This window comes from Pseudomonas sp. (genome assembly GCF_049300855.1).
GTDB lineage: Bacteria > Pseudomonadota > Gammaproteobacteria > Pseudomonadales > Pseudomonadaceae > Aquipseudomonas.
This window is the reverse complement of record NZ_JBAQKH010000035.1, coordinates 1-98,130: the sequence shown is the minus strand read 5'-3', so window position 1 is coordinate 98,130 and position 98,130 is coordinate 1. Positions and strand designations below refer to the sequence as shown.

Here is a 98,130-nt window from a genome sequence, read left to right as displayed (position 1 = left end):
AGCAACCCACCGCCGAAACCTACATAACTCATTGAATCTCAAGGAGTTTTCCGTTTCGACTGCGCCGGAAGTGGGGCGAATTATAGACACCTGAGATCTGCCGTCAACCGTTAATTTCGCTTTTCTTGCAAAACCGGCTTTTTAGCCAGCAACCGCGGGATCCGACGCATCACGGGCGGAATACGCAGCAGCAGAAGCACCGCCCCTATAAAGGCATAAACTGCCCACTCTTCCAGATCCGCGCGCACGATCCACAGCATATGCAGCAAACCCAAGCCCAGAATCACGTACGCCAGGCGATGCAGCTTCTTCCAACGCTGCCCCAAACGACGCTGACTGTAGCGATTGGACGTCACCGCCAACGCCAATAATCCTAGAAACCCCAACGCCCCGACTATTATGTAAGGCCGCTTGCGCAACTCCACCGCCAGTTGCGACCAATCGAACCCCAGGATAAATGCCATATAGCTGCACAGGTGCAACACCACGTAGGCAAAACACCAAAGCCCCAACTGCCGGCGAACCGCAATCCACCCCGCCCAACCGGTGAGTTTCTGCAGCGGCGTCATGCTCAAGGTGATCAGCAACAACACCAATGTTCCCAACCCCAGCCGATCGACCAACACCTTGCCGGGATCCGGCCCGAGCAAATCTTCAAGCGCCTGATACAACCAGAGCATCGGCCAGATCGCCGCCGCGATAAAAACGCCTATACGCCACAACGGAAATCGCATCAGTAATTCTTCCGCAGATCGAGTCCTGTATATAAAGAAGCGACTTCATCCGAGTAGCCGTTGAATATCTGCGTATCGCGCACGTTCGGTTTGAACAGACTGTTCGGCAATCGTCGCTCCCGCGCTTGCGTCCAGCGTGGGTGATCGACCGTCGGGTTCACATTCGCATAAAACCCGTATTCGTCTGCCGCAATGCTTTGCCAGGTTGTTTTTGGCTGCTCGCTGACCAGACTGATACGTACGATGGATTTAACGCTCTTGAAGCCATACTTCCACGGCACTACCAGACGTAATGGCGCGCCATTCTGATTCGGCAACTCGCGGCCATACATGCCTACCGCCAGAATGGCCAATGGATTCATCGCCTCATCCAAGCGCAGCCCTTCTACATAAGGCCAGTCGATCAAGGCGAACCCAGAGCGTTGCCCCGACATGCTCTTGGGATCCTGCAAGGTCTCAAAGCGGATGTACTTGGCATTGGCGTTCGGCTCGACCTGTTTAAGCAGCGCCGAGATTGGAAAACCGATCCATGGAATAACCATCGACCACGCCTCAACACAACGCAGGCGATAGATGCGCTCCTCCAACTGATACGGCTTCATGAAGTCTTCCAGCGCATACCGCCCCGGCTTACCCACCTCTCCGTCTATCACCACACTCCACGGTTCGGTTTTCAGCGCGCCAGCATTCGCCGCCGGATCGCCCTTGTCGGTACCGAACTCATAGAAGTTGTTGTAGTGGGTTGCGTCTTTATAAGGCGTGATCGCCTCATCCTTGACGTTGACTGCCCCCCATTTAGTAGAAGGGAGTTTCTCGGAAAACCAGGCAGGTGCCTTGCCCGGCTCGACATCGGCATATCGCGCTGCATCCTCGGCATTCGCCCAGCGCGGCAGGCTGCCCACGGCGATACCGGCAGCGGTAGCTCCGAGCAATTGGCGACGAGAAAGATAAATGGCTTCAGGCGTGACATCCGACTCATGGCAGTCGGACACTTTGGGGACTTTGATCAGCATGACAACTCCGCAGCTTTGGAGGACAGATGCACCCATAGACTGCGGAGTATGCGGGAAATTACATCACTCGGCTTTTTTGTGGCGACGAAGATGCAACAGGTACTGCACCGGGCCGGAAGCGGCGTAGGCGAGGAACACCAGCAGCAAAATGCGCGGAGGATCGCTGAAGACCACCGCGAACACCAGCACCACTGCAAGGATCGCCACAAACGGCACGCGTCCTTTCAAGTCCAGCTCCTTAAAGCTGTTGTACTTGATGTTGCTGACCATCAGCATGCCGGCAGCCGCAACCATCAATGCGACCAGGAACGACATCTTCGAACCCTGAATCCCGTAATCGCTGAACGCCCAGACAATCCCCGCCACTACACCGGCCGCTGCCGGGCTGGCCAGACCAATGAAATAACGTTTATCGGCCGTGCCAACCTGCGTGTTGAAACGCGCCAGACGCAATGCCGCGCCAGCCACATAGATGAAGGCGACCATCCAGCCGACCTTGCCCATGTCACCCAGTGCCCAACCAAAGGCCAGCAACGCCGGTGCCACACCGAACGCGACCATGTCCGACAGCGAGTCATACTCGGCACCGAATGCACTTTGCGTATTGGTCATACGCGCGACACGACCATCCAGGCCATCAAGCACCATGGCGACGAAAATCGCGATCGCGGCGAAAGCGAAATACTTGCTCGCGTTGACGGAATCCCCAGCACTCAATGCCGCCTGGGCGCTCATCGAGTTAATGATGGAGTAAAACCCTGCGAACAGGTTCGCAGTGGTGAACAGATTCGGCAGCAGATAGATACCACGATGCCGGACTTTACGACCTTCTGCGTCGTGCCCTTCCTCGATGTGCTCATCGATGGGCAGCAGGCTTTCGGCGTCAGAAGCCTTGTTCGGCTCTTCGGGACGTTCGCTCATGGACATTACCTTGCAACGGTTTGGAAAAAATTCGACAGATGCTTGAGGACGACGGTTCGGCCACAAACGCTGCAGCTTTATACCAGAACCACACGCTCAAACGAAAAAACGCGGCCGAGGCCGCGTTTTTTCATACAAGGGACGACGACTTAGTTTTTGGCTTTGTCGACGATCTTGTTGGCACCGATCCACGGCATCATGGAGCGCAGTTGCTCGCCGATGATTTCGATACCGTGAGCGGCGTTGTTACGACGCTTGGCGGTCATCGAAGGGTAGCCGGTTGCGCCTTCGCTGATGAACATTTTGGCGTATTCGCCGTCCTGAATACGTTTCAGGGCGTTGCGCATGGCCTGACGGGATTCGGCGTTGATCACTTCCGGGCCGGTCACGTACTCGCCGTATTCGGCGTTGTTGGAGATCGAGTAGTTCATGTTGGCGATACCGCCTTCGTACATGAGGTCAACGATCAGTTTCAGTTCGTGCAGGCACTCGAAGTAGGCCATTTCCGGCGCGTAGCCAGCTTCAACCAGAGTTTCGAAACCGGCTTTGACCAGCTCAACGGTACCGCCGCACAGTACGGCTTGTTCGCCGAACAGGTCGGTTTCGGTCTCGTCCTTGAAGGTGGTTTCGATGATGCCGGTACGACCACCGCCAACGCCGGCGGCGTAGGACAGTGCAACGTTTTTGGCATTGCCCGAGGCGTCCTGGTAGATCGCGATCAGGTCAGGGATACCGCCGCCTTTCACGAACTCGGAACGCACGGTGTGACCCGGAGCTTTCGGCGCGATCATGATCACGTCGAGGTCGGCACGCGGAACAACCTGGTTGTAGTGGATCGCGAAGCCGTGGGAGAAGGCCAGGGTGGCGCCTTTCTTGATGTTCGGCTCGATTTCGTTCTTGTACAGCGAGGACTGGAACTCGTCCGGGGTCAGGATCATGACCAGGTCGGCAGCCGCAACGGCGGAAGCAACGTCGGTCACTTTCAGGCCGTGGGCTTCAGCTTTGGCAACAGTGGCCGAACCTTTACGCAGACCAACGGTAACGTCGACACCGGAATCTTTCAGGTTGCACGCTTGGGCATGGCCCTGGGAACCGTAACCGATGATGGCAACTTTCTTGCCCTGGATGATCGACAGGTCGCAGTCTTTATCGTAGAAAACTTTCATGAATTTCCCCTTTATATCCAGGCCGTTCAGGCCATTCGCTAATTTGGTTTAGATGCTGAGTACTTTGTCGCCGCGGGCAATGCCGGTCACGCCGCTACGGACGGTTTCCAGAATCGATGCGGTGCCGATGGACTGAATGAAGCTGTCGAGCTTGTCGCTGGTACCGGTCAATTGAACGGTATACACGCTGGCGCTGACGTCGACGATCTGTCCACGGTAAATATCGGTGGTGCGTTTGATCTCGGCGCGCTGGGCGCCAGTGGCCTTGACCTTGACCAGCATCAGTTCGCGCTCGATGTGAGCGCTTTCCGACAGGTCCACCAGCTTGACCACTTCGATCAGCTTGTTCAGGTTTTTGGTGATCTGCTCGATGACTTCATCATGGCCAACGGTGGTCAGCGTCAGACGCGACAGGGTCGGGTCTTCGGTCGGGGCCACGGTCAGGCTTTCGATGTTGTAGTTGCGCTGCGAGAACAGGCCGACTACACGAGACAAAGCGCCGGGTTCGTTTTCCAGAAGCAAGGAAATAATGTGCCGCATGATTAAGTACGCTCCGTCTTGCTCAGCCACATATCGCGCATCGAGCCGTCTTTGATCTGCATCGGATAGACGTGCTCGCTGGTGTCGACCGAAATATCGATCACCACCAGGCGATCCTTCATGGCGAACGCTTCTGCCATCTTCGACTTCAAATCTTTCGATTCGGTGATGCGTACGCCGACGTGGCCGTAGGCTTCAGCCAGCTTGACGAAGTCAGGCAGCGATTCCATGTAGGAGTGCGAGTGACGGCTGCCGTAGCTCATGTCTTGCCACTGACGAACCATCCCCAGAACACCGTTGTTAAGGATGACGATTTTGACTGGCAAGCCATATTGCAGGCAGGTCGACAATTCCTGGATGTTCATCTGGATACTGCCTTCACCGGTGACGCAGGCAACATCGTCATCCGGGAAGCTCAGCTTGATGCCCATGGCCGCCGGGAAACCGAAGCCCATGGTGCCCAGACCACCGGAGTTGATCCAGCGATTCGGCTTGTTGAACGTGTAGTACTGCGCCGCGAACATCTGGTGCTGGCCCACGTCGGAGGTGATGAAGGCATCGCCCTTGGTCACTTCGCAGAGGGTTTCGATCACGGTCTGCGGCTTGATCAGGCTGCCATCACCCTTTTCATAAGGGAACAGGCCGCGATCACCGCGCCATTCATCCACCTGCTTCCACCAACTGGCCACGGACTCCTTGTTCGGGGTCTCGCCGATTTCCTTGAGGATCGCGACCATTTCGGTCAGGACGCTCTCGACCGGACCAACGATAGGCACGTCGGCCTTGATGGTCTTGGAAATCGAAGCCGGGTCGATGTCGATGTGGATGATCTTGGCGTTCGGGCAGAACTTCGCCGCGCCGTTGATCACGCGATCGTCGAAACGCGCGCCGACCGCGAGGATCACGTCAGCATGGTGCATCGCAAGGTTGGCGGTGTAGCTGCCGTGCATGCCGAGCATGCCGATGAACTGCCGATCAGTACCCGGGAAACCACCCAGGCCCATCAAGGTGTTGGTCACTGGCAGGTTGAGCATTTTTGCCAGTTCGGTCAGCGGTGCAGAACCGTTGCCGAGAATCACGCCACCACCGGAGTACATGACCGGACGCTTGGCCGCCAGGAGCATTTCTGCTGCCTTGCGGATTTGCCCGGAGTGACCGCGAACGGCCGGGCTGTAGGAACGCAGCTTGGCTTTCTTCGGGAAGATGTATTCGAACTTCTCGGCCGGGTTGGTCATGTCTTTCGGGATATCGACCACGACCGGGCCCGGACGACCGGATTGCGCCAGGTAGAAGGCCTTCTTCATGACTTCCGGGATTTCTGAAGCGTGTTTGATCATGAAGCTGTGCTTCACGATCGGCCGGGAGATACCGATCATGTCGGTTTCCTGGAACGCGTCGGTGCCGACCATGGTGCTTGGCACCTGACCGGAAATGATCACCATTGGAATCGAGTCCATATAGGCGGTCGCGATACCGGTGATGGCGTTTGTGGCGCCAGGACCGGACGTCACCAATACCACGCCGGCTTTACCGGTGGCACGGGCATAACCGTCAGCCATATGGGTTGCCGCTTGTTCGTGACGAACCAGGATGTGAGTCACTTCCGGTTCTTTGAACAGGGCATCGTAAACATGCAGGAGAGCACCACCCGGGTACCCGTAGATATATTTGACGCCTTCGTCACGCAAAAAGCGGACGAGCATCTCACCGCCAGATAAAAGCTCCACGTTGTTCACCTCTAAAACGCCAGAATACCGTCCACAAAAAAGGGGCGGGTCTTAATAGGTTTACTTCTCGGCAGAGCATGAGCGACGGTGGTCGCCGACTACGTCAGCACTGACTGAGCAAGTATTGGGATCGTCCCAAGTGTTGCGGGCCTTTCCCACCCAGCGCGAGGTAACGCGTTGCGGGTGTAACAGGTCGGCGCGGATGTGCGCCTCATGATCTACCGAGTGGGTCTGCTTCTGGCAGTCCCTCTACAGCGGACTTTGGATTCTTCTGTTTCGCCCTCTCCAAGTCAAGTCGTCTGTGTGGTTAATTGTGGGTAAGCACATGAGAACGCAAGAAAAAACCTGAAAACCGCTACTCTGTTAGTGTCAATTGCGCAATTTTGCCAAGGAATCAGCATGCGAACGCTCCTCCTTACACTGCTGATCGGCCTCAGCCCATGGTGCATGGCCGCTCAAATCTACAAATGGGTCGATGCTCAAGGGGTGACCCATTTCGATGCGCAGCCGCCACCGGGTCAGCCGTCGACGACTTTGCAGACGCCCTCCTCGCCTCCACCGAAACCTGCGGCAATGCCGGGCAGTGGCGTACTCGGTGATCAGAAGGCGATTGATGACAAGGTGAAGAAACAGGTCGCCGGCCAACAGGCGCAGCTCAAGCAGTTCTGTGAGCAGACGCGGACGAACCTTGCGCAATTGCAGAACAATCCGCGCTTGAGGGAGGAAGTGGAGGGGCAATTGCGCCGACTGGACGATGCACAGCGGCAGGAGCGCATCGTCGAGGCGCAGAAGCAGATAAGTGAAAACTGCCAGTAGCGACTGGCAGTTTCCAATTCAGCGCGAAGCAGTGATCAGCAAGTCGAACTCTTTGAGCAGCACCTGAAGCTGACGATCCTTGCCCTGCAGATTGCGCTGGGCGAAAACCATTTCAGCCATCTCCTGAATGCCCGAAGCATTGGGCAGCGGCAGATCCTGTTCGAGGATCATCTTCATGCGCGGCAGGAAGATCCATTGCAGCCATTGCTCGAAGTCCAGCGTATCGACCGAAAACGGCTCGACACTGCTCAGGGCTTCGGCAGACGGCTGCGCTTCATCCCACCACCCCTGCGTGCGCAGTTCACGCTCGATCAGCAACAGCTGATCGGCGATTTTCGGGAAACGGGCATCCATCACAGCGAAACCTTGGCCTTCTGACGGGCCTGAGCGGCGCCGGCGGAATCGCCTTGTTTCTCACGAGACTGAGCGATGATTTCCCACAGGTTGGCTTGCAGGTCCGGTCGACCGTTGGCCATGGTCAGCGCACGACGGGCGAACTGCTCGGCCTGCGGTGCATCACCTTGAGCCATGCGCACCTGCGCCAGACGATAAAGCACTTGCGGCTCACGCGGAGCGACGCGCTGTGCACGCTCCAGGCTGGAGGACGCGCCGTTGAGGTCGCCGCCGGCCTGTTGCTGTTGCGCGGTGGTCAGCAAAGCGAGCACCGGGCCGTCCAGTTGTTCGTCGGCCGACAGGCCGCCACCACTGCTGGCGGAAGGAATCCCGCTCGGCGTCGTTGGCATGCTGTAGCTGCCGGAATTGATCGGCGCGGAGTCAGCCGGCGCAGGATTGTACGGCCCCGCCGTGATACCGCCGGATGCCGGGCCCGGCACGATTGGCGAAGAGCTGATCGGTGTCGACACGGCAGCGCCGCCGCCTGGCACCATCACCACCACACCCGTATCGCCTTGCGGAATGGCCTGAGTCTGGCCTTGCACAGGACGCTTCACGGTCGTTTGACGGAAGCCGCCATTGGCCGAGATGCGTTCGCTGTTGGACACGGCAGTGCCCGAGTCAACCACCGGAATCGAACCACGCTGTACGGTAGAGCAGCCGCTGAGCAAAGCCACGGCGGTCACCGCTGGAATCAACCACTTGTTCACTTGAAACCCTCTTTGCTTAATTCATCCAGCCCTTGACCCAATCCATCACCGATTCGCCGGAGGCAGGCGTTTCGCCCGCACACGCGGCGCCGGGTGGCGGTTCGCTGCCGCGAATATACGGCATCTGCACCGCCCCCGGGCAGTTGGCATCGGAGCCCTGCCCGGTACGCGAGTCGACCCACGCCTGCACAACGTTGTCCGGCTGCGGCATGTCCAGCGGCAGCGGATCGGCCTTGCGCATAAAACTGGTCCAGACTTGCAGTGCGCCGGTGGCACCGGTGAACGGCGTCTTGCCATTGTCATCGCGCCCCAGCCAGACCACCGCCAGCAGATCCTGACTGAAACCGGCGAACCAGCTGTCACGGGAATCGTTACTGGTACCGGTCTTGCCGGCCAGCGTCAGAGTCTTGGGCAACACGTTATAAACCGAGCTGCCGGTACCTTCGCGCATCACCCGCTGCATGGCGTTCTGGATCAGATAAATGGACGCCGGATCGAAGCGCTGCTCGATCTGGAACGGATAACGCTTGAGCGGTTCGCCTTCGGCGGTCAGCACACTGCGAATCCCGCGCATCGGGGTATTGAAACCACCGTTGGCCAGCGTCTGGTACATGGTCGCCACTTCGATCGGGGTCATGCCGCCAGCACCCAGCAACATCGACGGGAACGCCGGGAATTCACGCGTTACGCCCAGACGGCCGAGTGTTTTCAACACATTCGGCACGCCCACTTCCAGGCCCAGACGCGAGGTCGACAGGTTGTAGGAATGGGCCAGGCCCTGATACAGGAACACGGTGCCGTGGGAACGGCGGTCATAGTTCTGCGGCTTCCACACCTGACCGTTCGCGCCTTTGACCGACAACGGGTCGTCCGACAGCCAACTGGTCAGGGTGTACTGGCTCGGTTTCTCCAGCGCGGTCAGATAAACCGCCGGCTTGATCAACGAGCCGATCGGCCGCACCGCATCCAGTGCCCGGTTGAAACCGGCATAACTGGCCTGACGGCTGCCAATCATGGCCTGGACTTCCCCGGTTTCCGGATTGGTCACCACCATCGCCGCTTCGACATCGTCGGAACCCTTGCGCCCGGCCAGACGTTTAAAGGTGTCGTTGACTGACGCCTCGGCTTTCATCTGCAGGATCGGGTCGAAACTGGTGAAGATGCGCAGGCCTTCTTCGGTCAAGTCTTCGTCGCGATAATCTTCACGCAACTGACGTTTGACCAGATCGATGAAGCCCGGGAACGAGCTGTCGGCGAGCTTGCCGCGCGTGGTTACGCCCAGTGGCATTTTCTTCGCCGCTTCGACCTGTTCGGCCGTCGCCACGCCTTGTTGCTCAAGCACGTCGAGCACCAGGTTACGACGCTCCAGCGCGCGCTCCGGGTTGCGACGCGGATTGTAGTAGGACGGGCCTTTGACCATACCGACCAATAGCGCAACTTGATGCAGTTTCAGCTCGGACAATGGCTGACCGAAGAAGAACTGGCTGGCCAGACCGAAACCGTGCACCGCGCGCTGACCGTCCTGGCCGACGAAGACTTCATTGAGATAGGCCTCAAGAATTTCCTTCTTGTCGTAATGCAGCTCCAGCAGCATCGCCATCATTGCTTCGGTGAGCTTGCGGGTCAGGCTGCGCTCGTTGGTCAGGTAGAAATTTTTCACCAACTGCTGGGTCAGCGTACTGCCGCCCTGGGTCATCTTGCCGCCAGAAGTGTTGACCCAGATAGCCCGGGCAATCGACTTCGGCGACACGCCCCAGTGGCTGTAGTAATCGCGGTCTTCTACAGCGACCAGGGTTTCGAGCAGGTACGGCGGCACCTGATCGAGTTTGATCAGAATGCGGTCTTCGAGATTTTTCGGATAAATGCCGCCGATCATCAGCGGCTCAAGGCGCACCACAGACAATTTCGAACCGTTGGTCGCCGACAGCTCAGCGACGTAATCGCCTGAGAAACGCACGCGCACTGGCTGCGGCTTTTCCAGACCTTCATAGAACTGGAAGCCACGGGTGTTCAGATCGACAGTATTGCCATTCACCGCCGCAGCGCCGGGGCCATTGCTCACGGCTTCGCGGCGATAGCCGAGGGCATCGAGTTCGGTGAGGAAATCGTCCTTGCTGAGCTTTTGTCCGACGAACAGCTCGAGCGGCCGCGCGTAAACCTTGGCCGGGATGGTCCAGCGCTTGCCGGAGAACTTCTCCTGCACCACGGCATCGAGGTAAACGGCGAAGCCGGCCAGCACCACAAGGCCGACCAGACTGAGTTTAATGGCCCAGCTCAACCACGGGCTCAGGCCCCTGGAAGGTGGTTTTTTCTTGGTACGGGGAGATCGAGTTCGAGTCATGGCGGCGGATTATACGCACTTTATTCATCCTCAACAGGAGCGCTCCGAGGTTTGCGTAAGGCTGGCGAGCGGCCATAATGGCCGCCTCGAATTTCCCCCGTCTCTGAAGGATCGCCCGTGAGCCAATCACTGATCGCTGCCCTGCAAAACCCGGCCCTTTACCCGCACCCTGTGGAGGGGTTTCAGGTCATCGAAACCCATATCTCGTGGGTGATCCTCACCGGCCCCTTCGCTTATAAAGTGAAGAAGCCGGTGAATTTTGGCTTCCTCGACTTCACCGGTCTGGAGTCGCGTGCGCATTTCTGCGCTGAAGAGCTGCGTTTGAACCAGCGTCTGACTGATGATTTGTATCTGGAAGTGTTGCCGGTGACCGGCAGCGTTGAAGCACCGCAATTGGGCGGTGACGGCGCGGCAATCGAATACGTGCTGAAAATGCGCCAGTTCCCGCAGAGCGGCATGCTCAGCACCTTGCAAGCCAACGGCGAACTGACCACCCAGCACATCGACGAGATGGCCGAGCAGATCGCGCGCTTCCACCTCAGCGCGCCAAAAGTCCCGGCCGAACACGACGCCGGCACCCCGGACAGCGTGATGGCGCCGGTCTCGCAAAACTTCGAGCAGATCCTGCCGTTCCTCAGCGACAAAAACGATCTGCTGCAACTCGAGGCACTGAAAGCCTGGGCCGAAAGCAGTTTCGAGCGTCTCAAGCCATTGTTCGCTCAGCGCAAGACCGCAGGTTTCACCCGTGAATGTCACGGCGATATCCACTTGGGCAACGCCACCGTCATCGACGGCAAAGTGGTGATCTTCGACTGCATCGAGTTCAACGAACCGTTCCGCTTCACCGACGTCTGGGCCGACACCGGTTTCCTCGCGATGGACCTGGAAGACCGTGGCCTGAAGTCCCTCGCGCGCCGCTTTATCAGCCAATACCTGGAGCTGACTGGCGACTATCAAGGCCTGGAAGTACTGAACTTCTATAAAGCCTACCGCGCCCTGGTTCGCGCCAAGGTTGCGCTGTTCAGCATGCCGGCGGACGCGACGCCGGTGCAGCGCGCCACCACCCTGCGCCAGTACCGCAACTACGCCAACCTGGCGGAAAGCTACAGCACCATTCCTTCGCGCTTCATGGCGATCACCCACGGCGTTTCCGCTGTCGGCAAGAGCCGCGTGGCCATGCGGCTGGTCGAAGCACTGGGCGCCATCCGCCTGCGCTCCGATGTTGAACGCAAGCGTCTGTTCGGTGAGCAAACTGTTGCCAATGATGTGCAGGCCGGTATCTACAGTGCCGACGCCAGCACCGCGACCTACGCGCGTCTGCATGAAATCGCGGAAGTGATCCTGCACGCTGGTTTCCCGGTGGTGATCGATGCCACTTACCTCAAGCGTGAGCAGCGCGACAACGCGGCGAAGATCGCCGAGGCCACCGGTACGCCATTCCTGATCCTCGACTGCAACGCACCACAAGCGGTGATCGAGAACTGGCTGGCGATCCGTCAGGCCGACCAAAAGGATCCGTCCGACGCCACCCTGGCCGTGATTGAAGCGCAGCAAGCCAATCGTGAAGCGCTGACGCCGGAAGAAATCCTGCGCAGCAAACGCGTGCAGACCAATGAATCCGGCACGCTGGACACCGTGGTCGCACAGATCCGTCAGCGCCTGCCAGGCCTGTAAGAAACTATTTCGGCCGTGAAGCCCTCGCTTGCTTCACGGTCGTCAAATAGTGGCACTATACTGGCGTCATAAAACCAACGGTGATATGACATGAGCCAGCCGAAACTTCTCGACACCCCGCTGTATGCCTTGCTGCACAAAGACGACATCACAGGTTTCAACAAAGAGCGCCCACAGGATGGCCCGATCGATATGGTCGGTGGCGACTTCCGTGGTCTTGACCTGCGTGAACTGAACGCCGATGGCGTGGATTTCCGGGACGCGTACTTCCGTTCCGCCGATCTGCGTGGCATCGATTTTCGCAATGCATCGCTGGAAGGCGCCAGCCTGGCCCACGCGCAGATTTCCGGGGCGTACTTCCCGCCGGAGCTGAGTGCCGACGAGATTCTGATGTCGATGAATTTCGGTACGCGGTTGCGTTATCGCACCCGCTGACAGATCTTTGCCTCTCTGACACAACGCCCCCCTCCTGTGGGAGCGAGCTTGCTCGCGAAGGCGTAGTGTCAGTGCCCCTATCGTGAGAGTCATACCGCTTTCGCGAGCAAGCTCGCTCCCACATTTATCAGCATTTCTCCCCGTCTCCCTGCGTCCGCAGAGCTTTCGCAACCTTATACAGCGCCCCTTTCTTAGAAGCGTTTGCGTTGAATCCGACCAAACAACCACGCTTTTCCTACTGATGGCTACACTCCTGAGAAGCTCGCCCACGCACCATTCGGCCGTCGCAAGGAGGCTTGATGAATGATGAACTGCAACACCTGAAGAATCTTGGCAAGACGTCGGCGCAATGGCTGCATGCCGTGGGCATCCACAGCGCCTCGGACTTGCGTCGCCTGGGCGCGGTGGACGCCTACCGGGCCGTGCGTACCCGCGGGTTTCGCGCATCGAAGGTGTTGTTGTATGCGATTGAAGGCGCACTGATGGATGTGCACTGGAACGACATCCCCGCCGAACGCAAAGACGCCCTGAACAAGCAGCTCGAAGCCATTTCCTCGCGCCACAAGAACTGAACGGGCATTGACCGTTATGTATTTATTGGGGGAACAATCGGCTTGGGCCGATGCACTGATCAATCGCCTGCAGAGTTTGCCTGCGCAGTGGCTGCAGGGTTTGGCGCCGTGCGGCGCGGAACTGCAGCTGGACGCACCGGATGATTTGCTCGCGCAGTTACCCGGCGATCAATTGTTTCTGCTGACGGAAGGCGTGATCACCGGCAGCATCGCTGCCCGGCCGCTGTTTTATTGGCAGGACGGCGATTTGATCGGCCTGCAACATGGCGATGACTGGGGCGATTGCCGCTTGTGCAGCGACGGGCCAGTGCGCCTGACGCCCTATCGACGCGTTGCGGTGTTCGAGCATTTGTATGCCGACGCCCGCCGGGCAGAGCAGTTTCTTGCGTACCTGCTGGGGCAAATGGCAATGCTCGCCCATGCCGTGGCGGAGCTGAAACCTCGCGAGTTTCGCAGCACCAATGGTTTTAAGCGGGTTGAGGCCGGGACGGTTCTGATCAACCAGGGTGACGCCGCCGATCATGTGTTCGTGATCATCGACGGGCATGCCGAAGCGTTTGTCGATGGCCACAAGGTCGGCGAAGTGCCCAAGGATGAAATATTCGGCGCGATGGCGGTATTCACGCATGAGCCACGCAATGCCACGGTCATTGCCCGGGAGCCAAGCACGGTGATGCTGATTCCCGGTGAGCAATTCTTGAGCATGACCCGCACCAATCCGAAGATCGCACACAGCCTCATCGAGAGCATGGCGCGACGTATCGGCCAACTGAACAAGCAGGTCAGCCAATTGAGCGCAACCAAAAGCTGACGCCACGTCCTTTGTTTCCGGGCCATTACGGCCATTTCCAAGACTAAATCAAAGAAATGAGAAAACAGTTGTTGACGCGCTAATGAGAATCGCTATGATTATCACAACTGGTCGCGAGATCAGTCGATATTCTGAAAAGCCCTTGGTTCGGACTCTCAGATTATCTCCTCATCAGGCTAATCACGGTTATTTGACCCGGTTTTTACCGGGTCTTTTTTTGCCTGTGGAAAAGTCATTTGCCGAATTGTTTACGCATCTGTTCGCAGTAGTCCTGCTTGGGTGTGGCCGGTGTGTACCAGACGTAATCGGCCATTGCTGCGGTGACTTCACCGCCCTGCTCGGCCAGCATCAACACAGTCGGGGGCTGGGTGGCGCCCAGATCCAGTATGTGCAACGGCACGCCCACATCCTTGCGCGCATGCCACGCGCCGGCCAACAACAGAGCAGGTTTCGGAGCAGCCAACAAGCGTTCGGCCATCCGCCGATCACGCTGTTGCTGAACGCCGAGCATCGCCGGCATCTGTGATTCGGGCAGTAAACCGCAGTGAGATTCAGCGATCTGTTCCAGCAGCGTTTCCTTCACCGACGGCGCGTTACTGTGCGCACCGTTCAGAACCGGAGGATTGCGGTAAAAGGCGCGGATTTCGCTGTTTTCAAGATTGGCCGCCAGCAGCGGATAAGTTTGCGTGAGGGCGAAACGAATGATCGGACCATAAAGATTCCAGTCCCAGCCATCCTGCCAGGCCAGCGTTTCAGGAAGACCGGACGGCGGCGATGCCGCCTGGCGAACGGCATCAACTTTTGGCTGCTGGTCCGGCGTCAGCATTTCCAGCAACAGACTGCCTTGCGGGCGTTGTTCGCCAAGTGCGCGCAACAGCCATAACTGGGCGGCATGATGATCGGCGTTGTCATGCTGCTCGCCAATGATCAGCCGCTCCGGCGCAGCAAGACGCGTCACCAGTTGCTGCGCTGTCAGCACCTCACCGCTGCGCAGATCGCGAATCTCGCCACTGATCGGCGGTGGTGGCGCCACAACATGCTGACACCCCGCAAGCAGCAACATCGCCAACAGCCACATCCCACGCATGCAGTCACCTCGATGAGAAATCAGCGGGCGATGATCAGCGGATGCCCACGCTCCGGGTGCGGCTGCACCAAGACTTCGAGACCGAACACGGCTTTCAGCGAGTCCGGGCGCAATACTTGTTCAGGTGTATCCAGTGCGACCGGATGCCCCCCTTCAAGCAACAACACCCGATCACAATAGCGCGCGGCCAGATTCAGATCATGGAGGATCACCAATACCGCTGCGCCGCGGTCGGCAAACTCCCGCACCGCTTGCAACGTCGTGTGTTGATGCAGTGGATCAAGCATCGACGTTGGCTCATCCAGCAGCAACGTCTGCCCGGCCTGACCGGGCCACAATTGCGCCAGCACTCGCGCCAGATGCACGCGCTGACGTTCACCGCCGGACAACGCCAGATAACTGCGTCCGCTCAGATGCCCGGCATCCGCTGCCGCCAGTGCCGCGGCGATGATTTCGTCATCACGCGCCCGACCACTTTGCCAAGGCAAACGGCCCATGCCGACGACTTCTTCAACACGAAAGGCGAAATCCAGGGTTGAGACTTGCGGCAACACGGCCAGGCGCTGGGCGCGTTGCGTGCCGCTCCAGTGACTCAATGCTTCGCCGTCGAGGGAAACCTCGCCGTCACTGGCAGTCAATTCACCGCACAGAGCCCCGAGCAATGTGCTTTTACCGGCACCGTTCGGCCCGAGCACACCGAGTACTTCACCCGGTTCAAGCTGCAGAGTGACTGCGCTGAGCACGGCCTTGCGGCCACGTCGGATGTGCAGATTGTGCGCACGCAACATCAGGCACGCCCTCGCAGCAGCAGATAAAGGAAGAATGGCGCACCGATAAACGCCGTGACGATACCGATCGGCAACTCCGCCGGGGCCAGCGCCAGCCGTGCCACCAGATCGGCGAGCAGCAGCAGGCTCGCTCCGGCCAGCACGGACGCCGGCAGCAACACCCGATGATCGGGACCTGCGAGCAAACGCACCAGATGCGGCACCACCAAACCGACGAAACCGATCATCCCCGCCGCCGCCACCGCCGCGCCGACGCCCAGCGCCGTACAAAACACCAACTCGCGTTTGAGCTTTTCGACATCGATACCCAAATGCCCGGCCTCGGATTCGCCGAGTAGCAAGGCATTCAACGCCTTGGCCCGGCGCGGCAACCACAATGCCACACCAGCGCTGATGATCAGTAATGGCCACAGCCGCGCGTAACTGGCGCCATTGAGGCTGCCGAGGTTCCAGAAGGTCAGCGTGCGCAAGGTCGCGTCATCCGCCAGATACGTGAATAGCCCGACCGCCGAACTGGCCAGTGCGGTCAGGGCAATACCTGCCAGCAACATGGTCGCGACATTGGTTTGGCCGTTACGCCGACCGAGCCGATAAACCAACGCGGTCACACCAAGCCCGCCGAGAAACGCGCAGACCGACAATAAATAAGGCCCGAACCATTCCGGCAAACCGCCAACGAACGAACCGCCGACAATCGCAATCGCCGCCCCCAACGCCGCACCGCTGGAAACCCCGACCAACCCCGGATCCGCCAGTGGATTACGAAACAACCCCTGCATCGCCACACCGGACAACGCCAGCACGCCACCGACCGCCAGCCCGAGCAAAGTCCGCGGCAAACGAATCTGCCCGAGAATCAGCTCAGCCTGTTCCAGTCCGTCCGGCGCCAGCGGCACGCCAAGCATGCGCAGCGCCGCGCGCAATGTGTCGAACAGCGGCAGGCTGACCGGGCCGAGCGCCAACGACAACCAGATCGCCAGCAAACACAGAAGGGTCAGGCCAATAAACAAGGCACGGGGTTTTACCAGTGTGGTCATTGGCCGCTCTTGGCCGGGTAGAAACCGTCAGACAGGGTTTTCAACGCCGCAGGTAAACGTGGCCCGAGGCCGCCGACCAGCAAGGTCGGATCCAGCTCCAGGACGCGTCCGGCTTTGGCCGCGCGGCTTGAATCGAGAATCGGGTTTTCCTTGAACAGCGCCGCTTTCGCCGCGTCACCGGTCAATGCACGATCAGCGAACACCAGCACTTCAGGATCGAGACTGGCGAGGGATTCCACGGAAAACGGCTTGTAACCGGTGTGCGTGGCGAGGTTATGCCCGCCGGCCTGTTGCAGCAGCCAATCGGCGGCGGTGTCCTTGCCGGCTATCAATGGCTTGCCACCGGCATGCCCGAGCAACAGCAGTACACCCGGCGCTTTTTGTTTGGCCTGCATTTGAGCAACCCGTGCCTTCTGGGCATCGAGTTGCTGTTGATAACTCTGCAGCAACTGCGCAGCCTGCGGCTCGGCGCCAAGCAACTGGCCCAGATGTGTGAGGTTTTTTTCCAGCGTCGGCAGATCCGGCTGAGCCGAGAACAATTCCACCTGAACCTTGGCTGCTTTGACTTGCGAAACTACCGGCGGCGGGCCCATTTCTTCGGTGCCGATCAAGATGTCCGGGCGCAAACTGAGAATGCCCTCAGCGGAAAGGCTGCGCTGATAGCCAATGCTTGGCAGCGCCTTCAGCGACTCTGGATGCTGACTGGTGGTGTCGACGCCCACCAACTTCGACTCCCCGCCCAACGCCGCGACCCACTCCGAGAGCGCACCACCCGCGCTGACCCAACGTTGCGGCAAATCAGCCGCTGCAGCCTGGTGGCTGACCAGAAGTCCGACACACAGCACAGCAACGCGGGTACTCAGGCGCATACACAGCTTCCTTGAACGTGGTTTCCCGGGCATCCGGAAGACAGGCCAACTATCCTCGACATCTGCCAGCCGCCCTGCGGACGAAGGCCGTCATTTGATAATTGTTTGCATTTAAACGTCAAGCTCGGACATATCCGGACACGAGCCGACACTAGAGGATAGCCATGAAGTTTCTCTGCGCAGGCGCTGAACTCGCCGAAGCCGCCAGCCGTGGTTTTGAAGTCGACGGGAACAAGCTGTTCGCCGTGCGTCGCAGCGGCCAGGCCTATGTCTACCTCAACCGCTGTCCACACCGTGGGGTCGGACTGGAATGGCACCCCGACCAGTTTCTCGACCCGAGCAACAGCCTGATCCAGTGCGCCACCCACGGCGCCCTGTTTCTGATCGAAGACGGTGAATGCGTCGCCGGGCCTTGCGCCGGGCAATCACTCACCGCTATCCCCTGCCGAGAAGATGCGCAAGGGCTGTGGATCGATGTTTAACCGTTGAGCAACACCTCGAGACGCCGGTCGATAACCATCTCCTCATGGTCCAGCCGCACGCCATACGCCAGCACCTCAACGCCGCTGGCGACGGCTTCGAGCAGCGCATAGGCGTAGGCCGAATCGATTTCCTTGGCAGGGCGCACCGCTTCAATCCCGCTCAGATTGACACAGTACAACTGCACCGCCCGGATCCCGTCCCGCGCCAGATGTGCCAGTTCACGCAGATGTTTGGCGCCGCGCTGGGTCACCGCATCGGGAAACGCCGCCACCGCTGTGCCGTCGAAACCCAGCGTGACGCTTTTCACTTCCACATAGGCCGGGCCGTTCGGGTATTCGAGGCGAAAATCGATGCGACTTTTTTCCTGACCATAAGCGACTTCGCGCTTCAACGCGGTAAAGCCGTTTAGCTCGGTGATGACGCCCGCTTGCAAGGCTTCCTCGACCAGGCCGTTGGCCCGCGCGGTGTTTACGCAAAACAGGCGGCCCTGCGGGGTTTCGCCGATTTCCCAGGTGCCGGGCAACTTGCGTTTGGGGTCATTAGAGCGGCTGAACCAGACCTGCCCGCCCTCGACCTGACAATTGAGCATCGAGCCAGTGTTCGGGCAGTGAATGGTCAGCAATTCGCCGCGAACGGTTTCGATATCGGCGAGAAAACGCTTGTAACGACGAATCAGCCGCGCTTCTTCAAGTTCTGGATAAAAGCGCATCAGGCCTGCCAACTCTTCAAACCACAAGCGATGCGTTCCACCGCTTCCTGTAAGCGAGGCAGGTTTTGCGTGTAGGCAAAACGCACGTGATGACTGGCCTGATAGCGACCGAAATCCAGACCCGGGGTGAACGCTACATGCTCGGTCTCGAGGAAATGTCGGCAGAACGCGAAGGCATCACCGCCGAACTGGCTGATATCGGCGTACAAATAGAAAGCGCCTTCAGGCTCCACGGCAATGTTGAAACCCAACTCGCGCAAGGCCGGCAACAGGAAGTCGCGACGACGGCCGAACTCGGCGCGGCGTTCTTCGAGAATGGCGATGGTGTCCGGCTCGAAACAGGCCAGCGCGGCGTACTGGGCCATGCTCGGGGCGCTGATGTAGAGGTTCTGCGCGAGTTTTTCCAACTCGCTGACTGCTGCGTCCGGTGCCACCAGCCAGCCGAGTCGCCAGCCGGTCATGCCGAAATACTTGGAAAAACTGTTCAACACGAAAGCACTGTCATCGACTTCCAGCACGCTCGCCGCATCGGTGCCGTAAGTCAGGCCGTGGTAGATCTCGTCCACCACCAGATGACCATGGCGAGCCTTGATGGCGGTGGATAACCCGGCCAGTTCATCGCGGGTCAGGATGGTGCCAGTCGGGTTGGCCGGCGAGGCGACCAATGCACCGACGCTGTCGTGATCCCAATGCCGCGCAACCAGATCCGGGGTCAGTTGATAGCGCACGTCCGGGCCAACTGGCACCAGCTGCGCTGCGCCTTCGACCAGTCGCAGGAAGTGCCGGTTGCACGGGTAGCCCGGGTCCGCCAACAACCAGTGTTTACCCGGATCGACCAGCAACGCACTGGCCAGTAACAGTGCACCGGAACCGCCCGGCGTGATCAGAATCCGCCGTGGATCGATGTTCAGGCCATAACGCGATTGATAAAACCCGGCAATCGCCTCGCGCAGCTCGGGAATCCCGCGGGCGGCGGTGTAACGGGTCTTGCCCGCCGTCAGTGCCGCCTGCCCGGCGCGAATGATCGGCTCGGCGGTAGTGAAGTCCGGCTCGCCGATTTCCAGATGGATCACGTCGTGGCCTTCAGCCTGCAATTCATTGGCCCGCGCCAGCAGCGCCATCACATGGAACGGTTCGATCGCACGACTGCGCGCACTGTAGGGCTGAGCCATTGGTTTTCCTTCGGCAGGGAAAAAGAGACGATTCTACCCATCTGCCGGAACGAGCGAGAACCCGCAGCGGTCACAGCCTCAAGAACGCTGGACTGTAACGATATGAGCGTACGCTCCAGGATTGACTAAAATCAGTGATTGAACAGGTCTTCAACACCACCAGACACGGCTTGCCAAACATTTGCAAGCGCCACCCGCCGGGGCCTCGACATCCGGGAGTAGCGCAGGCCGAATTGATCTGGTAAGTTCGCCCGCTTGCAGCCGCAGGGCCGGCAGGTGTCGGTGATGGAGCAATCCTGCGCAATGGATTACAAGAGTAGAGGCGGTCCATTTCATGCCCACCCAAGCAAAGCAACAGCAGAATCAGACGATCAGCGGTTTCGAACCTTATGTTCCGGCAAAAGGTGAGGAGTACATGGGCGCCCCAATGCGCGCGCACTTCACCAAGGTTCTGAACAAGTGGAAACAGGAGTTGATGCAGGAAGTCGACCGCACCGTTGACCACATGAAGGACGAAGCTGCCAATTTCCCGGACCCGGCCGACCGTGCCAGCCAGGAAGAAGAATTCGCCCTCGAGCTGCGCGCCCGCGACCGCGAACGCAAGCTGATCAAGAAAATCGACAAGACACTGCAACTGATCGAAGACGAAGAGTACGGTTGGTGTGATTCGTGCGGCGTCGAAATTGGCGTAAAACGCCTCGAAGCACGCCCTACAGCCGACATGTGCGTCGACTGCAAGACACTGGCGGAAATCAAGGAAAAGCAGGTCGGCAAGTAATCTCGACCTGAACGAAAAACGGAGCGTGCGAACGCTCCGTTTTTGTTTCTGTCTTTTGCCTTTTGGCCTTTTTGCCTTTGTGGGAGCGAGCTTGCTCGCGAAGGCGCCGGATCAGACACCTTAATGCTGAATGACACACCGCTTTCGCGAGCAAGCTCGCTCCCACAGGTGTTGTGTACACGCGCTGAAAAAGTACTATCGCATTCATGACTGCCAAAACATCCCCCGCCTACATCGGCCGCTTCGCCCCCACCCCCAGTGGCCATTTGCACTTCGGTTCGCTGGTTGCCGCCCTCGCCTCTTACCTCGACGCCCGTTCGGTCGGCGGTCGCTGGCTGGTGCGCATGGAAGATCTCGATCCGCCGCGTGAAGAGCCCGGCGCGCAAACGGCGATCCTCAAGGCGCTGGAAAGCTACGGCTTCGAATGGGACGGCGACATGGTGCGCCAGAGCGATCGGCATGAGGCTTACGCCGATGTGCTCAACAGCCTGTTCAATCACGGTCTGGCCTATGCCTGCACCTGCTCGCGCAAACAGCTCGAACCGTACAACGGCATTTATCCGGGCCTGTGCCGCAATCTCGGCCATGACCAGCAAGACGCAGCGATCCGCCTGCGCGTGCCGGAACTGGAATACCACTTCATCGACCGCGTGCAAGGCGAATACCGCCAGCATCTGGGCCGCGACGTCGGCGATTTCGTGATCCGCCGCCGCGACGGACTCTACGCCTACCAGTTGGCCGTGGTGCTTGATGATGCCTGGCAAGGCATCACCGACATCGTCCGTGGCGCCGACCTGCTCGACTCGACGCCGCGTCAGTTGTATCTGCAGGAACTGCTGGGTTTGCGTCAGCCACGCTACCTGCACCTGCCGCTGATCACCCAGCCGGACGGCAACAAGCTCGGCAAGTCCTACCGCTCGCCGCCGCTGCAAGCCGATCAGGCCACGCCATTGTTACTGCGAGCCCTGCGTGCACTGGGGCAAAACCCCGGCGCCGAACTGGCCCACGCCTCGCCGCAAGAGTTACTCAAGTGGGGCTGCGCGCACTGGGATGCCAGCAAGATCCCGCGCACACTGAGCCTGCCCGAGGCGCAACTGCTATGACGACACTTGCAGTCGCGCGCCCATCCGTTACCATCGCCGCACGTTTTCGGGCACGCGCATAAAAAAGAGAGGCCGGGATGTACATCTATCGCTTGGTCCTGCTTTTAGTCGTGGGGATCTACCTGTTTTCCCCTGCCATCATGGATTGGTGGATCGACGCTACGGGCGCCTGGTATCGCCCCTATCTGCTTTGGCTGATCCTCATCGTCGTGACCTTCATCCTGCAGAGCCAAAAAGATGCCGATGAGCTTTAGCCTGACCCAGATGATCCTGATCAGCGCCGCATACCTGGCGACGCTGTTCGGCGTTGCCTGGGTCAGCGAACGGGGCATGATCCCGCGCGCGATCATTCGCCACCCGCTGACTTACACCTTGTCGCTGGGGGTCTACGCCAGTGCGTGGGCGTTTTACGGCACCGTGGGGCTTGCCTATCAGTACGGCTACGGCTTTCTTTCCAGTTATCTCGGTGTGTCCGGCGCGTTTCTGCTGGCGCCGGTGCTGCTCTATCCGATCCTGAAAATCACCCGCACCTATCAACTGTCGTCATTGGCCGACCTGTTCGCGTTCCGCTTTCGCAGTACCTGGGCCGGCGCGCTGACCACGATTTTCATGCTGATCGGCGTGTTACCGCTGCTGGCCTTGCAGATTCAGGCGGTGGCCGATTCCATCGGCATTCTCACCGGCGAGCCGATCCAGAGCCGCGTGGCGCTGGCGTTCTGTGCGCTGATCATTCTGTTCACGATTTTCTTCGGCTCCCGACATATCGCCACGCGTGAAAAGCACGAAGGGCTGGTATTCGCGATTGCCTTTGAGTCGGTGATCAAACTGGTCGCCCTCGGCGGCGTTGGCCTGTATGCGCTGTACGGCGTGTTCGACGGCCCGCAACAGCTTGAGATTTGGCTGCTGCAAAACCAGACCGCCCTCGCCGCACTGCACACGCCGTTGCAGGAAGGCCCGTGGCGTACGCTGCTGCTGGTGTTTTTCGCCTCGGCGATCGTGATGCCGCACATGTATCACATGACCTTTACCGAAAACCTCAACCCGCGCTCGCTGGTCAGCGCAAGTTGGGGTTTGCCGCTGTTCCTGCTGCTGATGAGTCTGGCAGTGCCGCTGATCTTGTGGGCCGGCCTGAAACTCGGCGCCACGACCAACCCGGAATATTTCACCCTCGGCATCGGCATCGCCGCCAACAGCAAACCGCTGGCGTTGCTCGCCTACGTCGGCGGTCTGTCAGCGGCTAGCGGTCTGATCATCGTCACCACCCTCGCACTGTCGGGCATGGCGCTGAACCACTTGGTGTTGCCGCTTTATCAGCCACCGGCCGAAGGCAATATCTACCGCTGGTTGAAGTGGACCCGTCGGGCGCTGATCGTCGCGATCATCATGGCCGGTTTCGGTTTCTACCTGATGCTCGGCGCCGAGCAGGATCTGGCCAACCTCGGCATCGTCGCGTTTGTCGCGACCCTGCAATTCCTGCCGGGCGTGTTGTCGGTACTGTATTGGCCGACCGCCAACCGGCGCGGCTTTATCGCCGGTCTGCTGGCGGGGATTCTGGTTTGGGTGGTGACCATGCTGTTGCCGCTGGTCGGCAATCTGCAGGGTTTCTACATTCCGCTGCTGAACATGATTTACGTGCTCGACGACACCAGTTGGCACATGGCGGCCATCGCCTCGCTCGCCGCTAACGTGCTGATGTTCACCTTGATCTCGCTGTTCACCAACGCCAGCCCCGAAGAAGCCAGCGCCGCTGAAGCCTGCGCTGTGGATAACGTCCGTCGTCCGCAACGTCGCGAGTTACACGCAGCTTCGCCGCAGGAATTCGCCACTCAACTGGCAAAACCACTGGGCGCCAAGGCTGCGCAGAAAGAAGTCGAACAAGCGCTGCGGGATCTTTATCTACCGTTCGACGAACGCCGCCCGTACGCCTTGCGCCGCTTGCGTGACCGCATTGAAGCCAACCTCTCCGGCCTGATGGGCCCGAGTGTGGCGCAGGACATGGTGGAAACCTTCCTGCCGTACAAGGCCGGCGGCGAAAACTATGTGACCGAAGACATCCACTTCATCGAAAGCCGCCTCGAGGATTACCACTCGCGCCTCACAGGTCTGGCCGCCGAACTCGATGCGCTGCGTCGTTACCACCGTCAGACCTTGCAGGAACTGCCAATGGGCGTCTGCTCGCTGGCCAAGGATCAAGAGATTCTGATGTGGAACAAGGCCATGGAAGAACTCACCGGGATCGCCGCACAACGCGTGGTCGGTTCGCGCCTGAGCACCATTGGCGAGCCGTGGAAGGAATTGCTGCAAGGTTTCATCAACCTGCCCGACGAGCATTTGCACAAACAGCATCTGGCCCTCGACGGCCAGACCCGCTGGCTGAACCTGCACAAAGCGGCGATTGATGAGCCGTTGGCGCCGGGTAACAGTGGCCTGGTGCTGCTGGTCGAAGATTTGACCGAAACGCAGATGCTCGAAGACAAACTGGTGCACTCCGAACGGCTGGCCAGCATCGGTCGTCTGGCAGCGGGGGTAGCCCACGAAATCGGCAACCCGATCACCGGCATCGCCTGTCTGGCGCAGAACCTGCGCGAAGAACGTGAAGACGACGGCGAACTGACGGAAATCAGCGGGCAGATTCTCGAACAGACCAAACGCGTCTCGCGCATCGTCCAGTCGCTGATGAGTTTTGCACACGCGGGTAGCCATCAGCACAGTGACGAGCCCGTCTGTCTGGCCGAAGTCGCGCAGGATGCCATCGGCCTGCTGGCGCTGAACCGACGCAATTTCGAAGTGCAGTTCTACAACCTCTGCGATCCGGATCACTGGGTCGAAGGCGACCCGCAGCGACTCGCTCAGGTACTGATCAATCTGCTCTCCAACGCCCGCGACGCCTCGCCGCCGCACAGTGCGGTACGGGTCAAGAGCGAAGCCGGCGAACACACGGTCGATCTGATCGTCGAGGACGAAGGCAGCGGTATTCCGAAGAACATCATGGATAGATTGTTCGAACCCTTCTTCACCACCAAGGATCCTGGCGAAGGCACCGGTCTGGGCCTTGCACTGGTCTATTCCATCGTTGAAGAGCATTATGGACAAATCACCATCGACAGCCCGGCTGATGTACAGAGCCAACGCGGCACCCGTATCCGGGTGACCTTACCGCGTCATGTCGAAGCGACGTCCGCTGTGAACTGAGACCGTCGAGAGTATCGAATCAATGCCGCACATTTTGATCGTCGAAGACGAAACAATTATCCGCTCCGCCTTGCGCCGCCTGCTGGAACGCAACCAGTACCAGGTCAGCGAAGCCGGTTCAGTGCAGGAAGCACAAGAACGCTTCACCATTCCTACGTTCGACCTGATCGTCAGCGATCTGCGTTTGCCGGGCGCTCCGGGCACCGAGCTGATCAAGCTCGGCCAGGGCACACCGGTGCTGATCATGACCAGTTACGCCAGCCTGCGCTCGGCGGTCGACTCGATGAAGATGGGCGCGGTGGACTACATCGCCAAGCCTTTCGACCACGATGAAATGCTCCAGGCCGTCGCGCGGATTCTGCGTGATCGCCAATCGGCTCCGGCTGCCGGCGAAGCGGTTGCCAGCAAACCGGCCAATGGCAGCGGCAAACCCGCCACTGACAACAGCAACGGCGAAATCGGCATCATTGGTTCTTGCCCGCCGATGCAGGATCTGTACAGCAAGATCCGCAAAGTCGCGCCGACCGATTCCAATGTCCTGATCCAGGGCGAGTCCGGGACCGGTAAAGAACTGGTGGCCCGCGCCCTGCACAACCTGTCGAAACGCGCCAAGGCACCGATGATCTCAGTGAACTGCGCAGCCATTCCGGAAAGCCTGATCGAGTCCGAACTGTTCGGCCACGAAAAAGGTGCGTTCACCGGCGCCAGCGCCGGGCGTGCCGGTCTGGTCGAAGCGGCGGACGGCGGCACGCTGTTCCTCGATGAAATCGGCGAACTGCCGCTGGAAGCCCAGGCCCGCCTGCTGCGCGTTTTGCAGGAAGGCGAAATTCGCCGGGTCGGTTCGGTGCAGTCGCAAAAGGTCGATGTGCGCCTGATCGCCGCGACTCACCGCGACCTGAAGAGCCTGGCGAAAATCGGCCAGTTCCGTGAAGACCTTTATTACCGTCTGCACGTGATTGCCCTGAAGTTGCCAGCCCTGCGCGAACGTGGCGCCGACGTCAACGAAATCGCCAATGCCTTCCTCGCTCGCCAGAGTGCGCGCATAAACCGTACTGACCTGAAGTTTGCCGCGGATGCCGAACAGGCGATCCGGCACTATTCCTGGCCGGGGAACGTGCGTGAACTGGAGAACGCGGTCGAACGTGCGGTGATTCTCAGCGAGAGCCCGGAAATCTCCGCCGAACTGCTGGGCATCGATATCGAACTGAGCGACCTGGACGACGACGAGTTCATCGGCCTGCCACCGCAAACGGCGGGTAGCGCCAGCAACAGCAGCCATGAGCCGACCGAAGACTTGTCGCTGGAAGACTACTTCCAGCACTTCGTCCTTGAGCATCAAGATCACATGACCGAGACCGAACTGGCGCGAAAACTGGGCGTCAGCCGTAAATGCCTGTGGGAACGCCGTCAGCGTCTGGGCATTCCACGGCGCAAGACCGGGGTCGCCAGCGAGAGCTGAACGTTACCTGTCGAGTGTGCGGGTAACGCTTGAAGATGTGAAAAAACTGTTACCTCAGTCGATTCACGTAACAGAAGCCGGGGTTATCGGTAACGAAACCCCGGCTTTTTTTCGCCCCGACAAAACGGTTATATCGACCTAACCCTTTGTTTTGCGGGGTTTCGCAAGAGTTGGCACGACCCCTGCTATATGTTTGGTACAAGAACAATAACAAGCAATGCACAAGACAATAAAAATAAGACGAATCGACTCACGCACAATAAAAACAAGACGGCGAGAGGCGCAGCTAACTGATTCTTTTGGAGAGGCGTTGTATTTGGGGCTTGCCCCACGACCAGGCCGAGAACAACAAAAACTGTCCTAAGACAGAGCCTGTACTGGTTGGATCGAAAGATCACTGCAATTCAGCGACCAAAGCAATCCGTTTGCTCTTGGCTCCCGATTGGGAGGGTCACGAAGGAAAAGCTTCGTGGCGAGGGCACTCAACAAAAACAAGAAGCCCGAATCAATAATAAAAAGAGCACGCAACTACTTCTTGGGGAGCTTCGGCTCCCCTTGTAGTTTCTCCTCCCCGGCAAAATCCCCCGTTTTTATCGCGCGCGATGCCTGTAGCCTGCGGCTTGCAGCTCAAATCGGCGGCGTCCTACACCATCCCCCGACTAAATGCTAGAATCTGCGCCCATCATGCGGTCATTCTTTGGTATGGCCGAACATTCCTTCAAACAGTGCATCCCATGCTGAAGAAGTTGTTCCAGTCATTCCGAACTCCCGTGCGTCGTACGCAACACATCCGCAGCACCCCTGAAGTGCTCAACAGCGGCCAACATTCGCTGCAGAAAACGCAGTTCAGCCGCTATGCGGTGAATATCGTCGAACGCCTGCAAGGTGCCGGTTACCAGGCTTATCTGGTCGGCGGTTGCGTGCGTGACATGCTGCTGGGCATCACGCCCAAGGATTTCGACGTCGCCACCAGCGCCACGCCTGAGCAGGTCCGTGCCGAATTCCGCAATGCGCGGATCATTGGCCGTCGCTTCAAACTGGTGCATATCCATTTCGGTCGCGAAATCATTGAAGTCGCGACCTTCCGCGCCAATCACCCGGTCAACGAAGACGACGAGGACAGCAACCAGTCCTCGCGTAACGAAAGCGGGCGGATTCTGCGCGACAACGTTTACGGCACGCTGGAAGAGGACGCGCAACGCCGCGACTTCACCATCAACGCCCTGTATTACGATCCGGTCAGCGAGCGCATCCTCGACTACGCCAACGGCGTACACGACGTCCGCAACCACCTGATCCGTTTGATCGGCGATCCTAAGCAACGCTACCAGGAAGACCCGGTGCGCATGCTGCGCGCCGTGCGTTTCGCCGCCAAGCTCAACTTCGGGATCGAGAAGCACACCGTGCAGCCGATCCGCGAACTGGCGCCGATGCTGCGCGAGATCCCGTCGGCACGACTGTTCGAGGAAGTGCTCAAGCTGTTCCTCTCGGGACACGGCGCGATCACCTTCGAAATGCTGGTCGATCTGCAACTGTTCGCCCCGCTGTTCCCGGCCAGTGCCGATGCACTGGAACACAATCCGGAATACACCCACACGCTGATCAGCGAAGCGCTGACCAACACCGACCTGCGCATCAAGCAGAACAAACCGGTGACCCCGGCGTTCCTGTTTGCCGCGCTGTTGTGGCCTGCCCTGCCGGCCCGCGTGTTGCGCTTGCAGGAGCGTGGCATGCCGCCGATTCCGGCGATGCAGGAAGGCGCCCACGAGCTGATCGCCGAACAGTGCCAGCGCATTGCGATTCCAAAACGTTTCACCATGCCGATCCGTGAGATCTGGGACATGCAGGAGCGCCTGCCACGTCGCAGCGGCAAACGTGCCGACCTGTTGCTGGACAATCCGCGTTTCCGCGCCGGTTACGACTTCCTGTTGCTGCGTGAAAGCGCTGGCGAGGAAACGGATGGCCTGGGCGAATGGTGGACTGACTATCAGGACGCCAACGACAGCGAGCGCCGCGACATGATCCGCGACCTCAGTGGCAAGGGCGATGACGCCAGCGGCGCACCACGCAAACGTCGCCGCAGCAGCGGTTCCAAGCGCAAACGCGCCGGTGCCCCGAGCGCGACAGGCGAGTAAAGGCATGGAACGCATCTACATCGGCATGGGCAGCAACCTCGCAGACCCGGCCGAGCAATTGCGCAGCGCCGTCGAGGCGCTGGGGCAATTGCCGCAGACCACCCTCGCTGGCGTTTCCGCCTTCTATCAAAGCGATTCACTGTTGCCGGGCCAACCGCGTTACACCAACGCGGTCGCGGCGCTCGACAGCTCACTTGCACCGATTGAATTGCTCGATGCGTTGCAAGCCATCGAGAACGATCAGGGCCGTGAACGTCTGGAACGTTGGGGCCCACGCACGCTCGATCTGGACATTCTGCTGTTCGGTGATCGACTGATCGACGAACCGCGCCTGAAAGTCCCGCATTACCAGATTCAGGAACGCGCGTTCGTGCTCTATCCGCTCGCCGAGCTGGCTCCGCCGGATCTGCGTCTTGCCGACGGCCGCAGCCTCCCCGACCTGCTGGCGGCCTGCCCGTTCGTCGGTCTGGAACGCCTCTCGACAGATTGATTGCAATCCCCTGTGGGAGCTAGCTTGCTTGCGAAAGCGGTGTGTCATTCAGCGCAATGTTGACTGATCCACCGCCTTCGCGAGCAAGCTCGCTCCCACATTGGCTTATTCCATCCCCTAGGATTTTGTCAGACAAAAAACACGCGAATCAGCCAAGCCGCACCGCTGAATCGCATCAGTAACGCCGGTAACACTCCCCTCGTAACATTGCGGTAACACACGCAATTGACTTCCTGTTGGCTCATCACGACTATAGGCGTCCCGCTGCCGCCAACCCGGCACATACGGGCGCAATCCAGGCCTTATAAGCACGACAAAAGAGCGTGCGCCTGAGTAGATGACGAATCACGCGCGTTACTCGCAGTAGTTTCCAGAGCGCCTGAACGAGGATTTTTTACATGCCAGCCATCACCCTGACCACGCTCCAGAGCCTCAAGCAGAAAGGTGAAAAGATCACCATGCTGACCTGCTATGACGCGACCTTCGCCCACGCCTGCAACGAGGCCGGTGTCGAAGTGCTGCTGGTGGGCGACTCCCTCGGCATGGTCCTGCAAGGTCACGACAGTACATTGCCGGTGACCACCGCAGAAATGGCCTACCACACCGCTTGCGTCAAGCGCGGCAACACCGATGCGCTGATCCTCGCCGATCTGCCGTTCATGGCCAACGCCACCCTCGAACAAACCATGATCAACAGCGCCATGCTGATGCAGGCTGGTGCGCACATGATCAAGGTCGAAGGTCAGTTGTGGCTGGCCGAGTCGATCCGTCTGCTCGCCGAGCGCGGTGTGCCGGTGTGCGCGCACATGGGCCTGACCCCGCAAGCGGTGAACATTCTTGGAGGCTATAAAGTGCAGGGCCGCAACGAGAACCAGGCGCGGCAGATGCGCGCCGATGCGATCTCGCTGGAACAGGCCGGTGCGGCAATGCTGCTGCTCGAATGCGTACCGAGCGAGCTGGCCGCCGAAATCAGCCAGGCGGTGAAGATCCCGGTCATCGGCATCGGCGCCGGTAACGCCACCGACGGCCAGGTTCTGGTCCTGCACGACATGCTCGGCCTGTCGATCACTGGCCGCGTGCCGAAGTTCGTGAAGAACTTCATGCACGGCCAGGACAGCATCCAGTCGGCGCTGAAGGCTTACGTCAACGAAGTCAAAGCCACCACGTTCCCTGGCATCGAACACGGATTCTCTGCATGAACACCGTTAAAACCGTACGCGAACTGCGCGCCGCTGTCGCCCGCGCCCGCAGTGAAGGCAAGCGCATCGGCTTCGTGCCGACCATGGGCAACCTGCACAGCGGCCACGTCGCGCTGATCACCAAAGCCACGCAACGCGTGGATTTCGTGGTCGCGAGCATTTTCGTCAACCCGCTGCAGTTCGGCGCCGGCGAAGACCTCGACAAGTACCCGCGCACCTTGGCGGCGGATCAGGAAAAACTTCTCGAAGCCGGTTGCTCCCTGCTCTTCGCGCCAACTGTCGAGGAAATGTACCCCGACGGCATGGCCGGACAGACTCGGGTCAGCGTGCCGCAACTGTCCGAAGGCCTGTGTGGCGCCAGCCGTCCGGGGCACTTCGAAGGTGTCGCGACCGTGGTCAGCAAACTGTTCAACATGGTCCAGCCGGACCTGGCGATTTTCGGCCAGAAGGATTACCAGCAACTGGCGGTGATCCGCGCGCTGGTGCACGACCTGAACATGCCGATCCAGATCATTGGCGAGCCGACTGTTCGCGCCGCCGACGGCCTGGCGCTGTCATCGCGCAATGGCTTCCTCAACGAGGAACAGCGCGCGGTGGCTCCGGTGGTTTATCGCTCGCTGAGCAACATTGCCGAGTCGATCAAGCAAGGCCAACGCGACTTCCCGGCAATGATCAGTGCCCAGGTACAGCAGCTGGAAGCGGCGGGCCTGCGTCCGGATTACCTGGAAATCCGCCACGCCCTGACCTTGCGCCCGGCGACAGCTGAAGACCGTGATCTGGTGATTCTGGTGGCCGCGTTCCTCGGCACCACGCGGTTGATCGATAACCTGCACCTGAATCTCGATACCCCGGTTTAAGCCTCACCGATAACCTGTGGGAGTGAGCTTGCTCACGAATGCAATCTGTCAGTTGACGTAAATATCGACTGACATGACGCCTTCGCGAGCAAGCTCGCTCCCACAGGTTTTTTTGTGTTTTAAAGATCCAGTTTCAGCCATATTGCCGCCCCCAAACCCTTCGGGCACACTGCCCGCCGTTCGATTCCAACCCGGGAAATTCCTCATGCACGCGATCATGCTCAAGGCCAAACTGCACCGCGCCGAAGTCACTCATGCAGTGCTCGATTACGAAGGTTCGTGCGCCATCGATGGCGAGTGGCTGGATTTGTCCGGCATCCGCGAATACGAGCAGATCCAGATTTACAACGTCGACAACGGCGAGCGTTTCACCACCTACGCGATTCGTGGCGAAGAAGGCTCGCGGATGATCTCGGTCAACGGCGCCGCCGCGCACAAGGCCAAGGTCGGCGACCGGGTGATCATTTGCGCCTACGCTCACTACAGCGAAGCGCAACTGCTCAACTTCAAGCCGCGCATGCTCTACATGGCAGCGGGCAATGAACTGAGCCACACCAGTAACGCCATCCCGGTTCAAGTCGCCTGATCCACCCTGCCCGGCTTCCGTTTGTCGGGCAGTTTCTAACTGCGATGTTAAAAAAGTACCGGAAACAGGTCAGACAAAGTCAAGACAGATCGCAGCGCGAGGTTTACTGTATTCGCCCTGCGCCAATAAATCGTGTCGACGCAGTTTGACCCCGCGCCCAAACATGGCGTGACGGTCTGTTCAGTGTTCAAAAGGCCGTTCAAGTAAAAAGGAAAACCGCAGCGATGGCGTACTACCGCACTCCTCACGACGTTACCGCTCTGCCCGCCTGGCAAGCGTTGAAAGATCACCGCCAAGCCATGCAGGATTTCAGCATGCGCGAAGCCTTCAACGCCGATCCGCAGCGCTTCAATCAGTTCACCCTCAGCAGCTGCGGGCTGTTTCTCGATTATTCAAAGAATTTGATCAACGCCGAGACTCGTAATCTGCTGGTCGGTCTGGCCAATGAAGTCGATCTGAAAGGCGCGATCAAAGCGCTGTTCGACGGCGAAATCGTCAACGCTTCCGAAGGCCGCCCGGCGCTGCACACCGCCCTGCGTCGTCCGGTCGGCGACAAACTTTCGGTCAACGGCGTCAACGTGATGCCGGAAGTCCACAAGGTCTTGAACCAGATCACTGATCTGGTCGGCCGCATCCACGACGGTCTGTGGCGCGGTTACACCGAGAAGCCGATCACCGACGTGGTCAACATCGGCATCGGTGGCTCGTTCCTCGGCCCTGAGCTGGTGTCCGAAGCGCTGCTGTCGTACGCGCAGAAAGGCGTGCGTTGCCACTATCTGGCGAACATCGATGGCAGTGAGTTCCACGAACTGACGCAGAAACTGCGCGCCGAGACCACGCTGTTTATCGTTTCGTCGAAATCCTTCAACACCCTCGAAACCCTGAAGAACGCTCAGGCCGCTCGCGCCTGGTACCTGGCGCAAGGCGGTTCCGAGGCTGAGCTGTATCGTCACTTCATCGCCGTTTCAAGCAACAACGCGGCGGCCGTGGCGTTCGGTATCCGCGAAGAAAACATCTTCCCGATGTGGGACTGGGTCGGCGGTCGTTACTCGCTGTGGTCGGCCATCGGTTTGCCGATTGCGCTGGCCATCGGCATGTCCAACTTCAAGGAACTGCTGTCCGGTGCCTACACCATGGACCAGCATTTCCAGACCGCGCCGTTCGAACAGAACATGCCGGTGCTGCTGGCCCTGCTCGGTGTGTGGTACGGCAACTTCTGGGGCGCGCAAAGCCACGCGATCCTGCCGTACGACCACTATCTGCGTAATATCACCAAGCACTTGCAACAACTGGACATGGAATCCAACGGCAAGAGCGTGCGTCAGGACGGCACGCCGGTGTCGACCGATACCGGTCCGGTGATCTGGGGCGGCGTCGGCTGCAACGGTCAGCACGCTTACCACCAGTTGCTGCATCAAGGTTCGCAGCTGATCCCGGCCGACTTCATTGTGCCGATCGTCAGCTTCAACCCGGTCTCCGACCACCACCAGTGGCTGTACGCCAACTGCCTGTCGCAGAGCCAGGCGCTGATGCTCGGCAAGACCTTGCCGGAAGCCGAGGCTGAGCTGCGCGACAAGGGCATGAGCGAAGAGCAAGTGCACAAACTTGCGCCGCACAAGGTGATCCCGGGCAACCGTCCGAGCAACACCCTTGTGGTTGAACGCATCAGCCCGCGTCGTCTCGGCGCCCTGGTGGCAATGTATGAACACAAAGTGTTCGTGCAGAGCGTGGTCTGGGGCATCAACGCCTTCGACCAGTGGGGTGTGGAGTTGGGCAAGGAACTGGGCAAAGGCGTTTACAACCGTCTGGTCGGCAGCGATGAAACCAACGCTGATGATCCGTCCACTCAGGGCCTGATCAACTACTTCCGCGGCCGTCACCGCGGTTGATCAGTCGCTTGATAGAGAGCCCCTGAAGTTCAGGGGCTTTTTTTCGTCTGGCGTTTGCCGTGGATTTCCCGGTGACAGGCAAATCGTTTCCCCCTCACCCCAGCCCTCTCCCCCAGGGGCGAGGGGGAAAGGGAGCCGATTTTCACGTTTTCAATACTTGAGTTCGACTCAGGAATTTCAAGTCGATGTATCAAGCCCAAACACCTCGGTCTGTCCCCTCTCCCTCTGGGAGAGGGTTAGGGTGAGGGGCTCTTCGCGGTGTAGAGCCGTCTGCCGGCCTTGAACCCTTGCCCCCATCGGCGCATCTTTATCCTTGTCGCACCACAAGAATAAGGAACCGTCATGTTCGATATCAGCACGTTCCCCAAAGCCGATGCCGTCCGCCGGGCTGCTCAGTTGAGTCAGGAAGACTATCGGCGCCTGTACCGCGAATCCATTGAACACCCGACAACCTTCTGGGCCGAACAGGCCACGCGTTTTCTCGACTGGAGCACGCCGTGGCAGACCGTTCAGCGCTACGACCTGAAAACCGGTGAAGCCGCCTGGTTTGCCGGCGGCAAGCTGAACGTCAGTTACAACTGCATCGACCGCCATCTGGAACAACGCGGCGAGCAGACCGCCCTGCTCTGGGAAGGCGACGACCCGGCCGAATCGGCGCAAATCACTTACAAAAAACTCCACCACCATGTCTGCCGCCTGGCCAACGTGCTGAAAAGCCGTGGCGTGAACAAAGGCGACCGGGTGTGCATCTACATGCCGATGATCCCCGAAGCCGCGTATGCCATGCTCGCCTGCGCGCGGATCGGCGCGATCCATTCGGTGGTGTTTGGCGGTTTCTCTCCCGACTCCCTGCGTGACCGCATTCTCGATGCCGATTGCCGCACGGTGATCACGGCGGATGAAGGCGTGCGCGGCGGCAAGTTCGTGCCACTGAAACAGAACGTCGACAAAGCCCTGCAAAGTTGCCCGGACGTCAGCACCGTCGTGGTGGTCGAGCGCAGCCAAGGCAAGGTCGATTGGGTTGAAGGCCGCGACCTGTGGTATCACCAGGCCGTGCGCGAGGTCAGCGACGATTGCCCGCCGGAGCCGATGGACGCCGAAGACCCACTGTTCATCCTCTACACCTCCGGCAGCACCGGCAAACCCAAAGGCGTGCTGCACACCACCGGCGGCTATCTGCTGCAAGCGGCGATGACCTTCAAATACGTGCTCGATTACCGCGACGGCGAAGTGTTCTGGTGCACCGCCGACGTCGGCTGGGTCACCGGTCACAGCTACATCGTCTACGGCCCGCTGGCGAATGGCGCAACCACGTTGATGTTCGAAGGCGTACCGAGCTACCCGAGCAGTTCGCGTTTCTGGCAGGTAATCGATAAACACAAGGTCAACATTTTCTACACCGCACCCACTGCCCTGCGTGCATTGATGCGCGAAGGTGCCGAACCTTTGAAGGAAACGTCGCGCGCCAGCCTCAGATTACTCGGCAGCGTCGGTGAGCCGATCAACCCGGAAGCGTGGGAATGGTATTTCAACGTCGTAGGAGAACAGCGCTGCCCCATCGTCGATACCTGGTGGCAGACCGAAACCGGCGGCATCATGCTCAGCCCGCTGGTCAGCGCGCAGCGGATCAAACCGGGTTGCGCCACACAGCCGATGTTCGGCGTGCAACCGGTGCTGCTCGATGAACACGGCAAGGAAATCAAAGGTGCCGGCAGCGGCGTGCTGGCGATCAAGTCGAGTTGGCCAGCGCAGATCCGCAGCGTCTACGGCGACCCGCAACGCATGGTCGACACCTATTTCAAACCTTACCCCGGTTACTACTTCACCGGCGACGGCGCACGTCGCGATGAGGACGGCGACTACTGGATCACCGGGCGCATCGACGACGTGATCAACGTCTCCGGCCACCGCATCGGCACCGCCGAAGTGGAAAGCGCACTGGTGCTGCACGACAGCATCGCCGAAGCCGCCGTGGTCGGTTACCCGCATGACGTCAAAGGTCAGGGCATTTACGCCTTCGTCACGCCCATGAACGGTGCCGAACCCAATGACGAGTTGAAGAAACAACTGTTGGCCCACGTCAGCAAGGAAATCGGCAGTTTCGCCAAACCCGACCTTATCCAGTGGGCGCCGGCCTTGCCGAAAACCCGCTCAGGCAAGATCATGCGGCGCATCTTGCGCAAGATCGCCTGCAACGAACTCGATAGCCTCGGTGACACTTCGACCCTGGCCGACCCGAGCGTGGTGCAGGGCCTGATCGACAAGCGCCTCAATCAGTAACACTTAAGGCGCGGCTCACCGGCCGCGCCTGCCTTCAACACTGAGTGGTCATGGAATTCATCCGCAGTCGCATTGAAAACCAACTCATGAGCCTGACCGGGCTGTCGCTCGGCCAGCTCGATCTGGAAAACCCCAAGGGCGATCCCGGCCTGTTCGGCCCCGAATCGATCAGTTGGCAGGTGCACGGTGATTTCAGCAGCATGCTGATTGGCGGCATCAGTGCGCTGTTGCTGCAAGCCCTGCATCCACTGGCGCTGGCCGGGGTTTGGGATCATTCGAATTTTCGTCAGGACATGCTCGGCCGTTTGCGCCGTACCAGTCAGTTTGTTTCCGGCACCACGTTTGGCTCGCGCCGGGATGCCGACTGGTTGATCGAGAAGGTGCGCACGATTCACCTGCAAGTGGTCGGCACCGCGCCGGATGGCCGGCCCTATGCGGCGAGCGATCCGGATTTGCTCACGTGGGTGCACGTGGCCGAGGTCAGCAACTTTCTCGCGGCGCATTTGCGCTATCGCAATCCGCAATTGTCGCTGGCTGATCAGGATCGTTACTACGCCGAGATTGCGGTGATTGCCGAGCGACTCGGCGCGCGGGATGTGCCGAAATCGCGGCAAGCGGTGGCCGAGTATCTGCAACGCATGCGCCCGCAGTTGCTGTGCGACGAGCGCAGCCGCGAAGTCTTGCGCCTGCTGCTTGACGCGCCGGCGCCGAGCGTTATGGCGCGACCGTTTGGCGATCTGATGATGAAGGCCGGCATCGACCTGCTGCCGGACTGGGCCAGCGATATGCTTGATGTGCGGCAGAGTTCGCTGCAACGCCAGTTGATTCGCGCCAGTGTCAGACGCAGCGCGCCGATGCTGCGCTGGGCGATGCGCAATGGCTCGGTGCAACGTGCCAAACGCCGGATGGGCTTGCTGAGCTGAAAGCTTCGTCGGACGCCTTCGCGAGCAAGCTCGCTCCCACATGGGGTCTATGCTGCCAATCAGATCTTCTGTGGGAGCGAGCTTGCTCGCGAAGGGCGCAACTCGGTTACCCGCCAAGCTGCTAAACTCCCGCGCCCCCATTCTCTCCAGCAAGGCGCCCGCATGTCTTCCTTGAATCAGGCGCTGCGCGCCGCCCTCGATCAACGCCAGGATTTGCTGGCCGAGCTGCACCGCCAGGGCACCGATTGCTATCGGCTGTTCCACGGCAGCCAGGAAGGTGCCGGCGGCCTGACCATCGACCGCTACGGCCCGCAACTGCTGGTACAAAGCTTCCACCAGACGCTGGAGCGCGATGACCTGCTGCAACTGCACGCCATGGTCAATCAGACGCTGGGCCTGGAAACCTTGCTGGTTTACAACGACCGTTCCCGTGGCAATTCGCGCATTGATCGTGAAGACAGCGTCTACAAAGCCGATGAGGCAGCGTTGGTTGATCTGGTCGGTCACGAATGGGGCCTCAACTACCGGGTTCGCGGACGCCACGCCGGCCAGGATCCATTGCTGTTCCTCGACCTGCGCAACACCCGCGGCTGGGTCAAGGATCACGCCAAAGGCAAATCCGTGCTCAATCTGTTCGCCTACACCTGCGGCGTTGGCCTCAGCGCAGCTGCCGGTGGCGCGAGTGAAGTGTGCAATCTGGATTTCGCCGAAGGCAATCTGGCGGTCGGTCGCGAAAACGGTCTGCTCAACCCGCAACTGCCCGAGATGCAGTTCATCCAGTCCGATTATTTTCCGGCCATCCGTCAACTCGCCGGGCTGCCGATCAGCCAGCGCCGGGGACAAAAACTGCCGAGCTACCAGCGCCTCGATCAGCGCCAATACGATCTGGTCCTGCTTGATCCACCGGCCTGGGCCAAGAGTGCATTCGGCACCGTCGACCTGCTGCGCGATTATCAAAGCCTGCTCAAACCGGCGTTGCTGACCACCGCCGATAACGGCGTGCTGATCTGCTGCAACAATCTGGCGAAAGTCAGCATGGACGACTGGCGCGAACAGGTCCTGCGGTGCGCCGAGAAGGCCGGCCGACCGGTGCGCGAGTGGAGCGTGATGACTCCAGGCGCCGACTTCCCGTCCATGGATCAGCAACCGCCACTGAAAACCCTGATCCTGCAGTTATAAACAACCCTGTGGGAGCTGGCTTGCCAGCGATTGCGGTGGCTCAGTCAACAAAGTTGTCGACTGGTATGCCCTCATCGCTGGCAAGCCAGCTCCCACAGGGGTTCTGTGTTTTGAGACAAATCTGAACAATCCTGCAGCACGGCTATTACTTCGGAACCAGAATCGCGTGCCATACTCCAAGGCACTCCGATTCAGACAGATGAAGCCGCACATGCCCAAAGGATTGATTCGCGCAATTGGCGCCTTGTTGACTGCTCTGGCCCTCTACAGCCTGCTGGGGTTTCTGATTTTGCCGGGCATCGCCCTGCGTGTGGCCAATCAACAACTGGCCCATTACGCGACGGTGCCGGCACATATCCAGCGCATCGAGCTCAACCCGTTCAGCCTTGAAGTCACCCTGTGGGGACTGGTCATCGGCGAGCCGGGCAAGGAACAGATCGGCTTCGAACGTCTGTATGCCGACTTGCAAATCGACAGCCTGTGGACCAAGGCCCTGCATCTGGCCAACATCGAACTGGACAAACCAAAGACCGAAATCCTCTTCGCCAAGGACGGCAAGCTCAATCTGTTGGGCCTGTTCAATGTGCCGGCCAGTGAACCCACCCCGGCCGATCCGAATGCCAAACCGTTCCCGCTGCGCATCGACAACATCAAACTGGCCAGCGGCGTCGTGCACTTTCAGGACGTGCGCCCCAGCGAGCCGATCGAATTCCTCTACGACGACCTCAGCTTCGAACTGAAAAACCTCAGCACGCTGCCCGAAGACAGCGCCGACATGACGCTGGTCGCCATCGGTCCCGCTGGCGGGCGCATCGACTGGAGCGGCAACTTCAGCCTGATCCCGTTCACCTCCGAAGGCACCCTCAAAGTCACCGACGGCAAGATGAAAGCCTTCTGGCCTTACGTGCGTGATTCGGTGCCGCTGGTACTTGAAGACGGCGTGATCAGCCTCAGTACCGAATACAAACTCAATCTGTCGAAAGAAACCGAACTGCTGCTGAGCAACGTGGCGGTGAGCATCGCGCCCTTCGCGATCAAGGCACCCGATGGCCGCCCGCTGGCCAAGCTCGAACGCCTCGACGTCAGCGAAACCTCGGTGGATCTGGCCAAACAACAAGTGGTGGTCGGCAAGATCCGCAGCCAGAAACTGGAAACATGGGCCGCCCTCGAGGCCGACGGCCAACTGGACTGGCAGAAACTGTTCGCCAGCCAACCGTCAAAACCGGCCGCCAAAGCCGCCGCAGAACCGGCCAAGACACCGGCCGCTGCCGACTCGCCGAAAACACCGCCCGCGCCAGGCAAACCATGGCAAGTGCTGCTCAAAGACGTGCAGTTGCGTAACTACACCGTGCATCTGGCCGACCGCTCGGCGACGCCTGCGGTGGCACTGGATGTCACCCCGCTGAACGTCGACTTGCAGGATTTCGACAGCCTCAACGGTTCGCCCTTCAAGCTCAAGCTCGACACCGGCCTGGGCAAGCAAGGCAAGGTCAGCGCCGACGGCACGGTCAATCTCGCCCCGGTCAACGCCCAGCTCAACGTGAAAACCTCGGACATCGACCTGCGTGTCGCGCAGTCCTACATCAATCCGTTCATTCGCCTGGAACTGCGCAGCGGCATGCTCGGCAGTGACCTGAAAGTCAATCTGAAGAGCACCGAACCGCTGGCGCTCAGCGTCACCGGGCGTGCACAGATCGATCAACTGCACACCCTCGACACCCTGAAAACCCGCGACTTCCTCAAGTGGCAGCAGGTGGTGGTCGAAGGCCTGAACTATCAACACGGCGACAGCCTGTCGATTGACAAGGTCAACCTGTTCCAGCCCTACGTACGGTTCATGATCAACGATGACCGCACCACCAACATCGATGATCTGCTGATCCCTCAGCCTGCCGACAGCGGCGCAAAAAGTGCAGCGGCGAAACCGGCCAGCAACGACAAACCGCTGGGCATTCACATCGGTGGCATCGCGATCAATGACGGTTCGGCCAACTTCGCCGACTTCAGTCTGACGCCGAACTTTGCCACCGCTGTGCAACAGCTCAACGGCCAGATCGGCACCATCGACAGCCGTCAGGCAAAACCCGCCAGCGTCGACATCAAAGGCAAGGTCGACCGTTATGCGCCCGTAACCATCAAGGGCGCGGTCAATCCGTTCGACCCGATGGCCAGCCTCGACATCGCCACCAGTTTCAAACGCGTCGAGCTGACCACGTTGACGCCCTACTCCGGCAAATTTGCCGGTTACCGCATCCGCAAGGGGCGACTTAACCTCGACCTGCATTACCTGATCACCAAGGGCCAGCTCAAAGCCGAAAACAAAGTGGTGGTCGAGCAATTGCAGCTCGGCGAGAAGGTCGACAGCCCGGATGCCGTGAGCCTGCCGCTGAAACTGGCGATTGCCTTGCTCAAGGACGTCGACGGCAAGATCTCCATCGAGTTGCCAGTGACCGGCGACTTGAACAATCCGCAGTTCAGCGTGATGCCGATTGTCTGGCAGACCCTGCGCAACCTGATCGTCAAAGCCGCTGCCGCACCGTTCAAGATGATCGGCGGGCTGATCAGTGGCGGCGGCTCGGAAGACCTTGGCACCGTGTCGTTCGCACCAGGCTCCAGCGATTTGAGCAAGGATGCCGAAGCCGCGCTGGTCAAACTGTCTCAGGCGCTGAAGGAGCGTCCGGCGCTGCGCCTGGAAATCGAAGGCACGGCCGCCAAAAGCAGTGACGGGCCGTTGCTCGCCGAACAGCGTCTGGAACGCGAATACCAATACAACTACTACAAGATGCTCCAGCGTCGTGGCGATAAAGTCCCGGCTCAGGCGTCTTTACTGCAAGTGCCAGAGGGCGAGAAAGGCCCACTGCTCGAAGGCATCTACCGCACTCGTCTGAAAACCCAGCCACCGGCCGAATGGAAGGATCTGGGCAAGGAAGAACGCACGGCGAAGATGCGCGAAGGCGTGATTCAGTTCTGGAGTGGCAGCGATGTGCTGCTGCGTCAGTTGGGTCAGGACCGTGCCAGCAGCATCAAGGATTATCTGGTCGATAAAGCTCAATTGGCAGACGACCGTGTGTACTTCATCGACGCCAATCTCGGTGAAGCCGAAAGCGATGGCCGCGTGGTGACGCAAATGCATCTGGATGCCGAATGATGAGATTACCGTGGCTGGCCCTGATCGCAATGACGCTCGCGACCGGTCACGCCGCGGCATCCGACACGCTGCGCTGTGGCAGCCAATTGATCAGTCTCGGCGACCGCTCCAGCGAAGTCCTGCAAAAGTGCGGTGAGCCGGTCAGCCGCGATGTGTTGGGCTACAAACGCAGCGCCAATCGTCGCGAGGAATTCCAGGTCGAGGAATGGACCTACGGCCCGAGCAACGGCATGTACCAATACCTGCGCTTCGAAGGCAACCGCCTGCGGCAGATCAACAGCAAACGCGGTAACTGATCCAAATCACTTACCCATGTGGGAGCGAGCTTGCTCGCGAAGGCGTCTGGTCAGTCAAATCCATTGTGACCGGCATACCGCTTTCGCGAGCAAGCTCGCTCCCACAGTTGTTTTGCGGTGCCCTTCGATTCTTTCGTCCCTGAAATAGAACAGGCCCCGACACAAGTGGCGGGGCCTGCAATGGTCACCTCCGTGTGACCGTTCGCATGAACTCTAAAGTTGCGGCAGACGTATTGCTCGGCCCGTCTGTCGCGCCTTCTCCCGGTCCAGGCGAGAAGTCATGTCTTACTCGGCTTTCAGGCCGTCAGCGGAGACCGCTTTGACGCCTTTGATTTTCTTGGTGATAGCGACAGCGGTCGCTTTCTGAGCATCAGTTACCGCAACAGTCGACGACAGGGAAACCACACCTTTGTTGGTTTCTACTTTGATGTCGGTACCTGGAATGCCTTTTTCGGTGACCAGATCGCTTTTGACTTTGGTGGTGATCCAGGTATCGGAAGTAGCTTCTGATGCCTTGGTCATTTCACCGGCGGCCAGAGTCATTGGAGCCTGAGTAGCCTGGGTGGATTGTGCAAATGCACCGGAAGCCATGGTCAGGGTCAGCGCGGTAGCAGCAGCGGCAGTGATAGCGAACTTCTTCATACGAGTAACTCCTGTTTTTCTGGAAAGTCTGCTGGTTGTCTTGTCAGCAGGGTTACCAAGGTAGTTGCGAACGCTGTGCCAACTTTTTGAAAGACATAAAAACGATATAAATCAATAACTTACAGATAATGGAAAATTTCGGATTCATGCAAAATGCATGACTCGGGAAATATTCACATGCAAGTTGCGGTTTTTTGGAAAGTTCCTAAGACGCTGAAATTATTGAGACTTTTATTTTCACCGAGTAAAGAAAAATGCCCTGCGTGGCAGGGCATTCAGTCGTCACAAGCGAGCCATCACGTACCGCTGGCGGTACAGCCTTTTGGCGAATAATCCGGGTTAACAGTAGTGGCACAGGTCCAAGTGCCAGAGGTATTACCGGTAGCAGCGCCCGAACGAGTGAGGGTGACAGTTTTGCCCAGTACCGGTCCCGGAGCGTTTAGCAGTGTGCAGCTGATGCTGCCCGCCCCCGTCGCCGCTGTACCTGTAACCGCCACCGTACAGTTGGAGGTGGTGGTTGTACCGCCGTTCACAGCGGCTATATCCGGAGCGGTACCTTGGTTGATGGTGTCCTCGAACGGCACTTTCATCGCACTGATCTCCGCCAGCCCCGCCGTCACCTTCGACCGCGCCTGATATTTGGAATATTGCGGCAAGGCGATGGTCGCCAGAATCCCGATGATCGCCACCACGATCAGCAGCTCGATCAGAGTAAAACCTTGTTGTTTTTTCATAGACACGCTCCATGCATGAGTCGAAATCTCATGATCTGCAAGGGACGCAGCATAGGCCATGCCAATGCCTCCAGCCCCCGCCCATTGGGCGCAAAGCGTGTACAACGCCATTTCCTACAACCTGCAACCGCACTATCTGACACTTTTTGTCACCTGCACCCACCGTGTTTGGCGCTGTCACTTGACTAGGCTATAAGTCATGAACTGCAAGCGTGCGGAATCCCCATGAATGACATCGCTCTGAGCGGTCTGGCCAAGCAATTGGTCCAGGCCGAACTGCTCACGGAAAAAACTGCCCAGCAGGCCTGGCAACAGGCCCAGCGCAATCGCCTGTCGCTGGTCAGCTATCTGGTGCAGAACAAACTGGTGAAAAGCTCACAGGTCGCCGAGATCGCTTCCGAACATTTCGGCATGGCGTTTCTTGATCTCAATTGCCTGGACAAGGAAACCCAGCCCAAGGGACTGGTCAGCGAAAAACTCGTGCGCCAGCACCACGCCCTGCCTTTGTGGCGGCGCGGCAACAAACTGTTCGTGGGGATTTCCGACCCGAGCAATCATCAAGCGATCAACGACATTCAGTTCAGCACCGGCCTGAGCACCGAAGCCATTCTGGTCGAGGACGACAAGCTCAGCGACGCCATCGAAAAGTTCTTTGACACCCACGCCAGTGGTCTGGAGGACATGGCCGATGTCGATCTCGACGGGGTCGATGTCGAGTCCATCGACGACAACAAGCAAGACGCTATCGGCGGACTCGACGCCGACGATGCGCCGGTGGTGCGCTTCGTGCACAAGATGCTGCTCGATGCGATCAAGAGCGGTTCTTCCGACTTGCACTTCGAACCTTATGAGAAAAACTACCGGGTGCGGGTGCGCACCGACGGCATCCTGCGTGAAGTGGCCAAGCCGCCGATTCAACTGGCTGGACGCATCGCCGCACGCCTGAAAGTCATGGCCAGCCTCGATATCTCGGAACGGCGCAAACCGCAGGACGGGCGAATCAAGATGCGCCTGTCAAAAAGCAAGTCGATCGATTTTCGGGTCAACACCCTGCCGACCCTGTGGGGCGAGAAAGTGGTGATCCGGATCCTCGACCCCTCCAGTGCGCAGATCGGTATCGACGCACTCGGCTATGAGCCGGCGCAGAAAGAGTTGTACCTGGCCGCGCTGAAGCAGCCGCAGGGGATGATTCTGGTCACCGGGCCTACCGGTTCTGGCAAGACCGTGTCGCTGTACACCGGGCTGAATATTCTCAACACTGTCGACATCAATATTTCCACTGCCGAAGACCCGGTGGAGATCAACATGGAAGGCATCAATCAGGTCAACGTCAATCCAAGGCAAGGTCTGGATTTTGCTCAGGCGCTGCGTTCGTTTCTGCGTCAGGACCCGGACGTGATCATGGTCGGCGAGATCCGCGATCTGGAAACCGCCGAGATCGCGATCAAGGCTGCGCAGACCGGTCACCTGGTGCTTTCGACCCTGCACACCAACAGCGCCGCGGAAACCCTGACGCGTCTGCACAACATGGGCATTCCCGGCTTCAACATCGCCACTTCGGTCAGCCTGATCATCGCCCAACGCCTGGCGCGCAAATTGTGCAGCCACTGCAAGAAGCCCATCGAGATCCCGCGTGAAACCCTGATCAAGGAAGGTTTCCCCGAGGAACGCATCGGCCATTTCACGATCTACGAGCCGGTCGGTTGCGATCACTGCAACGGCGGCTACAAGGGACGCGTGGGGATTTATGAAGTGGTGAAAAACACCGCAGAACTGCAACGATTGATCATGGCCGAAGGCAATTCTCTGGAAATCGACATTCAAATGCGCCGCGACGGTTTCGACGACCTGCGCACCGCCGGGCTGCACAAAGCCATGCAAGGCATCACCAGCCTTGAAGAAATCAACCGGGTCACCAAGGACTGAACATGGCGGTCAAGGCAGTGAAAATCAGCGTCTATGCCTGGGAAGGTACGGACAGAAAAGGCAGCAAAGTCACCGGCGAGTTGAGCGGGCAAAATCCGGCATTGATCAAGGCTCAGTTGCGCAAACAAGGGATCAGCCCGGGCAAGGTGCGCAAAAAATCCGCATCACTGTTGAGCTTTGGCAAACGTATCAAAGCCCAGGACATTGCCCTGTTCACCCGGCAGATGGCGACGATGATGAAGGCCGGCGTGCCGCTGCTGCAGTCGTTCGACATCATTGGCGAGGGCTTCGAAAACCCGGCCATGCGCAAACTGGTCGACGAGGTCAAACAGGAGGTCGCGGCGGGTAACAGCTTCGCCACGGCCCTGCGCAAGAAGCCGCAATATTTCGACGAGTTGTACTGCAATCTGGTCGATGCCGGCGAGCAATCTGGCGCCCTCGATACGTTGCTGGAGCGGGTCGCGACCTATAAGGAAAAAAGCGAACGGCTCAAGGCCAAGATCAAAAAAGCCATGACCTATCCGAGCGCAGTGGTGCTGGTGGCGGCCGTAGTGACCGGGATTCTGCTGGTGAAAGTGGTGCCGCAATTTCAGTCGGTGTTTTCCGGCTTCGGCGCCGAACTGCCGGCGTTCACGTTGATGGTGATCAGCCTTTCGGAGTTCATGCAGCAATGGTGGTGGGCGATTCTCGGTGCGCTGGTCGCGGCGATTTTCGGCATCCGCCATGCACTGAAAACATCCCAGGCCTTGCGCGATCGTAAAGACACCTGGCTGTTGAAACTGCCGCTGGTGGGCACATTGATGTACAAGTCCGCCGTGGCCCGTTTCGCCCGTACCCTGTCGACCACGTTCGCCGCCGGTGTGCCACTGGTGGAGGCGCTCGACTCGGTGGCGGGGGCCACCGGCAATGTGGTGTTCAAACGCGCCGTGCTGCGGATTCGTCAGGATGTCTCGACCGGTATGCAGTTGAATTTTTCGATGCGCAGCACCGGCGTATTTCCGAACATGGCCGTGCAGATGACTGCGATCGGCGAAGAGTCCGGCGCACTCGATGAAATGCTCGACAAGGTTGCCGGCTTTTACGAGGAAGAAGTGGATAACATGGTCGATAACCTCACCAGCCTGATGGAGCCGTTCATCATGGTGGTGCTGGGCGTTATCGTCGGTGGACTGGTGGTGGCCATGTACCTGCCGATCTTCCAACTCGGCTCAGCGATCTGACATGCCTATCGACGAACTGTTCGCCCTGTATCCGCTGGCCTTTGTCGGCACCGCATTGCTGCTCGGCCTGGTGGTCGGCAGCTTCCTCAATGTACTGGTCTGGCGCCTGCCGAAAATGCTCGAGCGCGACTGGCGCCAACAGGCCCGTGATGTGCTCGGCTTGCCCGTAGAAGCGCCACTGCACACCTACAATCTGATGCTGCCGCACTCCGAATGCCCGCACTGCGCGCACCGGATCCGCGCGTGGGAAAACATTCCTCTGTTGAGTTACCTGTGGCTGCGTGGGCGCTGCTCGGCGTGCACTGCACCCATCAGCAAACGTTATCCACTGACCGAACTGGCCTGCGGCCTGCTCTCGGCATATGTCGCCTGGCATGTGGGGTTTGGCTGGCCGGCGTGCCTGCTGATCGTCCTCACCTGGGGCTTGCTGGCGATGAGCCTGATCGACACCGCGCATCAGCTGCTGCCCGATGTGCTGGTGCTGCCGCTGCTGTGGCTAGGGTTGATCGTCAACAGTTTCGGCCTGTTCGTACCCTTGCACGATGCACTGTGGGGCGCGGTCGCCGGTTACCTGGCGCTGTGGTCGGTGTTCTGGCTGTTCAAACTGCTGACGGGCAAGGACGGCATCGGCCACGGTGATTTCAAGCTGTTGGCGCTGCTCGGCGCGTGGGGCGGCTGGCAGATTTTGCCGCTGACGATCCTGTTGTCGTCGCTGGTTGGCGCCATCATCGGGGTAATTCTGCTGCGTCTGCGCGAGCAGAAAACCTCGACGCCGATCCCCTTCGGCCCCTATCTGGCAATTGCCGGCTGGATTGCCTTGCTCTGGGGTGGTCAAATAACCGACTTCTATTGGCAGTTTGTCGGTTTGAAATGAATACCCCTGTGGAAAAACCCTGGATTCTCGGCCTCACCGGCGGCATCGGCAGCGGCAAAAGCGCAGCGGCTCAGCACTTCATTGATCTGGGTATCCACGTCGTGGATGCCGATCACGCTGCCCGCTGGGTAGTCGAACCGGGTCGCCCGGCGCTGGCAAGGATTGCCGAGCATTTCGGCCCCAGCGTACTGCAAGCCGATGGCACGCTGGACCGCGCCGCGCTGCGCAAACTGATCTTTGAACTACCGGAGCAACGACGCTGGCTCGAAGCGTTGCTGCATCCGTTGATCGCCGAGGAGATCGCGCACCATCTGGCGCTGGCAAAATCGCCTTATGCGATTCTGGTTTCACCGCTGCTGATCGAATCCGGGCAATACACGATGACCCAGCGCATCCTGGTCATCGACGCCCCGCAGCAACTGCAGATCGAACGCACCTTGCAGCGTGACCAGACCAGCGAGCAGCAGGTTCAGGCGATCCTCAAGGCTCAATCGAGCCGCGAAGACCGTGTGAGCCGTGCCGACGACGTGGTGGTCAATGACCGCGACCTTGCCTGGCTGCACAGCGAGGTCGAGCGCCTGCATCACTTTTACCTGACTTTATCCGGAGGCCAAGCATGAGCCAGATCCCCACCGTAGAATGCCCAACCTGTGGCGCCCCCGTGGAATTCACTCCCGAGAACAAATTCCGTCCGTTCTGCTCCGATCGTTGCAAGCTGATCGACCTCGGCGCCTGGGCGTCGGAAGAACACAAGATTCCGGTCGCACCGGACGCAGAAGACGAACTGTTTTCCGGCGACTTCGATCCGCGTCACTGATCCGGTCAGGGCCGCATAAAGCCGTAGTCCTGATCGTCGTCGAGGTTTTCTGCGAGAAAACGCAACTCGTCAGCCAGGTCTTCGGCGTTGCGCACGGCCTTGCTCTGCTGCACCACCGCACTGAGCAAGGCGCGCAAACTCAAGCCCGGATCAAAGCCTACCTCCTGCGCCATGTCCAGACTCTGCCGGGTTTCCTGCCTTGCCCACTCGTAAACGCTCATGCCGCTGCTCCTGAAGAGATTTGCGCGAGCATGAAATTTCCCGCGCGTGGCGGGTTTGATGTGGATCAAGACTTCGGATCGTCGTCCTTCCAGGGCGCCGAAAGGTAGCGCGTGCGGTTGAAGGTCTCCAGCCATTCCGGGCTGAATACCACCAGCGCACTGACGATCATGCCGTTGATGAACGCCTCGGGGAATATCAGCAGCCACAGATAACCGATGAAATCCTCCAGCCATTCCGGCATGGCGAAGAGGCCGTCGTACCACAGCAGTGTCAGACTGAGGATCAGGCACAACAGGGCCGACAGCGCGGCGGCAAAAAATCCGCTACAGAAGATGTACACGAACGGATTGCGCGGTTGAGCACGCTCGACAAGGATTGCCACGCACTCGGTGACCAGCACCGGCAGCAAAATGAACAAGGCGCCATTGACCCCCATCGCCGCAAGATCCTGACGTCCGAGCAGCACCAGGCCGATTTGCGCCACCAGTCCGCCAACGATCGCCAGCGGCCAGTCCAGCAACAGGGTTACCGCCGTCATGCCGAGGAAGTGATACGACACGCCCGTGTCGAAATCCCTGCGCATCAACCACAACAGAAACAACGCAAACACGGTGCCGAACAGCAGATGCTGACGCCGGCTGTCGCTGAACAACTCGACCCATGGTGCACGCACGATTGCCCAGAGCAGCACCGGCAGATAAATCAGCCAGCCCAGCAGCAGGCTTTCATTTGCCAGCACCTCGACGCCGATCATGGGCGCGCCTTCTCCAGTGCCTCGCGCAGGTCACCCGCGTTGGCGTACTCACGTTGCGAGAGCAATCGACCGTCCTTGAGTTGCAACCACAACACCTGGCCTTCCGCGCCGGGATAGCGCGACGCAACCCGGCCTTCTCGATCCAGCATGACCCGATAGTGGTAGTCGCGCATGGCCGGTACGGCAAACATTTTGGCAATCAGCGCCGGCATGCGCTGGATGTCGGCAACGAACACCGCGTGACGGGCCTCCAGATAGCCCTTGGGTTGGTCCTTCAACGCTTCCTTGATCAGTTTGGCGCCGTCCATATCGCGTGCCACCAGCAGCGTGGTGGTGCTGTTGTCGAGGGTGAAGGGTTGCTCGTACTGATCGAGCAACGTCCAGGGAGCCAGACGCTCACCGGTTTCGAGTGCATGGGCACACAGCGGAAAAACAGCAAACAGCAGCAGCCAGCGAAATTTCACGATGAGTCCTCACGGTTTGGCGCAAATAATCGATTTCCATGAGTCTACACCGCCCTTCTCCACTGCCCACTGATGCACTTTGCCGCGGAACGCTTTCAGCTTGTCGCATTTGAACGCTAAGCTTGGGCTTATGGATGACTCAGATTATTTACGCCTGCTGACCATCGCGGCCGAGCAGGCCAACGCCTTTCTGTCCAATGCCCGCAAATGGGAGCGTGAGCGTTGGGTTTGCCAGCGCCTGCTGCAAGGCCTGAACATTCCCTACCGCGCCGACGAATTCGCGCCGGCCGGCGAACCGCCGGACGTACTGTTTCGCGATGCCAATTTCGAGGTGTTCTTCGTGCTCGATGAGGGGCGCCGGCTCAACGACGAATGGCGCGATGAATTACAGCGACGACGCAGCGCTTTCTCCCTGAGCCAACTGGTGCGTCGCGAAGCCAAACCCAAACGCATCCCGGCCAATGAATTCCTGCTGCGACTGGCACCAACCCTGCGCAAGAAAGCGCACAACTACAAAGAGCGCGGCATGGATTTGGGCGAACTGGACATCATCGCCTTCGCCAGCCTCAAACGAGAAGTACTGGATTTGAACAGCCATTTTCCACCGCCTACCGAATATCTGCGTCAGGGCTGGCGCTCGCTGTCGCTGGTCGGCCCGACCTTCGCCCGCGTGCTGTTCGCCCACCCGGACGCGCCGGATTTTCTGCGCAGCAACCTCGGTCGCAGCATCGTTTTTGATGTGGGAATCAGCCTGTGACACCACTTCAGCAATTGATCGCCGATGTACCGCAGACCGGATGCGTGCGCTGGATTGGCGTGCGCCCCGAGTCCCGTGGGCCGATGATCGAACTGGATGCCGTAGAGGCACGACTTGAAGCCGGACTGACGGGGGACCACGCCCGTCCCGGAGTGCGTAATGCACGGCAGGTGACACTGATTCAGTGGGAGCATTTAGCGGTGATCAACGCGTTGATGGGGCGCCCGGACGATCAACCGGTCAGGCCTGAAGATCTGCGGCGCAATCTGGTTATCAGCGGTATCAATTTGTTCAGTCTGAAAGGTCGGCGCTTTCGCATCGGTCAGGCAATATTCGAAACCACGGGCTGGTGTCAGCCCTGCGCACGCCTGCAGAACAACCTCGGCCCGGGCACCTTTCAAGCGGTGCGCGGCCATGGCGGAATTACCGCGCGGGTGTTACAAAGCGGGATCATTCGCCTCGAAGACCGGGTGAGCGTCGAACCGGTTCCGGACAGCGGCTATGCTGCGTTCAACCCCGGATAAAAACCGCTGTAGCTTCTGCCCATTCAGCAACGTCTACCTGACGAGGCAAATATGACCAGCCGCCTGAACCCCGAAGACCAGAAACATGTCGAAGAGTACCTGCAACTGTCCCAACACCGAGTCGAGCGCCGGCCTTTCCGGCCGTGGATGCTCCTCGTGCTGGTGCTGGCAGTGACCATTGGTCTGGGCCTGTTGAGCCGATTTATCAGTTACCTGACGCTATGAGCTGCCTGGCGCTCGCTTGGGTAATGACGACAAAGATTTCCTTTAAAAACCTTGCGAGTTATCCCCATGTCCCATCGTATTGTTATTGTCGGCGGCGGCGCCGGCGGTCTGGAGTTGGCTACCCGCCTGGGTAAGACCCTGGGCAAGCGCGGCACGGCCAGTGTGATGCTGGTCGACGCCAACCTGACGCACATCTGGAAGCCCTTGCTGCACGAAGTGGCCGCCGGATCGCTGAACTCTTCCGAAGACGAACTCAACTATGTTGCCCAGGCGAAATGGAACCACTTCGAGTTCCAGCTGGGGCGCATGAGCGGGCTCGATCGCGCACAGAAAAAAATCCAGCTGGCCGCGACTTACGACGAAAACGGCGTCGAACTGGTACCGGCGCGTGAAGTGCAGTACGACTCACTGGTGATCAGTGTCGGCAGCACCACCAACGATTTCGGCACCCAGGGCGCGGCGCAACACTGCCTGTTCCTCGACACCCGCAAACAGGCAGAGCGCTTCCACCAGCAACTGCTCAACCACTATCTGCGTGCTCACGCCGGGCAAACCGATGTGGTCGAGCAGATCAGCGTGGCGATCGTCGGTGCCGGCGCGACGGGCGTTGAACTGGCGGCAGAACTGCACAACGCTGCCCATGAACTGGCGGCTTATGGCCTGGACCGGATCAAACCGGAAAACATGCACATCACCCTGATCGAAGCTGGTCCACGGGTGTTGCCCGCCCTGCCGGAGCGCATCAGCGGGCCGGTGCACAAGACCCTGGAAAAACTCGGGGTGAATGTGATGACCAATGCCTCGGTCAGCGAAGTGACCGTCGACAGCCTGATCACCGCCGACGGCAACGAGATCAAGGCCAGCCTGAAAGTCTGGGCAGCGGGCATTCGCGCGCCGGGGTTCCTCAAGGACATCGACGGTCTGGAAACCAACCGCATCAATCAACTGCAGGTATTGCCGACGCTGCAAACCACCCGCGACGAGAACATCTTCGCTTTCGGTGACTGCGCCGCGTGCCCGCAACCGGGCACCGATCGTAACGTGCCGCCGCGTGCGCAAGCCGCGCACCAACAGGCATCGCTGCTGGCCAAGTCGCTGAAATTGCGCATCGAAGGCAAGACCCTCCCGGAGTACAAGTACACCGATTACGGCTCGCTGATCTCGCTGTCGCGCTTTTCGGCGGTGGGTAACTTGATGGGCAACCTGACGGGTAGCGTGATGCTCGAAGGCTGGCTGGCGCGGATGTTTTACGTGTCGCTGTATCGCATGCACCAGATGGCGTTGTACGGGCCGTTCCGCACGGCGATGTTGATGCTCGGCAGCAAGATTGGCCGTGGCACTGAACCGCGCCTGAAACTGCACTAAAACCTGTGGGAGCGAGCTTGCTCGCGAAAGCTTTTGATCAGTCGCAGCAACATTGACTGACAGAACGCTTTCGCGAGCAAGCTCGCTCCCACAATGTTTTGTGTTGATCGAAAGATCTGTTTCTTACTGTATCCCCGCCCCACATTTCCGACCTTCGCTTACAAACTCCCCCGCTGCACGACACAGACGCGATACACCGCCACCGCTTAATGGCCACACCCGAGCAACACCTGCTCAGGCAAGTATCCTTAACGTGTGGTTGCGCAGCGCAGCCCAGGAGAATGTAAATGTCCCGTACTTCAACTCTCGCTAAAAACTCCCTTGGCCTGGTCGGCGCGGTTCTGGCTGGCGGCCTGATGTTGTCAGGCTCGGTATTCGCCGCGCAGCCCTTGACCCAGGGTTACATGGTCGCTTCGGCAGAAACCTCGGTGAAAGCCCCTGAAGGCAAATGCGGCGAAGGTAAATGTGGCGACGCGTCGATGGCCAAGACGGACAGCGACGGTGACGGCAAGGTCTCCCGTGCCGAATTCCTCAAAGTCGCGCCGAAGTCCGATTTCGACAAGATCGACACCAACCATGACGGCTTCATCGACGAGCAAGAGGCCTACAACAACGTGAAGGCCAACTTTGAAGCCAACGGCAAGAAGATGCCGAAAGGCCTGTTTGAACACCTGAAAGACCAAGACGGCGCCTGATCAGCAGAAAAAACCAAGCCGCGCTTCTCTACGCAGAAACGCGGCTTTTTCACGTCTGCCCGTTTATAACTGGAAGCGCCGCACCATGCCCTGCAAGGCGTTGGCCAGTTGCGACAACTCATGACTGGAGGCACTGGTCTGGTCGGCACCGGCGGCGGAGCGTACCGACAAATCACGAATATTCACCAGATTGCGATCCACTTCCCGCGCGACTTGCGCTTGTTCTTCCGCAGCGCTGGCAATGACCAGATTGCGCTCATGGATCTCGTGCACCGAAGCGGTAATGGTTTGCAGTGCCTCACCGGCGCGCTCAGCCAGCGCCAGCGTGGTGGTCGCCCGCGCCGTGCTCGCCTGCATCGAGTCCAGCGCCAGGCTCGAACCGCTGCGCATGCCCTGGACCATCTGCTCGATCTCCTGCGTCGATTGTTGCGTGCGATAGGCCAGCGCCCGCACTTCATCGGCCACTACGGCGAAACCTCGGCCGCTCTCGCCGGCGCGCGCTGCTTCGATCGCCGCGTTGAGCGCCAACAGATTGGTCTGCTCGGCGATCGCTCGGATCACGTCGAGTACTTTGCCGATGTCCTGCGATTGGTTAGCCAGTGATTGCACCAACTCACCGGTCTGTTGCACATCGCTGGCCAGGGCATTGATGGCCGTGGCGGTCTCACTGACGCGCACTTGACCCAGATGCGCCGACTCGCTGGACTGACGGGTTGCGTCAGACGTCGACACCGCATTGCGTGCGACCTCTTCCACCGCTGCTGTCATCTGGTTGACGGCCGTCGCGGCTTGTTCAATTTCATTGTTCTGCTGTTGCAGCCCCTGCGTGCTGTCGAGCGTTACCGCGTTAAGTTCATCGGCGGCGGTCGCCAGTTGCGTGGCCGAACCACTGATGCCTTGTAGCGTCTCACGCAGGTTCTGCTGCATGGTCGCCAGGGCTTTGAGCAAACGGCTGACTTCATCGTTGCCATGGGTTTCGATTGGCCGGGTCAGATCACCCTGCGCCACACTTTCTGCGGCGCTCACTGCACTGCTCAGCGGGCGAACGATGCTGCGGGTGAGCATCATCGCCAGTGCCACGGTGGCCAGTGCGGCCAAGGCAATGAACAAGCTGACGATCGTGCGCGAGTTTTCGTAGTGCGCAGCGGACTTCTGGCTTTCGGCAGCGACCTGTTTGGCGAACAGGTCCGCCAGGTCGTTGAGTTGCTTGCCGGAGCCATCGACCACGGTTTTCATGTCGACCAGCAGCAACCTGGTCAGCTCATCACGCTTGCCTTGCTCCGCGAGGGCAAAGGATTGAGCAATACCACTGCGATAGGCGGCGAAGGTTTTCTTGAACTGGTCGTATAGCTGCTGACCTTCCGGGGTGTTGACCAGTTTGTCGTAGGCGGCGATTTTCTCGCTCAGCTCCTTGTCGCGGGTGTCCATCTGGCTGCGGTAAGTCGCAATGTTGGCCGGATCCTGATCCAGCGCCATGCGCAGCGAAATGGTGCGGATGCGCAACATGATCTCGCGAATCTCGTCGCCGCCACGAATGCTCGGCAGCCACTGGTTTTCTACCGCGACCTCACTGTCGCGAATACTCGACATCTGCCCCAGCGCAAACACGCCGAGCAAGGCCACCAACACCGCGATCAGGGCGAACCCCAGGGCCGCCCGGGGAGCAATATTCAACTGACGAAGCAACATGACGAACGCCCTTATTCTTGTATTGGCCAGATTCAAGGGGCGAAGCCATGGCAGTCCCCTCGTGTTAGCGGGCTATCGGCAGGTTGTATGATGACTTGAAGGGGAAATGAGTTTTTGTCGGACAAAAAAAATCCCCGTATCTTTCGATACGAGGATTTTTAATATGGTCGGGGTAAGGGGATTCGAACTCCTGACATCCTGCTCCCAAAGCAGGCGCGCTACCGGACTGCGCTATACCCCGGTAAAAAAAAGGCGACCTTTCAAAGATCGCCTTCTTCGATCAGCGCTTTTGGCCTCTGATCTTAAGATTCGATCCCAGCGTTAACTGGTTTCAAAAATGGTGGGTCGTGTGGGATTCGAACCTACGACCAATTGGTTAAAAGCCAACTGCTCTACCAACTGAGCTAACGACCCAAAAATGGTCGGGGTAAGGGGATTCGAACTCCTGACATCCTGCTCCCAAAGCAGGCGCGCTACCGGACTGCGCTATACCCCGGTTTGAAATTGGCTCCGTGACCAGGACTCGAACCTGGGACCCAATGATTAACAGTCATTTGCTCTACCGACTGAGCTATCACGGAACTACATATTTCAATTTACAACAGTGAAACTTGTTGCTTCCAGTCACTCGTTCGCATCGCTGCGTTCGTGTGTCTGAGGCGCGCTATTCTACAACCTAGAACACCTCTGTCAACCCCCTAAATTGCTTTCAAGTTAATGATTTGCAACTTATTTCAGATTTCAGCTCAGTGAGTTGAAACCGTCTTGGCGACTGACTGCGGGGCGCACTTTACAAGCCTTTTCCTTTGAGTTCAACAGCCTAACGAAAAAAAAGGCCCCACAATGTGGGGCCTGCCAATTTTCATTGGCGTTTGGACTTAGTTGAAAACGATTTCGTCGTTCTCGACCTTGCCGGTTGCCGTGTCGCCCGGCATGAAATGACCCGAAAGGATCAACTGCGCCAGCGGGTTTTCGATCCAGCGCTGAATTGCCCGTTTCAAAGGACGTGCGCCATACACCGGGTCGTAGCCAACGGCGATCAGCTTGTCCATCGCTTCGGGGCTGAGTTCCAGCTTCAACTCGCGCTCGGCCAGACGGCTGCGCAGACGGCCCAACTGAATCTCGGTAATGCCCGCGATCTGATCCCGCGCCAAAGGCTCGAAGATCACCACTTCGTCGACCCGGTTGATGAACTCCGGACGGAAGTGCGACGTCAGTGCATCCATCACCGCTGCGCGCTGCGCCTCACGATCACCGACCAGTTCCTGGATCTGTACCGACCCCAGGTTCGAAGTCATGACGATCACGGTGTTGCGGAAATCCACCGTACGGCCATGGCTGTCGGTCAGGCGACCATCCTCAAGCACTTGCAGCAAGATGTTGAACACATCCGGGTGCGCCTTCTCGACTTCGTCCAGCAGGATCACCGAGTAAGGCTTGCGACGCACAGCCTCGGTCAGGTAACCGCCCTCTTCGTAGCCGACGTATCCCGGTGGCGCACCGATCAGCCGCGCCACGGAATGTTTCTCCATGAACTCGGACATGTCGATCCGCACCATCGCCTCTTCCGTATCAAAGAGGAATTCGGCCAGCGCCTTGCACAGCTCGGTTTTACCGACACCGGTCGGGCCGAGGAACATGAACGAACCGCTCGGACGATTCGGATCGGACAACCCTGCACGCGAACGCCGTACTGCGTTGGCCACCGCGACCACTGCCTCTTCCTGACCGATCACCCGTTTGTGCAACAGGCTTTCCATCTTCATCAGTTTGTCGCGCTCGCCTTCGAGCATTTTCGACACCGGAATGCCGGTCCACTTCGACACGACTTCAGCGATCTCTTCCTCAGTCACCTTGCTGCGCAGCAACTGGTTTTCGCTCTTGCCGTGCTGGTCGACCATTTGCAGGCTGCGTTCCAGATCCGGGATCACCCCGTACTGCAACTCGGCCATGCGGTTCAGGTCGCCTTTGCGGCGCGCGGCTTCCAGTTCCTGACGCGATTGTTCGATCTTCTGCTGAATCTGTGCAGAACCCTGCACCTCGGCTTTTTCCGAGTTCCAGATTTCTTCCAGATCGGAATACTCACGTTCGAGACGGACGATTTCTTCCTGGAGTTTCTCCAGACGTTTCATCGCCGCTTCGTCGCTTTCTTTCTTCAGCGCCTGGGATTCCACCTTCAACTGAATCAGGCGACGTTCCAGACGATCCAGCACTTCCGGCTTGGAGTCGATTTCCATGCGGATGCGGCTGGCGGCCTCGTCGATCAGGTCGATGGCCTTGTCCGGCAATTGCCGATCGGTGATGTAGCGATGGCTGAGCTTGGCCGCGGCAATGATCGCGCCGTCGGTGATCGCCACCTTGTGGTGAACTTCGTAACGCTCTTTAAGGCCACGCAGGATGGCGATGGTGTCTTCTTCGCTCGGCTCATCCACCAGGACTTTCTGGAAGCGTCGTTCGAGGGCCGCGTCCTTCTCTATATATTGGCGGTACTCGTTGAGCGTGGTCGCGCCAACGCAGTGCAACTCGCCGCGCGCCAGTGCCGGCTTGAGCATGTTGCCAGCGTCCATCGAGCCTTCGCCCTTACCGGCGCCGACCATGGTGTGCAGTTCGTCGATGAACAGAATGATCTGCCCTTCCTGCTTCGACAGCTCGTTGAGCAGCGATTTCAGGCGCTCTTCGAACTCACCGCGATACTTGGCACCGGCAATCAGCGCACCCATGTCCAGCGAGAGCAGACGCTTGCCTTTGAGGCCGTCCGGCACTTCGCCGTTGATGATGCGCTGGGCCAGACCTTCGGCAATCGCAGTTTTACCCACGCCAGGCTCGCCGATCAGCACCGGGTTGTTTTTGGTGCGGCGTTGCAGAACCTGAATGGTGCGGCGAATTTCGTCATCACGACCGATCACCGGATCGAGTTTGCCGTCTTCGGCGCGCTTGGTCAGGTCGACGGTGTATTTATCCAAAGCCTGGCGCGACTCTTCGTGGTTGGCGTCATTTACCGCTTCGCCACCGCGCAGGTTGTTGATCGCGTTTTCCAGGGCCTTTTTGCTCACGCCCTGGCCGAGCAGCAACTTGCCGAGTTTGCTGTTCTCGTCCATCGCAGCGAGCAGCACCAGTTCACTGGAGATGAACTGATCGCCCTTCTGTTGGGCCAGACGGTCAGCCTGATTGAGCAGACGCGCCAGATCCTGCGACATGTTGACGTCGCCGGTCGGGTTCTGGATTTTCGGTAATTGGTCGAGCTCTTTGGTCAGCTCTTTGCGCAAGCTGTTGACATCGAAGCCCACCTGCATCAGCAGAGGCTTGATCGAACCACCCTGCTGTTCAAGCATGGCTTGCATCAAGTGCGCCGGCTCGATGGCCGGATGATCGTGGCCGACTGCCAACGACTGGGCGTCGGACAAGGCCAACTGTAATTTGCTGGTTAAACGGTCTATTCGCATAAGTCACCTTCCTTTTGAGCAGGCCGGACCTAAAAACCATCCTGAATAAAGAAACCTGCCAGATACCGCTATAGATGCGGTCGATTCTGCAAGATTCAAGCGTCAGAGGGTTGATGCAGATCAGACAGTTTAGCGGGTGAGCCAAACCAGGGAGGCAAAGCGACCGGTGCGCGAGGCACGGCGATAAGAGAAGAAGCGCGGATCGGTCACGGTGCAGAAACCGCCGCCGTAAACCGCTGTGACACCACGTTCAGCCAGACGCAGGCGCGCCAGCATATAGATGTCCGCCATGAACTTGCCGGCATTGTTGCTCGGCACAAAAGCTTCGGCTGCTTCAGGCAATTGATTGATGAAGACTTCCCGCACTTCCTGGCCGACTTCAAAGGCTTGCGGGCCAATAGCAGGTCCCAGCCAGACCAGCACCTCTGCAGCCGGAACATCGAGGCTGTCGAGAGTTGCCTCGAGCACGCCAGCCGCCAGACCGCGCCAACCGGCATGAGCCGCCGCCACACGGGTGCCGGCACGATCGCAGAACAATGCTGGCAAGCAATCCGCCGTCATTGCCGCACAGGCAATACCGGGCGTTGCTGTCCAGCTGGCATCAGCGGTCGCGACAATGCCCGGATCAGCATGAGCCACGGCAATGCCGTGCACTTGCTGCAACCAGGCAGGCTCTATAGAGAAGAGCTCGGTCAGGCGCCGACGATTCTCGGCAACAGCCTCAGGACGATCATCGACATGATCGCCCAGGTTGAGGCTGTCGAACGGCGCCTCGCTGACACCGCCCTCGCGGGTGGTGACGCAGGCTTTGACGCTGGCCGGCGCGGGCCAGTCCGGCGTCAGCCAGTTCATCCGATGAATGCCTCGCGATCCTGCTTGAGCAGGGTCAGCAGCCAGACGAAATCTTCTGGCAGCGGCGATTCCCAGCTCATGCGCTGACCGGTCGTCGGATGATCCAGCTCAAGGAAACGCGCATGCAGGGCCTGACGCGGGAAATGCTTGAGCGATTCAACCATCGTCGGGTTCGCCGCCGGCGGAATGCGGAAACGACCGCCGTACGCCGGGTCGCCGACCAACGGGAAGTTGATGTGCGACATGTGCACACGGATCTGGTGAGTGCGACCGGTTTCCAGCTTCACCCGCACATGAGTGTGGGAACGGAAACGCTCCAGCACGCGATAGTGGCTGACGGCAGGCTTGCCGCCTTCCATCACCGCCATGCGCTGACGCTGCTGACCGTGGCGACCGATCGGGGCGTTGATCTTGCCACCGGCAGTCACGACACCAATCACGATGCACTCATAGATCCGGCTGACGCTGCGACTCTGCAATTGAGTAACAAGCTTTGTCTGTGCCTGAATGGTCTTGGCCACCACCATCAAACCGGTGGTGTCCTTGTCCAGACGATGCACGATACCGGCGCGCGGGACATTGATGATGTCCGGCACGTGGTGCAGCAAGGCGTTGAGCAAGGTGCCATCGGCGTGACCGGCAGCCGGGTGCACCACCAGGCCCGCAGGCTTGTTGATCACCAGGATGTCGTCGTCTTCATAGACGATGTCGAGCTCGATGTCCTGGGCGATCCACTCGCCCTGGGCTTCCTGCTCGGCAGTCAGTTCAAGGATGGCACCGCCGTGCACGATGTCGCGAGGGCGGATGACCGCCCCGTCCACAGTCAGGCGACCTTCTTTGATCCAGGCGGAAAGGCGCGAGCGTGAGTGCTCAGCGAAGAGTTGGGCGGCGACTTGATCGAGGCGTTGGCCGCCCAAATCGGACGGCACCTCTGCGCGAAGTTCAATTTTATCGGACATGCTCTGACTGGGCGTCGGCACAGCCTTTGGTTTCGGCTGCGCGCTTGTGGTTAAATACGGCGTCTTTTGCCCCGAGGCTTTTCAACGGGGCGCTCATCATAACAGGACGGCCCCGCCCAAGACAGCGGCCGTCATAGGGACGCAAGCCGCCATGCAAGTGAAACACCTGCTGCTGATCGCCATCCTCGCATTGACCGCTGCTTGCTCATCGAAGGAAGTCGTAGACGAAAACCTCAGCGAAGCCGAGCTGTATCAGCAGGCTCAGACTGACCTGGACAACAACAGCTACACCAGTGCCACAGCCAAGCTGAAGGCTCTGGAGTCGCGTTATCCGTTCGGTCGCTACGCCGATCAGGCACAGCTGGAGCTGATCTACGCCAACTATAAAAACGCCGAGCCGGAAGCTGCAAAGTCTGCCGCCGAGCGTTTCATTCGTTTGCATCCGCAGCACCCGAACGTGGATTACGCCTACTACCTCAAAGGTCTGACTTCTTTCGACCAGGACGTCGGCCTGCTGGCGCGCTTCCTGCCGCTGGACATGACCAAGCGTGACCCGGGCGCTGCCCGCGACTCGTACAACGAGTTCGCCCAGCTGACCAGCCGCTATCCGAACAGCCGCTACGCGCCGGACGCCAAGCAGCGCATGATCTACCTGCGCAACCTGCTGGCAGCCTACGAAATCCACGTGGCCGACTACTACCTGACCCGTCAGGCCTATGTTGCCGCTGCCAACCGTGGCCGCTATGTGGTGGAAAACTTCCAGGAAACCCCATCGGTCGGCGACGGCCTGGCGGTGATGACTGAAGCCTATCAGCGTCTGCACCTGGACGATCTGGCGGCCACCAGCCTGGAAACCCTGAAGCTCAACTACCCGAATCACCCGAGCCTGCAAGACGGTCAGTTCGTGCCACGGGTTGCCGAAGCCGACAACCGCTCGTTCCTGAGCAAGGCCACTTTGGGCCTGATCGAGTCGCGTCCACCGCTGCCGCCGGGTGAAACCCGTGCCAACCAGGACGTTCAGAAGCAGTACCAGGACGCGAAAGACGCGATCCCGAACGAGCTCAAGCCTAAAGACGAAAACGGCGACGTGATCGAAGAGCCAGAGCCTGAGTCGAGCAACACTGACCGTTCGTGGTTCAGCTACATGACCTTCGGCGTGTTCGACTGATCACACCGGATGGACAAAAAAGGGAGATCTGCGGATCTCCCTTTTTTATTGCCGCGCATTAATAGGCTGTGCGCTTGTCGGGTCCTTGGCTAAACTGCCGGATCATCAGTCGAAAAGCCGCTCATCATGCTTCGTTTATTGTTCTGGATCGCCGTGATTTTCGCCGCGATATGGTTGTGGCGTAAATTCAAGGCGCCTGCCGCGTCCAATCAAGCCAATCGCCCGCCTCGCGAGCAGGACGCCCCGCCGATGGTGCGTTGCGCCCATTGCGGCGTGCACTTGCCGCGTGATCGTGCACTGAGCGTTCAACAACAGTGGTATTGCAGCCAGGCTCACCTCGAGCAAGGCCCGGGCTCCAGTGATCGCTGAGGCCACCCACGCCGACAGCAAACAGGCGCAGCGCCTGCTGCGCCTCTACCATCTCTACCGTTTAAGCGTCGGCATCACCCTGGTGCTGCTGATCTCCAGCAACATGGACAACCGCCTGCTGACGTCGGCCAATGACGAATTGCTGCGCGGCGGCAGTTGGCTGTACCTCGTTCTCAACATCCTGCTCGTGGTCTTTCTTGAAAATACACGACGCCCGGCCCGGTTGTTCAGCCTGGCGCTGGTCGATGTGCTGTTGCTGTGCGGTCTGTTCTATGCCGCCGGTGGCGTGGCCAGTGCCCTCGGCAACTTGCTGATTGTTTCAGTAGCCATCAGCAATACCTTGCTGCGCCGCCGCATCGGCCTGCTGATCGCCGCAATCGGCGCTCTGGGCATCGTCGCCTTGAGCTTTCTGCTGAGCTTCAGCCACCCCCTGAGCGCCAATGAATATTTGCAGGCCGGCACCCTCGGCGCACTGTGCTTTGCCGCCTCGCTGTTGGTGCAAGGCCTGATCCGTCGCCTGGAGGTCAGCGAAACCCTGGCTGAGCGCCGTGCCAGCGAAGTGGTCGGGCTCGAAGCCCTCAACGCGCTGATTCTGCAACGCATGCGCACCGGCATTCTGGTGCTCGACGAGGAGCGCCGGGTGCAACTGGCCAACCACAGTGCCCAGACGTTGCTGGCGCAAGCGCATCTTCAGGGCCATTTGATCGACGAGTATTCGACGGCGCTGGTCGATCGCCTGCAGCTGTGGATGAACAACCCGACTTTGCGCCCGCAAAGCCTGACAATCCCCGGTAACGGCCTCGAACTGCAGCCCAACTTCATCGCTCTGGAGCAGAGCCCGAACCAGCAAACCCTGGTCTTTCTTGAAGATCTGGCGCAAGTCGCACAGCAAGCCCAACAACTCAAACTCGCCGCGCTCGGTCGCCTGACCGCCGGCATCTCCCATGAAATCCGCAATCCACTGGGCGCCATTAGTCATGCTGCGCAGCTATTGGCTGAGTCCGAGGAACTCGACAGCGCCGACCGGCGTCTGACGCAGATCATTCAAGACCACTCTCAGCGCATGAACCGAGTCATCGAAAACGTCCTGCAACTGTCCCGCCGCCAGCAGAGCGCGCCGCAACGGCTGGATCTCAAGCCATGGCTGGAAAATTTCGTTGCCGACAGCCGCCAACAGGCCAGCGAGCGCCAACAGATTCATCTGCGGGTCAATTCAGGTGACTTCAGCACTTTGATGGACCCCAACCAGCTCACGCAAATTCTCGACAATCTGTTGCGCAACGGCTGGCGCCACAGCGCCCTGCTGCACGATCAGGCGCAAGTCTGGCTGGCCTTGTTCATCGATCCCGACAGCCAGTTGGCGGTACTCGAAGTGCAGGACAACGGCCCGGGCGTAACCGCCGAAGAGCAGACGCATCTGTTCGAACCGTTCTTCACCACCAGCAGCCAAGGCACCGGCCTTGGGCTTTATCTGTCCCGTGAGCTGTGCGAAAGCAACCAAGCGCGCCTAGACTTCCAATCACGCCAAGGCGGCGGCTGCTTTCGCATCACCTTTGCTCACGGACGGAAACAAAGTTGAATACGAGCCCACGGCAAAAAATCCTCATCGTCGACGACGAACCGGATATCCGCGAACTCCTGGAAATCACTCTGGGACGGATGAAACTCGACACCTACAGCGCCCGTAACCTGAGCGAAGCCCAGGCGCTGTTGAACCGCGAGCGTTTTGACCTGTGCCTGACCGACATGCGCCTGCCCGACGGTACCGGGCTGGAGCTGGTGCAGCACATTCAGCAACGTTATCCACAACTGCCGGTAGCCATGATCACCGCGTACGGCAGTCTGGAAACGGCCATCAACGCTTTGAAGGCCGGTGCTTTCGACTTTCTGACCAAACCGGTAGACCTCACCCGCTTGCGCGAACTGGTCGGTACAGCCCTGCGTATGCCAGCCGTGGGCGGGGTTTGCACCTCGATTGATCGACGGCTGCTGGGTGATTCACAGCCGATGCGCAACCTGCGCAAGCAAATCGACAAACTCGCTCGCAGTCAGGCGCCCGTATACATCAGCGGCGAATCCGGCAGCGGTAAAGAACTGGTCGCGCGCCTGATTCACGAACAGGGCCCGCGTGCGAGCCAGCCGTTTGTCCCAGTGAACTGCGGAGCGATTCCGTCAGAGCTGATGGAAAGCGAGTTTTTTGGCCATCGCAAAGGCAGTTTTACCGGCGCCGTCGAGGACAAACCCGGCCTGTTTCAGGCAGCTCATGGCGGCACGCTGTTTCTCGATGAGGTCGCGGATTTGCCGCTGTCGATGCAGGTGAAGTTGCTGCGCGCGATTCAGGAAAAAGCCGTGCGCAGTGTCGGCGGCCAGCAGGAAAGCGTGGTTGATGTGCGGATTCTTTGCGCCACGCACAAGGATCTCGACGCTGAAGTGGCTGCCGAGCGTTTCCGTCAGGACCTTTATTACCGCTTGAACGTGATTGAACTGCGCGTGCCACCCCTGCGTGAGCGTCGTGATGACATCGAAGTGTTGGCGACGCACATGCTCAAACGTTTGGCCAAGGACACCGGTCAACCCGCGGCGCGCCTGCATCCACAGGCTTTGGAAGCGCTGAAGAACTACCGGTTTCCGGGAAATGTGCGGGAGCTGGAAAACGTGCTTGAGCGGGCACACACCTTGTGTGAAAACCGTACGATCGAAGCTGAAGATTTACGTTTGAGCGAGGGCAACTGCGCGGCGGAGGGCGGGATTGCCGATCTGACGCAGATCGACAATCTTGAGGATTATCTGGAGAACGTCGAGAGAAAGCTGATTCTGCAAGCGCTGGAGGAAACCCGCTGGAATCGTACGGCAGCGGCGCAGCGGTTGAGTCTTTCATTTCGGTCGATGCGCTATCGCCTGAAAAAACTCGGCCTGGATTAAGGGCCCCTTCGCGAGCAGGCTCGCTCCCACATTTAATCTTTGTCGTTCACAAAATCCAATGTGGGAGCGAGCTTGCTCGCGAAGGCGGTCTGCCAGACGCCAGAGAAATATCTGACTAAATGCGGCCTTCCGGTGCGTACGGCGCCGGATCAATAATCGGCGCCCTTCCCAGCATCACATCGGCGAACAGCTGGCACGACGCTGGCGCCAGCACCAGCCCATTGCGGTAATGCCCGCAGTTCAACCACAACCCGGCAAACCCCGGCACCCGGCCAATGTACGGAATCCCCTCCGGCGAGCCCGGACGCAAACCCGCCCAATGCCCGACCACTTCGGCCTCCGCCAGCGCCGGCAATAACTCCACCGCCGAGGCCTTGAGGCTTTCCAGTGCGACGTCAGTTGGGGTCTTGTCGTAGCCTTCGTGCTCCAGCGTGCTGCCGATCAGAATGTGGCCGTCGCGACGCGGGATCGCATAACGCCCTTTTGCCAATACCATGCTCGGCAGGAAGTCCGCTGCACACTTGTAGAGAATCATCTGCCCTTTGACCGGCTCGACCGGCAGTGTCAGGCCCAGTGTCTTGAGCAAGTCACCGCTCCACGCCCCCGCGGTCAGCACGACCTGATCACCGTTGATTACGCCCCTCGACGTCTCGACGCCAATAACTCGCCCTTTCTCGCGGACAAACCCGCTGACCTCGCACTGTTCGTGAATCGTCACGTTCGGCAGTGCCTGTAAGGCCGCTTTCAGCGACTTCACCAGGCGCGGATTGCGCACGTTGGCGACATCGGCCATGTAGATCGCTCGGGAGAACCCGCTACCGAGCACCGGCACCGCATCATGCGCCGCCGAGATATCCACAGCACGAAGCGGACGGTTTTCCCGCTCGGCCCAGGCCAGTGCTTCGGCTTCGTCATCCAGATCCAGCCAGTACAGGCCGGTGGTGTGTACTTCAGGATCCACTCCGGTGTCAGCGAACAATCGCTCGCCGAGCTGTGGATAAAAATCCTGCGACCAGTGCGCCAGCGCGGTAACCGCCGGGCTATAGCGCCACGGGTACAACGGCGAAACGATACCGCCACCCGCCCAGGACGATTCCTGGCCGAGGTTCGAACGATCGAGCAGCACCACGCTGCGTACTTCGGAGGCGAGGTTGTAGGCGGTCAGCAGGCCAATCACCCCGCCACCGACAATCACCACTTGCTGTTGCCTGGTCATGTTTGTTCCAACCGTAAAAAAGACAGTGGGCGCAAAAGGCACCCGAAAGAAAGCGCCTCAGCGGCCCCAGCAATCCTTGGTGGTCAGCCCGGTGGTCGCGTTGTTCATGCTGCGGACACCGGTGTTGGTCAGGGTAAAATCCCCGCACTTGTCGGTGGCCATGGAGGTACCCGTTTTACGGGTGGCGGTCAGCAGGAAGGTTTGGTCAGCAATGGTCGGAGTGAGGGTGTAGAAATCATTGCCCGTGCTCAGACCGGTGATGCCGGTATAGACATTGTTCTTGGTGTAGAAGCGTTCGAGGCTCTGTGCCTGCTCGGAGAGCAGCGACACCACTTCAGCGCGGCGGCCCTTTTTCAGGTACTCGGTATAGCTCGGTGCGGCGATGGTGATGACGATCCCGATGATCGCAATCACGATCATGATTTCGATCAGGGTGAAACCTCGGTTGGATCTGCGCATGCCTCAAACTCTCACTTACTGTATTTGTCGCCACATGATACGACGGCTGCCACCGCCGCCCTTTTCCACCAAGGTAGTGATGTTACCGCTGGAATCGTTAAAAATTTTGCGTGTTGCGCCGTTGACGATGGCGTTCAAGGTCGGAATGCCACCGGTAAATATCACACCACTGGAAATCGTGTCGCTGCTGTCAACCACTCCATCCCCGTTGGTATCGAACACCGCATAGTTGAGCATCTTACCGCTGAACGCATCGAGCTCGGCCACTTTGCCGGTTCCGAAACTGGAACAGGGATCGGTGGTATCGACGCTGGCGGTGGTGAAGACGATTCGCCCAAGCACCAGACTGGCCTGATTGATCACGCGCTCACCGATCAGCGCGTTGTTATACACCAAGGGCAGGTACCAGCCCTTCTCTCCCGGATAGGTCGTGTCGTTCTGGGTAGTTGTCACAAACTGCCCGGTACTGCCGGAGAACACGCCAGTCACCGCCTGCGCCTGCAAACTGCCAACAGTGATGTTCCCTGAGCTGCCATCGGCATCCCACACCGAATAGAACGCCTGCAAATCCTTGTTGGTCTTATCAGCCGTCTCGTTGAATTTACCGGTGCCAACGAAGATCTGTTTGCCGCCGAGCGAGTTGTCCGCCAGCAGCGGTTGCGCGGTGATCGGTTGAGTCGCCCCACCCGCCGTCGTGAACAGCGGCTTGCCGGAAAATGCCACGCCCCAGCTGTCTGTCGACGTCGCACTCAAATCGAACTTCCACAAACGCCCTTTCAAGTCACCGCCATAGGCAGCCTGCGCGACGTTCTGTGAGTTGACCTTGAGTTTCACCGAAGACAAACCGTTAGTGGTTTCGGTGCTGTCGATGACGATTTTCCTGATCAGCGAACCGTCGCGTACATCCAGCACATACAACGCCGCCACGCCGGAGTTGCTGCCGTAGCCATTGGCAATGAAAGCCGCCCAGCGACCATCGGCCAAGCGTGCCACTTCCGGGCGTGCGTAGGCATAACCCAGATCATTGAAAGCGTTGGCGGTGCTTGCAGTCGCCGGCGCACTGACTTCCCACAATGCGCGCAAAACGTTACCCGCCGAAGCGTCGAACAGTTGCAGCGCGTAGAACGTCTTGCCTCCGGCACCGGTTCCGCCGATGGCCAGGGTTTTCCATGCGCTATTGAGCTGGGCGTCATACACGCCGACCTGGCCGTCGACCAGAAACTTGTGGCTGACACCGTTGATGTAGTTCGGATCGGCAATCAGCCGCAGCGACGGCAATACGCTGGACGGCATGTAGGCGTAGCGTCGAGTGCCGTTGGCCGAGTTGATGACGTTGACGAAACCGTCGTTGGCGTTCACCACCAGACTGGCACTCATGTTTGCCGCTTTGGTGGTCAGGTAAGCGGTGTACGTGGTGTCGCCCGACAGATCGGAGGCTGTCTTGTCCGTCGGTGAGGCCAGCACCAACGGCGAGTTGATGATGTCGCCGAGCAGCACGCTACGCACTTTGAGCCCGGTCTTGTTGGTGCCTTTGCTCCACTCCAGCAGATCACTGCCGGAGATGCCGGTGGGCAGGCCTTGGCTGAGTGTCGTCTGCTGGGGCGCGGAGAAATTACCGTAGGCCAGCGCAACGGCGGTGTTGCTTGTAGTGTTCCACGACTGATAGGTCGGTGCGGTCGCACTCGGTACGATAGTGGTGTCAGTGGTCCAGAGCACCGCAGAGGTATTCACCGCTCCGGATGCATTGAAGCCGAAGGACTTGATCGTGCCGCGCCAATCCTTGGGGTCGTAACTGGTCTGAAAGTAACTGGTGCCGCTCGCCAGTGTGGTGCCGCTGGTGACACCACTACCGCCGGAACCGGCCTTGGAAGTGATATCACTCAGGGCCGACGACAACGCGGCGTTGAGCCCGGTGCTGTCAGTCGCCTGGTAATACCGGCCCTGTCCGTAACTGGCCGCGTCCGACAGCATGTCATTGTCGGCGGTGAAGCCCACGGTATAGGTGTTCATATTCTGCTTGGGAAAATCCACCGCGTTCCAACTCTTGCCCGCCGCGTCGGTACCGGTCGAGCGCATGTCGATATCGAAGGCGAACTTGGCGATGTCATCCAGATACAACGTATCCCCTTCTTTGTCGCCAAAGAGGTTGTTACCGTCATTGCTGACACCGTCCCAGTTCGGTAACCGGCTGCCGCCCAATGGGTCGTTGCTCGGAAAGGTTCGGTCGAAGGTCGGCAAGCCATCGGTTATCACCACGCCATAATTTTTCTGGCAGCGGTACTGGATCGGACTGGTGTAGGTCGCGGGCGTGCTGTTGTAGTACGGCGCCATGCCGCGCATGTAGCGGGTGATTTCATAGTAGGTTTCTGCCAACGGCGTGTTGGCCACGGCACTCAAACCATTGATCGATGAGATCAGCGCGTTGTAGTTGGTGTCTGCCTGCGCCTGCGTGACGCTTCCGGACACCGGCGCCAAGTCGCTGATCGAGCGGGCGATATAACCGCCATTACCAGAGTCGTTGTTGGTGACCGGGTTGAAAGTCGACAGGCCAATACGCAAAGTGCGATTGCTGGTGACCAGCGCCGTCGACACGTTACGCGCGACGTTGATTCGGTAGTCGTTGGGAATCGCCCCTGTGGTGAAATCGCGCGTGCCATTGTTGATGGCCAGACTGACGACGTAGGAAATGTAATCGCCTGTATATCGCGTGTTGCCGCCACCCACAGGGTCCGGCAGTTTCAGACACAGTGGCGCGACACTGTTGTTGTAAAACGCGTACGCGCCTCCCGAACACCCGGAGGTCGGAAGGCTTGATAAAAACACAGGATCGCCAGTGATCGTTGGCGCGTTCAGAGGGGTGCATAACCCGAGAAACGCGTTGCACTGCCGCGCCGGCGTGCGATCAGCCGTCGGGTCGAATCCAGCCGCATAAATGATGCTGTTCATACTCCCCGAATCGTCGATCAGCAGCATGACGTTGGGTGGTACCGCCGCCGCACTCAACAGCGGTGAATCGGAAGGCGTAAATGCGTAGGCCGGCGACGCCAGATACAAGGTCAGCAACAGGCCGAGCAACAGCGATCCACACCGCTCAATACTTCGCATAGACGCTCTCCACCACACTGCGCGAAGTGCCGGCGATACCAACGGCGGTGACCCGATACAACGTCGCAGAAGTGTTGCTCGGTACGTTCACTGCCGTGAGCGTGGTGCCAATATTCTGCACACCATAGAAACCATTACCGGAAGCGATCCACGTCACACCCGAAGTTGAATTCAGCCCCGCCGCACTGACCACCGAAGATTCCGCGGGCGGTGCGCATTGCGTCGTGCCGCTGCACACCGCCAAGGTGTAGGTATCAAGCTGAACCGCACTCTCCCCCACTCGCAATGCCGCCTCGGCCGTTTGAAACGACTGATTACGCAAACTCACGCTGCCGGCCATTTTTTCCTGCAGGTTGGCGCTTTGCATCGACGACAGGCCGATCAGCGTCAGCAACAACAGAAAGACCAGACTGACCAGCAACGCCATGCCGCGTTGCGTTTGCCGGTCATGAAGAGAAATCCGCATCGCCTCGGTCCTCACTGCAAGCGGTTGCGCAAAGCGGCAACCACGTTGAAGGTTTGCGTGGCGACCCGGCTGTTGGGGTCGGTGAGCGTCAGGCTCAGGCGCACACTGCGAATGCGTGCCGGATCACTGGGGTTGGCGCTGTACGTCGAGGCCGCCGCATCCGTCGCCGAACTGGCCAGACCAAACGTCACGTTGAAGGCACTGACGTTGTTCACCAACGCCTGCTGAGTCGGTGTGCCGCTGCCGGTGCCCATGAGAATCTGGTTGTTGCTGAAGCTGTAGATCAGTCGCCGGATCGGAAAGGCAATCTGCCCGCTCGCCGCCGCGCGTAAACCCGTATACGCCGTGGCGCTGTTGCGGCAATCGGAAACTACCGTCCAGGTCGGCGTGCCGCCGCCGCTGCCGATATCGGCGGTGACCAGCGTCAGTTTCAGGTTGGCGTTGTCCCAGTTGATCGGCGCTATCTGCGCCGCATTGAAATCCCCCGCCGAGCTGGAGTCCGTAATGGTGCCGAGACATCCGAACATCCCGACCATGCGAATTTCCTGAATCATTTTGCTCAAGACAAAACGCGCGTCTTCCTGCATCGCGGCGGCGCTGTTCTGGCTGACGTAGGTGTTTTTCGCCGCGATGAAAATCTGCACGACTCCCAGCACGATGATCAAGCCCAGTGCGAGGGCAATCAGCAGCTCGATCAGGCCGAAACCCCGCTGATGGCGCGTCATGGTGTCGCCACCGGGTCGACGGCAGCGCGGCTGGTCAGGACAAAACTGCGCTGGGCGCTGGCGGTGTTGGCTGCCCGCGCATCGCTCCAGTTGATAGTGATGGTGTAAACCCGCTGGTTGAGGGTAATGCTCCCGGTCGCGGTCGGGCCGCCGAAGTTGACGATGTTAGTGGTGAAATCGTAGAGATCCTGATCGCGGGCGACGCCGAGATTGCCCGACGTCGGTGGCGTGACGGTGTAGTCGGCACCGGAGTTGGCGCGGATGCGGTCCATCATGTCGTAGGCGATGAAACTGGCCTGGCTGGTCATTCGCGAGCTGTCGGTGTACTTCAGCGCATTGAGTTGCACCGCCGCTGCACCGAGCAGTCCGACCGTCAGAATCAGCAACGCGACCAGCACCTCGATCAGCGTCATGCCCTGCTGTGTGTGTTGACTCCCTGCCCTCATCCGCAACTTCCACCCAATTGAATTCGTCCGTTCAAACACACGTTCAGCGTCCTGCTTTGCGTTCCCAGCGTGTAACTGATGACCACCGCCGTCGACGGTGCCGCGAGACCGCCAAGATTGTTGAAATCCAGTGCGGTCACTCCTGAGGGTAGCGTCAGAGTCGCGCCGCTGCTCATCGCGGGAACAACCCGCAACACATTGGCCGGAGTGCCAGTACTGTCGTAGACCGACAGTTCACCGGTCCAGACGCTGCCCCCGGCGGTCGGGCGCAGACGCAAGGTAGTGCCACGATCAATCGCTTCCAGGCGGGTGAAATTGATCGCGCGCTGCAGGTCGCCCATTTCGGTATCGGCCTTGCTGCCTTGTATCGAGCGGGTGAAGGCTGGCACTGCCAGGGTAATCAGGATCACGAAGATCGCGAGCGCGACGAGCAATTCGATCAGCGTGAAACCTTTTGTACGAAGATCCATCGATGCCCTCCGTTGCCGTCGGCTATACCTGCTTCTACACGCTAGAACATTCGACCGACCTGTGTCGGTTGATTTGCCCTGCCCGGCGCACGGACCGCGCCGCATATCACACGCCATGGAGGGAGTTTTCATGCCACAACAGGGTTTCAGCCTGATCGAACTGCTTATGGGACTGGCGATTGCCGCAATTGTTCTGCTGCTGGTCAGTCCGGCGTTTGCCACGCTCAGGGAATCGAATCAACGTGATCAGGCCGCGCAGTCCTTGCTCGACGGCATTCGTCATGCCCGCACACTGGCGATCACGCGCAATCAGAGCGTAGTCATCCATGCCATCAACGGCGACTGGAGTCAGGGCTGGCGAATCATTCTGGACATCAGCGGCAAGGGGCCGGAGGACAGCGGCAATCCGCTACTGGTAGAGCACGCGAGTGACGCCAAGGTACCGATTGTCGGTAATTGGTGGGTGAGGCGATATGTGCGGTTCGGCAGCCTTGGGCAACCGCTGATGCCCGGACGGGCATTTCAGGCAGGGACATTACATGTCTGTTCGGCTCGCGAGCCGGTCAGCCAGCGCCAGATAGTGCTGGCGGCGACCGGACGCGTGCGCCTGAACAGCCAAGAGACTGAGCAGGCGCTGTGTCAAAAAACCGAAAACGTCAGATCGAACGCACGCGCAGCTCTTTCGGCATCGAAAACGTGATGTTCTCTTCGCGCCCGGCCAATTCATCAGCGCCGGTGGCGCCCCAGGCCTGCAATTGCTGAATCACGCCACGCACAAGCACTTCCGGCGCGGACGCCCCGGCGGTAATGCCGATACGCTCGACACCATCGAACCAGCTCTTTTGCAGGTCTTCGGCGCCGTCGATCAGGTAGGCCGGTGTGGCCATGCGCTCGGCCAGCTCACGCAGACGGTTGGAGTTGGAGCTGTTCGGACTGCCGACCACCAGCACCACGTCGCACTCATCGGCCAATTGCTTGACCGCGTCCTGACGGTTTTGCGTGGCGTAGCAGATGTCGTCCTTGCGCGGACCACCAATGGCGGGGAAGCGTGTGCGCAGCGCATCGATGACGCGACTGGTGTCGTCCATCGACAGCGTGGTCTGGGTGACGAAGGCCAGTTTTTCCGGGTTGTGCACCTGCAGTTCGGCGACGTCTTTCTCGTCTTCGACGAGGTAGATCGCACCGCCATTGCTGGCGTCGTACTGGCCCATGGTGCCTTCGACTTCCGGATGACCGGCGTGGCCAATCAGGATGCACTCACGACCGTCGCGGCTGTATTTCGCCACTTCGATGTGCACCTTGGTGACCAACGGGCAGGTGGCGTCGAACACTTTCAAGCCACGACCAGCGGCTTCAGTACGCACGGCTTGAGAGACGCCGTGGGCACTGAAAATGACGATGACGTCGTCCGGCACCTGATCAAGCTCTTCGACGAAGATCGCCCCGCGGCTGCGCAGGTCTTCGACGACAAACTTGTTGTGCACCACTTCATGACGCACATAGATCGGTGGCCCGAAGACTTCCAGGGCGCGGTTGACGATTTCGATCGCCCGGTCCACGCCGGCGCAGAAGCCACGGGGGTTGGCGAGTTTGATTTGCATGCTGTGCCTCGTGTCTTGCGCGCGAAAACAATGAATAACTACTGTGGGAGCGAGCTTGCTCGCGAAGGGGGCGTCATCTTCAACATCTCTGTTAGCTGACACACCGCTTTCGCGAGCAAGCTCGCTCCCACATTTGACCTTATACAGTCAGTTACAGCGCTTTGACGGAAATGATTTCCACGTCAAAGGTCAGCGTCTTGCCCGCCAGCGGGTGGTTGAAGTCGATGGTCACTTGCGTGTCGTCGAACTCTTTCACCACACCCGGCAACTCAGTATTGGCCGCATCGTTGAAGATCACCAGCAAACCCGGCGACAGCTCCATATCGACGAACTGCGAACGCGGGATGATCTGCACGTTCTGCGGGTTCGGCTGGCCGAAGGCGTTTTCCGGCTCGACGGTCAGCGTACGCTTGTCGCCAGCCTTGAAGCCGAACAGCGCCGCTTCGAAACCCGGCAGCAGGTTGCCGTCGCCGACCTTGAAGGTCGCCGGGGCTTTGTCGAACGTGCTGTCGACGGTGTCGCCGTTCTCCAGGCGCAATGCAAAGTGCAAGGTGACTTCCGTGTTCTGGCCGATGCGTTGCTCAGCCAATACCTGTTCAGTCATGAACGGCTTCTCCGGTCTTTTTACTTTTGAACATATCCAGTGCCAGCATCACCGCGCCAACGGTAATTGCGCTGTCGGCGAAGTTGAACGCCGGGAAGTACCAGCGGTTCTGCCAGTGCACCAGAATGAAATCGATCACATGGCCCAGGGCAATGCGGTCATACAGATTGCCCAGCGCGCCGCCCAGCACCAGCGCCAAAGCGACGGCCAGCCAGGTTTCGTTGCGGCCCAGACGCTTGAGCCAGACCACCAGCACCGCACTGACCACAATCGCGATCAGGGCGAACAGCCAGCGCTGCCAGCCGGAGCTGTCAGCCAAAAAGCTGAAGGCAGCGCCGGTGTTGTAAGCCAGGGTCCAGCTGAAGTAATCGGGAATGATCACGATCTGCTGGAACATCTCGAGCTTGCCTTCGAAGTAGAACTTGCTGGCCTGGTCAATGACCAGAACCAGCAAGCTCAACCAGAGCCAGCTCAACCGTCCGAAACGGCCAACGGCATTAGGCATAGTGACGAACCTCGCCAGCGCCGCTGATGTTGTCGACGCAACGACCGCAGATTTCCGGATGTTCCGGGTTCACGCCAACGTCTTCACGGCAGTGCCAGCAACGGGCGCACTTCGGGAAGGCCGATTTGACGATCTTCAGCTTCAGGCCGCTGACTTCAGTCACTACCGCATCGGCCGGAGCCTGTACGAACGGCGCAACACTGGCGGTCGAGGTGATCAGGACGAAGCGCAGTTCGTTGCTCAGCTTGGCCAGATCGGCGCTCAGGGCGTCTTCGGCGTACAGCGTCACTTCGGCTTGCAGGTTGCCACCGACAGCTTTCGCTGCGCGCTGGATTTCCATTTCTTTGTTGACCGCTACTTTGACCGCCATGACGCGCTCCCAGTAGTCGCGACCCAGTTCAACGTCAGCTGGCAGTTCGGTCAAGCCTTCGTACCAGGTGTTGAGCATGACCGATTCGTTACGCTCGCCCGGCAGGTATTCCCACAGTTCGTCGGCGGTGAAGGCGAGGATCGGCGCGATCCAGCGCACCAGCGCTTCGGAGATGTGGAACAGCGCGGTTTGCGCCGAACGGCGAGCCTTGCTGTTGGCGCCAGTGGTGTACTGACGGTCCTTGATGATGTCGAGGTAGAAACCGCCCAGCTCCTGCACGCAGAAGTTGTGGATCTTCGAGTAGACGTTCCAGAAACGGTATTCGCCGTAGTGCTCTTGCAGCTCGCGTTGCAGCAGCAGGGTGCGGTCTACCGCCCAACGATCCAGCGCGAGCATTTCTTCAGCCGGCAGGATGTCGGTGGCCGGGTTGAAACCCGTCAGGTTCGAGAGCAGGAAGCGCGCGGTGTTACGGATACGACGATAGGCGTCCGCACTGCGTTGCAGGATCTGGTCGGACACTGCCATTTCACCGGAGTAGTCGGTCGAAGCGACCCACAGACGCATGATGTCGGCGCCCAGGGTGTCGTTGACTTTCTGCGGCGCGATCACGTTGCCCAGCGATTTGGACATCTTGCGGCCAGCTTCGTCGACAGTGAAACCGTGGGTCAGCAGTTCGCGGTACGGCGCGTGGTTGTCGATGGCGCAACCGGTCAGCAGCGACGAGTGGAACCAGCCACGGTGTTGGTCGGAACCTTCCAGGTACAGGTCGGCACGCGGGCCGCTCTCGTGACCCATCGGGTGCGAACCGCGCAGGACGTGCCAGTGCGTGGTGCCCGAATCGAACCAGACGTCGAGGGTGTCGCTGATCTTGTCGTACAGCGGCGCTTCGTCGCCGAGCAACTCGGCAGCGTCCATCTTGAACCAGGCTTCGATGCCTTCGACTTCAACGCGCTTGGCGACTTCTTCCATCAGCTCAACGGTGCGTGGGTGCAGTTCGCCGCTTTCCTTGTTGAGGAAGAACGGGATCGGCACGCCCCAGTTGCGCTGACGCGAGATGCACCAGTCCGGACGGTTGGCGATCATCGAGTGCAGACGCGCCTGGCCCCAGGCCGGAACGAACTGGGTGTCTTCGATGGCTTTGAGCGAACGCACGCGCAGGGTGTCGCCGCTGGTTGGCTCTTTGTCCATGCCGATGAACCACTGCGCGGTGGCGCGGTAGATCAGCGGAGTCTTGTGGCGCCAGCAGTGCATGTAGCTGTGTTCGATGACGGTGGTGTGCATCAGCGCACCGACTTCGGTCAGCTTGTCGACGATGGCCGGGTTAGCCTTCCATATGAACTGGCCGCCGAAGAATTCCAGCGACGGCACGTACACGCCGTTGCTCTGCACCGGGTTGAGGATGTCGTCGTTGACCATGCCGTATTTCTTGCAGGTCACGAAGTCGTCCACGCCGTAGGCCGGGGCGGAGTGAACCACACCGGTGCCAGCACCGAGTTCGACGTAGTCGGCCAGGTACACCGGCGACAGACGATCGTAGAACGGGTGACGGAAGTTGATCAGCTCCAGCTCTTTACCGGTGGTGGTGGCGATGACCGCACCTTCAACGCCGTAGCGCGCCAGGCAGGCTTCAACCAGCTCTTCAGCCAGCACCAGCAATTTATCGCCGATGTCGACCAGGGCGTAGTTGAACTCCGGGTGAACGTTCAGCGCCTGGTTGGCCGGGATGGTCCACGGGGTGGTGGTCCAGATCACGATCGAGGCAGGTTTGCTCAGCGACGGCAGACCGAACGCGGCAGCCAGTTGGGCTTCGTCGGCGATCGGGAATGCTACGTCGATGGTCGAGGACTTTTTGTTCTCGTACTCGACTTCCGCTTCAGCCAGGGCCGATCCGCAGTCGAAGCACCAGTTCACAGGCTTGAGGCCCTTGAACACAAAACCGCCCTTGACGATTTCAGCCAAAGCGCGGATTTCACCGGCCTCGTTCTTGAAATCCATGGTCTTGTACGGGTTGGCCCAGTCGCCCAGCACGCCGAGACGGATGAACTCGGACTTCTGCCCTTCGATCTGCTCGGTGGCGTAGGCACGGCACAGTTCGCGGGTCTTGTCCGCGCCCAGATTCTTGCCGTGGGTCACTTCAACCTTGTGCTCGATCGGCAGGCCGTGGCAGTCCCAACCCGGAACGTACGGCGCGTCGAAACCCGACAGGGTCTTCGAGCGGATAATCATGTCTTTGAGAATCTTGTTCAGTGCGTGACCGATGTGGATCGTGCCGTTGGCATACGGAGGGCCGTCATGCAGAACGAACTTCGGACGATCCTTGCCAATCTCGCGCAACTTTCCGTACAGGCCAATACTGTCCCAGCGCTGCAGGATCTGCGGTTCGCGCTGTGGCAGGCCGGCCTTCATTGGGAAGGCGGTGTCCGGAAGGTTAAGCGTGGCTTTATAGTCGGTCATTTAAGGCTCTTCATTAGCGATGGGCGCTAGGTGCGGCTAGTGCACGGGCGGTGGCGACATCCGCATTGATCGCCGTTTTCAATGCCTCCAGGGAGGCGAAGCGCTGCTCTTCACGCAGCTTTTGGTGGAAAACCACCGTCAAACGCCGGTCATACAGATCGCCGGCAAAATCTAAAAGATGGACTTCAAGGTGGGCTTTGCCATCACCTTGCACCGTGGGCCGCACGCCGATGTTGGCGACGCCGGGCCAGGTCTTGCCGTCGATATCGACATCCACCAGGTACACCCCGGTGAACGGCACGCGACGACGCTTGAGTTGAATGTTGGCAGTGGGCGTACCCAGTTGCCGGGCCAGTTTCTGGCCATGCAGCACACGACCGGCGATCCGGTACGGGCGACCGAGCAAACGTTCGGCCAAGGCAAAATCGGCGGCGGCCAAGGCGTTGCGCACCTGCGTGCTGCTGACGCGAATGCCGTCCAGCTCGACGGTTTGCGCGGCTTCAACGGTAAAACCGTGCATCTGCCCGGCCTGCAGCAGGAAATCGAAATCGCCGAGACGGTCGCAACCGAAGCGGAAATCGTCACCGACCTCCAGATGCTGCACGCCGAGGCCATCAACCAAGATGGTATCGACGAACTCACTGGCGCTGAGCTTGCTCAAGCGCTGGTTGAAGGCCAGGCACAACACCCGGTCAACGCCTTCAGCGGCCAGCAGTTGCAGCTTGTCGCGCAACCGGGCCAGACGCGCCGGTGCGGTCTCGGGGGCAAAGAATTCCCGTGGCTGCGGCTCGAAAATCACCACGCAGCTGGGTACGCCCAACTCGAGCGCACGCTCACGCAGTCGGGCCAGGATAGCCTGGTGACCACGGTGAACACCGTCAAAGTTGCCAATAGTGGCGACGCAGCCCCGATGCTGGGGGCGCAAGTTGTGGAGGCCTCGAACCAGCTGCATAACGCGCTTCTTGCTCATAAAGTGGTCGATTATAACCACACCCGACGGTCGACGACAGGCAACACCGTAACGCAAAGTGATCGAGCCGACAAAACTGCCGGCCCGCGCCTGTTTATAAAGGGTAAAACCTCAGCTCAAGGCCTTGCGATTGAAGTCGCGCAGACGGAAACCGAGCAGCAGCAACATACCGAAATAGGACACCACACCCGCCGCAACCAATGCGCCCAGACGCAGGAAGCGCTCAAGCATGTGCCCCTGATCCCATGGCGGCATGAAATGCATGCCGATCAGCAGCACCACGGACATCACCGCCACTGCCACCACCAGTTTGAAGCCGAACTTGGCCCAACCCGGCTGCGGCTGATACATCTGCTGCTTGCGCAGCTGATAAAAAAGCAACCCGGCATTCAGGCAGGCACCGGCGCTGATCGCCAGGGCCAGACCGGCGTGAGCCAGAGGGCCAATCAGCACCAGGTTGAACAACTGAGTGACGACCAGCGTGAAGATTGCGATTTTTACTGGCGTGCGGATGTTCTGTTGCGCATAAAAGCCCGGCGCCAGCACCTTGATCACGATAATCCCGAGCAGGCCGACAGAATAAGCAATCAGCGCTCGCTGGGTCATTTCCGCATCAAAGCCACTGAACTGGCCGTACTGGAACAGCGAAACCGTCAGCGGCTCGGCGAGAATCCCCAGTGCCAGCGAACACGGCAGCACCAGCACGAAGCACAGGCGCAGGCCCCAATCGAGAATTCGCGAGTATTCATGGCGATCTTTACTGGCGTAGGTTTTCGCCAGCGTCGGCAACAAAATAGTCCCGAGCGCCACACCAAGCACGCCGGATGGGAGCTCCATCAAACGGTCGGCGTAATACATCCACGACACCGAGCCTGCGACCAGAAACGAGGCGAAGATGGTGTTGATGATCAGCGAAATCTGGCTGACCGAGACGCCGAGAATCGCCGGCAACATCTGCTTCATCACCCGCCACACACCGCTGTCACGCAGATTCAGGCGCGGCAGCACCAACATGCCGATTTTCTTCAGGTGTGGCAGCTGATAGAGCAATTGCGCCAGGCCGCCGACCAATACCGCCCAACCGAGCGCCATCACCGGCGGATCGAAGTACGGCGTCAGGAACAGCGAAAACACGATCATGCTGACGTTGAGCAGGGTCGGCACGAACGCCGGCACCGAGAAACGGTTCCAGGTATTGAGAATCGCGCCCGCCAGCGAGGACAGGGAGATCAGCAATATATAAGGGAATGTCACCCGCAACAGATCAGAGGTGAGCTGGAATTTTTCCGGTGTGTCGGTAAAACCCGGGGCCGTGGCCCAGATCACCCACGGCGCGGCGATCATGCCCAGCGCAGTGACGACCGCCAGCACCAACGTCAGCAAGCCCGATACGTAAGCAATGAACGTACGCGTCGCTTCTTCGCCCTGCTGGCTTTTGTATTCGGCCAGAATCGGCACGAATGCCTGCGAGAAAGCGCCCTCGGCGAAGATCCGCCGCAGCAGATTGGGCAATTTGAAGGCGATAAAGAAGGCGTCCGTCGCCATTCCGGCACCGAATGTACGGGCAATCAATGTGTCACGAACAAACCCCAAAACCCGGGAAAGCATCGTGATAGAGCTGACGGCGGCCAACGATTTGAGCAGATTCATTGAGGGAATTTGTGCCTGTCGATAAACAGCAGGCGAACAAAGCGCCTACTTGTGCGATACTCCGCGCCGCAGCAGCACAGAGCCAAAGCTCGCGAGTTTACAGGTCAAGCGCCGGAAATAAATATCCCGCCTCTTTATACCTACCACTTAGCGGAACGTTTCAAGTGCCCTTGACAAGACTTCAACTCATCGGCATGATTCGCGGCCTATTTTGTTTGCTATTTCCTAAAAAGTCTTTCGAGGAGCTCGACGGTGGCCAACTCACCTTCCGCCAAAAAACGTGCAAAACAGGCTGAGAAGCGTCGCAGCCACAACGCCAGCCTGCGTTCCATGGTTCGCACCTACATCAAGAATGTAGTTAAAGCCATCGACGCAAAAGACGCTGAAAAAGCTCAAGCTGCATACGTTCTGGCTGTGCCAGTTATCGACCGTATGGCCGATAAAGGCATCATCCACAAGAACAAGGCTGCTCGCCATAAGAGCCGTCTGAATGGCCACGTCAAAGCGCTGAAAGAAGCTGCTTAATCGACGTAGTCATTAAAAAACCGACCTTAGGGTCGGTTTTTTATTGCCTGTTATTTGGCAAATCCGGCGCAAAAAAATGCAGGCCTTCGCCTGCTCGCGATAGCGGTGTATTAGTCAGATGTATATTTGCCGACTAATACACCGCTATCGCGAGAAGGCGAAGGCCTACAGTTGGTTTTGCGGTGTTATTGCTGGACCGGGACCCAGGGCAGGATCGGGATCGCGGTCACGGCATTCTGCGGACTACCCTCAATCAAGCGGTCGCTGTAGACCAGATACACCAGCGTATTGCGCTTCTTGTCGAGAAAACGCACCACCTGCATGGTCTTGAACACCAGCGAAGTGCGCTCCTTGAATACCTCATCGCCATCCTTCAGATCACCCTTGAACTTGATCGGGCCGACCTGACGACAAGCGATCGATGCCTCTGCGCGATCTTCAGCCAAGCCCAAACCACCTTTCACGCCGCCAGTCTTGGCGCGCGACAGGTAGCAGGTCACCCCTTCAACCTTCGGGTCATCGAATGCTTCGACGACGATCCGGTCATTCGGGCCGACGAATTTGAACACAGTCGACACCTGACCGATTTCTTCGGCCGAGGCCAGCAATGGCAGCGCCACCAGCAAGCCCAACAATCCTTTTGCTAAACGCATGGAGTTTTCCTTAGACCAGAATCAGGTTGTCACGGTGAACCAGTTCCGGCTCCGCCATGTAACCGAGCAAACCGACAATCGCATCCGACGACTGACCGATGATTTTTTGTGCTTCCAGCGCACTGTAGTTGGCCAGGCCACGGGCAATCTCACGACCGTCCGGCGCCACACAGACCACCATTTCACCGCGGCGGAAACTGCCCTGAACCAGTTTGACGCCCACTGGCAGCAGACTTTTGTTGCCCTGGGACAATGCCGACACCGCACCATCATCCAGCACCAGGGTGCCGCGAGTTTGCAGATGCCCGGCCAGCCACTGCTTGCGTGCCGCGAGCATGCCGCGCTCAGGCGACAGCAATGTGCCGATACGCTCACCCGCTTTCAGACGATCGAGCACGCGCTCAAGACGCCCACCAACAATGATCGTGTGCGCACCGGAACGTGCCGCCAGTCGCGCCGCGCGCAACTTGGTCTGCATGCCACCACGCCCCAGCGCACCACCGGTACCACCCGCCACCGCATCCAGACTCGGATCATCGGCACGCGCTTCGTATATCAGCTGCGCATCAGGGTTGTTGCGCGGATCAGCATCGAACATGCCGTCGCGATCGGTGAGGATCACCAGCAGGTCCGCCTCGACCAGGTTCGCCACCAGCGCCGCCAGTGTGTCGTTGTCGCCGAAGCGGATTTCGTCGGTGACCACGGTGTCGTTTTCATTGATGACCGGGATGACTTTCAGCTCGACCAGCGCGCGCAGGGTGCTGCGAGCATTGAGGTAGCGTTTGCGATCAGACAGGTCGTCATGCGTCAGGAGAATCTGTGCAGTGTGCCGGCCATGCTCGGCGAAGCTCGATTCCCACGCCTGCACCAAGCCCATCTGACCAATCGCAGCGGCCGCCTGGAGCTCGTGCATCGCACTGGGTCGTGCGGTCCAGCCCAAACGACTCATGCCGGCCGCCACGGCTCCAGAGGACACCAGCACCAACTCGACGCCAGCCTCATGCAAGGCCACCATCTGCTCGACCCAGACACTCATTGCCGCGCGATCCAGCCCCTTGCCATCAGCTGTCAGCAAAGCGCTGCCGATCTTCACGACCCAACGCTGCGCACCTGTCACCTTGCTCCGCATCATCTTCAACCTTAGCTTGAGGGCAGCGCGACCCAGCGCCGCCCATGACGTTATTTGTGACTTGCGATTTCCAGATACTAAAACGCCGCTCGATTGAGCGGCGCTTAAGTTTACTGCAACGAATCAGTCACGCACGTAAATGATTTCCGGACCGTCTTCGTCATCCACATCTTCTTCGTCCCAATCATCTTCGCCGATGTCATGGACCGACTTCACGCCACTGCGACGCAGGGCACGCTTGTCATCCAGCGCCTGCAATTGCGCGCGCGCCTCGTCTTCGATGCGCTGATCGAGATCGGCCAGCTCTTCCTTGTAAGCCGGGTCATTGGCCAGACGATCGGCGCGGTCTTCCATGTAACGCATGATGTCGTGGCACAGACGCTCGGTACCGATCTTGGCGATCGCCGAGATCACATAGACCGGACCAGTCCACTCGAGGCGCTCAACGATTTCCTTGACGCGCTCATCGTGCTCTTCTTCAAGGATCTGGTCGCACTTGTTCAGCACCAGCCAACGATCGCGCTCTGCCAGGGACGGGCTGAACTTGATCAGTTCGTTGACGATCACTTCCGCCGCGTCCGGTGCACTGGAATCATCCAGCGGCGCCATGTCGACGAGGTGCAGCAACAGGCGCGTACGCGCCAAGTGCTTGAGGAAACGAATACCCAGACCAGCGCCGTCGGAAGCACCTTCGATCAGACCCGGGATGTCCGCGACCACGAAGCTCTTCCAGCGATCGACGCTGACCACACCCAGGTTCGGCACCAGGGTGGTGAACGGGTAGTCGGCAACTTTCGGCTTGGCGGCCGATACCGAGCGGATAAAAGTACTTTTACCGGCGTTCGGCAAACCGAGCAGACCGACGTCGGCCAGCACTTTCATTTCCAGTTTCAGGTCGCGCTGTTCACCCGGCTTGCCCGGCGTGGTTTGACGCGGCGCGCGGTTGGTACTGGACTTGAAACGAGTGTTACCCAGACCGTGCCAACCGCCCTGCACTACCATCAGTTTCTGGCCAGCCTTGGTCAGGTCGCCAATCACTTCCTGGGTAGCAGAGTCGATCACCGTGGTGCCGACCGGCACGCGCAGGATCAGATCTTCACCCTTTTTACCGGTGCAGTCGGTGCTGCCACCGTTGGAGCCACGCTCGGCATCGAAGTGCCGGGTGTAACGGTAGTCGACCAGGGTGTTGAGGTTTTCGTCAGCCATCATGTAGATGGAACCGCCGTCACCGCCATCACCGCCGTTAGGACCACCGTTTTCGATGAATTTTTCCCGACGGAAACTCATGGCGCCATTGCCGCCATCACCAGCCTTTACGCGAATCGATACTTCATCAACAAACTTCATAACCAACGCCTCTCGCCGTACGGACGAGCCGAAAAACAATCAAGACATAAGACTCTTGCAAAAATGAGCGCAGCGACCCCAAAACACGACCTGCATCGCACGCCGACAGCCCATACAAACAGCTTTGCAAGAGACTCACCCCACAAACGAAAAAGCCCCGTCGCGAGACAGGGCTTTTCCAGCGATCGCGCAATTAAGCGGCGACAACGCTCACGTAACGGCGGTTGAACGCGCCTTTTACTTCAAACTTGATCACGCCTTCGATTTTCGCGAAGAGGGTGTGATCCTTACCCATGCCAACGCCGTAGCCAGCGTGGAATTGAGTGCCGCGCTGACGCACGATGATGTTGCCCGGAATGATTTTCTGGCCGCCATACATCTTAACGCCAAGGCGTTTGGCTTCTGAGTCGCGACCGTTACGGGTACTACCACCAGCTTTTTTGTGTGCCATGAGTCAATTCTCCTAGTGAGGAATTAGGCTGAAATTAAGCCTGAATACCGGTGATTTTGATCTCGGTGTACCACTGGCGGTGGCCCATACGCTTCATGTGGTGCTTACGGCGACGGAACTTGATGATGCGGACTTTATCGTGACGACCTTGGGAGATCACTTCAGCCACAACGGTAGCGCCAGCAACAACTGGAGCGCCGATATTCACGTCGTCGCCATTGGCAACCAACAGAACGCGATCAAAGGTAACGGATTCGCCGGTAGCGATTTCCAGTTTTTCGATCTTCAGGTATTCACCTGGGGCGACTTTGTACTGCTTGCCGCCAGTAACGATTACTGCATAAGACATGGTATTTCTCCGATAATCCTGCTCACCCAGCTCTTTATAAGAAGAGGTATTGGCTGGCATGGCTGCATAAGGCTGGAAGGCCCGTTGCAATTGCGTAAGGCAGGTGCTGCCCAGGAAGTTCAGGGTGCGCGATTGTACGCAAGCTGCGAGTGTCACGCAAGAGGCCGTCCATCGCGCCTTGACAGGTCCGGATGTGGGTCCTAGCATGCCGCGCAACCCTTCTGGAGCGACTCTCGCTGATGCAACCCCAAGCTTTCTACCGCGCGGTGGCGGACGATTTTAGCGCCGTCGACGGCATCATCAAGAAGCAGCTGACTTCCCGAGTTCCGCTGGTATCGAAAATCGGCGATTACATTACCTCGGCCGGCGGCAAGCGTCTGCGTCCTTTATTAGTGTTGCTGTGTGGCAAGGCCCTGGGTCGCGAAGGCGACGACATGCGTCTTTTGGCCGCCACCATCGAATTCCTGCACACCGCGACCCTGCTGCATGACGACGTCGTCGACATGTCCGGCATGCGCCGTGGCCGCTCGACCGCCAACGCCATGTGGGGCAACGCGCCCAGCGTGCTGGTCGGCGACTTCCTGTACTCGCGCTCGTTCGAAATGATGGTCGAACTCGGTTCGATGCCGGTGATGAAGATTCTGTCCCAGGCCACGCGCATCATCGCCGAAGGCGAAGTGTTGCAACTGTCCAAGGTGCGCGACGCCAGCACCACCGAAGAAACCTACATGGAAGTCATCCGCGGCAAGACCGCGATGCTCTTCGAAGCCTCGACCCACAGTGCCGCCGCATTGGCCGGCGCTACCGCTGAGCAGAGCGAAGCCCTGCGTACCTTCGGCGATCACCTCGGCGTGGCGTTCCAACTGGTCGACGACCTGCTCGACTACAAGGGCGATGCGGAAACCCTGGGCAAGAACGTCGGTGACGATCTGGCCGAAGGCAAGCCGACCCTGCCGCTGATCTACACCATGCGTGAAGGTACGGCTGAACAGGCTGCACTGGTGCGCCAGGCGATCCAGAAAGGCGGGATCGAAGACCTGGAAAGCATCCGCATTGCCGTGGAAGCGTCCGGTTCGCTGGAGTACACCGCGCAACTGGCCCGCGATTACGTGGCCCGTGCGATCAAGTGCCTCGATGCGCTGCCGGCCAGCGAATATCGCGATGCGCTGGTTGAGCTGAGCGAGTTTGCGGTCGCCCGTACGCACTGATTCTGCCCGCCTCAGCAAAAGCCGCAGCCTTCCTTTGAAGCCTGCGGCTTTTTGTTGCCTGCCCTCTCGCGATTAAAACCCTATATAATGTGCGACTTTTAGCGATCCACATCCCAAGGAGCCTTAGTGAGCACGTTGCCACCCTGCCCGAAATGCAATTCCGAATTCACCTACGAAGACGGTACCCAACTGGTGTGCCCGGAGTGCGCCCACGAGTGGTCCGCCAATGGCGAAGCCGAAGTGGCCTCCGATGATGCCGTGAAGAAAGATTCGGTCGGCAACGTCCTGCAGGACGGCGACACCATCACCGTGATCAAGGACCTCAAGGTCAAGGGCACCTCGCTGGTGGTCAAGGTCGGCACCAAGGTCAAAAATATCCGCCTGTGCGATGGCGACCACGACATCGACTGCAAGATCGACGGCATCGGCCCGATGAAACTCAAATCCGAGTTCGTCAGAAAAGTCTGATTCTGCTGCCATCCATCCCGCGCCAGCCGTGGGATGGAGCTTCGCCCTCCCCACCCTGCCTCGAAAAAACCACGCAATAGCCAAACGCCAGCCGTTTTGACCTTACGCAATCTTTACCCGGAAAAATTCACAATCTGCCAATAGACACTTGCTATTTTGATAATAAGAATTATTCTCATCAAACACCTTCAATGGAGATGAGAACCATGACTTATTTGATCGACGCGTGGCTGGATCGCCCACACCCTTACCTCAGAATCCTCCATCGGGAGACCGGCGAAGTCTGTGCGGTACTTGAGGAAGAAGCCTTGCATGAGCTGCAGGATCAAGGTGATCTGGACGTCAGCAGCCTCAATTCCAGCGAGCCGCTGGTGCTCAAGGAGCTGGTGCGCAATCTGTTCCTGTTCTGCTACGCCCGGGCCTTGCGCCCAACCAGTGAACTGCAGCACAAGATAGAACTATGAAACTGCAACATGTCGGAGCAAGCCCTGTGGGAGCGAGCTTGCTCGCGAAGAGGCCATAACATTCAACATCATCGTTGAATAACATACCGCTTTCGCGAGCAAGCTCGCTCCCACATGACCGAGCCCGCTCCAACAATCAGGTCTTACAGAACGTCCAGCAGCTCGACGTCGAATACCAGCACGCTGTGCGGCGGGATGCTGCCAACGCCTTGAGCGCCGTAAGCCAGTTCGCTCGGCACGTACAGACGCCATTTGCTGCCGGCATTCATCAGTTGCAGGGCTTCGGTCCAGCCAGCGATCACGCCGCCAACCGGGAATTCTGCAGGCTGGCCGCGCTCGTAGGAGCTGTCGAACACAGTGCCGTCGATCAGCGTGCCGTGGTAGTGGGTACGTACCTGGTCTTCACGGGTCGGCTTGGCGCCTTCGCCCTGCGTCAGCACTTCGAATTGCAGGCCGGAAGCCAGAGTGGTGATGCCGTCGCGCTTGGCGTTTTCAGCCAGGAAAGCCAGGCCTTCGCCAGCAGCGGCTTCAGCTTTGGCCGCCGCTTCGGCTTGCATGATTTCGCGGATAACCTTGAAGCTGGCGGACAGCTCTTCCTGACCCACACGGCTTGGCAGACCGCCGAACGCGTCGGTCAGACCCGCCAGGATGGCGTCCAGGCTAACGCCCGGTGGCGGGTTGTCGCGCAGCTGGTCACCCAGCTGACGGCCGATACCGTAGCTGACGCGGGTTTCGTCGGTGGACAGATTTACTTCGGACATGACACTGCTCCGCTGTGCGGACGGCCACAAGACTTGCCGTGCGTGCACAGCGCGTCCCGGCGCGCCCGGAACCAAAAGGGCGAGCAGACTAGCACAGATGCTCCGGCGATGGCGCGCAACGCCTACAGGGCTGAACGCCAGGCGAGCGGCACTTTCAGGCTTTCCTCGCCACTGGCGCCCAGGCCACACATTTCATCGTGTACCGAGGTGTGCACGAGATTGAACGGCAGCACCGGAAAGTTGTGCAGCAAATCCCGCGCATGCTCCACCGAGCGCAATGTCAACATCTTCCCCTTGAGATCACGCAGAGGAACCGCCGCCCCGTGCATCCGCGCTTCGAGCAGATAAATCCCGCCTTCCATGGAGATCAGGTTCAACTCATCGACCTTTCTGGCGATGGCAAACGCATTCAACTCTTGCAGGTTCATGAACACACCTCACGCAGTGGCGACTCAAGACCTCTACAGGGATATGCCCGCACGGAACAAAGCACAAGCCACAAACGACACCGCCCGTCTGTTTCGCAACAGACGGGCGGTGTTTTCGCATTGATCAGCGGTTGATCAGTGCTTGGTAACCTTGTCCAGGTAACCCATGGCGAACGCCGAGACCACAAACGTCATGTGGATGATCACGTACCACATCAAGTGCTCGGGATCGACGTTCTTGGCGTCCATGAAGATGCGCAGCAAGTGGATCGAAGAAATCGCCACGATCGAGGCCGCGACTTTCATCTTCAGCGACGACGAGTCCATGGTGCCGAGCCAACTGAGCTTTTCCTTGCCTTCATCGATGTTCAGCTCAGAGACGAAGTTCTCGTAGCCGGAAATCATCACCATCACCAGCAGGCCGCCAACCAGCGCCATATCGATCAGCGACAGCAGCACCAGAATCAGTTCCGATTCGGCCATCGAGAACACGTTGGGCAGGATGTGGAACACTTCCTGGAAAAATTTCAGTGCCAGCGCCAGCAACCCGAGGGACAGCCCGATATAGATCGGCGCCAGCAGCCAGCGCGAGGCGTACATTGCATTTTCGATAAAGCGTTCCATTGAATCTCACACAAGGGGCTGGAAATGGCGGCGAGTATACCAGCGACCTGTGACAGCCAGAAACCGCCCGCAAATCCGTCACCTGCGTGTGTGTGTCATTTTTTTTCTGCTAGTGTCCAAACCATTGACAGCCCGTGACTGTGGACAGGACGAGTGGAAATGGATGTGCGATTACCGATAACGACTGCCGGAATGTGCCTCGCGCTGCTGATGAGCGGCTGCTCACCCAGCGATGAAAAACACGCGGCGAGCCTTGAAGAAAAAACGGCAAAGTTCGAGCAGTCACTGGATGCCATCACTGACCCGAAGCTCAAGGAGGCCGTGGCCGAGCTCGGCAGTTCACTGCTGTTGCTTGAACGTGCACAGGTCAAACTCGACGATATTCCAGCACGCACCGAATACGGTGAAGACGCCCTCGCCGTGCTCAAGCACTACCCGGCTCCGCAGGCGCTGGTCGACACCTTCATCAACGGCCTGTTCGTGCTGCACAAGGATGCCAGCTCCGATTACCTCACCGATCTGCAACCGGTATTCCCGTTCAACCTGAACATTCCCGGCGGCTTCCTGTTCCCCCATGGCGTGGAATGGCAGTCGGTGACGCTGAGCAACAAACGCGTGATCCCTTACCAGCCGGAATGGTCGGAAACCGATCCGGGCATTCAGCTCAGCCCCTCCAGCTCCAACGTCACCAACCCCGACGACCTGACAGTGACCTACCCGTTCATCGACGGCCTCGACGTCGACAAGAAGTCCCTGCCGCAACCGGTCAGCCTGCAAGGCCAGATCGAAGTCATCGCGCCGCGCCGCTTGTACAGCTTCGACCTGACACAAAAGGATGTCGGCCAGACCCGCACCAATGACAACCTCAGCGTCAAATTGCTGAAACTGGAAAAGAACTACGCCGAAGTCGAATTCAGCAACAACCTGCCACTGGTCGCGGAAGTGGCAGACGCGCAGCTCAATCCTCTGATTGTTCAGGCCCGTGATAAAACCGGGCAGTACCTGATACGCGCAGGCTCAATCAATGAGAGCCCGGAGCAAGTGGCGTTCTACGAAAAACAGCTGGCTGACCTGCAACGACAAAAGAACTGGAGCGATGCTCTGGAAAAGCAGCTCACGCAAGAGCAGCAGGCATTCGAGGAACAACACCCGCGGCGCTACAACAAGGTCTACTTCAATGGCCCGATCGAAACCCTGGAAGTCAGCGTGCTCGACTTTTCCTCGGCGACGGTGACGCGTAAATCGCTGGATCTGCCGATCCGCACGTTCAATCAACACACCACGGAAAAAGCCATTGCGCCGCTGGATCTGCCGGTGACGGTCTATGACGACCTGGCGGTCAACTGGCTCAAGGGTGCGAGCCTGACCGAAGAACAGCTGAAGGCAGGCATTCGCGTCCATCAGTCAGTGGAAGAGCCGAGCGCCGCACGCATCGAGTTTTCCCATCGCCGTTCTTTCAACGATGAGTTACTGGGCGATGACTTCAATCCGGGCGTCAGCCCTGTAACGTTTTTTACCGAGAAGCGCAGCGGCAAACTCGATGAGCCGATCGAATTGCCGCCCGAGGCGTATCAAGTCGATCCGCTGCGCGCGACGATTACTTACGATCTGAATCTGTTCCCGGAAACCCCGGCGATTGCCGTTGGTTCGATGCCATTGTTTCTCGCAACCGTGGCCAAGCAGGCGTACGACGCCCAATCCTTGCCCAAAGGTCTGGAAATCAAGAACAACCAGCTGGTGGTGGACCTAAAACTGTTTCCACCCAATGAATGGCGTTTCTTCGTCAAGGATGACAGCGGCAACTACCTCAAGCAGGTTCTGTCGGTCAGCCATGACGCGAGCGCAGAAGGCCCGGCGTTGTTCGGCGTGCATTACTTCTATGGTCGCCCGACCCACGTGGAAACCTATCAGCGCACCGACCTCGCCACCGTGCAATACGGCTTTGAGGTCAAACTCGACAAGGCGCCAGCCACCGGCTCGGCGCACTAACTGTTGAGGCTGCGGCCCCGTCCGCCGTTGATCTGGCGCAACTGGGCTTGCAGGTGCAGGCTCCAGATTTGCGGATCATCGGCCAGTTCGTAGCCATGCAATGTCAGGCTTTCAACGATGGTGTCGAGTATCGATTCGGCGGCGACCGGCCCATGAAACGGGCCCTGGGCTTTGATCGCTGAAGGTTGTTCGCCGGCCATGCCGGCCGCGAAGAGCAGCGTCCACATGCCGTTATCGCCGGCCAAGGGTTTGATGGCGCATTCGATACGGGTCACAAGACCCAGGCATTGACGGGTGAGGCAGAGGTTGCGCGACATGGCGGCGACCCTCGGTGAAGCCGGTATTCAGCCCCCACGAGAGGACTGGCTCGATCCAGTGATACTGTCGATATCCTTGAGCTGAGGATAGAAGAAAAGTCTGCTGCGCAAGCCGAATGAGACCAGAAGGCGCCGAATGGTCATTGTGTGAAGATTGGCGCCAGAGTTGTGGCGAATTTTCCGAAGATCCCCACAAAAATCAATCTGGAAAAACAACTGTGGGAGCGAGCTTGCTCGCGAATACGGAGTGTCAGGCAACTGATTCGTCGACTGATACGCCGCTTTCGCGAGCAAGCTCGCTCCCACAGGGTTCGTTTTAAGACTGTTAAGCCGGTTTGGCTTCGGCCAGCGCCTCTTGTGCCAACTCCTTCTCGGCTTCCTTGAGGTCTTCTTCGCTGATCATTTCGGCGATGTCGCGCAGGCGTTCGACCACTCGGGCGTTGATGCTGCCTTCCGGGAATTCGCCGTCGGCATTCGGCTCACCGGCCGGTTCACCGACCAGCAGGCTCAGCGCCTCGTCGGCCTGGCGTACCGCGTACACGTGAAACTGCCCGGCACGCACCGCCGCCAATACCTTCTCATCAAGCATCAGCGTGGCAACGTTGGCCTGTGGAATGATCGCGCCCTGCTCGCCCGTCAGTCCGCGCGCTTCACAGAGACGGAAGAAGCCTTCGATCTTCTCGTTGACCCCACCCACCGCCTGCACTTCGCCGAACTGGTTGATCGAACCGGTGATCGCAAAGCATTGCTTGAGCGGGGTTTTCGACAGCGCCGAAATCAGCGTGCACGCCTCGCCCAGCGACGCACTGTCGCCATCGACGTAACCGTACGACTGCTCCAGCGCGATGCTCGCGGAAATCGCCAGCGGGAATTCCTGGGCGTAACGGCTGCCCAGATACCCGGTGAGGATCATCACGCCTTTGGAGTGGATCGGCTGACCGAGGTTGACCTCACGCTCGATGTCGACAATGCCGCTACCGCCCGGGTACACCGTGGCGGAAATCCGCGCCGGCACACCGAACGCCGAATCACCGACTTCGAGTACGGTCAGACCGTTGCACTTGCCGACCGCCGCGCCGTCGGTGTCGATCAGGATGATCCCGGCGAGCATGTCGTCGAGAATCCGCGCCGACACACGCCCGGTGCGCGTGGCTTTGGCTTTCAGGGCACGTTCGATGTGCCCGGCATCAGTCATTTCATCGCCGGCCAGATGACGGATGAAATCCGCCTCGCTGACCAGTTGGAACAGATCACCGATGCGCGCCGACAAACGCCCCTGATGCTCAGCCAGTCGTGCGCTGTAAGTCGCCAGACGCGCCACCGCATCGGCGGTCAGCGGCGCCATGCCTTCTTCCGAAGTACGGGTTTTCAACAGCTGGGCAAATTGCTCCAGGCTCTCGTCGACCATCGGGATGTCTTCATCGAAGTCGACCAGAACGCGGAACATCTCCTGGAAGTCCGGATCGAGATCCTGCAGCGTGTAGTACAGCGACCGCGCACCGATGATGATGACTTTGACCTGCAACGGAATGTGCTGCGGGTTGAGCGTCACGGTGGCGAAACGGCCCATCTCGCCCAGCGGCGATTCCATTTTCAGCTTGCGCGATTGCAGGGCGCGTTTCAGCGCATCCCACACGAATGGCTCGCTGAGCATTTTTTCCGCTTCAAGAATCAGGAAACCACCGTTGGCGCGGTGCAAGGCGCCCGGACGCAACTGACGATAAGTGGTGTAGAGCGCGCCCTGATCGGTGGTGTATTCGATGCGACCGAACAGGTTTTCGTAGGTCGGGTGCGGCTCGAAAACGACCGGCGCACCGCCGCTGGCCGGATGCCCGACCACCAGGCTTGGCGCGTATTGCTCTTCGAGCAGTTTGCGTGCGACGGCGTCGGTCTTGCTGTCGTCGACCAGTTGCTCGACCACGGTTTTCAACAGATAAACCTGCATCGCTTGCAGGTAACCGCAGACGGCCGCGTTCTCGGCGTACTTCTCCGACAGCGGCGACAGCAATGGCTGCAAGGCCAACGTGATGGTTTCTTCGTTGAGCGAACGCAGTTGATTGTTCGATTCGCGTTTCCACTGCGGCAGGCTGGCGAGTTCTTCGTTCAGACGCTCTTCGAGGCCGGAGATGTCTTCGTGGAAACGCTCGCGATCGGCTTCCGGCAACTGGGCGAATTCGGCTTCGTCCAGCGCTTTACCGTCGAGCATCGGCGTGAAGGCAACGTTGCTGCTGTCGCGGTACAGGGCGACGTCTTTTTCCAGGGCCAGGCGCTCGATGATGTCGAGGGCCTTGTCATAGCGCTGGTTGAAGGCGCGGTCGATGGCGCTTTTCTTTTGCTGGTAGGACGGGTGCTCGAACACCGCTGGAAACGTTGCCAGCAGGTTATCGATCAAGCCGTTGATGTCACCGATAAAGACGCCGGCAGTGCCGGAAGGCAATTCCAGCGCTCGCGGCTCGCGCGGCTCATCGAAATTGTTGACGTAGACCCAGTCCGCCGGGGTCTGCAGGCGTTTGCCTTCTGCTTTCAGGTAGCGTTTGACGAACGAGAAGCGGCCAGTGCCGGGCTCGCCCATGACAAAGACGTTGTAACCGGGGCGGGGCATGGCCACACCGAACTGCAAGGCTTCGACCGCGCGTTCCTGGCCGAGCACACCGCGAAAGGGCTCCAGATCATTGGTGGTAGTGAAGCTGAACTGTTCAGCGGAAAACGGACGGGTCAGCGCTTCGGGCGCAAGACGCAAGCTGGCAGCAACAGGATCAGGCATCGGGCTTCCTTAACAATCAGGCGGGGCAGATAGCGGCATTCTGGCGCTGCCCGTGCCCCACTGGCAAGGCGCGCCACATGACAAAGCATAGACAACCGGCCAAGGCTGCGGCCCGCCCCCGGAAACCGGGGTTTATTCCAAATATTTTGCAAAAAACCACGGAACCCCTGGAACGTGCCTAAACTCCAAACTGCGCGGCTGGAACTAATACCGGCCCACTGGCTTCGTTTGGATCTGTTTCGTACAGAGCTTGGGGGGCCAGAACCCTGTCCATTGGTATGCACACAAAGAGAACAAAGCTATGAAACGGATTCTTCTCGGTACTCTCTTCACCGCTGTATCCATCAACGCAATGGCGCAAGCTCCAGGCGGCCCGGATTGCGGTTGGGGCAACATGCTGTTCGAAGGTCAGCGTGGCACCCCTGCTCACTTCCTCGCTTCCACCACCAACGGCACGTCCGGTAACGCCACCTTCGGGATGACGTCCGGCACCAACGGTTGCTCGACCAACGCATCGCTGACCTACGGCGGCAAATCCTGGTTTGCCATGAATGGCATGATGAACGAGCTGTCCGAAGACATGGCCAAAGGCAACGGCGAAGCGCTGACGACTTATGCCGTGGTACTGGGCGTGGCGCCGGAAGACCGTGCGCACTTCGCGGCTGTGACTCACGAGCACTTCCAGCAGATCTTCAGCAAGGCTGACGTGACCGCTGAAGACGTGCATACCAACACCCTGGCCGTACTGAAATCGGATCCTCGTCTGGCCAAGTACGCGACTCAGGCTTAAGCTCGACCCCTGCCCGCTTCCTTCGGGAAGCGGGTTTTGTTTTTTCGGCCCGCCCTCCTTGGGTCTTTATTTCTTTCCTGTTCAAGTTGCCGACTATGCTCAAACGCCTTGCCTGGCTGGCGCTCTGTGTCTGCGCCCCGCTGTCCGCCGCGCCCCACATCGACCCTCAACGTTTGCAGCAACTGGCCAACGACCGCTTCTGGATTTCCCTCGGTCACTACGAAACCGCCAAACTCGGCGGCTGGCGCAGCTATGTCAGCGACAAGAAATTCTTTCTGGCGCCCGACGGCAACGAACATCCCGATCACGAACTGGCGGCCACCGTGCAAGCGCTGTACGCCCCGGCCAGCCTCGGCGAGCAGCATGCGCAATGCGTTTATCCGGCACGCACCCGCTGGCTGAAAGCACAGCTCAAGCTCAGCGATCTGCCAGCGCCGGAATGCGCCGAGTACAAGAAGTGGTTCAAGGATGTTTCGCCGCACAGCGCGGTGATGATCTTCCCGGCGGCTTATTTGAACAGTCCGTCATCGATGTTCGGCCACACCCTGCTGCGTATCGACCAGGCTGACGTGCAGGCCGACAAGACCTCGCTGCTCAGTTACGCGATCAACTTCGGCGCCTACATCGAAGGTTCGGACAACAGCATTCTCTACGCTTGGAAAGGCTTGATGGGCGGTTATCCGGGCCTGTTCGCACTGGTGCCGTATCAGGAAAAACTCTCCGAATACCGCAGTCTGGAAAACCGCGATTTGTGGGAATACCGACTGAACCTGACCCAGGAAGAAACCGCGCGCATGGTCGAACATGTGTGGGAGTTGAAGCAGATTCAGTTCGACTATTTCTTCTTCGACGAAAACTGCTCGTATCGTCTGCTTGAGTTGCTGCAGGTGGCGCGGCCGAGTCTGCGCCTGACCGAACAATTCCCATTGACCGCGATTCCCACCGATACCGTCAAAGCGGTGAAGGAAGCCAGGCTGGTGGAAAGTATCGAATACCGGCCATCGCGCGAGCGTGAATTACTCAGCCGTGCCGAGCCGCTCAGTGATGAAGAACAGCAATGGGTGCTGAAAGTCAGCGCCGATCAGCAAGTGCTGCAGGATCCAGCCTTCAAAGCCCTGCCCCGCGACCGTCAGGCGCTGATCATCGACGCGGCGTATCGCCTCGAACGCTACCGCGCCAACGGTCAGGAACGTGATCCGCAACGGGCGCAACGCAGTTTCGAATTGCTGCGGGCGATCAACAAGAATCCCGCGCCCGAGCTGGACATTCCGCAACCGGGCCTGCCTGAAGACGGCCACGAATCACGCACCTGGCAGGCCGGTCTCGGCACCCGCGGTGACCGTGCGTTCGGCGAGTACGGTTTGCGCATGGCCTATCACGATCTCAACGACAACGCCGAAAGCTTCCCGCTCGGCGCGCAGATCGAAATCCTGCAGATGAAGTTGCGTCAGTACGAAGGTAATCACTGGCAGTTCCAGCAACTGGATCTGGCGACGATTCGCTCGCTGACACCGCGCAATGAGCTGCTGCAGCCATTGTCGTGGCAGGTCACCGGCGGTCTTGAGCGCGTACCCGGCAAGCATGATGACGAAACGCTGGTCAGCCATGTCAACGGTGGCGGTGGCGGTACCTGGGCGCTGGGTGACGATGTGTTGGGTTTTGCCCTCGGCACCGTGCGCGTTGAACACAACAATGACTTCGCTGAATTTGTTTCTCCGGCCGGCGGTTTCAATACCGGCGTGTTGTGGAAAAACCCGTTGGGGAATATGAGCCTGGAAGCCAAGGGGGATTACTTCTTCAATGGCGAAGTGCGCCGCAGCCTGAGTTTGAACCAGCAGTGGGAATTGTCGCGCAACCTCGGTTTGCGTTTAAGTGCGCAGCGCGAGTTCAGCCACCTTGCCACGCCGGAAACCGAAGTCATGCTTGAGGTGAAGTGGTATCACTACTGATCCCGAACACAGCACAGAACCAATGTGGGAGCGAGCTTGCTCGCGAAAGCGGTGGGTCAGTCGATATTAAAACCGCCTGACACGACGCCTTCGCGAGCAAGCTCGCTCCCACAGGGGATTTGTGGCGTTAATGGATTTTTCACGGGGCTTGGACAGCCGCCTCATGAATCCCCTTCTAGACTTTCCCCATAAGCCGGAGAACCGGCGCGGGAGAGTGCGATGTGGCGGTGTGCGGGTTTGCTGGGTGTTGTGCTGTTGCTGGGCGGTTGCCAGACCACCCATGAAGACTTGATCGCCAAGGGTTATCCACCGGCCTTCGCCGACGGCTTCGACGATGGCTGCGTTAGTGGTCGCCAGGCGGCCGGTTCGATCAGCGGCGAGTTTCGCAAGAACGTGCCGCGCTATCTCAAAGACAAGCAATACGCTGAAGGCTGGACCGATGGCTTCCGCCAGTGTCAGGCGATGCTGGAAAACAAGGATCGCGAGCAATACCGCACCGAACACTGGGACGAACGCGAGCGCGCCTGGCAGCAACAGAAAGATCAGGACGCCGGACGGGCTTATCGCTCGCAATAGGTCGCTTGCAGACATCCAGTGAAACCAAATGCCGGTGACCATGGCCCAAACGTTATTAACGGGAGGACAGCATGAGCCGCGCATTCGTCAACGAAGACAACGCCGCCGCACAAGCCGATCAGCCGGTCGAACGGCAGGTCAGTGAGCAACCCAATTACGTCACGCCGCAAGGCTTGACGCAGTTGCAGGGCAAAGTCGCCGAACTACAAACCTTGCACGCCGAGCAGTCGGCCAAAGGAGAGCAGGCCGATAAGCAGCGACTGGCCGATCTGCAGAGAGATTTGCGTTATTTCAATCAGCGCCTGAGCAGCGCACAGGTCGCGGTTGCCGCGACATCCACCGACACAGTGCAAATCGGTAGCTGGGTCACCTACGCCGATGAGCACGACACCGAACGGCGTGTGCAACTGGTTGGCGAAGATCAGGCCGATGCCGGCAAAGGCCTGATCAATTGGGGCTCACCGCTGGGCCGGGCGCTGCTCGGCGCCCGACTCAACGACGAAGTGCTGTGGCAGCGCCCCGCCGGTGATCAAGTGATCGAGGTGATCCGCATCGAACCGGCTTAAACCACGCCCTGCGCGAGCATTGCGTCGGCGACTTTGACGAAGCCGGCGATGTTCGCCCCTTTGACGTAGTTGATCCGGCCGTTCTCTTCGCCGTAATGCACGCAAGCGTGGTGGATCGACTGCATGATCGCGTGCAGCTTGCTGTCCACCTCACCCGCCGTCCACAGCAGGCGCATGGCGTTCTGTGACATTTCCAGACCACTCACCGCGACGCCGCCGGCGTTGGACGCCTTGCCCGGGGCGAACAGAATGCCGGCCTCGATAAAGATATCCACAGCCGCAAGCGTGGTAGGCATGTTCGCGCCTTCGGCCACGCACACGCAGCCATTGCGCAGCAGTGTGTGCGCGGCTTCAGCATCGAGTTCGTTTTGCGTGGCGCACGGCAACGCGATGTCGCACGGCAGCGACCACGGCAATTGCCCGGCGCGGAATTCCAGACCGAACGCTGCCGCCAGTTCGCTGATGCGTCCGCGTTTGACGTTTTTCAGTTCCAGCAGCGCCAGCCATTGCTCCTCGGTCAAACCCGCCTCGCAATACAACGTGCCTTCGGAGTCGGACAGGGAAATCACCTTGCCGCCCAGGTCCATGACTTTACGTGCGGCGTATTGCGCAACGTTGCCGGAACCGGAGATCGCCACACGCTTGCCTTCAACGGTCTGCTCACGACGCTTGAGCATTTCTTCAGCGAAATACACGCAACCGAAACCAGTGGCTTCCGGGCGAATCAGGCTGCCGCCGTAGGTCATGCCTTTGCCGGTCAGCACGCTGGTGAACTGATTGCTCAGGCGCTTGTACTGGCCAAACAGGAAACCGATCTCGCGCGCACCGACGCCGATGTCACCGGCCGGCACGTCAACGTCGGCGCCGATGTGGCGGTACAACTCGCTCATGAAGGCCTGGCAGAAACGCATGACTTCCGCGTCGCTCTTACCCTTCGGATCGAAATCGGAACCGCCCTTGCCGCCGCCCATGGGCAACGAGGTCAGGGAGTTTTTGAAGGTCTGTTCGAAGGCGAGGAATTTCAGCACGCCAAGGTTCACCGAAGCATGGAAGCGCAAGCCGCCCTTGTACGGGCCGATGGCGCTGTTCATCTGGATGCGGAAACCGCGATTGACCTGGACCTTGCCTTGATCGTCGACCCATGACACACGGAACACCACCGCGCGCTCCGGCTCGCAGATGCGCTCCAGAATCCCCGAGGTCAGGTAATGCGGATTGGCTTCGAGAAACGGCCACAGACTGCGCAGGACTTCTTCAACGGCCTGGTGAAATTCGGGTTGATCCGGATCGCGTTTTTTCAGGCGGGCGAGGAAGGATTCGACGGATTCGATCATGGCAAAAGTCTCGGCAAATTTATTGTCGTTGGAGGAGATTGGGCCGGACTGTACCAAACGAATTGCGCACTGGAACAGCGCAAAATGTCGCAGTTATGAAATTAAATGGTGCACAGGATATAAATCAGGCGGTTTTTTGGACCTGCTTTGCACTCTAATGGTGAGATTAGATTCACGCCATGCACCAACAGTTACACCCCCTTCGCGAGCAAGCTCGCTCCCACATTTGAAATGCGTTCCCCTGTGGGAGCGAGCTTGCTCGCG

The 98,130-nt window shown here is 59.2% G+C and carries 94 protein-coding genes, 4 tRNA genes and 1 pseudogene; 46 read left to right on the top strand and 53 right to left on the bottom strand.

Going from position 1 to position 98,130, the window contains the following annotated elements; genetic code table 11:
- Positions 1-110: 110 nt before the first annotated feature.
- The 6 genes from msrQ to WA225_RS20105 form a co-directional block, all read right to left on the bottom strand.
- Entirely contained in the window at positions 111-734 is a 624-nt protein-coding gene (gene msrQ, locus WA225_RS20130; RefSeq protein ID WP_422609284.1) for a protein-methionine-sulfoxide reductase heme-binding subunit MsrQ, read from the bottom strand.
- Positions 734-1,747 carry a protein-methionine-sulfoxide reductase catalytic subunit MsrP gene (gene msrP, locus WA225_RS20125; protein WP_422609283.1) on the bottom strand — a complete coding sequence of 338 codons (1,014 nt, stop codon included), beginning with the start codon at positions 1,745-1,747 and terminating at the stop codon, positions 734-736. The genes msrQ and msrP overlap by 1 nt, the downstream gene beginning before the upstream one ends.
- Before the next feature lie 63 nt (positions 1,748-1,810).
- Positions 1,811-2,668 (bottom strand): CDP-diacylglycerol--serine O-phosphatidyltransferase, encoded by an 858-nt coding sequence (gene pssA, locus WA225_RS20120; RefSeq protein WP_053123855.1) that lies wholly within the window; start codon positions 2,666-2,668, stop codon positions 1,811-1,813.
- A gap of 149 nt (positions 2,669-2,817) precedes the next feature.
- Positions 2,818-3,834, bottom strand: a complete 1,017-nt coding sequence (ilvC, locus tag WA225_RS20115; protein ID WP_003228216.1) for a ketol-acid reductoisomerase — start codon at positions 3,832-3,834, stop codon at positions 2,818-2,820.
- Between the two features lie 48 nt (positions 3,835-3,882).
- Complete coding sequence (ilvN, locus tag WA225_RS20110) at positions 3,883-4,374, bottom strand: acetolactate synthase small subunit (RefSeq protein WP_003176102.1); 492 nt, start codon at positions 4,372-4,374, stop codon at positions 3,883-3,885.
- A 2-nt stretch (positions 4,375-4,376) separates the two neighbouring features.
- A complete protein-coding gene (locus tag WA225_RS20105; RefSeq protein ID WP_093434972.1) occupies positions 4,377-6,101 on the bottom strand; it encodes an acetolactate synthase 3 large subunit in 1,725 nt (574 codons plus the stop codon).
- 399 nt (positions 6,102-6,500) lie between these two features.
- Here WA225_RS20105 and WA225_RS20100 point away from each other — a divergent pair, with 399 nt between their 5' ends.
- Entirely contained in the window at positions 6,501-6,917 is a 417-nt protein-coding gene (locus tag WA225_RS20100; protein ID WP_422609282.1) for a DUF4124 domain-containing protein, read from the top strand.
- 18 nt (positions 6,918-6,935) lie between these two features.
- On the opposite strand, the gene WA225_RS20095 is transcribed toward WA225_RS20100, so the two are convergent.
- The 3 genes from WA225_RS20095 to mrcB are packed head-to-tail and all read right to left on the bottom strand — an operon-like array spanning position 6,936 to position 10,361.
- Positions 6,936-7,271, bottom strand: a complete 336-nt coding sequence (locus WA225_RS20095) for a YqcC family protein (protein WP_422609281.1) — start codon at positions 7,269-7,271, stop codon at positions 6,936-6,938.
- Entirely contained in the window at positions 7,271-8,020 is a 750-nt protein-coding gene (locus WA225_RS20090) for a hypothetical protein (RefSeq protein ID WP_422609280.1), read from the bottom strand. The genes WA225_RS20095 and WA225_RS20090 overlap by 1 nt, the downstream gene beginning before the upstream one ends.
- A gap of 16 nt (positions 8,021-8,036) precedes the next feature.
- Positions 8,037-10,361: a penicillin-binding protein 1B gene (gene mrcB, locus WA225_RS20085; protein WP_422609279.1), complete on the bottom strand. Its 2,325-nt coding sequence runs from the start codon at positions 10,359-10,361 to the stop codon at positions 8,037-8,039.
- A gap of 117 nt (positions 10,362-10,478) precedes the next feature.
- Here mrcB and WA225_RS20080 point away from each other — a divergent pair, with 117 nt between their 5' ends.
- From WA225_RS20080 to WA225_RS20065, 4 genes are all read left to right on the top strand, one after another.
- Positions 10,479-12,035 carry an AAA family ATPase gene (locus WA225_RS20080; protein WP_422609278.1) on the top strand — a complete coding sequence of 519 codons (1,557 nt, stop codon included), beginning with the start codon at positions 10,479-10,481 and terminating at the stop codon, positions 12,033-12,035.
- A gap of 90 nt (positions 12,036-12,125) precedes the next feature.
- A complete protein-coding gene (locus WA225_RS20075) occupies positions 12,126-12,470 on the top strand; it encodes a pentapeptide repeat-containing protein (protein ID WP_007909940.1) in 345 nt (114 codons plus the stop codon).
- A 299-nt stretch (positions 12,471-12,769) separates the two neighbouring features.
- The gene (locus WA225_RS20070; RefSeq protein WP_003228231.1) at positions 12,770-13,042 is read left to right on the top strand and encodes a TfoX/Sxy family protein; all 273 of its coding nucleotides are present in this window, start codon (positions 12,770-12,772) and stop codon (positions 13,040-13,042) included.
- Positions 13,043-13,058: 16 nt separating this feature from the next.
- Positions 13,059-13,853, top strand: coding sequence for a Crp/Fnr family transcriptional regulator (locus WA225_RS20065; protein ID WP_422609287.1), 795 nt, complete (start codon positions 13,059-13,061; stop codon positions 13,851-13,853).
- Between the two features lie 232 nt (positions 13,854-14,085).
- Here WA225_RS20065 and WA225_RS20060 read toward each other — a convergent pair whose 3' ends face one another.
- Genes WA225_RS20060 through WA225_RS20045 form a run of 4 tightly spaced genes read right to left on the bottom strand, consistent with a single transcriptional unit; the run spans position 14,086 to position 17,634 of the window.
- Positions 14,086-14,940 carry a ChaN family lipoprotein gene (locus WA225_RS20060; protein WP_422609277.1) on the bottom strand — a complete coding sequence of 285 codons (855 nt, stop codon included), beginning with the start codon at positions 14,938-14,940 and terminating at the stop codon, positions 14,086-14,088.
- 20 nt (positions 14,941-14,960) lie between these two features.
- A complete protein-coding gene (locus tag WA225_RS20055; RefSeq protein ID WP_422609276.1) occupies positions 14,961-15,728 on the bottom strand; it encodes a heme ABC transporter ATP-binding protein in 768 nt (255 codons plus the stop codon).
- On the bottom strand, positions 15,728-16,711 hold the full coding sequence (locus WA225_RS20050; RefSeq protein WP_422609286.1) for a FecCD family ABC transporter permease: 984 nt from the start codon (positions 16,709-16,711) through the stop codon (positions 15,728-15,730). Before WA225_RS20050 ends, WA225_RS20055 begins: the two co-directional genes overlap by 1 nt.
- Positions 16,712-16,761: 50 nt before the next feature.
- On the bottom strand, positions 16,762-17,634 hold the full coding sequence (locus WA225_RS20045; protein ID WP_422609275.1) for a heme/hemin ABC transporter substrate-binding protein: 873 nt from the start codon (positions 17,632-17,634) through the stop codon (positions 16,762-16,764).
- Between the two features lie 164 nt (positions 17,635-17,798).
- Between WA225_RS20045 and WA225_RS20040 the strand changes: the two genes are divergently transcribed.
- Entirely contained in the window at positions 17,799-18,116 is a 318-nt protein-coding gene (locus tag WA225_RS20040) for a Rieske (2Fe-2S) protein (RefSeq protein ID WP_422609274.1), read from the top strand.
- On the opposite strand, the gene sfsA is transcribed toward WA225_RS20040, so the two are convergent.
- Both sfsA and WA225_RS20030 read right to left on the bottom strand, forming a co-directional pair.
- Entirely contained in the window at positions 18,113-18,826 is a 714-nt protein-coding gene (sfsA, locus tag WA225_RS20035; protein ID WP_422609273.1) for a DNA/RNA nuclease SfsA, read from the bottom strand. The two genes, WA225_RS20040 and sfsA, sit on opposite strands and share 4 nt — an antisense overlap.
- Positions 18,826-19,998 (bottom strand): pyridoxal phosphate-dependent aminotransferase, encoded by a 1,173-nt coding sequence (locus tag WA225_RS20030; RefSeq protein ID WP_422609272.1) that lies wholly within the window; start codon positions 19,996-19,998, stop codon positions 18,826-18,828. The genes sfsA and WA225_RS20030 overlap by 1 nt, the downstream gene beginning before the upstream one ends.
- Positions 19,999-20,332: 334 nt before the next feature.
- On the opposite strand from WA225_RS20030, the gene dksA reads away from it, so the two are divergent.
- From dksA to WA225_RS19950, 16 genes are all read left to right on the top strand, one after another.
- The gene (gene dksA, locus WA225_RS20025; protein ID WP_008080850.1) at positions 20,333-20,776 is read left to right on the top strand and encodes an RNA polymerase-binding protein DksA; all 444 of its coding nucleotides are present in this window, start codon (positions 20,333-20,335) and stop codon (positions 20,774-20,776) included.
- Between the two features lie 206 nt (positions 20,777-20,982).
- A complete protein-coding gene (gene gluQRS, locus WA225_RS20020; protein ID WP_422609271.1) occupies positions 20,983-21,879 on the top strand; it encodes a tRNA glutamyl-Q(34) synthetase GluQRS in 897 nt (298 codons plus the stop codon).
- Between the two features lie 77 nt (positions 21,880-21,956).
- On the top strand, positions 21,957-22,133 hold the full coding sequence (locus WA225_RS20015) for a hypothetical protein (RefSeq protein ID WP_003176118.1): 177 nt from the start codon (positions 21,957-21,959) through the stop codon (positions 22,131-22,133).
- The gene (locus WA225_RS20010; RefSeq protein ID WP_422609270.1) at positions 22,117-25,071 is read left to right on the top strand and encodes a sensor histidine kinase; all 2,955 of its coding nucleotides are present in this window, start codon (positions 22,117-22,119) and stop codon (positions 25,069-25,071) included. Before WA225_RS20015 ends, WA225_RS20010 begins: the two co-directional genes overlap by 17 nt.
- A gap of 22 nt (positions 25,072-25,093) precedes the next feature.
- Complete coding sequence (locus WA225_RS20005; RefSeq protein ID WP_422609269.1) at positions 25,094-26,530, top strand: sigma-54-dependent transcriptional regulator; 1,437 nt, start codon at positions 25,094-25,096, stop codon at positions 26,528-26,530.
- Between the two features lie 734 nt (positions 26,531-27,264).
- On the top strand, positions 27,265-28,665 hold the full coding sequence (locus tag WA225_RS20000; protein WP_422609268.1) for a polynucleotide adenylyltransferase PcnB: 1,401 nt from the start codon (positions 27,265-27,267) through the stop codon (positions 28,663-28,665).
- A gap of 4 nt (positions 28,666-28,669) precedes the next feature.
- Positions 28,670-29,155 carry a 2-amino-4-hydroxy-6-hydroxymethyldihydropteridine diphosphokinase gene (folK, locus tag WA225_RS19995; protein WP_422609267.1) on the top strand — a complete coding sequence of 162 codons (486 nt, stop codon included), beginning with the start codon at positions 28,670-28,672 and terminating at the stop codon, positions 29,153-29,155.
- A 398-nt stretch (positions 29,156-29,553) separates the two neighbouring features.
- On the top strand, positions 29,554-30,354 hold the full coding sequence (panB, locus tag WA225_RS19990) for a 3-methyl-2-oxobutanoate hydroxymethyltransferase (protein ID WP_422609266.1): 801 nt from the start codon (positions 29,554-29,556) through the stop codon (positions 30,352-30,354).
- Positions 30,351-31,211 carry a pantoate--beta-alanine ligase gene (gene panC, locus WA225_RS19985; protein ID WP_422609265.1) on the top strand — a complete coding sequence of 287 codons (861 nt, stop codon included), beginning with the start codon at positions 30,351-30,353 and terminating at the stop codon, positions 31,209-31,211. Before panB ends, panC begins: the two co-directional genes overlap by 4 nt.
- A gap of 205 nt (positions 31,212-31,416) precedes the next feature.
- Positions 31,417-31,797, top strand: coding sequence for an aspartate 1-decarboxylase (gene panD, locus WA225_RS19980; protein WP_422609264.1), 381 nt, complete (start codon positions 31,417-31,419; stop codon positions 31,795-31,797).
- A 224-nt stretch (positions 31,798-32,021) separates the two neighbouring features.
- Positions 32,022-33,686, top strand: a complete 1,665-nt coding sequence (gene pgi, locus WA225_RS19975) for a glucose-6-phosphate isomerase (protein WP_422609263.1) — start codon at positions 32,022-32,024, stop codon at positions 33,684-33,686.
- Between the two features lie 342 nt (positions 33,687-34,028).
- The gene (gene acs, locus WA225_RS19970; protein WP_422609262.1) at positions 34,029-35,966 is read left to right on the top strand and encodes an acetate--CoA ligase; all 1,938 of its coding nucleotides are present in this window, start codon (positions 34,029-34,031) and stop codon (positions 35,964-35,966) included.
- A gap of 50 nt (positions 35,967-36,016) precedes the next feature.
- Positions 36,017-36,889, top strand: coding sequence for an oxygenase MpaB family protein (locus WA225_RS19965; RefSeq protein WP_422609261.1), 873 nt, complete (start codon positions 36,017-36,019; stop codon positions 36,887-36,889).
- A 162-nt stretch (positions 36,890-37,051) separates the two neighbouring features.
- Positions 37,052-38,068: a class I SAM-dependent rRNA methyltransferase gene (locus WA225_RS19960; protein WP_422609260.1), complete on the top strand. Its 1,017-nt coding sequence runs from the start codon at positions 37,052-37,054 to the stop codon at positions 38,066-38,068.
- 199 nt (positions 38,069-38,267) lie between these two features.
- The gene (locus tag WA225_RS19955; protein ID WP_422609259.1) at positions 38,268-41,216 is read left to right on the top strand and encodes a DUF748 domain-containing protein; all 2,949 of its coding nucleotides are present in this window, start codon (positions 38,268-38,270) and stop codon (positions 41,214-41,216) included.
- On the top strand, positions 41,216-41,512 hold the full coding sequence (locus tag WA225_RS19950; protein ID WP_422609285.1) for a DUF2845 domain-containing protein: 297 nt from the start codon (positions 41,216-41,218) through the stop codon (positions 41,510-41,512). Before WA225_RS19955 ends, WA225_RS19950 begins: the two co-directional genes overlap by 1 nt.
- Positions 41,513-41,797: 285 nt before the next feature.
- Here WA225_RS19950 and WA225_RS19945 read toward each other — a convergent pair whose 3' ends face one another.
- The gene (locus tag WA225_RS19945; RefSeq protein WP_422609258.1) at positions 41,798-42,154 is read right to left on the bottom strand and encodes a BON domain-containing protein; all 357 of its coding nucleotides are present in this window, start codon (positions 42,152-42,154) and stop codon (positions 41,798-41,800) included.
- A 296-nt stretch (positions 42,155-42,450) separates the two neighbouring features.
- Positions 42,451-42,888, bottom strand: coding sequence for a pilin (locus WA225_RS19940; RefSeq protein ID WP_422609257.1), 438 nt, complete (start codon positions 42,886-42,888; stop codon positions 42,451-42,453).
- Between the two features lie 225 nt (positions 42,889-43,113).
- Here WA225_RS19940 and pilB point away from each other — a divergent pair, with 225 nt between their 5' ends.
- From pilB to yacG, 5 genes are read left to right on the top strand one after another with little or no spacing between them, the layout of a single operon-like run.
- Positions 43,114-44,814, top strand: a complete 1,701-nt coding sequence (pilB, locus tag WA225_RS19935) for a type IV-A pilus assembly ATPase PilB (protein ID WP_422609256.1) — start codon at positions 43,114-43,116, stop codon at positions 44,812-44,814.
- Positions 44,815-44,816: 2 nt separating this feature from the next.
- Positions 44,817-46,034: a type II secretion system F family protein gene (locus tag WA225_RS19930; protein ID WP_422609255.1), complete on the top strand. Its 1,218-nt coding sequence runs from the start codon at positions 44,817-44,819 to the stop codon at positions 46,032-46,034.
- 1 nt (position 46,035) lies between these two features.
- The gene (locus WA225_RS19925; protein ID WP_422609254.1) at positions 46,036-46,908 is read left to right on the top strand and encodes a prepilin peptidase; all 873 of its coding nucleotides are present in this window, start codon (positions 46,036-46,038) and stop codon (positions 46,906-46,908) included.
- A complete protein-coding gene (gene coaE, locus WA225_RS19920; RefSeq protein ID WP_422609253.1) occupies positions 46,905-47,528 on the top strand; it encodes a dephospho-CoA kinase in 624 nt (207 codons plus the stop codon). Before WA225_RS19925 ends, coaE begins: the two co-directional genes overlap by 4 nt.
- Positions 47,525-47,725 carry a DNA gyrase inhibitor YacG gene (yacG, locus tag WA225_RS19915; RefSeq protein WP_007959585.1) on the top strand — a complete coding sequence of 67 codons (201 nt, stop codon included), beginning with the start codon at positions 47,525-47,527 and terminating at the stop codon, positions 47,723-47,725. The genes coaE and yacG overlap by 4 nt, the downstream gene beginning before the upstream one ends.
- Positions 47,726-47,730: 5 nt before the next feature.
- On the opposite strand, the gene WA225_RS19910 is transcribed toward yacG, so the two are convergent.
- From WA225_RS19910 to WA225_RS19900, 3 genes are all read right to left on the bottom strand, one after another.
- Positions 47,731-47,946: a hypothetical protein gene (locus WA225_RS19910; protein ID WP_007909901.1), complete on the bottom strand. Its 216-nt coding sequence runs from the start codon at positions 47,944-47,946 to the stop codon at positions 47,731-47,733.
- A 65-nt stretch (positions 47,947-48,011) separates the two neighbouring features.
- The gene (locus WA225_RS19905; RefSeq protein WP_422609252.1) at positions 48,012-48,701 is read right to left on the bottom strand and encodes an energy-coupling factor ABC transporter permease; all 690 of its coding nucleotides are present in this window, start codon (positions 48,699-48,701) and stop codon (positions 48,012-48,014) included.
- Entirely contained in the window at positions 48,698-49,165 is a 468-nt protein-coding gene (locus tag WA225_RS19900; protein WP_099757211.1) for an FAD/FMN-containing dehydrogenase, read from the bottom strand. Before WA225_RS19900 ends, WA225_RS19905 begins: the two co-directional genes overlap by 4 nt.
- 130 nt (positions 49,166-49,295) lie before the next feature.
- Between WA225_RS19900 and WA225_RS19895 the strand changes: the two genes are divergently transcribed.
- The 5 genes from WA225_RS19895 (at position 49,296) to WA225_RS19875 (ending at position 52,731) form a co-directional block, all read left to right on the top strand.
- On the top strand, positions 49,296-49,922 hold the full coding sequence (locus WA225_RS19895) for a DUF1780 domain-containing protein (RefSeq protein WP_007909887.1): 627 nt from the start codon (positions 49,296-49,298) through the stop codon (positions 49,920-49,922).
- The gene (locus WA225_RS19890; RefSeq protein ID WP_422609251.1) at positions 49,919-50,446 is read left to right on the top strand and encodes an MOSC domain-containing protein; all 528 of its coding nucleotides are present in this window, start codon (positions 49,919-49,921) and stop codon (positions 50,444-50,446) included. The genes WA225_RS19895 and WA225_RS19890 overlap by 4 nt, the downstream gene beginning before the upstream one ends.
- A gap of 51 nt (positions 50,447-50,497) precedes the next feature.
- Entirely contained in the window at positions 50,498-50,671 is a 174-nt protein-coding gene (locus tag WA225_RS19885; protein ID WP_007909875.1) for a DUF3094 domain-containing protein, read from the top strand.
- 66 nt (positions 50,672-50,737) lie between these two features.
- Positions 50,738-52,036, top strand: a complete 1,299-nt coding sequence (locus WA225_RS19880) for an NAD(P)/FAD-dependent oxidoreductase (protein WP_422609250.1) — start codon at positions 50,738-50,740, stop codon at positions 52,034-52,036.
- A 287-nt stretch (positions 52,037-52,323) separates the two neighbouring features.
- On the top strand, positions 52,324-52,731 hold the full coding sequence (locus WA225_RS19875) for an EF-hand domain-containing protein (RefSeq protein WP_422609249.1): 408 nt from the start codon (positions 52,324-52,326) through the stop codon (positions 52,729-52,731).
- 63 nt (positions 52,732-52,794) lie between these two features.
- Here the strand turns inward: WA225_RS19875 and WA225_RS19870 are convergent, their stop codons facing one another.
- The 9 genes and pseudogenes from WA225_RS19870 to rluD form a co-directional block, all read right to left on the bottom strand.
- Positions 52,795-53,658, bottom strand: coding sequence for a methyl-accepting chemotaxis protein (locus WA225_RS19870; protein ID WP_371044025.1), 864 nt, complete (start codon positions 53,656-53,658; stop codon positions 52,795-52,797).
- A pseudogene (locus tag WA225_RS19865) lies at positions 53,650-54,420 on the bottom strand (MCP four helix bundle domain-containing protein); the annotation flags it as partial. The pseudogene WA225_RS19865 and the gene WA225_RS19870, both read right to left, overlap by 9 nt.
- 164 nt (positions 54,421-54,584) lie before the next feature.
- Positions 54,585-54,661: transfer RNA gene (locus WA225_RS19860), tRNA-Pro, on the bottom strand.
- A 97-nt stretch (positions 54,662-54,758) separates the two neighbouring features.
- Positions 54,759-54,834, bottom strand: a tRNA-Lys gene (locus WA225_RS19855).
- A gap of 5 nt (positions 54,835-54,839) precedes the next feature.
- Positions 54,840-54,916 (bottom strand) — tRNA-Pro (locus WA225_RS19850).
- A 9-nt stretch (positions 54,917-54,925) separates the two neighbouring features.
- Positions 54,926-55,001: transfer RNA gene (locus WA225_RS19845), tRNA-Asn, on the bottom strand.
- A gap of 297 nt (positions 55,002-55,298) precedes the next feature.
- On the bottom strand, positions 55,299-57,863 hold the full coding sequence (gene clpB, locus WA225_RS19840; protein WP_064118713.1) for an ATP-dependent chaperone ClpB: 2,565 nt from the start codon (positions 57,861-57,863) through the stop codon (positions 55,299-55,301).
- 129 nt (positions 57,864-57,992) lie between these two features.
- Complete coding sequence (pgeF, locus tag WA225_RS19835; protein ID WP_422609248.1) at positions 57,993-58,715, bottom strand: peptidoglycan editing factor PgeF; 723 nt, start codon at positions 58,713-58,715, stop codon at positions 57,993-57,995.
- Positions 58,712-59,674: a 23S rRNA pseudouridine(1911/1915/1917) synthase RluD gene (rluD, locus tag WA225_RS19830; protein ID WP_422609247.1), complete on the bottom strand. Its 963-nt coding sequence runs from the start codon at positions 59,672-59,674 to the stop codon at positions 58,712-58,714. Before rluD ends, pgeF begins: the two co-directional genes overlap by 4 nt.
- Before the next feature lie 151 nt (positions 59,675-59,825).
- Between rluD and WA225_RS19825 the strand changes: the two genes are divergently transcribed.
- From WA225_RS19825 to WA225_RS19810, 4 genes are all read left to right on the top strand, one after another.
- A complete protein-coding gene (locus WA225_RS19825; RefSeq protein WP_422609246.1) occupies positions 59,826-60,842 on the top strand; it encodes an outer membrane protein assembly factor BamD in 1,017 nt (338 codons plus the stop codon).
- Between the two features lie 126 nt (positions 60,843-60,968).
- The gene (locus tag WA225_RS19820) at positions 60,969-61,211 is read left to right on the top strand and encodes a PP0621 family protein (RefSeq protein WP_422609245.1); all 243 of its coding nucleotides are present in this window, start codon (positions 60,969-60,971) and stop codon (positions 61,209-61,211) included.
- On the top strand, positions 61,201-62,790 hold the full coding sequence (locus tag WA225_RS19815) for a sensor histidine kinase (RefSeq protein ID WP_422609244.1): 1,590 nt from the start codon (positions 61,201-61,203) through the stop codon (positions 62,788-62,790). Before WA225_RS19820 ends, WA225_RS19815 begins: the two co-directional genes overlap by 11 nt.
- Positions 62,787-64,133: a sigma-54-dependent transcriptional regulator gene (locus WA225_RS19810; protein WP_422609243.1), complete on the top strand. Its 1,347-nt coding sequence runs from the start codon at positions 62,787-62,789 to the stop codon at positions 64,131-64,133. Before WA225_RS19815 ends, WA225_RS19810 begins: the two co-directional genes overlap by 4 nt.
- Positions 64,134-64,248: 115 nt before the next feature.
- Here WA225_RS19810 and thiO read toward each other — a convergent pair whose 3' ends face one another.
- The 7 genes from thiO to WA225_RS19775 are packed head-to-tail and all read right to left on the bottom strand — an operon-like array spanning position 64,249 to position 71,020.
- Complete coding sequence (thiO, locus tag WA225_RS19805; RefSeq protein WP_422609242.1) at positions 64,249-65,349, bottom strand: glycine oxidase ThiO; 1,101 nt, start codon at positions 65,347-65,349, stop codon at positions 64,249-64,251.
- Positions 65,350-65,406: 57 nt separating this feature from the next.
- Positions 65,407-65,808 carry a type IV pilin protein gene (locus WA225_RS19800; protein WP_368967577.1) on the bottom strand — a complete coding sequence of 134 codons (402 nt, stop codon included), beginning with the start codon at positions 65,806-65,808 and terminating at the stop codon, positions 65,407-65,409.
- 15 nt (positions 65,809-65,823) lie between these two features.
- Entirely contained in the window at positions 65,824-68,913 is a 3,090-nt protein-coding gene (locus tag WA225_RS19795; protein WP_422609241.1) for a pilus assembly protein, read from the bottom strand.
- The gene (locus WA225_RS19790; RefSeq protein WP_077574595.1) at positions 68,900-69,379 is read right to left on the bottom strand and encodes a pilus assembly PilX family protein; all 480 of its coding nucleotides are present in this window, start codon (positions 69,377-69,379) and stop codon (positions 68,900-68,902) included. The genes WA225_RS19795 and WA225_RS19790 overlap by 14 nt, the downstream gene beginning before the upstream one ends.
- Positions 69,380-69,390: 11 nt before the next feature.
- A complete protein-coding gene (locus WA225_RS19785; protein ID WP_422609240.1) occupies positions 69,391-70,104 on the bottom strand; it encodes a PilW family protein in 714 nt (237 codons plus the stop codon).
- On the bottom strand, positions 70,101-70,550 hold the full coding sequence (gene pilV, locus WA225_RS19780; RefSeq protein WP_422609239.1) for a type IV pilus modification protein PilV: 450 nt from the start codon (positions 70,548-70,550) through the stop codon (positions 70,101-70,103). The genes WA225_RS19785 and pilV overlap by 4 nt, the downstream gene beginning before the upstream one ends.
- Positions 70,547-71,020 carry a GspH/FimT family pseudopilin gene (locus WA225_RS19775; protein ID WP_422609238.1) on the bottom strand — a complete coding sequence of 158 codons (474 nt, stop codon included), beginning with the start codon at positions 71,018-71,020 and terminating at the stop codon, positions 70,547-70,549. The genes pilV and WA225_RS19775 overlap by 4 nt, the downstream gene beginning before the upstream one ends.
- A 130-nt stretch (positions 71,021-71,150) precedes the next feature.
- On the opposite strand from WA225_RS19775, the gene WA225_RS19770 reads away from it, so the two are divergent.
- Complete coding sequence (locus tag WA225_RS19770; protein ID WP_422609237.1) at positions 71,151-71,720, top strand: GspH/FimT family pseudopilin; 570 nt, start codon at positions 71,151-71,153, stop codon at positions 71,718-71,720.
- Here the strand turns inward: WA225_RS19770 and ispH are convergent.
- The 6 genes from ispH to murJ form a co-directional block, all read right to left on the bottom strand.
- The gene (gene ispH / locus WA225_RS19765; RefSeq protein ID WP_038361699.1) at positions 71,677-72,621 is read right to left on the bottom strand and encodes a 4-hydroxy-3-methylbut-2-enyl diphosphate reductase; all 945 of its coding nucleotides are present in this window, start codon (positions 72,619-72,621) and stop codon (positions 71,677-71,679) included. The two genes, WA225_RS19770 and ispH, sit on opposite strands and share 44 nt — an antisense overlap.
- Before the next feature lie 151 nt (positions 72,622-72,772).
- Positions 72,773-73,210: an FKBP-type peptidyl-prolyl cis-trans isomerase gene (gene fkpB, locus WA225_RS19760; RefSeq protein WP_178087437.1), complete on the bottom strand. Its 438-nt coding sequence runs from the start codon at positions 73,208-73,210 to the stop codon at positions 72,773-72,775.
- Between the two features lie 7 nt (positions 73,211-73,217).
- Complete coding sequence (lspA, locus tag WA225_RS19755) at positions 73,218-73,730, bottom strand: signal peptidase II (RefSeq protein ID WP_007909836.1); 513 nt, start codon at positions 73,728-73,730, stop codon at positions 73,218-73,220.
- Entirely contained in the window at positions 73,723-76,554 is a 2,832-nt protein-coding gene (ileS, locus tag WA225_RS19750) for an isoleucine--tRNA ligase (protein ID WP_422609236.1), read from the bottom strand. The genes lspA and ileS overlap by 8 nt, the downstream gene beginning before the upstream one ends.
- Positions 76,555-76,567: 13 nt before the next feature.
- Positions 76,568-77,506, bottom strand: coding sequence for a bifunctional riboflavin kinase/FAD synthetase (ribF, locus tag WA225_RS19745; RefSeq protein WP_008078544.1), 939 nt, complete (start codon positions 77,504-77,506; stop codon positions 76,568-76,570).
- Between the two features lie 129 nt (positions 77,507-77,635).
- Positions 77,636-79,174: a murein biosynthesis integral membrane protein MurJ gene (gene murJ / locus WA225_RS19740; protein WP_422609235.1), complete on the bottom strand. Its 1,539-nt coding sequence runs from the start codon at positions 79,172-79,174 to the stop codon at positions 77,636-77,638.
- Positions 79,175-79,426: 252 nt separating this feature from the next.
- Between murJ and rpsT the strand changes: the two genes are divergently transcribed.
- Positions 79,427-79,699 (top strand): 30S ribosomal protein S20, encoded by a 273-nt coding sequence (rpsT, locus tag WA225_RS19735; RefSeq protein ID WP_003228351.1) that lies wholly within the window; start codon positions 79,427-79,429, stop codon positions 79,697-79,699.
- Positions 79,700-79,884: 185 nt separating this feature from the next.
- On the opposite strand, the gene WA225_RS19730 is transcribed toward rpsT, so the two are convergent.
- The 5 genes from WA225_RS19730 to rplU form a co-directional block, all read right to left on the bottom strand.
- Positions 79,885-80,352, bottom strand: a complete 468-nt coding sequence (locus tag WA225_RS19730) for a CreA family protein (RefSeq protein WP_422609234.1) — start codon at positions 80,350-80,352, stop codon at positions 79,885-79,887.
- 10 nt (positions 80,353-80,362) lie between these two features.
- Positions 80,363-81,481 (bottom strand): glutamate 5-kinase, encoded by a 1,119-nt coding sequence (proB, locus tag WA225_RS19725; RefSeq protein ID WP_034153848.1) that lies wholly within the window; start codon positions 81,479-81,481, stop codon positions 80,363-80,365.
- A gap of 123 nt (positions 81,482-81,604) precedes the next feature.
- Positions 81,605-82,828, bottom strand: a complete 1,224-nt coding sequence (gene cgtA, locus WA225_RS19720; RefSeq protein WP_422609233.1) for an Obg family GTPase CgtA — start codon at positions 82,826-82,828, stop codon at positions 81,605-81,607.
- Between the two features lie 193 nt (positions 82,829-83,021).
- A complete protein-coding gene (gene rpmA, locus WA225_RS19715) occupies positions 83,022-83,279 on the bottom strand; it encodes a 50S ribosomal protein L27 (RefSeq protein WP_003176049.1) in 258 nt (85 codons plus the stop codon).
- A 34-nt stretch (positions 83,280-83,313) separates the two neighbouring features.
- Entirely contained in the window at positions 83,314-83,628 is a 315-nt protein-coding gene (rplU, locus tag WA225_RS19710) for a 50S ribosomal protein L21 (RefSeq protein WP_003176051.1), read from the bottom strand.
- A 239-nt stretch (positions 83,629-83,867) separates the two neighbouring features.
- Here rplU and WA225_RS19705 point away from each other — a divergent pair, with 239 nt between their 5' ends.
- From WA225_RS19705 to WA225_RS19695, 3 genes are all read left to right on the top strand, one after another.
- Entirely contained in the window at positions 83,868-84,836 is a 969-nt protein-coding gene (locus WA225_RS19705) for a polyprenyl synthetase family protein (RefSeq protein WP_093434797.1), read from the top strand.
- A 126-nt stretch (positions 84,837-84,962) separates the two neighbouring features.
- The gene (locus WA225_RS19700) at positions 84,963-85,304 is read left to right on the top strand and encodes a zinc ribbon domain-containing protein YjdM (protein ID WP_064118733.1); all 342 of its coding nucleotides are present in this window, start codon (positions 84,963-84,965) and stop codon (positions 85,302-85,304) included.
- 206 nt (positions 85,305-85,510) lie between these two features.
- On the top strand, positions 85,511-85,768 hold the full coding sequence (locus tag WA225_RS19695) for a hypothetical protein (protein ID WP_007909813.1): 258 nt from the start codon (positions 85,511-85,513) through the stop codon (positions 85,766-85,768).
- Between the two features lie 143 nt (positions 85,769-85,911).
- Here the strand turns inward: WA225_RS19695 and WA225_RS19690 are convergent, their stop codons facing one another.
- From WA225_RS19690 to WA225_RS19680, 3 genes are all read right to left on the bottom strand, one after another.
- A complete protein-coding gene (locus WA225_RS19690) occupies positions 85,912-86,529 on the bottom strand; it encodes an FKBP-type peptidyl-prolyl cis-trans isomerase (protein WP_064118735.1) in 618 nt (205 codons plus the stop codon).
- 122 nt (positions 86,530-86,651) lie between these two features.
- Entirely contained in the window at positions 86,652-86,957 is a 306-nt protein-coding gene (locus WA225_RS19685) for a DUF6482 family protein (RefSeq protein WP_422609232.1), read from the bottom strand.
- Positions 86,958-87,092: 135 nt separating this feature from the next.
- Positions 87,093-87,581, bottom strand: coding sequence for a TIGR00645 family protein (locus WA225_RS19680; RefSeq protein ID WP_007909801.1), 489 nt, complete (start codon positions 87,579-87,581; stop codon positions 87,093-87,095).
- Between the two features lie 159 nt (positions 87,582-87,740).
- Between WA225_RS19680 and WA225_RS19675 the strand changes: the two genes are divergently transcribed.
- Positions 87,741-89,570 carry a hypothetical protein gene (locus WA225_RS19675; protein ID WP_422609231.1) on the top strand — a complete coding sequence of 610 codons (1,830 nt, stop codon included), beginning with the start codon at positions 87,741-87,743 and terminating at the stop codon, positions 89,568-89,570.
- On the opposite strand, the gene WA225_RS19670 is transcribed toward WA225_RS19675, so the two are convergent.
- Entirely contained in the window at positions 89,567-89,887 is a 321-nt protein-coding gene (locus tag WA225_RS19670; RefSeq protein WP_064118737.1) for a hypothetical protein, read from the bottom strand. The genes WA225_RS19675 and WA225_RS19670 overlap by 4 nt on opposite strands.
- 325 nt (positions 89,888-90,212) lie before the next feature.
- Positions 90,213-92,651 carry a Lon protease family protein gene (locus tag WA225_RS19665; protein ID WP_422609230.1) on the bottom strand — a complete coding sequence of 813 codons (2,439 nt, stop codon included), beginning with the start codon at positions 92,649-92,651 and terminating at the stop codon, positions 90,213-90,215.
- A 301-nt stretch (positions 92,652-92,952) separates the two neighbouring features.
- Here WA225_RS19665 and WA225_RS19660 point away from each other — a divergent pair, with 301 nt between their 5' ends.
- The 4 genes from WA225_RS19660 (at position 92,953) to WA225_RS19645 (ending at position 96,532) form a co-directional block, all read left to right on the top strand.
- Complete coding sequence (locus tag WA225_RS19660) at positions 92,953-93,441, top strand: DUF3015 domain-containing protein (RefSeq protein WP_007909797.1); 489 nt, start codon at positions 92,953-92,955, stop codon at positions 93,439-93,441.
- 95 nt (positions 93,442-93,536) lie between these two features.
- Positions 93,537-95,390: a DUF4105 domain-containing protein gene (locus WA225_RS19655; RefSeq protein ID WP_422609229.1), complete on the top strand. Its 1,854-nt coding sequence runs from the start codon at positions 93,537-93,539 to the stop codon at positions 95,388-95,390.
- Between the two features lie 219 nt (positions 95,391-95,609).
- Positions 95,610-95,966 (top strand): hypothetical protein, encoded by a 357-nt coding sequence (locus tag WA225_RS19650; protein ID WP_422609228.1) that lies wholly within the window; start codon positions 95,610-95,612, stop codon positions 95,964-95,966.
- 71 nt (positions 95,967-96,037) lie between these two features.
- Positions 96,038-96,532, top strand: a complete 495-nt coding sequence (locus tag WA225_RS19645; protein WP_422609227.1) for a GreA/GreB family elongation factor — start codon at positions 96,038-96,040, stop codon at positions 96,530-96,532.
- Here the strand turns inward: WA225_RS19645 and gdhA are convergent.
- Positions 96,529-97,866, bottom strand: a complete 1,338-nt coding sequence (gdhA, locus tag WA225_RS19640; protein ID WP_422609226.1) for an NADP-specific glutamate dehydrogenase — start codon at positions 97,864-97,866, stop codon at positions 96,529-96,531. The genes WA225_RS19645 and gdhA overlap by 4 nt on opposite strands.
- Between the last annotated feature and the right edge of the window lie 264 nt (positions 97,867-98,130).

Coding starts and splice junctions, on each gene's coding strand:
- msrQ (WP_422609284.1), bottom strand. CDS start 734: ATGCGATTTCCGTTGTGGCGTATAGGCGTTTTTATCGCGGCGGCGATC.
- msrP (WP_422609283.1), bottom strand. CDS start 1,747: ATGCTGATCAAAGTCCCCAAAGTGTCCGACTGCCATGAGTCGGATGTC.
- pssA (WP_053123855.1), bottom strand. CDS start 2,668: ATGAGCGAACGTCCCGAAGAGCCGAACAAGGCTTCTGACGCCGAAAGC.
- ilvC (WP_003228216.1), bottom strand. CDS start 3,834: ATGAAAGTTTTCTACGATAAAGACTGCGACCTGTCGATCATCCAGGGC.
- ilvN (WP_003176102.1), bottom strand. CDS start 4,374: ATGCGGCACATTATTTCCTTGCTTCTGGAAAACGAACCCGGCGCTTTG.
- WA225_RS20100 (WP_422609282.1), top strand. CDS start 6,501: ATGCGAACGCTCCTCCTTACACTGCTGATCGGCCTCAGCCCATGGTGC.
- WA225_RS20095 (WP_422609281.1), bottom strand. CDS start 7,271: ATGGATGCCCGTTTCCCGAAAATCGCCGATCAGCTGTTGCTGATCGAG.
- mrcB (WP_422609279.1), bottom strand. CDS start 10,361: ATGACTCGAACTCGATCTCCCCGTACCAAGAAAAAACCACCTTCCAGG.
- WA225_RS20075 (WP_007909940.1), top strand. CDS start 12,126: ATGAGCCAGCCGAAACTTCTCGACACCCCGCTGTATGCCTTGCTGCAC.
- WA225_RS20070 (WP_003228231.1), top strand. CDS start 12,770: ATGAATGATGAACTGCAACACCTGAAGAATCTTGGCAAGACGTCGGCG.
- WA225_RS20065 (WP_422609287.1), top strand. CDS start 13,059: ATGTATTTATTGGGGGAACAATCGGCTTGGGCCGATGCACTGATCAAT.
- WA225_RS20060 (WP_422609277.1), bottom strand. CDS start 14,940: ATGCGTGGGATGTGGCTGTTGGCGATGTTGCTGCTTGCGGGGTGTCAG.
- WA225_RS20055 (WP_422609276.1), bottom strand. CDS start 15,728: ATGTTGCGTGCGCACAATCTGCACATCCGACGTGGCCGCAAGGCCGTG.
- WA225_RS20045 (WP_422609275.1), bottom strand. CDS start 17,634: ATGCGCCTGAGTACCCGCGTTGCTGTGCTGTGTGTCGGACTTCTGGTC.
- WA225_RS20040 (WP_422609274.1), top strand. CDS start 17,799: ATGAAGTTTCTCTGCGCAGGCGCTGAACTCGCCGAAGCCGCCAGCCGT.
- sfsA (WP_422609273.1), bottom strand. CDS start 18,826: ATGCGCTTTTATCCAGAACTTGAAGAAGCGCGGCTGATTCGTCGTTAC.
- WA225_RS20030 (WP_422609272.1), bottom strand. CDS start 19,998: ATGGCTCAGCCCTACAGTGCGCGCAGTCGTGCGATCGAACCGTTCCAT.
- dksA (WP_008080850.1), top strand. CDS start 20,333: ATGCCCACCCAAGCAAAGCAACAGCAGAATCAGACGATCAGCGGTTTC.
- gluQRS (WP_422609271.1), top strand. CDS start 20,983: ATGACTGCCAAAACATCCCCCGCCTACATCGGCCGCTTCGCCCCCACC.
- WA225_RS20015 (WP_003176118.1), top strand. CDS start 21,957: ATGTACATCTATCGCTTGGTCCTGCTTTTAGTCGTGGGGATCTACCTG.
- WA225_RS20010 (WP_422609270.1), top strand. CDS start 22,117: ATGCCGATGAGCTTTAGCCTGACCCAGATGATCCTGATCAGCGCCGCA.
- WA225_RS20005 (WP_422609269.1), top strand. CDS start 25,094: ATGCCGCACATTTTGATCGTCGAAGACGAAACAATTATCCGCTCCGCC.
- WA225_RS20000 (WP_422609268.1), top strand. CDS start 27,265: ATGCTGAAGAAGTTGTTCCAGTCATTCCGAACTCCCGTGCGTCGTACG.
- folK (WP_422609267.1), top strand. CDS start 28,670: ATGGAACGCATCTACATCGGCATGGGCAGCAACCTCGCAGACCCGGCC.
- panB (WP_422609266.1), top strand. CDS start 29,554: ATGCCAGCCATCACCCTGACCACGCTCCAGAGCCTCAAGCAGAAAGGT.
- panC (WP_422609265.1), top strand. CDS start 30,351: ATGAACACCGTTAAAACCGTACGCGAACTGCGCGCCGCTGTCGCCCGC.
- panD (WP_422609264.1), top strand. CDS start 31,417: ATGCACGCGATCATGCTCAAGGCCAAACTGCACCGCGCCGAAGTCACT.
- pgi (WP_422609263.1), top strand. CDS start 32,022: ATGGCGTACTACCGCACTCCTCACGACGTTACCGCTCTGCCCGCCTGG.
- acs (WP_422609262.1), top strand. CDS start 34,029: ATGTTCGATATCAGCACGTTCCCCAAAGCCGATGCCGTCCGCCGGGCT.
- WA225_RS19965 (WP_422609261.1), top strand. CDS start 36,017: ATGGAATTCATCCGCAGTCGCATTGAAAACCAACTCATGAGCCTGACC.
- WA225_RS19960 (WP_422609260.1), top strand. CDS start 37,052: ATGTCTTCCTTGAATCAGGCGCTGCGCGCCGCCCTCGATCAACGCCAG.
- WA225_RS19955 (WP_422609259.1), top strand. CDS start 38,268: ATGAAGCCGCACATGCCCAAAGGATTGATTCGCGCAATTGGCGCCTTG.
- WA225_RS19950 (WP_422609285.1), top strand. CDS start 41,216: ATGAGATTACCGTGGCTGGCCCTGATCGCAATGACGCTCGCGACCGGT.
- WA225_RS19945 (WP_422609258.1), bottom strand. CDS start 42,154: ATGAAGAAGTTCGCTATCACTGCCGCTGCTGCTACCGCGCTGACCCTG.
- WA225_RS19940 (WP_422609257.1), bottom strand. CDS start 42,888: ATGAAAAAACAACAAGGTTTTACTCTGATCGAGCTGCTGATCGTGGTG.
- pilB (WP_422609256.1), top strand. CDS start 43,114: ATGAATGACATCGCTCTGAGCGGTCTGGCCAAGCAATTGGTCCAGGCC.
- WA225_RS19930 (WP_422609255.1), top strand. CDS start 44,817: ATGGCGGTCAAGGCAGTGAAAATCAGCGTCTATGCCTGGGAAGGTACG.
- WA225_RS19925 (WP_422609254.1), top strand. CDS start 46,036: ATGCCTATCGACGAACTGTTCGCCCTGTATCCGCTGGCCTTTGTCGGC.
- coaE (WP_422609253.1), top strand. CDS start 46,905: ATGAATACCCCTGTGGAAAAACCCTGGATTCTCGGCCTCACCGGCGGC.
- yacG (WP_007959585.1), top strand. CDS start 47,525: ATGAGCCAGATCCCCACCGTAGAATGCCCAACCTGTGGCGCCCCCGTG.
- WA225_RS19910 (WP_007909901.1), bottom strand. CDS start 47,946: ATGAGCGTTTACGAGTGGGCAAGGCAGGAAACCCGGCAGAGTCTGGAC.
- WA225_RS19905 (WP_422609252.1), bottom strand. CDS start 48,701: ATGATCGGCGTCGAGGTGCTGGCAAATGAAAGCCTGCTGCTGGGCTGG.
- WA225_RS19895 (WP_007909887.1), top strand. CDS start 49,296: ATGGATGACTCAGATTATTTACGCCTGCTGACCATCGCGGCCGAGCAG.
- WA225_RS19885 (WP_007909875.1), top strand. CDS start 50,498: ATGACCAGCCGCCTGAACCCCGAAGACCAGAAACATGTCGAAGAGTAC.
- WA225_RS19880 (WP_422609250.1), top strand. CDS start 50,738: ATGTCCCATCGTATTGTTATTGTCGGCGGCGGCGCCGGCGGTCTGGAG.
- WA225_RS19875 (WP_422609249.1), top strand. CDS start 52,324: ATGTCCCGTACTTCAACTCTCGCTAAAAACTCCCTTGGCCTGGTCGGC.
- WA225_RS19870 (WP_371044025.1), bottom strand. CDS start 53,658: ATGCAGCAGAACCTGCGTGAGACGCTACAAGGCATCAGTGGTTCGGCC.
- clpB (WP_064118713.1), bottom strand. CDS start 57,863: ATGCGAATAGACCGTTTAACCAGCAAATTACAGTTGGCCTTGTCCGAC.
- pgeF (WP_422609248.1), bottom strand. CDS start 58,715: ATGAACTGGCTGACGCCGGACTGGCCCGCGCCGGCCAGCGTCAAAGCC.
- rluD (WP_422609247.1), bottom strand. CDS start 59,674: ATGTCCGATAAAATTGAACTTCGCGCAGAGGTGCCGTCCGATTTGGGC.
- WA225_RS19825 (WP_422609246.1), top strand. CDS start 59,826: ATGCAAGTGAAACACCTGCTGCTGATCGCCATCCTCGCATTGACCGCT.
- WA225_RS19820 (WP_422609245.1), top strand. CDS start 60,969: ATGCTTCGTTTATTGTTCTGGATCGCCGTGATTTTCGCCGCGATATGG.
- thiO (WP_422609242.1), bottom strand. CDS start 65,349: ATGACCAGGCAACAGCAAGTGGTGATTGTCGGTGGCGGGGTGATTGGC.
- WA225_RS19800 (WP_368967577.1), bottom strand. CDS start 65,808: ATGCGCAGATCCAACCGAGGTTTCACCCTGATCGAAATCATGATCGTG.
- WA225_RS19795 (WP_422609241.1), bottom strand. CDS start 68,913: ATGCGAAGTATTGAGCGGTGTGGATCGCTGTTGCTCGGCCTGTTGCTG.
- WA225_RS19790 (WP_077574595.1), bottom strand. CDS start 69,379: ATGCGGATTTCTCTTCATGACCGGCAAACGCAACGCGGCATGGCGTTG.
- WA225_RS19785 (WP_422609240.1), bottom strand. CDS start 70,104: ATGACGCGCCATCAGCGGGGTTTCGGCCTGATCGAGCTGCTGATTGCC.
- pilV (WP_422609239.1), bottom strand. CDS start 70,550: ATGAGGGCAGGGAGTCAACACACACAGCAGGGCATGACGCTGATCGAG.
- WA225_RS19775 (WP_422609238.1), bottom strand. CDS start 71,020: ATGGATCTTCGTACAAAAGGTTTCACGCTGATCGAATTGCTCGTCGCG.
- WA225_RS19770 (WP_422609237.1), top strand. CDS start 71,151: ATGCCACAACAGGGTTTCAGCCTGATCGAACTGCTTATGGGACTGGCG.
- ispH (WP_038361699.1), bottom strand. CDS start 72,621: ATGCAAATCAAACTCGCCAACCCCCGTGGCTTCTGCGCCGGCGTGGAC.
- lspA (WP_007909836.1), bottom strand. CDS start 73,730: ATGCCTAATGCCGTTGGCCGTTTCGGACGGTTGAGCTGGCTCTGGTTG.
- ileS (WP_422609236.1), bottom strand. CDS start 76,554: ATGACCGACTATAAAGCCACGCTTAACCTTCCGGACACCGCCTTCCCA.
- ribF (WP_008078544.1), bottom strand. CDS start 77,506: ATGCAGCTGGTTCGAGGCCTCCACAACTTGCGCCCCCAGCATCGGGGC.
- murJ (WP_422609235.1), bottom strand. CDS start 79,174: ATGAATCTGCTCAAATCGTTGGCCGCCGTCAGCTCTATCACGATGCTT.
- WA225_RS19730 (WP_422609234.1), bottom strand. CDS start 80,352: ATGCGTTTAGCAAAAGGATTGTTGGGCTTGCTGGTGGCGCTGCCATTG.
- proB (WP_034153848.1), bottom strand. CDS start 81,481: ATGCGGAGCAAGGTGACAGGTGCGCAGCGTTGGGTCGTGAAGATCGGC.
- cgtA (WP_422609233.1), bottom strand. CDS start 82,828: ATGAAGTTTGTTGATGAAGTATCGATTCGCGTAAAGGCTGGTGATGGC.
- rpmA (WP_003176049.1), bottom strand. CDS start 83,279: ATGGCACACAAAAAAGCTGGTGGTAGTACCCGTAACGGTCGCGACTCA.
- rplU (WP_003176051.1), bottom strand. CDS start 83,628: ATGTCTTATGCAGTAATCGTTACTGGCGGCAAGCAGTACAAAGTCGCC.
- WA225_RS19705 (WP_093434797.1), top strand. CDS start 83,868: ATGCAACCCCAAGCTTTCTACCGCGCGGTGGCGGACGATTTTAGCGCC.
- WA225_RS19695 (WP_007909813.1), top strand. CDS start 85,511: ATGACTTATTTGATCGACGCGTGGCTGGATCGCCCACACCCTTACCTC.
- WA225_RS19690 (WP_064118735.1), bottom strand. CDS start 86,529: ATGTCCGAAGTAAATCTGTCCACCGACGAAACCCGCGTCAGCTACGGT.
- WA225_RS19685 (WP_422609232.1), bottom strand. CDS start 86,957: ATGAACCTGCAAGAGTTGAATGCGTTTGCCATCGCCAGAAAGGTCGAT.
- WA225_RS19680 (WP_007909801.1), bottom strand. CDS start 87,581: ATGGAACGCTTTATCGAAAATGCAATGTACGCCTCGCGCTGGCTGCTG.
- WA225_RS19675 (WP_422609231.1), top strand. CDS start 87,741: ATGGATGTGCGATTACCGATAACGACTGCCGGAATGTGCCTCGCGCTG.
- WA225_RS19670 (WP_064118737.1), bottom strand. CDS start 89,887: ATGTCGCGCAACCTCTGCCTCACCCGTCAATGCCTGGGTCTTGTGACC.
- WA225_RS19665 (WP_422609230.1), bottom strand. CDS start 92,651: ATGCCTGATCCTGTTGCTGCCAGCTTGCGTCTTGCGCCCGAAGCGCTG.
- WA225_RS19660 (WP_007909797.1), top strand. CDS start 92,953: ATGAAACGGATTCTTCTCGGTACTCTCTTCACCGCTGTATCCATCAAC.
- WA225_RS19655 (WP_422609229.1), top strand. CDS start 93,537: ATGCTCAAACGCCTTGCCTGGCTGGCGCTCTGTGTCTGCGCCCCGCTG.
- WA225_RS19650 (WP_422609228.1), top strand. CDS start 95,610: ATGTGGCGGTGTGCGGGTTTGCTGGGTGTTGTGCTGTTGCTGGGCGGT.
- WA225_RS19645 (WP_422609227.1), top strand. CDS start 96,038: ATGAGCCGCGCATTCGTCAACGAAGACAACGCCGCCGCACAAGCCGAT.
- gdhA (WP_422609226.1), bottom strand. CDS start 97,866: ATGATCGAATCCGTCGAATCCTTCCTCGCCCGCCTGAAAAAACGCGAT.